This window comes from Morganella morganii (assembly GCF_019242955.1).
Taxonomy (GTDB): domain Bacteria; phylum Pseudomonadota; class Gammaproteobacteria; order Enterobacterales; family Enterobacteriaceae; genus Morganella; species Morganella sibonii.
In genome coordinates this window covers 57672-173014 of record NZ_CP066129.1, presented here as the reverse complement: position 1 = coordinate 173014, position 115343 = coordinate 57672, and the positions used below count along the sequence as shown (strand labels likewise).

98 protein-coding genes, 1 tRNA gene and 3 pseudogenes (2 of these 102 cut by a window edge) are annotated in these 115343 nt (G+C 50.8%); 45 read left to right on the top strand and 57 right to left on the bottom strand.

Going from position 1 to position 115343, the window contains the following annotated elements; genetic code table 11:
* The 3 genes from feoB to JC793_RS00740 all read left to right on the top strand — a co-directional run.
* Positions 1 to 735 carry the end of a Fe(2+) transporter permease subunit FeoB gene (gene feoB / locus JC793_RS00750; RefSeq protein ID WP_052927183.1) on the top strand. Its footprint begins 1587 nt before the window's first position, so the window shows 735 of its 2322 coding nt (coding positions 1588–2322); the start codon falls outside the window, past its left edge; it ends in the stop codon at positions 733 to 735.
* A 15-nt stretch (positions 736 to 750) separates the two neighbouring features.
* On the top strand, positions 751 to 984 hold the full coding sequence (locus tag JC793_RS00745; protein WP_046895025.1) for a FeoC-like transcriptional regulator: 234 nt from the start codon (positions 751 to 753) through the stop codon (positions 982 to 984).
* Between the two features lie 159 nt (positions 985 to 1143).
* Positions 1144 to 2043, top strand: coding sequence for a hypothetical protein (locus tag JC793_RS00740; protein ID WP_218427169.1), 900 nt, complete (start codon positions 1144 to 1146; stop codon positions 2041 to 2043).
* A 66-nt stretch (positions 2044 to 2109) separates the two neighbouring features.
* On the opposite strand, the gene bioH is transcribed toward JC793_RS00740, so the two are convergent.
* Entirely contained in the window at positions 2110 to 2883 is a 774-nt protein-coding gene (bioH, locus tag JC793_RS00735; protein WP_218427168.1) for a pimeloyl-ACP methyl ester esterase BioH, read from the bottom strand.
* 36 nt (positions 2884 to 2919) lie between these two features.
* Here bioH and gntX point away from each other — a divergent pair, with 36 nt between their 5' ends.
* From gntX to glpD, 6 genes are all read left to right on the top strand, one after another.
* Positions 2920 to 3603 carry a DNA utilization protein GntX gene (gene gntX, locus JC793_RS00730; protein ID WP_218427166.1) on the top strand — a complete coding sequence of 228 codons (684 nt, stop codon included), beginning with the start codon at positions 2920 to 2922 and terminating at the stop codon, positions 3601 to 3603.
* A 61-nt stretch (positions 3604 to 3664) separates the two neighbouring features.
* Complete coding sequence (nfuA, locus tag JC793_RS00725) at positions 3665 to 4243, top strand: Fe-S biogenesis protein NfuA (protein WP_004237958.1); 579 nt, start codon at positions 3665 to 3667, stop codon at positions 4241 to 4243.
* Positions 4244 to 4377: 134 nt separating this feature from the next.
* Positions 4378 to 4704, top strand: coding sequence for a thiosulfate sulfurtransferase GlpE (gene glpE, locus JC793_RS00720; RefSeq protein WP_004237957.1), 327 nt, complete (start codon positions 4378 to 4380; stop codon positions 4702 to 4704).
* Between the two features lie 14 nt (positions 4705 to 4718).
* Positions 4719 to 5552, top strand: coding sequence for a rhomboid family intramembrane serine protease GlpG (gene glpG, locus JC793_RS00715; RefSeq protein ID WP_218427164.1), 834 nt, complete (start codon positions 4719 to 4721; stop codon positions 5550 to 5552).
* An 84-nt stretch (positions 5553 to 5636) separates the two neighbouring features.
* Positions 5637 to 6395: a DeoR/GlpR family transcriptional regulator gene (locus JC793_RS00710; protein ID WP_046895030.1), complete on the top strand. Its 759-nt coding sequence runs from the start codon at positions 5637 to 5639 to the stop codon at positions 6393 to 6395.
* A 216-nt stretch (positions 6396 to 6611) separates the two neighbouring features.
* Complete coding sequence (gene glpD / locus JC793_RS00705; RefSeq protein ID WP_218427162.1) at positions 6612 to 8099, top strand: glycerol-3-phosphate dehydrogenase; 1488 nt, start codon at positions 6612 to 6614, stop codon at positions 8097 to 8099.
* 49 nt (positions 8100 to 8148) lie between these two features.
* Here glpD and JC793_RS00700 read toward each other — a convergent pair whose 3' ends face one another.
* Complete coding sequence (locus JC793_RS00700; protein ID WP_046895088.1) at positions 8149 to 8781, bottom strand: LysE family translocator; 633 nt, start codon at positions 8779 to 8781, stop codon at positions 8149 to 8151.
* Between the two features lie 216 nt (positions 8782 to 8997).
* The gene (locus JC793_RS00695) at positions 8998 to 10428 is read right to left on the bottom strand and encodes a DUF4026 domain-containing protein (protein ID WP_166706818.1); all 1431 of its coding nucleotides are present in this window, start codon (positions 10426 to 10428) and stop codon (positions 8998 to 9000) included.
* 347 nt (positions 10429 to 10775) lie between these two features.
* On the opposite strand from JC793_RS00695, the gene JC793_RS00690 reads away from it, so the two are divergent.
* Positions 10776 to 11687, top strand: a complete 912-nt coding sequence (locus tag JC793_RS00690; RefSeq protein ID WP_166706817.1) for a DNA-3-methyladenine glycosylase 2 — start codon at positions 10776 to 10778, stop codon at positions 11685 to 11687.
* 44 nt (positions 11688 to 11731) lie between these two features.
* Here the strand turns inward: JC793_RS00690 and poxB are convergent, their stop codons facing one another.
* Entirely contained in the window at positions 11732 to 13453 is a 1722-nt protein-coding gene (poxB, locus tag JC793_RS00685; RefSeq protein ID WP_218427160.1) for a ubiquinone-dependent pyruvate dehydrogenase, read from the bottom strand.
* Positions 13454 to 14131: 678 nt separating this feature from the next.
* Between poxB and JC793_RS00680 the strand changes: the two genes are divergently transcribed.
* The gene (locus tag JC793_RS00680; protein WP_218427158.1) at positions 14132 to 15310 is read left to right on the top strand and encodes a M20 metallopeptidase family protein; all 1179 of its coding nucleotides are present in this window, start codon (positions 14132 to 14134) and stop codon (positions 15308 to 15310) included.
* Positions 15311 to 15388: 78 nt separating this feature from the next.
* Here JC793_RS00680 and JC793_RS00675 read toward each other — a convergent pair whose 3' ends face one another.
* Positions 15389 to 16366, bottom strand: a complete 978-nt coding sequence (locus JC793_RS00675) for a LysR substrate-binding domain-containing protein (RefSeq protein WP_046895036.1) — start codon at positions 16364 to 16366, stop codon at positions 15389 to 15391.
* A gap of 210 nt (positions 16367 to 16576) precedes the next feature.
* The gene (locus JC793_RS00670; protein WP_046895037.1) at positions 16577 to 16888 is read right to left on the bottom strand and encodes a helix-turn-helix domain-containing protein; all 312 of its coding nucleotides are present in this window, start codon (positions 16886 to 16888) and stop codon (positions 16577 to 16579) included.
* 1230 nt (positions 16889 to 18118) lie between these two features.
* Between JC793_RS00670 and proP the strand changes: the two genes are divergently transcribed.
* Together proP and phrB are read left to right on the top strand one after the other, a co-directional pair.
* On the top strand, positions 18119 to 19621 hold the full coding sequence (proP, locus tag JC793_RS00665) for a glycine betaine/L-proline transporter ProP (protein WP_046895038.1): 1503 nt from the start codon (positions 18119 to 18121) through the stop codon (positions 19619 to 19621).
* Between the two features lie 64 nt (positions 19622 to 19685).
* On the top strand, positions 19686 to 21125 hold the full coding sequence (gene phrB / locus JC793_RS00660) for a deoxyribodipyrimidine photo-lyase (RefSeq protein WP_218427157.1): 1440 nt from the start codon (positions 19686 to 19688) through the stop codon (positions 21123 to 21125).
* Here the strand turns inward: phrB and JC793_RS00655 are convergent.
* Complete coding sequence (locus JC793_RS00655; RefSeq protein ID WP_107679873.1) at positions 21122 to 22768, bottom strand: sigma-54 interaction domain-containing protein; 1647 nt, start codon at positions 22766 to 22768, stop codon at positions 21122 to 21124. The two genes, phrB and JC793_RS00655, sit on opposite strands and share 4 nt — an antisense overlap.
* Positions 22769 to 23471: 703 nt before the next feature.
* On the opposite strand from JC793_RS00655, the gene megL reads away from it, so the two are divergent.
* Both megL and JC793_RS00645 read left to right on the top strand, forming a co-directional pair.
* Entirely contained in the window at positions 23472 to 24668 is a 1197-nt protein-coding gene (gene megL / locus JC793_RS00650) for a methionine gamma-lyase (protein ID WP_004904656.1), read from the top strand.
* 242 nt (positions 24669 to 24910) lie between these two features.
* Entirely contained in the window at positions 24911 to 26194 is a 1284-nt protein-coding gene (locus tag JC793_RS00645) for an SLC5/6 family protein (protein ID WP_107680155.1), read from the top strand.
* 350 nt (positions 26195 to 26544) lie between these two features.
* Here JC793_RS00645 and JC793_RS00640 read toward each other — a convergent pair whose 3' ends face one another.
* The 8 genes from JC793_RS00640 to JC793_RS00605 all read right to left on the bottom strand — a co-directional run bounded on the left by JC793_RS00640 (position 26545) and on the right by JC793_RS00605 (position 35363).
* Positions 26545 to 26877, bottom strand: coding sequence for a helix-turn-helix domain-containing protein (locus JC793_RS00640; RefSeq protein ID WP_004237940.1), 333 nt, complete (start codon positions 26875 to 26877; stop codon positions 26545 to 26547).
* Between the two features lie 557 nt (positions 26878 to 27434).
* Complete coding sequence (locus JC793_RS00635) at positions 27435 to 28070, bottom strand: bifunctional 4-hydroxy-2-oxoglutarate aldolase/2-dehydro-3-deoxy-phosphogluconate aldolase (RefSeq protein ID WP_218427155.1); 636 nt, start codon at positions 28068 to 28070, stop codon at positions 27435 to 27437.
* Positions 28071 to 28090: 20 nt separating this feature from the next.
* Positions 28091 to 29053 carry a sugar kinase gene (locus tag JC793_RS00630; protein ID WP_218427153.1) on the bottom strand — a complete coding sequence of 321 codons (963 nt, stop codon included), beginning with the start codon at positions 29051 to 29053 and terminating at the stop codon, positions 28091 to 28093.
* Positions 29053 to 30474 (bottom strand): glucuronate isomerase, encoded by a 1422-nt coding sequence (uxaC, locus tag JC793_RS00625; protein WP_218427151.1) that lies wholly within the window; start codon positions 30472 to 30474, stop codon positions 29053 to 29055. Before uxaC ends, JC793_RS00630 begins: the two co-directional genes overlap by 1 nt.
* Positions 30475 to 30487: 13 nt before the next feature.
* Positions 30488 to 31954, bottom strand: a complete 1467-nt coding sequence (locus JC793_RS00620) for a fructuronate reductase (protein WP_218427149.1) — start codon at positions 31952 to 31954, stop codon at positions 30488 to 30490.
* A gap of 67 nt (positions 31955 to 32021) precedes the next feature.
* Positions 32022 to 33206 (bottom strand): mannonate dehydratase, encoded by a 1185-nt coding sequence (gene uxuA, locus JC793_RS00615; protein WP_046895052.1) that lies wholly within the window; start codon positions 33204 to 33206, stop codon positions 32022 to 32024.
* A gap of 321 nt (positions 33207 to 33527) precedes the next feature.
* Complete coding sequence (locus JC793_RS00610; protein WP_166706810.1) at positions 33528 to 34838, bottom strand: TRAP transporter large permease; 1311 nt, start codon at positions 34836 to 34838, stop codon at positions 33528 to 33530.
* A gap of 21 nt (positions 34839 to 34859) precedes the next feature.
* Positions 34860 to 35363, bottom strand: coding sequence for a TRAP transporter small permease (locus tag JC793_RS00605; protein WP_166706809.1), 504 nt, complete (start codon positions 35361 to 35363; stop codon positions 34860 to 34862).
* Between the two features lie 258 nt (positions 35364 to 35621).
* Between JC793_RS00605 and JC793_RS00600 the strand changes: the two genes are divergently transcribed.
* The 9 genes from JC793_RS00600 (at position 35622) to JC793_RS00560 (ending at position 47026) form a co-directional block, all read left to right on the top strand.
* Complete coding sequence (locus JC793_RS00600; RefSeq protein WP_046895055.1) at positions 35622 to 36602, top strand: TRAP transporter substrate-binding protein; 981 nt, start codon at positions 35622 to 35624, stop codon at positions 36600 to 36602.
* Between the two features lie 141 nt (positions 36603 to 36743).
* Positions 36744 to 37505, top strand: a complete 762-nt coding sequence (locus tag JC793_RS00595; protein WP_230059774.1) for an FCD domain-containing protein — start codon at positions 36744 to 36746, stop codon at positions 37503 to 37505.
* Between the two features lie 295 nt (positions 37506 to 37800).
* Complete coding sequence (locus JC793_RS00590; protein WP_166706808.1) at positions 37801 to 38946, top strand: trans-sulfuration enzyme family protein; 1146 nt, start codon at positions 37801 to 37803, stop codon at positions 38944 to 38946.
* A 38-nt stretch (positions 38947 to 38984) separates the two neighbouring features.
* Positions 38985 to 40430: a Na+/H+ antiporter NhaC family protein gene (locus JC793_RS00585; RefSeq protein WP_107680145.1), complete on the top strand. Its 1446-nt coding sequence runs from the start codon at positions 38985 to 38987 to the stop codon at positions 40428 to 40430.
* Positions 40431 to 40460: 30 nt separating this feature from the next.
* Positions 40461 to 41480 carry a D-cysteine desulfhydrase gene (locus JC793_RS00580; protein WP_218427148.1) on the top strand — a complete coding sequence of 340 codons (1020 nt, stop codon included), beginning with the start codon at positions 40461 to 40463 and terminating at the stop codon, positions 41478 to 41480.
* A gap of 656 nt (positions 41481 to 42136) precedes the next feature.
* On the top strand, positions 42137 to 42703 hold the full coding sequence (locus tag JC793_RS00575) for a fimbrial protein (protein WP_166706806.1): 567 nt from the start codon (positions 42137 to 42139) through the stop codon (positions 42701 to 42703).
* A gap of 61 nt (positions 42704 to 42764) precedes the next feature.
* Complete coding sequence (locus tag JC793_RS00570) at positions 42765 to 43451, top strand: fimbrial biogenesis chaperone (protein ID WP_218427146.1); 687 nt, start codon at positions 42765 to 42767, stop codon at positions 43449 to 43451.
* A 96-nt stretch (positions 43452 to 43547) separates the two neighbouring features.
* Positions 43548 to 45971, top strand: a complete 2424-nt coding sequence (locus JC793_RS00565) for a fimbria/pilus outer membrane usher protein (RefSeq protein WP_247717295.1) — start codon at positions 43548 to 43550, stop codon at positions 45969 to 45971.
* The gene (locus JC793_RS00560; protein WP_218427142.1) at positions 45971 to 47026 is read left to right on the top strand and encodes a fimbrial protein; all 1056 of its coding nucleotides are present in this window, start codon (positions 45971 to 45973) and stop codon (positions 47024 to 47026) included. The genes JC793_RS00565 and JC793_RS00560 overlap by 1 nt, the downstream gene beginning before the upstream one ends.
* A 39-nt stretch (positions 47027 to 47065) precedes the next feature.
* Here JC793_RS00560 and JC793_RS00555 read toward each other — a convergent pair whose 3' ends face one another.
* The 4 genes from JC793_RS00555 to acs all read right to left on the bottom strand — a co-directional run bounded on the left by JC793_RS00555 (position 47066) and on the right by acs (position 51759).
* Entirely contained in the window at positions 47066 to 47644 is a 579-nt protein-coding gene (locus tag JC793_RS00555; RefSeq protein WP_046895064.1) for a hypothetical protein, read from the bottom strand.
* Positions 47645 to 47766: 122 nt separating this feature from the next.
* A complete protein-coding gene (locus JC793_RS00550; RefSeq protein ID WP_166706802.1) occupies positions 47767 to 49422 on the bottom strand; it encodes a cation acetate symporter in 1656 nt (551 codons plus the stop codon).
* Positions 49419 to 49730 (bottom strand): DUF485 domain-containing protein, encoded by a 312-nt coding sequence (locus tag JC793_RS00545; RefSeq protein WP_107680139.1) that lies wholly within the window; start codon positions 49728 to 49730, stop codon positions 49419 to 49421. The genes JC793_RS00550 and JC793_RS00545 overlap by 4 nt, the downstream gene beginning before the upstream one ends.
* 73 nt (positions 49731 to 49803) lie before the next feature.
* The gene (gene acs / locus JC793_RS00540; RefSeq protein ID WP_046895067.1) at positions 49804 to 51759 is read right to left on the bottom strand and encodes an acetate--CoA ligase; all 1956 of its coding nucleotides are present in this window, start codon (positions 51757 to 51759) and stop codon (positions 49804 to 49806) included.
* 369 nt (positions 51760 to 52128) lie between these two features.
* On the opposite strand from acs, the gene sodA reads away from it, so the two are divergent.
* Complete coding sequence (gene sodA, locus JC793_RS00535) at positions 52129 to 52749, top strand: superoxide dismutase [Mn] (protein ID WP_052927161.1); 621 nt, start codon at positions 52129 to 52131, stop codon at positions 52747 to 52749.
* Positions 52750 to 52837: 88 nt separating this feature from the next.
* The gene (gene yiiM / locus JC793_RS00530) at positions 52838 to 53527 is read left to right on the top strand and encodes a 6-hydroxyaminopurine reductase (protein ID WP_218427140.1); all 690 of its coding nucleotides are present in this window, start codon (positions 52838 to 52840) and stop codon (positions 53525 to 53527) included.
* On the opposite strand, the gene JC793_RS00525 is transcribed toward yiiM, so the two are convergent.
* From JC793_RS00525 to JC793_RS00495, 7 genes are all read right to left on the bottom strand, one after another.
* Positions 53498 to 54745 carry a RhtX/FptX family siderophore transporter gene (locus tag JC793_RS00525; protein ID WP_218427138.1) on the bottom strand — a complete coding sequence of 416 codons (1248 nt, stop codon included), beginning with the start codon at positions 54743 to 54745 and terminating at the stop codon, positions 53498 to 53500. The two genes, yiiM and JC793_RS00525, sit on opposite strands and share 30 nt — an antisense overlap.
* Positions 54738 to 56213: a PepSY-associated TM helix domain-containing protein gene (locus JC793_RS00520; protein ID WP_218427136.1), complete on the bottom strand. Its 1476-nt coding sequence runs from the start codon at positions 56211 to 56213 to the stop codon at positions 54738 to 54740. Before JC793_RS00520 ends, JC793_RS00525 begins: the two co-directional genes overlap by 8 nt.
* Positions 56168 to 56431 (bottom strand): hypothetical protein, encoded by a 264-nt coding sequence (locus tag JC793_RS00515; RefSeq protein WP_218427134.1) that lies wholly within the window; start codon positions 56429 to 56431, stop codon positions 56168 to 56170. Before JC793_RS00515 ends, JC793_RS00520 begins: the two co-directional genes overlap by 46 nt.
* On the bottom strand, positions 56431 to 58593 hold the full coding sequence (locus tag JC793_RS00510) for a TonB-dependent siderophore receptor (protein ID WP_218427132.1): 2163 nt from the start codon (positions 58591 to 58593) through the stop codon (positions 56431 to 56433). Before JC793_RS00510 ends, JC793_RS00515 begins: the two co-directional genes overlap by 1 nt.
* A 46-nt stretch (positions 58594 to 58639) precedes the next feature.
* Entirely contained in the window at positions 58640 to 60343 is a 1704-nt protein-coding gene (locus JC793_RS00505) for an ATP-binding cassette domain-containing protein (RefSeq protein WP_218427130.1), read from the bottom strand.
* Positions 60333 to 62048 carry an ATP-binding cassette domain-containing protein gene (locus JC793_RS00500; RefSeq protein WP_218427128.1) on the bottom strand — a complete coding sequence of 572 codons (1716 nt, stop codon included), beginning with the start codon at positions 62046 to 62048 and terminating at the stop codon, positions 60333 to 60335. Before JC793_RS00500 ends, JC793_RS00505 begins: the two co-directional genes overlap by 11 nt.
* Positions 62049 to 62149: 101 nt before the next feature.
* Entirely contained in the window at positions 62150 to 63034 is an 885-nt protein-coding gene (locus tag JC793_RS00495; protein WP_214095674.1) for a helix-turn-helix domain-containing protein, read from the bottom strand.
* Positions 63035 to 63125: 91 nt separating this feature from the next.
* On the opposite strand from JC793_RS00495, the gene JC793_RS00490 reads away from it, so the two are divergent.
* Positions 63126 to 63416 carry a hypothetical protein gene (locus tag JC793_RS00490; protein WP_052927230.1) on the top strand — a complete coding sequence of 97 codons (291 nt, stop codon included), beginning with the start codon at positions 63126 to 63128 and terminating at the stop codon, positions 63414 to 63416.
* Between the two features lie 67 nt (positions 63417 to 63483).
* Here JC793_RS00490 and dmsD read toward each other — a convergent pair whose 3' ends face one another.
* The 4 genes from dmsD to dmsA all read right to left on the bottom strand — a co-directional run bounded on the left by dmsD (position 63484) and on the right by dmsA (position 68125).
* Complete coding sequence (gene dmsD / locus JC793_RS00485; protein ID WP_218427126.1) at positions 63484 to 64095, bottom strand: Tat proofreading chaperone DmsD; 612 nt, start codon at positions 64093 to 64095, stop codon at positions 63484 to 63486.
* 85 nt (positions 64096 to 64180) lie between these two features.
* Complete coding sequence (locus tag JC793_RS00480) at positions 64181 to 65041, bottom strand: DmsC/YnfH family molybdoenzyme membrane anchor subunit (RefSeq protein WP_166706791.1); 861 nt, start codon at positions 65039 to 65041, stop codon at positions 64181 to 64183.
* Between the two features lies 1 nt (position 65042).
* Positions 65043 to 65660: a DMSO/selenate family reductase complex B subunit gene (locus JC793_RS00475; RefSeq protein WP_046895077.1), complete on the bottom strand. Its 618-nt coding sequence runs from the start codon at positions 65658 to 65660 to the stop codon at positions 65043 to 65045.
* An 11-nt stretch (positions 65661 to 65671) separates the two neighbouring features.
* A complete protein-coding gene (dmsA, locus tag JC793_RS00470; RefSeq protein ID WP_218427124.1) occupies positions 65672 to 68125 on the bottom strand; it encodes a dimethylsulfoxide reductase subunit A in 2454 nt (817 codons plus the stop codon).
* 333 nt (positions 68126 to 68458) lie between these two features.
* Here dmsA and JC793_RS00465 point away from each other — a divergent pair, with 333 nt between their 5' ends.
* On the top strand, positions 68459 to 69304 hold the full coding sequence (locus JC793_RS00465; RefSeq protein WP_218427122.1) for a 4Fe-4S dicluster domain-containing protein: 846 nt from the start codon (positions 68459 to 68461) through the stop codon (positions 69302 to 69304).
* A gap of 61 nt (positions 69305 to 69365) precedes the next feature.
* Here JC793_RS00465 and trpS read toward each other — a convergent pair whose 3' ends face one another.
* The 11 genes from trpS to JC793_RS00410 form a co-directional block, all read right to left on the bottom strand.
* Entirely contained in the window at positions 69366 to 70394 is a 1029-nt protein-coding gene (trpS, locus tag JC793_RS00460) for a tryptophan--tRNA ligase (RefSeq protein WP_046895080.1), read from the bottom strand.
* Between the two features lie 2 nt (positions 70395 to 70396).
* Positions 70397 to 71116 carry a phosphoglycolate phosphatase gene (locus JC793_RS00455; RefSeq protein ID WP_046895081.1) on the bottom strand — a complete coding sequence of 240 codons (720 nt, stop codon included), beginning with the start codon at positions 71114 to 71116 and terminating at the stop codon, positions 70397 to 70399.
* Positions 71113 to 71787: a ribulose-phosphate 3-epimerase gene (rpe, locus tag JC793_RS00450; RefSeq protein ID WP_046895082.1), complete on the bottom strand. Its 675-nt coding sequence runs from the start codon at positions 71785 to 71787 to the stop codon at positions 71113 to 71115. The genes JC793_RS00455 and rpe overlap by 4 nt, the downstream gene beginning before the upstream one ends.
* A 40-nt stretch (positions 71788 to 71827) precedes the next feature.
* Positions 71828 to 72646, bottom strand: a complete 819-nt coding sequence (dam, locus tag JC793_RS00445) for an adenine-specific DNA-methyltransferase (protein WP_107680157.1) — start codon at positions 72644 to 72646, stop codon at positions 71828 to 71830.
* Between the two features lie 87 nt (positions 72647 to 72733).
* Positions 72734 to 73687 (bottom strand): SPOR domain-containing protein, encoded by a 954-nt coding sequence (locus JC793_RS00440; protein ID WP_166706787.1) that lies wholly within the window; start codon positions 73685 to 73687, stop codon positions 72734 to 72736.
* Between the two features lie 148 nt (positions 73688 to 73835).
* On the bottom strand, positions 73836 to 74918 hold the full coding sequence (gene aroB / locus JC793_RS00435; RefSeq protein ID WP_046895084.1) for a 3-dehydroquinate synthase: 1083 nt from the start codon (positions 74916 to 74918) through the stop codon (positions 73836 to 73838).
* Between the two features lie 31 nt (positions 74919 to 74949).
* Entirely contained in the window at positions 74950 to 75474 is a 525-nt protein-coding gene (gene aroK, locus JC793_RS00430) for a shikimate kinase AroK (protein ID WP_004237896.1), read from the bottom strand.
* A gap of 515 nt (positions 75475 to 75989) precedes the next feature.
* Positions 75990 to 77048, bottom strand: a complete 1059-nt coding sequence (locus JC793_RS00425; RefSeq protein ID WP_218427120.1) for a secretin N-terminal domain-containing protein — start codon at positions 77046 to 77048, stop codon at positions 75990 to 75992.
* Positions 77041 to 77553, bottom strand: coding sequence for a hypothetical protein (locus JC793_RS00420; RefSeq protein ID WP_166706784.1), 513 nt, complete (start codon positions 77551 to 77553; stop codon positions 77041 to 77043). Before JC793_RS00420 ends, JC793_RS00425 begins: the two co-directional genes overlap by 8 nt.
* On the bottom strand, positions 77550 to 78110 hold the full coding sequence (locus JC793_RS00415) for a hypothetical protein (protein WP_218427118.1): 561 nt from the start codon (positions 78108 to 78110) through the stop codon (positions 77550 to 77552). Before JC793_RS00415 ends, JC793_RS00420 begins: the two co-directional genes overlap by 4 nt.
* Positions 78107 to 78916, bottom strand: a complete 810-nt coding sequence (locus tag JC793_RS00410) for a hypothetical protein (protein WP_218427116.1) — start codon at positions 78914 to 78916, stop codon at positions 78107 to 78109. Before JC793_RS00410 ends, JC793_RS00415 begins: the two co-directional genes overlap by 4 nt.
* 150 nt (positions 78917 to 79066) lie before the next feature.
* On the opposite strand from JC793_RS00410, the gene mrcA reads away from it, so the two are divergent.
* Complete coding sequence (mrcA, locus tag JC793_RS00405) at positions 79067 to 81592, top strand: peptidoglycan glycosyltransferase/peptidoglycan DD-transpeptidase MrcA (protein WP_218427114.1); 2526 nt, start codon at positions 79067 to 79069, stop codon at positions 81590 to 81592.
* Between the two features lie 122 nt (positions 81593 to 81714).
* Here the strand turns inward: mrcA and nudE are convergent, their stop codons facing one another.
* A complete protein-coding gene (gene nudE, locus JC793_RS00400; protein WP_218427112.1) occupies positions 81715 to 82269 on the bottom strand; it encodes an ADP compounds hydrolase NudE in 555 nt (184 codons plus the stop codon).
* 342 nt (positions 82270 to 82611) lie between these two features.
* Between nudE and JC793_RS00395 the strand changes: the two genes are divergently transcribed.
* The 4 genes from JC793_RS00395 (at position 82612) to pckA (ending at position 87918) form a co-directional block, all read left to right on the top strand.
* Positions 82612 to 84735 carry an IgaA/UmoB family intracellular growth attenuator gene (locus tag JC793_RS00395; protein WP_166706780.1) on the top strand — a complete coding sequence of 708 codons (2124 nt, stop codon included), beginning with the start codon at positions 82612 to 82614 and terminating at the stop codon, positions 84733 to 84735.
* Positions 84736 to 84763: 28 nt separating this feature from the next.
* A complete protein-coding gene (hslR, locus tag JC793_RS00390; protein ID WP_052927143.1) occupies positions 84764 to 85180 on the top strand; it encodes a ribosome-associated heat shock protein Hsp15 in 417 nt (138 codons plus the stop codon).
* A gap of 25 nt (positions 85181 to 85205) precedes the next feature.
* Positions 85206 to 86096: an Hsp33 family molecular chaperone HslO gene (gene hslO / locus JC793_RS00385; protein WP_046895326.1), complete on the top strand. Its 891-nt coding sequence runs from the start codon at positions 85206 to 85208 to the stop codon at positions 86094 to 86096.
* A 202-nt stretch (positions 86097 to 86298) separates the two neighbouring features.
* On the top strand, positions 86299 to 87918 hold the full coding sequence (pckA, locus tag JC793_RS00380; protein WP_218427110.1) for a phosphoenolpyruvate carboxykinase (ATP): 1620 nt from the start codon (positions 86299 to 86301) through the stop codon (positions 87916 to 87918).
* A 68-nt stretch (positions 87919 to 87986) separates the two neighbouring features.
* Here pckA and JC793_RS00375 read toward each other — a convergent pair whose 3' ends face one another.
* Together JC793_RS00375 and JC793_RS00370 are read right to left on the bottom strand one after the other, a co-directional pair.
* Positions 87987 to 88685 carry a pirin family protein gene (locus JC793_RS00375; protein WP_052927142.1) on the bottom strand — a complete coding sequence of 233 codons (699 nt, stop codon included), beginning with the start codon at positions 88683 to 88685 and terminating at the stop codon, positions 87987 to 87989.
* A gap of 698 nt (positions 88686 to 89383) precedes the next feature.
* Positions 89384 to 90586 (bottom strand): BaiN/RdsA family NAD(P)/FAD-dependent oxidoreductase, encoded by a 1203-nt coding sequence (locus tag JC793_RS00370; RefSeq protein WP_218427108.1) that lies wholly within the window; start codon positions 90584 to 90586, stop codon positions 89384 to 89386.
* 253 nt (positions 90587 to 90839) lie between these two features.
* Between JC793_RS00370 and pitA the strand changes: the two genes are divergently transcribed.
* Entirely contained in the window at positions 90840 to 92330 is a 1491-nt protein-coding gene (gene pitA / locus JC793_RS00365; RefSeq protein WP_046895323.1) for an inorganic phosphate transporter PitA, read from the top strand.
* A 74-nt stretch (positions 92331 to 92404) separates the two neighbouring features.
* Here pitA and uspB read toward each other — a convergent pair whose 3' ends face one another.
* Positions 92405 to 92740, bottom strand: coding sequence for a universal stress protein UspB (gene uspB / locus JC793_RS00360; protein ID WP_046895322.1), 336 nt, complete (start codon positions 92738 to 92740; stop codon positions 92405 to 92407).
* A gap of 349 nt (positions 92741 to 93089) precedes the next feature.
* Here uspB and uspA point away from each other — a divergent pair, with 349 nt between their 5' ends.
* Together uspA and gdhA are read left to right on the top strand one after the other, a co-directional pair.
* Positions 93090 to 93527, top strand: a complete 438-nt coding sequence (gene uspA / locus JC793_RS00355; RefSeq protein WP_004904570.1) for a universal stress protein UspA — start codon at positions 93090 to 93092, stop codon at positions 93525 to 93527.
* 368 nt (positions 93528 to 93895) lie between these two features.
* The gene (gene gdhA / locus JC793_RS00350; protein ID WP_166706775.1) at positions 93896 to 95236 is read left to right on the top strand and encodes an NADP-specific glutamate dehydrogenase; all 1341 of its coding nucleotides are present in this window, start codon (positions 93896 to 93898) and stop codon (positions 95234 to 95236) included.
* A gap of 123 nt (positions 95237 to 95359) precedes the next feature.
* On the opposite strand, the gene rsmJ is transcribed toward gdhA, so the two are convergent.
* Together rsmJ and prlC are read right to left on the bottom strand one after the other, a co-directional pair.
* Positions 95360 to 96118 carry a 16S rRNA (guanine(1516)-N(2))-methyltransferase RsmJ gene (gene rsmJ, locus JC793_RS00345; RefSeq protein ID WP_166706774.1) on the bottom strand — a complete coding sequence of 253 codons (759 nt, stop codon included), beginning with the start codon at positions 96116 to 96118 and terminating at the stop codon, positions 95360 to 95362.
* A gap of 3 nt (positions 96119 to 96121) precedes the next feature.
* Entirely contained in the window at positions 96122 to 98170 is a 2049-nt protein-coding gene (prlC, locus tag JC793_RS00340) for an oligopeptidase A (RefSeq protein ID WP_046895319.1), read from the bottom strand.
* Between the two features lie 241 nt (positions 98171 to 98411).
* On the opposite strand from prlC, the gene JC793_RS00335 reads away from it, so the two are divergent.
* Positions 98412 to 98506, top strand: a tRNA-Sec gene (locus JC793_RS00335).
* Between the two features lie 164 nt (positions 98507 to 98670).
* Positions 98671 to 98859 (top strand): annotated as a pseudogene (locus tag JC793_RS00330) (Arm DNA-binding domain-containing protein); the annotation flags it as partial.
* A gap of 63 nt (positions 98860 to 98922) precedes the next feature.
* On the opposite strand, the gene istB reads toward JC793_RS00330, so the two are convergent.
* The gene (gene istB / locus JC793_RS00325) at positions 98923 to 99711 is read right to left on the bottom strand and encodes an IS21-like element helper ATPase IstB (RefSeq protein ID WP_218427104.1); all 789 of its coding nucleotides are present in this window, start codon (positions 99709 to 99711) and stop codon (positions 98923 to 98925) included.
* Complete coding sequence (istA, locus tag JC793_RS00320) at positions 99708 to 100736, bottom strand: IS21 family transposase (protein WP_218427102.1); 1029 nt, start codon at positions 100734 to 100736, stop codon at positions 99708 to 99710. The genes istB and istA overlap by 4 nt, the downstream gene beginning before the upstream one ends.
* A 79-nt stretch (positions 100737 to 100815) precedes the next feature.
* Between istA and JC793_RS00315 the strand changes: the two genes are divergently transcribed.
* From JC793_RS00315 to JC793_RS00305, 3 genes and pseudogenes are all read left to right on the top strand, one after another.
* Entirely contained in the window at positions 100816 to 100962 is a 147-nt protein-coding gene (locus JC793_RS00315) for a hypothetical protein (RefSeq protein WP_218427100.1), read from the top strand.
* 61 nt (positions 100963 to 101023) lie between these two features.
* The gene (locus tag JC793_RS00310) at positions 101024 to 101941 is read left to right on the top strand and encodes a hypothetical protein (protein ID WP_218427099.1); all 918 of its coding nucleotides are present in this window, start codon (positions 101024 to 101026) and stop codon (positions 101939 to 101941) included.
* Between the two features lie 424 nt (positions 101942 to 102365).
* Positions 102366 to 102947, top strand: a pseudogene (locus JC793_RS00305) (integrase core domain-containing protein); the annotation flags it as partial.
* Between the two features lie 348 nt (positions 102948 to 103295).
* On the opposite strand, the gene rlmF reads toward JC793_RS00305, so the two are convergent.
* Positions 103296 to 104261 (bottom strand): 23S rRNA (adenine(1618)-N(6))-methyltransferase RlmF, encoded by a 966-nt coding sequence (gene rlmF, locus JC793_RS00300; protein WP_166706770.1) that lies wholly within the window; start codon positions 104259 to 104261, stop codon positions 103296 to 103298.
* A gap of 77 nt (positions 104262 to 104338) precedes the next feature.
* Between rlmF and JC793_RS00295 the strand changes: the two are divergent.
* Positions 104339 to 104458: pseudogene (locus JC793_RS00295) on the top strand (transposase); the annotation flags it as partial.
* A gap of 47 nt (positions 104459 to 104505) precedes the next feature.
* Here JC793_RS00295 and fhuB read toward each other — a convergent pair.
* The 6 genes from fhuB to gadC all read right to left on the bottom strand — a co-directional run bounded on the left by fhuB (position 104506) and on the right by gadC (position 112560).
* A complete protein-coding gene (gene fhuB / locus JC793_RS00290) occupies positions 104506 to 106479 on the bottom strand; it encodes a Fe(3+)-hydroxamate ABC transporter permease FhuB (RefSeq protein WP_218427097.1) in 1974 nt (657 codons plus the stop codon).
* Positions 106476 to 107348, bottom strand: coding sequence for an iron-siderophore ABC transporter substrate-binding protein (locus JC793_RS00285; protein WP_247717294.1), 873 nt, complete (start codon positions 107346 to 107348; stop codon positions 106476 to 106478). The genes fhuB and JC793_RS00285 overlap by 4 nt, the downstream gene beginning before the upstream one ends.
* Before the next feature lie 41 nt (positions 107349 to 107389).
* Positions 107390 to 108163 (bottom strand): ABC transporter ATP-binding protein, encoded by a 774-nt coding sequence (locus JC793_RS00280; RefSeq protein WP_166706767.1) that lies wholly within the window; start codon positions 108161 to 108163, stop codon positions 107390 to 107392.
* Between the two features lie 2 nt (positions 108164 to 108165).
* Complete coding sequence (locus tag JC793_RS00275; RefSeq protein WP_218427093.1) at positions 108166 to 110241, bottom strand: TonB-dependent siderophore receptor; 2076 nt, start codon at positions 110239 to 110241, stop codon at positions 108166 to 108168.
* Positions 110242 to 110489: 248 nt separating this feature from the next.
* Positions 110490 to 110852 carry a YibL family ribosome-associated protein gene (locus JC793_RS00265; RefSeq protein ID WP_166706765.1) on the bottom strand — a complete coding sequence of 121 codons (363 nt, stop codon included), beginning with the start codon at positions 110850 to 110852 and terminating at the stop codon, positions 110490 to 110492.
* Positions 110853 to 111021: 169 nt separating this feature from the next.
* Positions 111022 to 112560: a glutamate/gamma-aminobutyrate antiporter gene (gene gadC, locus JC793_RS00260; protein ID WP_218427091.1), complete on the bottom strand. Its 1539-nt coding sequence runs from the start codon at positions 112558 to 112560 to the stop codon at positions 111022 to 111024.
* Between the two features lie 555 nt (positions 112561 to 113115).
* Between gadC and JC793_RS19715 the strand changes: the two genes are divergently transcribed.
* The 3 genes from JC793_RS19715 (at position 113116) to JC793_RS00250 (ending at position 114695) form a co-directional block, all read left to right on the top strand.
* The gene (locus JC793_RS19715) at positions 113116 to 113247 is read left to right on the top strand and encodes a hypothetical protein (protein WP_282102747.1); all 132 of its coding nucleotides are present in this window, start codon (positions 113116 to 113118) and stop codon (positions 113245 to 113247) included.
* 226 nt (positions 113248 to 113473) lie between these two features.
* Positions 113474 to 113902, top strand: coding sequence for a DUF4189 domain-containing protein (locus tag JC793_RS00255; protein ID WP_166706763.1), 429 nt, complete (start codon positions 113474 to 113476; stop codon positions 113900 to 113902).
* A 199-nt stretch (positions 113903 to 114101) separates the two neighbouring features.
* Positions 114102 to 114695, top strand: coding sequence for a hypothetical protein (locus tag JC793_RS00250; RefSeq protein ID WP_218427089.1), 594 nt, complete (start codon positions 114102 to 114104; stop codon positions 114693 to 114695).
* Positions 114696 to 114737: 42 nt separating this feature from the next.
* Here the strand turns inward: JC793_RS00250 and JC793_RS00245 are convergent, their stop codons facing one another.
* Positions 114738 to 115343, bottom strand: the 3' portion of a protein-coding gene (locus JC793_RS00245; RefSeq protein ID WP_218427087.1) for a nickel/cobalt transporter. The gene runs 381 nt beyond the window's last position; 606 of the gene's 987 nt are visible here — the last part of the coding sequence; its start codon lies off the right edge, out of view; it ends in the stop codon at positions 114738 to 114740.

The window sequence follows — 115343 nt, the reverse complement described above, 5'->3', positions numbered from 1 at the left end:
GCACTGAACAGCTTCAGTTTCTCCGGCAAACCGGCGGACAGCATCAATGATTCCGCACTGGCTTCGGTCAGTAAAGTGGTCACTCCGCTGCTCAGCCCGATTGGTGTAACCAATGATAACTGGCAGGCGACTGTCGGTCTGATCACCGGTGCGATGGCGAAAGAAGTGGTGGTCGGGACACTGAACACCCTCTACACCGCCGAGAGTATCACCAACGAACCGTTTGATCCGGAAGCTTTCGATTTATGGGGCGAGCTGGGTGATGCTGTCAATGAAACCCTGGATTCACTGGCAGATACGTTCACGTTCGCAGCCTTGTCCAACCCGATCGAAGCCAGTAAAGGTGACGGTGAAATGGATGGCGGCACCATGGGTACCATGGCCGCGAAATTCGGTTCTGGTGTCGCTGCATACAGCTATCTGATCTTTGTACTGCTGTATGTACCGTGTGTGTCGGTGATGGGGGCTATCGCCCGTGAAACCAGCCGCGGCTGGATGACGTTCTCTATCCTGTGGGGTCTGAACGTGGCTTACTCACTGGCCGCACTGTTCTATCAGGCAGCCACATTCAGTGCGCATCCGGGCAGCAGTTCTGTGATTATCGCTGTGGTGGTGATTTTCAACCTGATTCTGTTTGCGCTGTTACGCCGCACACGCAGCCGGGTGAATCTCAGCGGCTTCCGCCGTGATGCACACAGCCGCTGCGGTGGCTGCTCCGGTAACGAGTGCCACTGATAAAAGGACACGGACATGATCAGCCTGATCGCAGTACGTGACGCCATTGCTCTGAACGGCCGGGCAGATGCCCGGCTCCTCAGCCACCAGCTGAATACCCCGGAAACCCTGGTGCAGGCCATGATGGAAAAGCTGGCAGCCATGGGAAAAATTGAGGCCGTGGATGTCAGCAGTTGCCTGAGCAGCAGTTGCAAACAGTGCCCGGAAAGTCAGGGCTGCGATACAAAGGTGTATCAGATCCGTTCATAATAATAATTTAAAACGAATCATTTTTAATTAAATGATTCGTTTTTTATTAAAAATAAGCACTGACATTCCATATTATTAAGACATCCGAAATAAATAGCATCAATTTTTATCAGAATATAAAATATTATTGTTCTTTGCTCACTGCCAATAAAAATAAAGATGACAACAATAATATCAAAAGAAACTGTTTTTTCCGCAGCGGATGAGCGCCGGACAGATCAATTTGATCGGCCAGCCCAACCTCCCTTTAAAAAATTCTATGTCTTTAATGACAGCATCCTGTTTTTTTCCGGTGATATTAATCCGATATTAGCAACGCTGGCCTCATATCTGACATCCGCCCCCGGTGTGGATGAAGAATACGCTGAACGAATGGCCGAAATATCTGAAATCGATAACGATGAATGTGAAATCATAGAGGTAGACCGTACTGACGGGCGGGTTGTTTACTCGCAGAATGCATCCGTCAGTGAAGAAAATGGCCATATTTTTTACGGTGCAGGCTCAGGCTCTGCCCGAGCCATACAATCATTTATTACCGGTATCCGGGTGATTAATGAGTCAGGCAATCACTATCAGTTTATAAAACACGGGCTGCATCTTCTTACGCGAAGTATGAAATATGCATTTAAGACAGACAAATTCTCCGGCGGAAATATTGCAAAAATAATATGGTATGGAGATGGTATTATTGATAACCAACTTAACTGGATAAAACCATCAGAAATTAATAATTACCATGATAGTATAATAAAAAAGATCGCTGAGAGATTTGAAAATAAAAACGCATTAACTGAACTGATAACCATGATGATTGATGAAGAAAAACAATATGCAAAAGAATTAGAATTTGAGTCAAAAATTTTTGACGATAATTCTGCCCCGCGTTATAGTGCAAAAAACAATCAGGCTGCCAAAGGAAGATACTGCATGAATAAAACCGCCAATACAACACCGGGAGTCGCCGTTAAAACATCAGGCTCTTCTGAGGGCAAAGTCTTCAGTGCCGCATCACTTAAAGCACGCCTGGCGCAGCGTAAAGCAGAAGGCCGCAGCTGAGTCCTTCATCTGAATCAGAATTCGGTAAAAGCCGGTTGGTGATTAAACTGACCGGCTTTTTTCTGATTACCGGCCTGCAAACCCCGTCAGTACCTCACAAAACTCATCCGGATGTGAAATAAAAGGCGCATGTGCACTGTTGCGCATAATCACGGAAGGAGATGACGGCAGTTGTTCATCCAGCAGTGATGCCACTTTACGCGGCACCAGCCCGTCCAGATAGCCGTAAATCCGCAGGAACGGCATCGTCAGGGTCGTCAGTCCGCCGCGCAGATCGGCGGTTCTCAGAATTTCCAGTCCGGCATTCAGTACTGCCGCATCCGGCATCGGCTGTTCCAGTACGACGGATTTCAGTGTGCGGGCATCCTGACGGGCACTGGCGGTTCCCAGTGTCTGCAATGCCAGAAAACGCTCCACGGTGCGCTGAAAATCTGTTGCCAGCTGATGCTGAAAACCGCTCAGAACAGTGGGCTTAATTCCCGGCCAGCCATCTTCCTCCTGCGCACTAAAACAGGGCGACGAACAGATTGTCACCAGATGACTCACCGCCTGCGGATAACGCAACGCAATATCAGCAGCCACCAGCCCGCCCAGCGACCAGCCTGCCAGTACTGCTTTTTCCGGCATCTGCACGAATACGGTATCCGACATCTCCGTCAGTGACATCTCACCAAATTCCTGACTGCGTCCGTAACCCGGTAAGTCAACCTTGTGAATACGGAAATGCGGTGCGAGCCGCATTTCAATGCTGTTCCACACTTCGCTGTTCAGTCCCCAACCGTGTAACAGCACAAGATCGCGCGAACCCTGTCCGCTCTGCTGCCAAAAAAGCGTAGCCATCGTTATTGTTTCCTTATTTATCCGGAGGGAAGACGGATGGTTATTATTGAGAATTACTGCCTGCTGTGCAATCAGCCACTGGCAATTGCCGCACACGGTATCTGCGGATTCTGCATACGCGGACTCCCGGAGATGCCGCCGGTCTGCCGGAGATGCGGCCTGCCGCTGGTAACCCCGGAGCCGGAGTGCGGCCGTTGTCTGCAGACGCCGCCGCCGTGGCAAAGCCTGCTGGCGGTGACCGGCTATCAGCCGCCGCTGGCCGCCCTGGTTCACCGCCTCAAATACAGCGGGCAGACCCACATTGCCCGTGCGCTGGCACGACTGCTGCTGCTCCGGGTACTGGCAGCTTACCGCGCGGGGGAATATCCGAAGCCGGATTTACTGCTCAGTGTACCGCTTTACCGTTACCGGCAATGGCGGCGCGGGTTTAATCAGAGCGACCTTATCGCCCGCCTGCTGGCAAAATGGCTGCGCTGTCCTTACGACAGTTCCGGCCTTATCCGTACCCGTGCTACACTGAGCCAGCGGATGCTGTCCCGCACGCAGCGCCTGACAAACCTGCCTTCTGCTTTTGCCTTAACCCGGGATGTCCGCGGACTGCATATTGCGCTGGCCGATGATGTCATCACAACAGGGGCGACCATGACAGCGCTGTCTGAATTGCTCATTCGTGCGGGTGCGGCGGCAGTCCGGGTGTGGTGCCTTTGCCGCACCTTGTAGTGAACCCGCAAATGGGCGTATTATAACCAACCGGAACAGTCAACTATTTTTGGGCAATGTTATGATTACTATTACTGACGCTGCGCAGGCACATTTTTCCAAACTGCTTGCCAACCAGGAACCCGGCACACAAATCCGTGTTTTTGTTATTAACCCGGGCACTCCCAATGCGGAATGCGGAGTCTCTTATTGTCCGCCTGACGCTGTGGAAGCGACCGATACCGCGCTGCCGTTTGAGCAGCTGACCGCCTATGTTGATGAACTGAGCGCGCCATTCCTTGACGAAGCCGTGATCGACTTCGTGACCGATCAGCTCGGCTCTCAGCTCACCTTAAAAGCCCCGAACGCCAAAATGCGTAAAGTGGCTGATGACGCTCCGCTGATCGAGCGTGTCGAATATGTCCTGCAATCTCAGATCAACCCGCAGCTGGCCGGACACGGCGGCCGTGTTTCCCTGATGGAAATCACGGATGAAGGCTATGCCATCCTCCAGTTCGGCGGCGGCTGTAACGGCTGCTCAATGGTCGATGTCACTCTGAAGGAAGGGATCGAAAAAGAGTTACTGAATATGTTTGCCGGTGAACTGAAAGGCGTTAAAGACCTGACTGAACATCAGCGCGGCGAACACTCTTATTACTGACAGCGCTGTTTACTGATAGAGCTGTACCGGCCGGATATCGCACGGCCGTGATATATACCGTCCGGTGAACTGCCGGGCGGGTTTCCGGCGGTGCTCTGTCACCGCTGATATTCACCTGCATACGAAAAATCATTATGGAACAAATCCGCTTAATCACACCCGATACGGCGTATGAACTCTGGCAGCAGAACGGGGCTGTCCTGGTTGATATCCGTGATCCGCAAAGCTTCCGTGCCGGTCACACTGACGGCGCATTTCACCTGACAAACGACACTGTAAACACCTTCATGGATCAGACAGATTATGAGCAGCCGGTTATGGTCATGTGTTACCATGGGCACAGCAGTCAGGGCGCGGCTCAGTATCTGCTTAATGTCGGCTATGAAACGGTATACAGCATCAACGGCGGCTTTGAAGCCTGGTTGCGCAACTACCCGGACACAGTCAGGTCACTCGCTTAACAACGGACAGCTATATGGTTTATCTGATCACCATCGCCAACCCGCGGATTGCCCAGTCATTTATTGATTATATGGCCTCGCGGGATATTGAGCTTACCATGCGTGCCACCCGCGAAGGGCGCGGTGCGGAATTGTGGCTCGAAGACGAAAGCAAGCTGGCGCAGACACAGTCTGAGCTGGACACCTTTATGCGTGATCCGATGAATAAACGCTATCTCGCGGCCAGCTGGGAATCCGGTGAAACCGATTCCCCGTTCCGCTATCCGGCTTCCCGCGTCTTCAGCAATCTGGTGACGCCGGCCGGGCCGCTGACTATCGCTGTCACGGTGCTGTGCGCGCTGGTCTTTCTGTGGATGCAGATAAGCGGTACTGACGCAGTGATGGACTATCTGGCATGGCCGCAGCCTGACCAGCAGGGTGAACTGTGGCGGTGGATAAGCCCGGTTTTCCTGCATTTTGGCCTGACGCATCTTCTGATGAACCTGGCACTGTGGTGGTATCTCGGCAGCCAGGTGGAAAAACAGCTCGGCAGCGGACGGCTGCTGGTGATCACCCTTATCTCTGCCCTGGTCAGTTGCTGGGCGCAATCCTTTTTCAGCGGTTCATCTTTCGGCGGCTTATCCGGCGTGGTCTTCGCGCTGATCGGTTATGTCTGGTACACCGGCGCACGCAATCCGTCGGCCGGTATTTATCTGCCCGCCGCCATGATGATGTTCTCCGTATTATGGCTGGTTATCGGTTATTTTGATTTATTTGGTACAATACCGATCGCAAATATGGCACATGCGTCCGGTCTGGCGACCGGCCTGCTGATGGCTGTATGGGATAACCGCCGCCGGGCGGCCTGAATAATAATGACAATATGACACCACCACCACCTGTCACGGCACGATCCTGACTATGCGGTGGTATTGATCTGACCGGGGGATTTTGTGAAACAAACACAGCGTCACGATGCTATCGTTGAGTTAGTCAGTAAACAGGGCTATGTCAGCACAGAAGAGCTGGTCGAATACTTTAAGGTCAGCCCGCAGACCATCCGCCGTGATCTCAATGAGCTGGCGGAACAGAATAAAATTCACCGTCACCACGGCGGGGCGGCGCAACCATCCAGCTCGGTGAATGCCGCGTATCATGAACGGAAAAGCATGTGGTCGGATGAAAAACGCCGGATTGCGCGCCGCGTCGCGGCACTGATCCCGGATGGCGCCACACTGTTTATTGATATCGGCACCACGCCGGAAGCCGTTGCGCATGAACTGCTGGAACACAAAAATCTGCGTATCGTCACCAATAACCTGAATGTCGCCACCCTGCTGATGGCAAAAGACGATTTCCGTCTGATCCTGGCCGGCGGCGAAGTCCGTTCCCGCGACGGCGGAATTGTCGGCGAAGCCACGCTCGATTTTATCTCTCAGTTCCGCCTGGATTTCGGTATCCTCGGGATCAGCGGCATTGATACTGACGGCTCCCTGCTGGAATTTGATTATCACGAAGTCCGCACCAAACGGGCGATTATTGAAAACTCCCGCTGTGTGATGCTCGTTACCGACCATTCCAAATTCGGCCGTAACGCCATGGTTAACCTCGGAAATATGGGGCTGATTGATTGCCTGTTTACGGACAAACGCCCGCCGGAAAGTATCATCAAAATTCTCGGTGAGCAGCAGGTACAGCTCGAAGTCTGCTGATTTTCTCCGCCCGCGTCACTGCCCGGTGGCGCGGTATTTCACCCTCTTTTCTCCTCTGCCTTAATTCATTACTTTTTGTATGGATATGCTAACAAATTGTTATCCGTGTCACGGAGAACGTTTTTTTATGTCCTGAATGTTGGAATATCGTTCACATTGAACTATTATGAGCGATAACGAACATTAAAGAACAAATATGGTCATGCGGGAGTGAGGATGGAAACGAAAGATTTGATCGTTATCGGGGGCGGAATCAACGGCGCGGGAATTGCCGCTGATGCTGCCGGACGCGGGTTATCAGTACTGATGCTGGAAGCCCGGGATCTGGCCTGTGCCACCTCATCGGCCAGTTCAAAACTGATCCACGGCGGATTGCGCTATCTCGAACATTATGAGTTTCGTTTGGTGAGCGAAGCGCTGGCTGAACGTGAAGTATTGTTAAAAATGGCACCGCATATCGCCTTTCCGATGCGTTTCCGCCTGCCGCATCAGCCACATCTGCGTCCGGCATGGATGATCCGCGCCGGGCTGTTTCTGTATGACCATCTCGGCAAACGTACCACATTGCCGGGCAGCCGCGGCCTGACGTTCAGCAATGCCTCCCCGCTGAAAGCAGAATTTAAAAAAGGATTCGAATACTCCGACTGCTGGGTGGATGACGCCCGTCTGGTGGTGCTGAATGCACAGGAAGTTGTGCGTCAGGGCGGCGAAGTCCGTACACGGACAAAAGTCACCCGCGCATGGCGCGAAAACGGCTTATGGCAGGTGGAAGCGGAGAATGTCCTGACCGGCGAGACGCTGCGCTGGCAGGCAAAAGGACTGGTCAATGCCGCCGGGCCGTGGGTGAAAACCTTCTTTGATGACGGGTTACAGCTCAAATCCCCTTACGGTATCCGTCTTATCAAAGGCAGCCATATTGTGGTACCGCGTGCGCATGACGAGCCGCAGGCCTATATTCTGCAAAACGAAGATCACCGTATTGTGTTTGTTATCCCGTGGATGGATGAATTTTCCATTATCGGCACCACCGACGTGGAATATCACGGTGATCCGGCAGACGTTAAAATCGATGATAACGAAATTAATTATCTGCTGGATGTCTATAACGACCACTTCCGAAAAACCCTGACCCGCGACGATATCCGCTGGACATACTCCGGCGTCCGTCCGCTGTGTGATGATGAATCGGATTCACCGCAGGCAATCACCCGCGATTACACGCTCGACCTGCATGATGATAACGGGCAGACACCACTGCTGTCGGTTTTTGGCGGGAAACTCACGACTTACCGCAAGCTGGGCGAACACGCACTGGATAAACTGGCGGCCTACTATCCGCAGGCCGGGAAAGCATGGACAAAACAGGCGGTACTGACAGGCGGTGAACTCAACGGCCTGAGCCGCGACGACTATGCACGGACACTCACCGGACGCTGGTCATGGCTGCCGAACGGACTGGCGCTGCGCCTTGCCCGTACCTACGGCAGTCAGACAGAAAAAATCATCGGTGATGCACAGTCCCTCAACGACCTCGGACAGTTATTCGGCCATAACCTGTATGAAGCCGAACTGCGCTATCTGGTACAGCACGAATGGGTGATCACCGCAGAAGACGCACTCTGGCGCAGAACCAAGCTGGGGATGTGGCTTACACAGGAAGAACAGCGTCAGGTGGAGCAGTGGCTCCGCCGGGAAGAACAGTAAGGTAACAACACAGACCGGCTCACAAAGCCGGTCTGTTTTTTTTATGACCTCAGCGCCGGGATTCCAGTGCCATCCGGACAGCCAGTCCGGCCAGTACCGTTCCCATCAGCCAGCGCTGCACAACCTGCCAGAACGGGCGGCCTGTCATGAATACAGAAACCGATCCCGCCATCAGAACAATCAGTCCGTTTACTGTCAGGCTGATCATAATTTGAGTTGTTCCGAGCGCCAGAGACTGCACCAGCACACTGCCGTGTCCCGGCACAATAAACTGCGGCAGCAGCGACAGATACATCACTGCCACTTTCGGGTTCGCAATACTGGTCAGAAACCCCATCGTGAACAGTTTTTTGGGCTTATCTTCCGGCAGTTCCCGTACTGAAAATGCAGAGCGGCCGCCGGGTTTTACTGCCTGCCAGGCCAGATAAAGCAGATATAATGCACCTGCGATACGCAGGACATCATAAGCATAAGGAACTGCCAGAAAGAGAGCCGTGATCCCGAACGCCGCACTCAGCATATAAAAAATAAATGCCAGACCGACACCCGCAAGAGAAATATATCCCGCCCGCTTTCCCTGACAGAGTGAACGGGAGATCAGATAAATCATATTAGGGCCCGGCGTTAATACCATTCCCAGCGCAACCAGAGCAAATGCAAACAATGACGTAATATCAGGCATAATGCACTCCATAACAGATAATGCATAACAAATAATAATGTAATTTATTGTTTTTTCAGGATATGTAACCACCATGAACAGGTGATCATTGATTATAGCCGGAACAAAAAAAAAGCAGCAACAACATAATTTAGTATGTATTAATAACGTGGGTTACTGCACAAAACAGCAGACACAAAAAAAGCGCTTTTCAGCGCTTTTCCGGACCGGTTGTTCTCAGTGCACCTGTGCCGGGCTGAGAAGCTGATAGATCGTGTCCGGGGTATATTTCTCACCGGAAAAATAGATATTCCAGTCGGTGAGCATCGCGGTATTCAGCGGATACACACCGCCCTCTTCCATCTCTTTCACATAGAACGGATGGTTAATCAGTTTACCGGTAAAGACATCATTATCGAGGGTTTCCGGGATAAACCACATGTGTTCCAGGTCATCCTCATCCCCGTACGGAATACCGCATTTGACCATAAACACCCACGGATTTTCGTCCTCATCATCACGGGCTTTTTTGCCGAATAACCCGCCGAACAGACCTTTTTTCACTTTGGCCTCCGGCTGCCCGTACTCTGTAAACATCTGGGCAAAATAGTGCCAGCGCAGCCGGGCTTTTACCGCCATTTCGTGAGTTTCACTGTTCGGGCGATAAAACATGATGGCGGCATCATCGTCGAAACCACGGAAAAATGTCTGTAACTCCGGCGAACTTTCATTCACCCGGAACAACATGCAGGACGGATGGTCATGCTGATCATCACGGTCGCCGCGATCACCAAGAAACTCATTTTCCGGCATATTATCGTGAGAATAATCAATATCTTCCAATGATTTCAGCTGGTCGATTGGCGTATTTTTGTTGATCTGACGAATACCTTCCTGGTAAGGCAGCGCCACAATATATTCCAGCTGTTTTTCAGTCTGTCCGCACAACATAGGCTCATTGAACAGTACTTTGCCTTCATTGAGGCTCTGTCCGATAAAACTGCGCAGCAGATCAGGAATGCCGTAGTACGCATTAATGGTATGCGGCAGCAAGAGTTCCACTTCGGGGATACCGCAGCGCAGCAGGCCGTGTGTATGGAACCAGTACATGGTCGGCGGGGTATTTTCCGTGTCATAGATAGCATGAATGGTATACAGAGACTCGATGTTCAGCTGCACGTCATTTTCCAGCTGAAAATTGAGCCACTCACGGGTAAATCCGCGTCCGGCTGCTGAAATATCAATACCCAGCAGTAAATCCGGCACCAGAATTTGTACCATTTTCAGCTGATGCCGGTAACTCTTCAGTACGTCATTCTGCAAAAGGCACTCAACATAAATGTCCTGCACGGTCTGGTTAACTTCAGCCAGCAGTGCGGCAGAAAGCGGGTCCGTTGAATAGTAAGGATTGATCTCCAGTTCCGGTGCCCGCGGGGCCAGCGACACCAGAAACAGCAGTTCTTCATCGCCATAATGACAGCTGTAATAAAAGCTGTTTTCATCATGTTCTGCGTATTCAATATCACCCTGTGTGAAAAAGGTTTGTGATGCCAGACGCTCTTCTAACTCTGCGAGGTTAAGCCGCGAGGGAGGGAATGCCACTACCTCCGACGTCATCCTCTTACCTTTACCTTCCGCAACCTCAAGGTAATATTGTTTTATATCCATCGGTAATGCCTTTATCCGCTCTGAGTTGTGCTGCTGTGCTGTAATAGTCTCCGGCGGAACACTCCTTCCGGGGGACATAAGAACTTCGGGCGTCAATTATATTCATTGTGGCAACAATAACCTCTGCTTTTGTCCCGGTTATGCCAAACGAAGTACTGTAAAAAATGAATGTGCTGAAATTAAACTCATTTGTTCATACGTATAAGTACCATACTTCGCATGTGTCTTTCATTCAGAATAATCCACCTATTATTCTGTAAACAGATATTTTGGCCAAAATTATACGGCCGGAAGCAAAAACGGCTATAATCCGATCAGTTGACCGCACCGATCTGAGGTATGAGAAGTTGATAAATAACAAAAAGTTAACGATTACTGTTCCGTTACCGGAGCCCTATCATACCGCGGATTTTCTCGCATTTCATTTACGTGATAACCACCATGTGGCTGAACAGGTCACAGAAAACCGGGTGATGAAAGGTATTTGCCTGCACGGCCATCCTGCTTTACTGACACTTGACATCCGCGCCGGGGAAGCCGGCGTCACCCTCAGTACTGACGGCCCGGCCATTCTGCCGGAAGACGGGGCGCGGATGCATCATCTCGCCCGGCATATGCTCGGTCTGATCCAGCCGGTTGAAGAATTTGAGGCACAATATCAGGATCACCCGCTGGCCGGGCCGCTGATCCGGCGGCAGAAAGGTTTGAGGATCTACCAGTCCGCCACACCGTTTGAAGCGATTAACTGGGCGATTATCGGACAACAAATCAGTGTACAGGCCGCGATATCCATCCGCCGCCGCCTGATTCAGCATATCAGTCTGCGCCACTCCTCCGGGCTGTTGTGCTACCCGGATGCGGCACATATTTTACAGACCGATTTTGACGGACTGCGCAGCTGCGGTTTTTCTGCCGGTAAAGCCCATGCGCTGCTGGCACTGAGCGAACAGCTGGCAAGCGGGAAACTGATGCTGCCTGACGTGGTGACGCCGGATAATGCGGATACAGTTTCCGCCTCTCTGACCGCCATTAAAGGTATCGGTACCTGGACCGTCAGTTATGCCCTGCTGCGCGGATTTAACTATCTGAACGGCTCACTGCACGGTGATGTTGCGGTGCGGCGCAATCTGCAGCGCCTGCTGATGCGGGATGAGAAGATAACCGCGGATGAAACTCAGGCGTGGCTGGCGGATTTTGCCCCCTGGCGGGCACTGATAGCGGCGCATCTGTGGCGGCAGGAATCCGCCGCCGGGTACTGAGCAAAAAAAATGCCGCACATGCGGCATTTTTCCTCTCTGCTGACTCAGCGCAGCCAGTTGGTTTTTGCCAGCTCCACAATCTCATCACCGCGCCCGTTAATAATCGCACGCAGCATATACAGACTGAAGCCTTTGGCCTGTTCAAACTTAATTTCCGGCGGCATGGCCAGTTCCTGTTTGGCGGTCACCACATCCACCAGAACCGGGCCGTCATGGGCAAATGCGGTTTTCAGTGCATCATCCAGTGATTCGCTGTCTTCAACCCGTATTCCTTTGATCCCCATGGCATTGGCCATCGCAGCAAAATCCGGGTTATGGAGATCAGTTCCGTCAGTCAGGTAACCGCCTGCTTTCATCTCCATCGCAACAAATCCCAGTACACTGTTGTTAAAGATGACAATTTTCACCGGCAACTGCATCTGTGCCAGGGAAATAAAATCCCCCATCAGCATACTGAACCCGCCGTCACCGCACATTGCCACCACCTGACGTTTGCGATCAAGTGCCTGAGCGCCGATAGCCTGCGCCATGGCATTTGCCATCGAGCCGTGGTTAAAGGACCCAATCAGCCGCCGTTTGCCGTTCATAGTGAGATAACGTGCCGCCCAGACCGTCGGCGTGCCCACATCACAGGTGAAAACGGTATCGTCATCCGCCAGTTCGCTGATTTTTTTCGCCAGATACTGCGGGTGGATCAGTTCCCGTTTGCTTGCGGTTGCCAGTGCATCGAGGTCACTGCGGGCGGTCTGATAGTGTTTCAGTGCCGCATCCAGATGGGTGCGATCCTCTTTGGCCTGTAAACGCGGCTGAATGGCATTAAGTGTGGCTTTGATATCCCCGATAACCGCCATATCCACCGCGCAGTGCGCGCCGAGGCTGCCCGGATTGATATCCACCTGAATAATTTTTGCTTTGGCCGGATAAAACGCGCGGTACGGGAAGTGCGTGCCGAGCAGCACCAGGGTATCTGCGTTCTCCATCGCATAATAACCGGAGGAGAAACCGATAAGCCCGGTCATCCCGACACTGTACGGGTTATCATACTCAATATGCTCTTTCCCGCGCAGCGCATGCACCACCGGCGCTTTCAGGGTTTCCGCCAGCTTGATAACCTCATCATGTGCCCCGGCACATCCGGCCCCGCACATCAGTGTGATATTTTTCGCGCCGTTAAGGGCATCCGCCAGTTTCATCAGCTCATCCCGCTGCGGCATGACCAGCGGCAGCGACGGCTCATACCAGACATTGCGGGCCGATTCCGGAGCCGGTCTTAACGCCACATCCCCCGGAATGACCACCACGGCCACGCCGCGTTCCAGAATCGCCTTGCGCATGGCAATACCGAGCACCTGCTGGATCTGTTCCGGATTGGAAACCAGCTCACAATAGACGCTGCACTCGCGGAACAGCTCCTGCGGATGAGTTTCCTGGAAGTAGTGGCTGCCGATTTCGCCGGAAGGAATATGCGCGGCAATTGCCAGCACCGGCACGCGGTTGCGCTGGCAATCAAATAATCCGTTGATCAGGTGAAGGTTACCCGGCCCGCAGGAACCGGCGCATACCGCCAGTTTACCGGTCAGATGCGCTTCCGCCCCGGCGGCAAACGCGGCCACTTCTTCATGCCGGGTGCCCATCCATTCAATGCTGCCCAGTTTACGTAAGCTGTCACTCAACCCGTTCAGTGAGTCGCCTGTGACACCCCAGATACGGTTGATTCCTGCATCCGCCAACATTTTTGCGATATAACCCGCTACAGTCTGCTTCATCGTAAATCTTCCCTCATACTGGTGATAAATCTGATTCGCAATAAGGTGCTGCACAGAACAATGCCCGACTGCTCTGTGTGTTTATCCTGTCAATTCAGTGTAGCCCGGGCTTGCCGCAGATAAAACCACCAGTAATAAGGTAAATTTTCAGTACTAATTCAGGATATTGCCGGAGATTCGGCGGAATAATACAAAACCAGCCGCAATGATATATAAGTACACTTCTCTTAATTTCTGTTTAATAATATTTATATTATCTTTATTTCGGAGAATGAATTTATATTCCATCCGGAATAAACATAAAATCAGCGTAAATAGAAAATTAAATTAACTCATTGATAAACATAAATTAAATAATGAAACTGTATCGATATAATATTATATCAACACAGACATCATCGTTATTATTCATGCACCATGAAATACTGATATGATATAAACACGATCTCCGTCACGCTCGTTTTTTTAATACTGACGTTAAAATCCCTCCTGCAAATAATAACGAAAACAACTGCTGACAGAAACCCGCCGGTTCCGGAAGGCAGATTCTTTTCGTAAAAATAAAATGTACTCATGTTGCGCTGGCGCTGTGGTATGACCGGTTTCCGGTCATACCCGCGCTTACATCAGGGATTCTTTATCAGCACACAAACCGGTTTCAGTTACGGGGTAAATGTAATGACCAACAAATACAATATCAGTGAAAAACTCTTTGCGCTTGAGGCGTTCAGCAAGAAAACGCGCCAGGATTTACATAAAATCCCTGAGCTGTCCGGTGAAGAATATAAAACCTCAAAATACTGCCGCGAACTGATGGAAAGCTTCGGTTACACCATCCGTCAGTTTGAAGGTTACACCGGCTTTACAGCTGAACTGACCGTGAACCCGGCATACCGGCTGATTGCTTACCGCACCGATATCGACGGCCTGGAAATGCCGGATATGACCTGCAACGAACACAGTTCCGTACACGAGGGTTGTGCCCACAACTGCGGCCATGACACCCATATGACCATCGCCCTGACGGCGGCAAAATACCTCAGCGAACACCGTGATGAGCTGACCCACAACGTCCGTTTTATCTTCCAGATGGCAGAAGAAGATATGCGTGTGCCGGGTGCGGATAAAATGGTGGAAATGGGCTGTATGAATGGCGTGGATGAAGTCTACGGCCTGCATAACGACGCGGCAATTGAAACCGGCTGTATCCGGTTTAACGCCGGGGTGATGTCCTCTTACGGCTCCGCCTGGACGCTGGACGTACACGGCGTTTCCGCGCACGGCTCCACGCCGCACAAAGGACTGGATGCTATCCGCGAAGCGACCCGCATCATTGATTACATGGATTATATCGTCGCCAAGAAAACCGATCCTTTCAGCCCGGCCGTTTTCGGCTGCGGTATGATCAACGGCGGTACTATTCCGAATGCACTGGCTGATTACGTGCAGGCACGCGGCACCATCCGTTCTATGGATGAAGAAACCGATAAGATCTTAAAAGCCAGCTTTAAAGAAATTGTTGCCCGCAGTGAAGCCGGTGGTTTTAAAACCACACTGGAAGCCTGTGGCTATCCGGCCGTGATTAACCATCCGCAGGCAGCAGACGTGATTAAAAACGCGGCAGCCGCTTTCTTACCGGCTGAAAATATTGATTCAAACGGTAAGCCGATGACCGGCAGCGAAGATTTCAGCTATATGATTAATGCCACCAAAGATAAACTGGGTGCCATGTATTTCCTCGGCAGCGGTAATAAAGCCAAAGGAATTAATAACTATCTGCATGCCAATCCGTATTTTGTTGATGACGATTGCCTGCTGATCGGTGCGCAAATCTTTATTAATATTGCCACCCGGTAAAAAAAAAGATAACACACAGCAAATGCAAAGCCCGGTAACTGATGTTGCCGGGCTTTTTTTGTCAGAAATACAGAAAAATCAGAGTTCAGGTAATGCGCGGTACAACTGATCACGGGCTTTCTGATCAACCGGCAGCCACTGTTCCGGCTGGTGAATATAATTCAGGTCAAGATGCGGCGCATAACAGGAAATAAAGTCATACATATAATCCTTCAGATGTGTATGACGGCTGATACAAATATGGGTATAGCTCGGTTTCACCAGATTACCGATATTAATACAGCGCAGTGAATCACTGTCTTCTGCCGGATCAAATGCCACGGATGAAATAACACCGACGCCCGTTCCGCGCTTGACATAAAATTTAATAATTTCTGTATCGACGGCGGTTAATACCACATTCGGCGTCAGGTGATTCTGATAAAATACCTGATCCAGCTTGGAACGGCCGGTAAATCCGAATACATAAGTAATCAGCGGATAATGCGCCAGTTCCTGAATCGTCAGCTGCTCATGTTGTGCCAGCGGGTGATCATGCGGCACAATCGCACTGCGGGACCACTGATAGCAGGGCAACGTCAGTAAATCATCATAAAGATGCAGGGACTCCGTGGCGATCGCAAAATCCACATCCCCGTTTTTCACCATTTCTGCCAGCTGTGCCGGTGCTCCCTGATGAAAATGCAGCGAAATATTCGGATAACGCGCATTAAAGCGTTCGATTACCTTCGGTAATTTATAGCGGATTTGTGTGTGCGTGGTGGCAATACGGAGATTCTGTTTTGTCGTGGTATCTTCATGTGAAACCAGACTTTTAATTTTATCAAACTGCGCAAGAATATCGCAGGCAACACGATGAACTTCTTCACCAATCGGACTGAGCGATAATAAGTTATTATTTTTCCGGTTGAATAAAGAAACGTTCAGTTCATCTTCAAGAATTTTGAGCTGTTTACTCACTGTTGGCTGTGAGGTATACAGCTTCTCGGCAGCATTCGTGATATTAAAGTCACTCCTGACCACCTCAACAAAACTTTTGAGCTGATTAATGTTCATTGCTTATTTATCCAGTAATAAAACGGATTAAAAATACTAAAATTATTAAGAAACAGGGTTATAAGAGTAATACAACATGCTGTGTATCAGGATGATAGCACAAGGCAGGTGACGAATAAATAAACACGTCCCGCAAAATGCGGTATCCGTTATTAGCAGGCTAATAACGGATTTTTGAGATGAGATTCAGTATCACTCAATATCACAACATTACATCAGTTCGGATTCGACCGGCAAAATAACGGTTTCTGCTTTCCAGGATTCCCGTTCATTTCCGCTGTCGCGTTTACTCCGGCCTTCAATTCCGGTGAAGAACCAGCCAACCGGTACTTCAAAGATATCCGCAATACGGACTAAACAATCCACATCCACACGATTTACACCACGTTCATAACGTGACATCTGCTGCTGGCTGATTTCAATCATTTCAGCCAGTCTTGCTGCTGTAATACCGTGATCTTTTCGTAACACCTGAATTTTTTGCCCGACTGCACGCGCGATCGAGTTTTTTGCTTTGGTCATGTCGCTATCCCTCACATATGGCTGTGATAATCACCGGATTCCTCTCCGGTAACTAACAAAAATATGCGTTTATTAAAGAAAGTGGACCAATTGATATTCACAAAGTTTTACTCTTTGTTGTTGTTTTAACTTCCGCATGATTGTACTTATTACAAACCAGCAAAGTACACATGTTGAAACATATATTACATATTCATTTACTAAATTGAAACCTGCCTTTCCTTCACTTAACGGATTGTAAAAAAAGAATTATTCGGTGCACGAAAGAGTTATAACCCTATGTATTATAGTATATTTACCTTCGCCATCACCCTTGGACTAGGTATAAACCACTAAAAATAAAATGACTCATCATTGGCATAAAATAGTAATTATTTAGCTTTAATGGAGTAAGAAACCACAATTAAATGGAAAAAAAACGATATATCTTGAAACATTTATGTCTTTCTCAAATTGCCATTGACAGATATCACTTCATGAAACTCATATTCAGCATATAATTCCAAAGTTTATCTTATAATTACGTAAAGAAATCATTGATGGCTGTTATTATGCATTAATGACCAGCAGCACCACCTTCAGAAAAACACATACAGAAAATTGAGAAATAAGATGAAACATACTGATAACATTGTTTGTTTTCTGAATTCGCCTTATATTTTGCTTATATTTAAACCATCGGCACTATCATTTCACTAATAATTTTAAATACATCGGATTTAGATACCCCTGATTACACTTTTAATGCAATAAAATCGCCCTGAAAACATCAGTTCAGGATGAGCTTTTTCAAAAAAAACCGCCTTTCCGTTGATTTTTCAGAAAAAAATAACGCTGAATATTTAGTGACAGTAAGACGTTAAATGCCAAATCAGCAATTAAATTCAGTACAAAAAACCGTTAATTTTACAAAAAATACGATTTATGCTAAATTAGGTGACCTCGTTTCAAAACAAAGGTACTTTTTTTGGTTATTACAACGCACAACTTTCCTATTCTCCCTATCCTGTCTGCGGTTTCCTGTGCCGTCTGCCGTTAGCGCCGCTATACTGATTAATCAATCTATTTAACGGGAAACATGAATACGGGAAAAATTACGTATTTATACTTACCAATTTAGTATTAAACATCTTCTGCTACCGATGAATTCACTATCATACAAAAAGTCGTTGTGGGTTTGAGTGAATCTCAGTCACGTGAATCCCCGTCATAAAACAAAAGGATACAACGATGAGACGCAAGAAAACAAAACAAAAACCTTTAAATATCAATGATATTACTATTATTGATGATGGAAAATTAAAGAAAGCTATCACCGCTGCCTCACTGGGTAATGCCATGGAGTGGTTTGACTTCGGGGTCTACGGCTTCCTGGCGTATGTGCTGGGTCAGGTCTTCTTCCCTTCCGCCTCCCCGGGTATACAGATGATCGCGGCGTTAGCCACGTTCTCCGTACCGTTTCTGGTGCGTCCGCTGGGCGGGGTATTTTTCGGCATCATGGGCGATAAATTCGGCCGCCAGAAAGTCCTTTCCGTCACCATCATTATTATGGCCATCAGTACCTTCTGTATCGGTCTGATTCCGTCTTATGAAAGTATCGGGATCTGGGCACCGGTTCTGCTGCTGCTGGCAAAACTGGCTCAGGGTTTCTCCGTGGGCGGTGAGTATTCCGGTGCAGCTATCTTTGTAGCGGAATATTCACCGGATCGTAAACGCGGATTTATGGGCAGCTGGCTGGACTTCGGCTCAATTGCCGGTTTCGTCTGCGGTGCCGGTGTGGTGGTTCTGATCTCCAGTATTCTCGGCGAAGCAGCATTCCATGAGTGGGGCTGGCGTATCCCGTTCTTCCTGGCACTGCCGCTGGGCGTCATCGGCCTGTATCTGCGTCATGCCCTGGAAGAAACACCGGCTTTCCAGCAACATGTTGAGGATATGAAAAGTGCCAACCCTGAAACCGGCGAAGATAAGCCACGGGTTTCACTGCGCAGCATTGCCTCACAATACGGAAAGGGTCTGATGATCTGTGTCGGACTGGTCATTGCCACCAACGTCACGTATTACATGCTGCTGACCTATATGCCGAGCTATCTGTCGCATAACCTGAATTACAGCGCGGATCACGGTGTGCTGATTATTATCGCGATCATGATTGGTATGCTGTTTGTACAGCCGCTGATCGGAATGATGAGTGACCGCATCGGCCGTAAACCGTTTGTTCTCGCGGGCAGTATCGGGTTATTTTTCCTTGCTATCCCGGCATTTATGCTGATTAATAGCGATGTTATCGGACTGATTTTCTTAGGGTTGCTGATCCTGGCGGTTCTGCTGAACTGCTTTACCGGCGTGATGGCATCTATTTTGCCGGCCATCTTCCCGACAAAAATCCGCTACAGTGCACTGGCTATCTCATTCAATATTTCCGTGCTGATTGCGGGTGCCACGCCGACAGCCGCAGCCTGGCTGGTCGAGGTTACCAATAACCTGTATATGCCGGCTTACTATCTGATGGTAATTGCGGTTATCGGGATGATCACTGCGATTGTGATGAAAGAAACCGCCAACAAACCGCTACGCGGTGCCACACCGGCGGCATCAGACCGGGCGGAAGCCAAAGAGATTTTACTGGAGCATTACGATAATATTGAACACAAGATTGAGGCGATTGATGAGGAGATTACCGCGTTGCAAAAACGTCGTCAGTCACTGATTGATCAGCATCCGAAGCTGGACTGATGTCCTGCTCAGGCCCGCCTCTCCGGACGCGGGCTTTTTTATTGTTTATGCGGGAGGTAAGACGATGACGGACTCAGCACCGGCGGTTGTCTGGCTGCGGCAGGATCTGCGGCTGACAGATAACACCGCACTTTATGCCGCCTGTCAGGCACACCGGCAGGTAAAACTGATTTTTACCCTCACACCGGGACAGTGGGAACAGCACGCCATGTCTCCGTCACAGCGGGCACTGATTTTCTGTCAGCTGCACACCCTGAACACATCCGCTGCCGCACTCGGGATCACCCTGCATGTGCAGACGTGCAATACCTTTGAGGATGCCGCTGACTGGCTGGCAGAATGGTGCCGGGAACATCGCATCCCCACCGTGTATGTCAATAAACAGTACGGACTGAATGAACAGCGCCGTGATGCCCGTTTAGCGGATCGTCTGCCGGAAAGCTGCCGTTTTTATGCCTTCGATGACAGTGTCCTGCTGCCGCCGGGAAGCGTAAGCACACAGCAGGGCGGGCTCTACAAAGTGTTTACCCCATTCCGCCGCGCCTTTCTTACCGAACTGATGCAGACCACGGTCCGGGTCTTACCGGTACCGGATGCCAAAGGGCCGCCTGTTTCCCCGGCACCTCTTAATCTGCCGCAGCAGGAACATACTCTTTTTCCTTCGGGAGAAGAGGCCGCACTGCAACGACTGGCGGATTTCTGTCAGAAGCACGCTGCGGATTACAAAACTGAACGGGATTTCCCGGCGATTGACGGCACCAGCCGCATCTCCGCCTATCTTGCCACAGGGATTTTGTCCCCGCGCCAGTGCCTGAGCCGTCTGCGCCTGCACTTTCCGATGGTCGCTGATGAGCCGGAAAGCGGCGCTTATACCTGGCTCAGTGAGCTTATCTGGCGTGAATTTTATCTGCATCAGCTGGCACTCCATCCGGATATCAGCCGCCACCGTCCGATGCAGCGCTGGACAGAGGCCATTGTCTGGTCACCGGACAGCAGCGGGCTGCTTGCCTGGCAGCAGGGAAAAACCGGCTTTCCGCTGGTCGATGCGGCCATGCGCCAGCTGAATGAAACCGGCTGGATGCATAACCGCCTGCGGATGATCACGGCAAGTTTTCTGGTCAAAGATTTATTAACGGACTGGCGGCGTGGTGAACACTACTTTATGTCACAACTGATTGACGGTGAATTTGCCGCCAATAACGGCGGCTGGCAGTGGGCGGCGTCAACAGGCCATGATTCGGTGCCGTATTTCCGGATTTTCAACCCGGTCACCCAGGGAAAACGGTTTGACCCGGACGGCAGTTTTATCCGCCGCTGGCTGCCGGAACTGGCTGATGTACCCGCAAAATATATTCACACCCCCCATGAATGGGCGGAGAAGAATCAGCGGGAGATTGATTATCCGAAGCCGGTGGTTGATCACCGGATGGCGAGGATCAGAGCTATCGATGCGTATGAAACTGCCCGCCGGACAGCCGCCGGCGGGGATGAAAACCCGGGTTAATCTGCTTTACCTGCTGACCGCCGCACAGTGCTGTAGGTCAGCAGATGTTCCAGGTTATAATAACGGGCTTTATTCAGCACGGTCGTGTGAGACATCCCGATTTCGCGGGACACCTTACGGGCTGAACCATAGCGGCGCAGATAATCCTCCAGCAGGCTTTTTTCCTGACGCGCCAGGGACTCTTTCAGGTTGATCTCTTCCGGTACCGGCTGCACCGCAGGCAGCACATCGGCTCTCTGTACCGGATGAGGCCGCTGTACCGGAGAAACCATCACTTCCTCATGCGGCAGCCACAGATCGCCGACGGTAATTTCCCGGCCGGACGCCAGGTGAATCGCCCGCAGAATCACGTTTTGCAGTTCCCGCACGTTACCCGGCCAGGAATAGGCCATTAACTGATGATAAGCGTCCTGAGATAAACTGAGCTGCTTATTCAGTTCGGTTGTGTATTTACTGATAAAACGCTGTAATAACAGAGGAATATCCGTTTTCCGCTCTTTCAGTGGCGGAATATTAATCGGGATCACGTTGATCCGGTAATAGAGATCTTCACGGAATGATTTGTTCTCGATCATCTCTTCCAGATTCCGGTTGGTCGCCACAATGATCCGCACATCCACCGGGATCTCTTTATGCCCGCCGACCCGGCGGATCACGCCTTCCTGTAATACCCGCAATAATTTACTTTGCAGGATAAGAGAAAGCTCGCCGAATTCATCCAGAAATACCGTACCGTGGTTGGCGGATTCAAACAGCCCCATTTTCCCGCCTTTGCTGGCACCGCTGAATGCGCCGCCCTCATAACCGAACAGCTCGCTCTCAATCAGATTTTCCGGCAGCGCTGCGCAGTTAATCGGTGCAAACGGATGAGCACTGCGGTCGCTGGCGTTGTGAATGGCGCGGGCAAACAGTTCCTTACCGGTTCCGGTTTCACCGCGGATCAGCACAGTATAAGGACTTATTGCTATTTTTTTAGCAAAATCAATAAGATTCATCATGATTCCGCTTTCGCAGATAATGTCATCAAAACTGAACGGCAGGCTTTTATTCACTGATGATGCCATCTGCTGTACAGATCGCAGGCTTTTGAAGGTGATCACCGCCCCCATGACCTGGGACTCCTCACTCAGGATCGGACGGCCGGAGCAGATATAGTACAGCTCCCCTTTCGGGGTACTGGTCACCATCTGATAGTGATCGAAACTGTTGCCGCCGAGCAGTTTGGTGAGCACGGCCTGGTTTTTGCCGCTGAGAATTTTACTGATATTAACGCCGACAATATTTTCCCGCGATATCGAGAAAAAGTCTTCCGCCACTTTATTAAAGTAGTTGATGTTACCCTGATTATTGATACCGATAATACCGTCAGTGGTGGATTCCAGAATCGCCTGTAATTCTTTTTCTTTACGTTCGTAGGGCTGTAATTTGGAACGGGTGACACTGATAACATCAGGATTAAGCAGGAGTTTACTCAGCAGCAGCTTAACATCCCGCTCGCATTCCGCGTTGAATTTGACATAAATTTTGCACGGAAAAACTTCCATGGAATTGATGCTGATTTCTGAGGCCGAAAACTCATTGATGACTTCTTCCACCATGGCGACGCGGTCAATGGTATTAATTAACCATCTATATGCAGACATGTGTTTAGTCACTCCCGGTTAGTGTATGTAGTGCTCTTTTTCACCCACCTACCAGGGTTAACCTATCTTAGGCACTCACTGAAAGGTGAATCAAAAGCGAAATACAACAAAATGGTGCGCAATTAAGGAAAAACCACATGATAAGCAACCTTATCACATAGATTTAATTATTATTTTTTGGTTCAGTTACACTACTTACTATAAACAACTTGAATCAGCTTGTACCCGCCAGATATCTCAATTCCATGAAAAAAGTCGGCCAGACAACGCGTTTACACCCGAACGCATTGAGATCGCAAATCATTAAAAATGCGGTAATTAATAGAATTGATTATTTCTGACGTTGATCATTATCAATCACCGGACGTATCGATTCAGGAAAAAATTTAAAAAGAGATCTGGATCACCCTTCCCTTTTGGGGCTATAATGTGACGCAAGTCCGGTTTTATACCCCAATGTGATTAACCTCACTATCAGAAAGTGGCAACCTACTGTCAACTTTCTTTCCACCTTGTCATTTTTACTTACACTCCGCTTTCCACTTCCTCTGCGTTGTCTTTATCTAAGCTATGCTTTAAAATTATTTATCTCTTTCAATTCAATATGTTATAAAAATAAATCCTGAGTTGGCACGGCTATTGCTTTTATTACTGCAACAACAGCACATGTTGGCATAATAAAAAATTATTCTTTGGAGGATTTATGCACGATTATACGAATAAAGGTTATGACACTAAGATTGTTCACGCTGGCCAACAGGCAGATCCACTGACTGGCGCGTTATCAACCCCAATCTATCAGACCTCTACATTCGTCTTCGACAGCGCAGCACAAGGGGCAGCACGTTTCGCATTAGAAGAAGAAGGTTATATCTACTCACGTTTAGGTAACCCAACTAACGCAGCATTAGAAGAAAAAATGCGTGTACTGGAAAACGGCGAAGCTGCTCTGGCGACTTCTTCCGGTATCGCAGCTATCTCTACCACTATCCTGACTATGTGCGGCCAGGGCGACCATATCGTTGCTTCTGACACTCTGTACGGCTGTACTTATGCTCTGCTGTCTCACACCCTGCCTAAATTCGGTATCGAAGTCACTTTCGTTCGCGCAAATGACCCTGCGAACATCAAAGCGGCAATGAAACCAAACACCAAAATGGTTTACGTCGAAACTCCGGCTAACCCGACTCTGGCAATGATCGACCTCGAAGCAGCGGCAAATGTTGCTCACGAAGGCGGCGCAATGCTGGTTGTGGATAACACCTTCATGTCTCCGTACTGCCAGCGTCCTCTGGAATTAGGTGCAGACATCGTTGTTCACAGTGTGACCAAATACATCAACGGTCACGGTGACGTTATCGGTGGTGTGATTGTCGGTCCTGCTGACTTCCTGGTTCCTGCACGTCTGGTTGGTGTTAAAGACATCACCGGCGGCGTAATGAGCCCGTTCAACGCATGGTTAACCCTGCGCGGCCTGAAAACACTGCACGTCCGTATGGAACGTCACTGCTCTAACGCAATGAAAGTCGCTAAGTATCTGGAATCTAACCCGAACGTGGAAGCTGTATTCTACCCGGGTCTGCCATCTCACCCGCAGCACGAATTAGCGAAAAAACAGATGAGCAACTTCGGCGGTATGATCAGCTTTGAAATCAAAGGCGGTATCGAAGCAGGCCGTAAAGTGATGGATTCTGTTGAGTTATGCATGCTGGCAGTAAGCCTGGGCGATACTGAAACTCTGATTCAGCACCCTGCATCAATGACTCACTCTCCGGTTCCGGCTGAAGAGCGTCTGAAAGCAGGTATCACCGATGGTCTGATTCGTATCTCTGTCGGTCTGGAAACACCTGAAGACATCATTGCTGACCTGGAACAGGCTATTGCGAAAGCAGTTGCTTAAGATCAGAGCGGAAAATTAAGTCTTGCAGTATGTACTCACCTCATTTGCCGTTAACACACAGACGGGGTGAGTACACGAAGCACGCGGAAAAATTCATTGAGAGCCACTCTGAATTCTCTCCGGCGTGCTTTTTAAGTATTTAACAGGTTATTTTTAGCGGTAACAAAAAGAACAACGCAGTGCTGAAATTTTTTAGAAACCATAATCACAATAAATTATTATGAAAACCAAGGGGGCTTAGTATGGCGGACATGACCTCAACCGATAATTCCGCGAAAGCGCTGGGCAAAATACCATTCACAATGTATGACGCCGGCTGGGTTGTGCTTTGTATTGGTATGGCTATCGGTGCCGGTACCGTTGTAATGCCGATTCAGATCGGTCTGAAAGGTATTTGGGTATTTATTTTAGCTTTCATGATTGCGTATCCGGCAACGTATATGTTGCAGAAGCTGTACATGAATACGTTATCTGAAAGTGAAGAATGTGAAGACTACACAAACATAATCACACAGTATCTGGGCAGTAACTGGGGTGTGGCACTGGGGGTTATTTACTTCCTGATGCTTATCCACGGTATCTTTATTTACTCTCTTTCTGTTATTTTTGACAGTGCTTCCTATCTCCATACGTTCGGTGTTACTGAAGGTGTGCTTTCAGATTCACTGATCTATCGTGTCGTTGTTTTTGCCGCGCTGATTTTTATTGCCTCCAAAGGTGAGAAGCTGCTGTTTAAAATCTCCGGTCCGATGGTTATCGTGAAAGTGGGTATCATTGTATCGCTGGGTCTGGTGATGATCCCTCACTGGGATTTCAATAACATCACTGCGTTCCCGCCGATTGCTGACTTTACCCGCGACGTGCTGCTGACCGTCCCGTTTGCTTTCTTCTCTGCGGTCTTCGTTCAGATCCTGAACCCGATGAATATCGCATACCGTAAACTGGAATCTGACAAACGTGTCGCCACCTACCGTGCTATCCGCGCTCACCGCGTGGCCTATATCACCCTGGTGACTATCATCCTGTTCTTCTCATTCTCCTTTACGTTCTCTATCAGTCATGAGCAGGCCGTATCCGCGTTTGAACAGAACATCTCTGCACTGGCCATTGCCGCTCAGGTTATTCCGGGCGCGGTCGTGAGTGTGATGACAACCGTTCTGAACATCTTTGCGGTTCTGACAGCATTCTTCGGTATCTATCTGGGCTTCCAGGAATCCGTGAAAGGTCTTGCGATTAACATCCTTTCCCGTTTCATGGATAAAGAAAAAATCAACCACACGTTATTAAACATCTGTATCTCTGTCTTCATCGTTGCATTACTGACTGCATGGGTGTCCACAGGGTTCTCAGTGGTTGTCTTCTTCCAGATCGGTAGTCCGTTATACGCTATCGTTTCCTGCTTAATTCCTGTTTACCTGGTATTCCGTGTCGCGAAACTGAAAAAATTCAAAGACTGGAAAGCCTGGTGTGTTATGGGCTTCGGTATCCTGCTGCTCATCGCACCGTTCTTCAAATATCTTGAGTGACGGGTAAGATAAAACAGGCCATTTGTCAGTGCGTGCACTGACAGAAATAAAGTAACACCCCGGAACCGGTCACAATACCGGTTCCGGAAAGTTAAAAAACTCAGCACCGCAGTCTGAATAAAAAAACCTCTGTCCTTCTAACCATATTTATTAAGTTCCTTGATTGGTTAGCATATTGCGGGAGATATCATCTCCCGCTTTTTTTCGTCTGAACACAGTCCCTGACCGGACATATCATCGTTCTCACTGTTTTATTTCCGCCGGATGAGAGACACGGCAAACCCGTACAGTAATCCGCAAATCAGCTGTACTGGTCTGTCTTTTTTATTTAAAAACGGAAATTCTGGTAATTAAAAATCGCGCGGAGAAATAATACTGTCCGCAATAAGGCTCATCCGGATTTCCTGAATATCCCCTTCTTCATTTTCATAAAGAATGTCATCCAGCCCGGTTCCGGTCATATTCATTTCCTCAAAGAAACGACCCGGTGTGAGTTTAAAGGCCAGACTGACACGCAGGAGTGTGTCCACATCAATACGATTAACACCCCGCTCATAACGCGAGAGCTGCTGCTGGCTAATCCCTATTCTGTGTGCCAGCTGCTTTGTGGTTAAACCTGCATTGGTCCGGTATTGTCTGATAACCTGTCCGATAGCTTCGGAGATCGCATATTTCTTCATCATTAATCAATAACCCTATAAAGACCATCACTAAAATTCCTTATTTAGCTCACTGATCATAGAAAAAGCACTTAAAACTATAAGTAGTTTATCGTAGATAGGGGCATTTTTGAAAAACCAAAGGATATGCTGTTTGTGAGTACATTACGGGGTAAGTGAGACTGAATGTTTCAGTATATTTCGCCTTTAAAATCATAGCGTAACGCAACAATATGACAAAATATAAATCGATTGAAAGTGCAATGGGTTAGTAGAATAAGTGTTATATACCAAATAATTAGGAAAAAAATATGTTTTCACTCCATTCGAATACAAATACCGAGTTTTTACAGGATGTGAAAAAGTGTGTTTGATCCCACACATCGGATTTCAGAATAATAAGTTAATACATAGTCTTAATATGAATATCAAACAGAACTTAATAAATTAAATTAATGTAAATATTTTGCACGAATAATTAACTTATTTCGGATTTTGTCAAAAATACTGAAACCGGAGGGAAAAGCCGGTGATGAATACGGCAGCAGAAACAGGCTCCGCTGCCGGAACAATAAAAATGCTTACTTCACAAACTCACTGGCTTCACGCGCCAGTTTGCCGATGGCTGCCCAGTCTTTTGCTTTGATAAGCGAAGCCGGTACCATCCACGAGCCGCCGCAGGCCACAATCTGCGGGATAGCCAGATAGTCGCGGATATTGTTCAGCCCGATTCCGCCGGTCGGCATCACCTGTAACTGGTGATACGGCGCCAGCATGGCTTTGATCATCGGAATACCGCCTGACGGCTCTGCCGGGAAGAATTTCACGAAGTCGATACCCAGCTCCAGCGCCTGCTCAACTGCGCTGGGGTTGTTGATCCCGGGAACAATTTGGATATCCATCTGCTGACACGCCTGAACGGTGTTCGGGTTCAGACCGGGAGAGACGACAAACTGTGCCCCGGCGGCTTTGGCCTGACGCACCTGTTCGCGGTTAATCACGGTTCCCGCGCCCACCAGCATATCCGGGCGGGCTTCGCGCAGCAGTTTAATCGCTTCCGCCGCACACTCAGTACGGAAAGTGATTTCCGCCACCGGCAGACCGTTGTCCGCCAGCGCATTGCCTAACGGGATAATATCTTCCGCGTTATCCACGGCGATCACCGGCACAATTTTCAGCTGCCGGAAACGGGTAATCATTGCCTGTAATTCGGACATCTCGTTCTCCTCTTTTCCCGTTAAAACGTATTATTCAGTAAAATATCGGTGACCGGGCGGGTTGCCGCCTGCGGGATAATCGCCCCTTTGTGCTGAATCACCACTCCCGCAAGCCGGTGCCCCATCCGGGCTGCGCGTTCAATATCCGCACCGGTGAGCCAGCCCGTCAGAAAACCGGCGTTAAAGGCATCCCCGGCGGATGTGGTATCCACCACCTGTGTCACCGGCGTGGTGGCAATATTGATGACCGGCGCATCAGTGCGCAGATCACGGTAGTCACACCCCTGAGCACCCGCTTTGATAATCGCCTGTTTCACCCCGGCCTTTGCCAGACGGACAAAAGTGGCGTTACGGTCGCTGTCACCCCACAGACGCGCTTCATCATCATCAGTGACCAGCGCCATATCAGTCAGTGCATACATCGCCTGATAACAGTCACGGGTTTCATTTTCATCCGCCCACAGAGCCGGACGGTAGTTGCTGTCAAACAGAATGGTTTTGCCCTGCTGTGACAGTGTTTTCAGATCATCCAGCAGCCGCAGACGGTCTTCCGGCGGCAGAATGGCCAGACTGATACCGCTGAGGTAGATGGCATCCATCTCCGCCATCTGTGCCAGCAGCGCCGGGTAATCCGGATGACGGACAAGATAACGCGCCGCTGAATCATTACGCCAGTAGAGGAACGTGCGCTCACCCTGTTCATCCAGCTGAATAAGATACAACCCCGGCTGATGGTGCGGATCAGTCAGCACATGTGAGGTTTTCACCCCCTCCGCCTGCCAGCGGCTGATCATACCTTTACTGAGCGGGTCAGTGCCCATGGCTGAGATAAAATTCACCTCAACAGCGTCCCCCGCCGCGCGGGCCAGATAGACCGCGCTGTTCAGGGCATCGCCGCCATAACGCTGAACCATCTCCCCGAACGGCGCGCCGTTGAGTTCAATCATGCACTCGCCGATCAGACCAATGCGTTTCACTGTCATTATTCACCTTTCGCTGCGGAAAAATAACGCTGTGCATTATTGAAACAGATATCACGTACCATCTGCCCCAGCATGGTTTCATCAGCCGGAATTTCACCGTTAACCGCCAGCGTACCGAGCATATTGCACAGAATACGGCGGAAGTATTCATGACGAGTATAGGACAGGAAACTGCGTGAATCTGTCAGCATGCCGACAAACTGACTTAACAGTCCCAATTGTGATAACTGTTCCAGTTGACGCTGCATGCCATCTTTCTGGTCGTTAAACCACCAGCCGGAACCGAACTGAATTTTGCCCGCAATACCACCGCCCTGGAAGTTGCCGATCATAGTTGCCAGCACTTCGTTATCACGCGGGTTCAGGCAGTAAAGGATAGTGCGCGGCAGTTCATCGGTTTTATCCATTTCATCAAGCAGACGTGAAAGCGGATAAGCCACCGGCGCGTCACCGACGGAATCAAAACCGCTGTCGGCACCGAGCAGATTAAACATGCGTGTGTTGTTGTTGCGCAGCGCACCGATATGCAACTGCATCACCCAGCCGCGTTTTGCATATTGCTTACCGAGCCAGACCAGCACCGCCGTTGCAAACTGCGCGGTGGCGGTTTCATCCGGGATTTCCCCGGCAAGGCGTTTCTGCAGAATCGCATCCAGGACGGATTCATCCGGCACCGGTGCATAACGCAGGATCTCAATACCGTGGTCAGACGCAACACAACCGTGCTGTGCAAAGTGAACCAGGCGGCGATCCAGCGCGGTCAGCAGATCGCTGAAACGGCGGATATCCACATCGGCACTCTGTCCGAGCTTCGCGATATAATCCGTGAAACCGTCCAGTTCAATTTTAAAAGCGCGATCCGGACGCCAGCTCGGACGCACTTCAATATCAAAACTGTCATCCTGTGCAATCTGCCGGTGGTATTCCAGTGAATCTGCCGGGTCATCGGTTGTGCCGACCATATGCACATTCATCTGCTGCATAATGCCGCGTGCGGAAAATTCCGGCTGTGCCAGTTTTTCATTGGCTTCATCCCAGATACTCTGCGCTGTTTCCGGCCCGAACACTTTGCCGGTGATACCGAACGGGCGGCGTAGTTCCAGATGGGTCCAGTGATAAAGCGGGTTACCAAGTGTCATCGGTACGGTTTTTGCCCACGCCTGATATTTCTCATAATCACTGGTGTCGCGTCCGGTGATAAGCGATTCCGGAATTCCTGCCGAACGCATGCCGCGCCATTTGTAGTGATCCCCCTCCAGCCAGATCTGCCCGAGGTTATCAAAACGGCGGTTTTCCGCGATTTCACACGGGTTCAGGTGACAGTGATAGTCATAGATTGGCATGTCCGCCGCATAGTCATGATAAAGACGGCGGGCGATGTCGCTGTGCAGTAAAAAGTCTTCGCAAAGAAACTGTTTCATAAACTCTCCGGAATTACAGTGCGGCAACGGCCTGGCGGGCACCGACATCAAGTAACTGCTGATACGCGCGTTTCACCGCATCAACAAAGCCCTGCTGTTTCGGCAGGTTGTTACCGAAAATGGATTCAATCGCCAGCAGCTCATCCACTACTGTCACAGACAGACCATGTTTCGCGTAAATTGCGGCGAACGTCTCTGCCAGCGGGTCACGCACATCAATTTTATTGCCCTGTTCATCGGTACCACTGATATAACGCATCCAGCCCGCCACGCCCAGCGCCAGATGACTGTAGTCACTGCCGTCTGCGATATGCTGCGCAACCGGGTCCAGCAGGCGCTGCGGAAGCTTCTGGCTGCCGTCCATCGCAATCTGCCATGTCTGGTGTTTCAGGGACGGGTTGGTAAAGCGGTCAATCAGGTTATCCGCATAGGCAACCAGGTCGGTATCTTCCGGCATGGTGAGGGTCGGCGCCTGCTCATCCAGCATCAGTGCGCGGGCGGCTTTGCGGTAATCCGGGTTGGTCATGGTATCGGAAATATGGGCATAACCGCCGAGATAGCCGAGATACGCCAGGAAAGAGTGGCTGCCGTTGAGCATCCGCAGCTTCATTAATTCGAACGGCACCACATCCTGAACAAACTGTGCACCGGCGCAATCCCACTCAGGGCGGCCGTTAACAAAATTATCTTCAATCACCCACTGACGGAACGGCTCACAGGCGATAGCACAGTTATCTTCCGTTCCCAGCAGTTGTGCGATTTCAGCCAGCGTTTCCGGGGTGGCCGCCGGCACAATGCGGTCAACCATCGTACACGGGAAAGTGACATTGGATTCAATCCATGCCGCCAGCGCCGGGTCCTGCAACCGCGCCAGGCCGAGCACCGCTTCACGGGCAACATGACCATTCTCACGGACGTTATCACAGGAGAGCACCGTAAACGGCGGTAAACCACGTTCGTGACGGCGTTTCAGTGCCGCCGTGATATAACCGATAGCAGAGCGCGGGGTCTCAGGTGTGGCCAGATCCTGTTTAATCAGCGCATTTTCCGGGTCGAGCTGCCCGGTGGCAGGATCGGTGCAGTAGCCTTTTTCAGTCACGGTCAGGGAAACAATACCGACATCCGGGGAAGCCATTTTCTCAATCACCGCATCAATACCGTCGATCAGCGGGTGCATCGCTTCTTTCATCGAGCCGATAATTTTCAGCTCTGTTTTATCCGCCCCTTTCTCCGCCACGGTATACAACATGGACTGGGCTTTCAGCCCTTCAATCAGTGCCGCATCCTGTGCCGACATCAGGTTAACTTCGCAGTAACCCCAGTCGCTGTCTGTTTTTTCTAATACGTGATGGGTGTACAGCGCCTGATGTGCGCGGTGAAAAGCGCCGCAGCCGAGGTGAACAATACGGGTGGTGAGACGATCAGTCGTCCAGTCAGGACGCGTTGCGGTGATGTCCGCAGTGACAAGATTCTTTTCCATTACAGGCTCCCGGGGAGCAGGCTGCGGAAGAGATCCCGCAGCCCGGCAGGTACAAAGGTATGAGATATTATTTTGTATAGAATGCGCGGTGAATACCCATTTCCAGGCCACGGATTTCAGCCAGCCCTTTCAGACGGCCGATCGCGGAATAGCCCGGATTGGTTTTCTTCTTCAGGTCATCCAGCATCTGATGGCCGTGATCCGGACGCATCGGGATCAGGGACGCTTCCCCGCTCTCACGGCGGCGGTTCTCTTCAGCAGCCACCGCACTGATGACATTATACATATCCACATCACCGGCCAGATGCGCCGCTTCATGGAAGGTATTCGGGTTCTCTTCACGCATCGTTGAACGCAGATGCAGGAAGTAAATCCGCGGACCAAAGGTCTTAATCATATTGACCAGGTCGTTGTCAGCGCGCACACCGTAAGAGCCGGTGCACATGGTGTAACCGTTGGCATCACTGTTGACGGTATCCGCCATCCACTGCATATCTTCAATCGTGGAAACGATACGCGGCAGGCCGAGGATAGGACGCGGAGGATCATCCGGATGCACCGCCATTTTCAGGCCGCACTCTTCAGCAACCGGAATAATTTTATTCAGGAAATACGCAAAGTGCTCACGTAATTTCGCTTTATCGATACCAGCGTAACGTTTCAGGTGCTGGCGGAATTGTTCAAGTGTATAGCCTTCTTCCGCACCCGGAAGACCGGCAATAATATTGTTTATCAGTTTTTGTTTTTCATCATCCCGCATGGTTTCAAAGCGGGTTTTGGCCTGTGCCAGTTCTTCTGCGGTATAGTCCTGCTCAGCCCCTTCGCGCTGTAAGAGGTAAATCTCGAATACTGCAAATTCAATCTGATCAAAACGCAATGCTTTTGAGCCGTCCGGCAGCTCATATTCCAGGTCAGTACGGGTCCAGTCGAGAACCGGCATAAAGTTGTAACAGACAGTATAAATCCCGCAGGCGGCGAGGTTGCGCAGGGATTGCTGATAGTTGGCAATCCATTTTTCATACTCACCGGTCTGTGTTTTGATATCTTCGTGGATAGGCACACTTTCAACCACGGTCCATTCCAGATGATTGGATTCAATCAGCGCCTTGCGCTTCTGAATCTCGTCTGTGGTCCAGACTTCTCCGTTCGGGATATGGTGCAGCGCCGTTACGATACCGGTAGCGCCCGCCTGACGAATATCAGATAAAGTAACCGGATCTGCCGGTCCGTACCAACGCCAAGTTTGTTTCATACTAAACCTCGTTTATGCTCCGCGAATATCATCACTGTTTATTTGGTTGACCAATTAAATCCCCGGTGTGGCGAGTATTGCTGTCAAACCTTGCTGTCACGAGTACAGCATTGTCATCTTCCTATCAACACAGAGAGACGTCAAGCCTGAAAACAATATTGGTCAACCAATATCACATTTTGTTTTATGATTAATTTATTGTTTTAACTGTAAATAAAATTACATCAAGGGTACGTGTGTTTTTATTACTTTCTTTTCTTAAGACTGGTAAACCAAAAGTGTCACTCATCCGGCAGGACAGATGAGTGACAACACCAATAATTATGATGGTGTATAGTTCAGAACCAACTCAGGCAGCCACAGGCTGAGCTGAGGGAAATAGGTCACCACCGCCAGTGCCGCAATCAGCGCGATATACATCGGCACCAGTGGTTTCAGAACTTTATCAATGCTGACACCACCCACAGAACACCCGACAAACAGCGCACTGCCGACCGGCGGCGTACAGATACCGATAGCCAGGTTGAATGTCATGATGATCCCGAAGTGTACCGGGTCAATCCCCATATCCATGGCCACCGGCAGGAAAATCGGGGTGAAAATCAGTACCGCCGGTGTCATATCCATAAAGATGCCGACAATCAGCAGAATGATGTTAATGACCAGCAGGATAGTCAGCGCGTTATCGGAAATCGCCATCAGACCGTCCGCAATCAGATACGGCAGATCCGCGTTCGCCATCGCCCATGACATCCCCATGGATGCACCGATCAGGAGCAGTACGATAGAAGTGGTCACCGCCGATTCCAGAATAATTTTCGGCAGACGGCTGAAGCTGACTTCACGGTAAACAATCACCGCCAGTACAAAGCTGTAGATGACGGCAATCGCGGAGGCTTCTGTTGCGGTAAAGATACCGGCGATAATCCCGCCCATAATCACCACAATCAGCATCAGTGACGGCACCGCTTTCCAGACCGTAGAGAAGAACATCCCCCACGTCGGGCGCGGAGCGACCGGATAACCGCGTTTTTTCGCGATAATCCCGGAAACAATCATCAGGGACAGTCCCATCAGGATGCCCGGAATATACCCGGCCAGGAACAGTGCGGCAATTGATGTGCCGCCGGAAACCAGTGAGTAAACAATCAGGGTATTGCTCGGCGGGATCAGCAGACCTGACGGGCAGGACGCAATATTTACCGCCGCAGACAGTTCCGGATCATAACCCTCTTTTTTCTGCATCGGTGACATGGTGCCGCCGACCGCCGCCGCAGAAGCCACCGCAGAACCGGAGATAGCGCCGAACAGCATGTTAGCCATAATATTGACGTGCAGCAGCGAACCCGGCAGACGACCGCCGATCACTTTTGCCACATTAATCAGCCGGGCAGCAATACCGCCCTGGTTCATAATGTTACCGGCAAGAATAAAGAACGGGATCGCCAGCAGCGAGAAGTTATCCACCCCTGCCGCCATACGCTGGGCGACAACGGTAATCGCGGAATCGAGCGGCAGCGTCATGGCAATCGCCACTAACGATGACAGGCCGATAGCGAAAGAAACCGGAACACTGAGAACCAGAAGAAACGCAAAGGTGCCGAAGAGCGCGGCAATCACATACCAATCCATAATTAACCTCTCATCGCACCATTAATGGCTGTCAGTCAGTTCAGTATTGGCTGAACCCGGCTGAAAGAGTGAAAAGATATCAACCAGTGCATACATAATCATCAGTAAGCCGCTGATTGGTAAACAGAGATAGATGTAACCCATCTGCCAGCCCAGTGCCGGGGTGATCTGGCCGCTTTCCAGTGTGGAAGCGACCAGCGTGCTGCCGCCGTACACCAGCACAATGCCGGCAAAGGCAATAATGGCAATCTGGATAATGACGCTGACAAACTGTTTTTTCGCACCTGACAGTTTCATAACGAGAAGGTCAATCGCGAGGTGCCGGTGTTGTCCTGTGGTGTAAGCCGCGCCAATCATGGCGACCCACATAAAAAGGTAACGGGCGAGTTCATCTGTAATCGTACTCGGGGAGCTGAGGATATAGCGGGATAACACCTGCCATGTCACACAGAACACCAGGAATGCTGATAAACAGATAGTAAAAACAGCAAGCCCTTTATTAATCAGCGCTACAAGGTTTTTCATTGGCCTTGTCCTTGTTCTTATTTTGGTTAACCAATTTGGCAACTGTCATACCAAATACAAATTTTGCTGTTCGAGCATAGTCTATCCCGCTGAAAACAGTGAGTGACGGCGATCACATTATGATTTGGTTAACCAAAGATTGGGGTTATTTTGTGATAGTGGTCAACCAATGGAGGTTTACCTTTTGACCACTTAGTGACTTGTGATTAAGGTGAGACAACATAATAAGAAGCTCATTTTCCTCCGGAGAACCCTAACGTGAAAAACAGCAAACGTATCCTCAGCACTGTTATCGGCGCGGTATTTGCTCTCAGCGCTACCCAGGCTTTTGCCGCCACCACGCTGAAACTCAGCCATAACCAGAACCGTGATCATGCTGTTCACAAAGCCATGACACAGTTCGCGGATGACGTAAAAACAAAAACAAACGGTGATGTCCGCATCCGTATCTACCCGGACGCGCAATTGGGCAACCAGCGTGAATCCATGGAGTTGATGCAGAACGGTGCGCTGGATATCGTCAAATCCAATGCTGCTGAACTGGAAGCGTTCTCACCGGCCTACTCCGTCTTTAACCTGCCTTACCTGTTCCGTGACAAACCACACTACGAAAAAATTATTTACGGTGATATCGGACAGGAAATCCTCGACTCCAGCAAAGACAGCGGATTTGTCGGTCTGACTTACTATGATGCGGGTGCCCGCAGCTTCTATGCCAAGAAACCTATCCGTACTCCGGACGATCTGAAAGGTCTGAAAATCCGCGTACAGCCGAGCCCGACCGCTATCGCGATGGTAAAAGCACTCGGCGGTAACCCGACCCCGCTGGCTTACGGTGAACTCTATACCGCATTACAGCAGGGTGTGGTGGATGCGGCAGAGAACAATATCCCGTCCTATACACTGAGCCGTCACAGCGAAGTCACCAAATTCTTCTCTCTGGATGAGCACACAATGGTGCCGGATGTGCTGGTGATGTCGACCAAATCACTGGATAAGCTGACGCCGGAACAGCAGGCGATTGTGAAGCAGGCTGCCAAAGATTCCGCGCAGACAATGGCGAAACTCTGGGAAGCTTCAGAAAAAGAAGAACGTGCGAAAGTTGAGAAGCAGGGTGTTGAATTTATCACTGTCGATAAAGTGACATTCCAGGATGCGGTAAAACCGATGTATGACGATATTGCCAAATCCAACCCTGAATTATCCAAAATGGCAGATCGCATCCGCGATGTGAAATAATCTTCGCTGCACCTCTCATATAAACCACCCTGTATTATCAATATCGGGTGGTTTATTTTATATTATAGTCATCAAAATCATTTTTGGTTGACCAATATCTGGTAAACTGACTCCGATTTCATTTTATTTATGGCACCGCAGATGACTCAATTTATCGAATCAAAACGTCCTTATCAGGAAGTCGGTCACGCATTGCGTCAGATGATCACCAACATGCATTATGCCGCGGGTGACAAGCTTCCTCCTGAGCGCGAAATTGCTGAGATGCTCAGTGTGTCCCGTACCGTGGTACGTGAGGCACTGATTATGCTGGAACTGGAAAACCTGATCGAGGTCCGTAAAGGGTCCGGTATCTACATTATTGACCTGCCGCACCAGAAAGACAGCGATACGGATAACGGCTCGCTCAATGCCGCCGGTCCGTTTGAACTGTTACAGGCCCGCCAGCTGCTGGAAAGCAATATTGCAGAGTTTGCCGCCACGCAGGCCACGCCGGTGGATATTGCGAATATGCGCAGCGCTCTCCAGCGGGAACGCGACGAACTGAAAACCGGGGAAGATGAAACCGGTGACCGCGAATTTCACCTGGCCATCGCGCAGGCGACCCATAACAGCATGCTGGTGGAATTACTGAAGCAATCCTGGGCATGGCGGGAAAACAACCCGATGTGGCTGAAACTGCATACGCGGATCACCAATAAAGATTACCGCAAAGAGTGGATGACCGATCACCAGGCGATCCTCGCAGCGATGATTAAAAAAGATCCGGCAGCGGCCAAAGAAGCCATGTGGCAGCACCTGGAAAATGTGAAACAGCGCCTGCTGGAGCTGTCCGATGTCGATGACCCGAATTTTGATGGTTATCTGTTCAATTCCTATCCTGTTGACCTGGTCCGGAACTGATCCCGCCACACACATTTTTTACTTTCAGACACCAGAAACCGGGCAAAATCAGCCCGGTTTTTTTGACCGTAAAATAAAAATAATACCCTTATTATTCATAGTGTGATTCACCTCTCATTCATAAAAATGATTCAATTCACTGATATATAACACTTATTTTATAACAGAGAAATTTATTCTCTGCCGTCTGCGGCTGCGTAATTTTTTTAGAAAATTTTTTCTGACTACCTGTGCCACTATCCGGCCATTACAATAACCATTAAATATTCATCGCATATTTTACAGGACACCAACTATGAGTAAGAAAATTGCCACTGTGCTGATCCACGGCGGACAGCAGCAGGATAAAGTCAACCATGCCATTTTTCCGGCGATCACCACCGCCAGTACGTTTGTGCAGACCAGTCTGAGCGAACACGGTGAATACGCCTATTCCCGTGTCAGTAATCCGACCCGCCACGCCTATGAAACACTGCTTGCCGATGTTGAGGAAGGCACTTACGCCACCGCAACAGCTTCCGGTGTGGCCGCCGCGGCACTGGTGCTGAATATTTTCCCGCAGGGCTCTCATATTATTGCGATGAAAGGCGTGTACGGCGGCACTTTCCGTCTGTTTGAACGCGTGGCAAAAGAAAACTGCGGCCATGAGTTTGACTATGTTGATCTCAATGATTTAGCAGCTGTACGCAGCAAAATCAAAGATAATACCCGCATGATCTGGATAGAAAGCCCGACCAACCCGTTACTGGAACTGGTTGATATTGAGGCCGTCTGCGGGCTGGCCAAAGAACACAACATCGTAACCTGCATCGATAACACCTTTGCGACACCCTGGAACCAGAAACCCCTGACGATGGGTGCGGATCTGATCATGGTTTCCTCCAGCAAATATATCGGCGGTCACTCTGATTTAATCGGCGGCGCGGTGATAACCAACCGTGACGACCTCGCGGAAAGACTGAATTTCCTGAAAACCACCACTGGTGCGATTGCCTCACCGTTTGATGCCTACCTCGCCCTGCGCGGCCTGAAAACCCTGGCATTGCGGATGGCGGCACAGTGCAGCAACGCGCAGGCCGTGGCGGAATTCCTGTCCGGTCATGCCAAAATTGAAAAGGTGTTTTATCCCGGTCTGAAAGATCATCCGCACTATGAGTTATGCAAAAAACAGATGCGCACCGGCGGTGCCGTGGTCACTATTCAGCTGAAAGGCGGTCTGACCGAAACCGAAGCCTTTGTGAAAAAACTGCGCTATTTTGTGCTCGCGGAATCGCTGGGCGGTGTGGAAAGCATGGTGAATCACTCAGCAACCATGTCCCACGGCTCCATGAGCCGCGAAGAGCGCGAGTCTATCGGCGTCTTTGACAGCACACTGCGTTTGTCTGTCGGTATCGAAGATATCGGTGATTTACTGGCTGATTTACAGCAGGCTCTGGCCTGACACAGCATCCCTGACCACAATAATAAAAGAGAAAGCGTATGCAGGACTATGGTATCTGGACGGTCATTACCCCGGTCGTCACAATTATTCTGGCTATCTGTACCCGTCAGGTGATTTTATCACTGCTGATCGGGATACTTGTCGGCTTTACTGTTATTAATGATCACAACCTCTTACTGGGTGTCCGTGCGACCCTGGAAGGGATTATTGATGTCTTCAAATCCTCAGGCAACGCCAAAACCATCATCTTTATGCTGATGATTGGCGGGATTATGCGGCTGGTCGTGGTGACCGGCGGTGTACGGGCACTGGTCCGCCTGCTGACCAACAAAACACAGATCATCAAAGGCCGCAAAGGTGTACAGTTGCTGGCGGTGATTATCACTTCCCTGATTTTTATCGAAAGCTCGATTAACCAGCTGGTTTCCGGTGCCTCCACCAAAGCGCTGGCGAAAAAATACGGCGTACCGCCGGAGAAAATGTCTTACATCATCCAGACCGCCTGTGTGTCTGTCTGTTCTTCCGCCATGATCAACGGCTGGGGTGCGGCAATGATGGGCGTTATCGGTGTGCAGATCTCTCAGGGACTGATTACCGGTGAACCGTTTGATATCCTGGCACATTCCATGGTTTACAACATCATGGCCTGGTTCTCGCTCGCCAGTATCCTGTTCTATATCTTCAGTAATGTCTCCTGGGGACCGATGCGCAAAGCAGAAATGCGTGCACAGGCACTTATCAGCTCAGCGGATGTTATTACCGGCACACCGGAAGAAACCCATGACGAACCGGAAGATGATAACGATATTATCAATCATCCGAACTGCCATACTTCACTGAACTTCTTTATCCCTATCCTCTCCACCATTCTGATGGTGCCGGTGGCGCTGTATATCACCGGGGACGGCGAATTCAGTAAAGGCAGCGGCTCCACCTCGGTTTACTGGGGTGTGATGTTCGGTACGATGGTGTCATTTGTCTGGTTCCTGGTACGCCGAGTCATGAATGTCGATACCTTCTTTAAAGAGCTCTATATCGGCTACGCCAGTATGATCAAAATCAGTTCGGTGATGATCCTCGCTTTCCTGATGGGCTCAGTCTCTTCTGATCTCAACACCGGTGCTTATATTGCCCAGGTGACATCCGGAGTTATTGCACCGGGATTCTCTGTCGGCTTTATCTTCCTGATCAGTGCCGTGATGTCACTGGCGACAGGTACCTCCTGGGGAACATTCGCTATCATGATCCCGATTGGTGTACAGCTGGGTCTGTCCGTTGGTATGCCGCCGGAATATATGATTGGTGCGGCTATCGCCGGGTCTATCTTTGGTGATATGACATCCCCTATCTCCAGCGATGCGATTGTTGCATCGATGGCGACAGACTGCGACCATATTGAACATATCCGTACCCAGATGCCGTATGCGGTCTTAACCGCGAGTTTTGCGCTGGCCGTCTACCTCTGGTTAGGATTCACCTACTGAGTATGACCGTGAATTCAATAAGGAAATGATATGTCTTCTTCTGTAAATACCGCCGGGGCAACCCGGCTGCAACAGACATTAGCGCAGTTCAGCAGGCTTAATCTGCTCAGCGGTGTGACACCGCTGAATAAACTGAACAATCTCTCCCGTCTGCTGGGACGGGAGATTTACATCAAACGCGATGATCTGACGCCGCTGGCGGCGGGCGGCAACAAACTGCGTAAGCTGGAATTCCTGATGGCGGATGCCCTGGAAAAAGGCGCACAGTTTATTGTCACCGCCGGTGCTGTTCAGTCTAACCATGTCCGCCAGACTGCGGCTGTCGCAGCGATGTACGGTCTGAAATGTGTGGCACTGCTGGAAAATCCTATCGGCAGTCAGGACGCGGATTTCCTGAATAACGGCAACAAACTGCTGACCGATTTATTCGGTGCTCACTGCGTGATGTGTGATGCACTGACCGATCCTGATGCGCAGATGCAGGCGCTGATCAACCATATGCAGCTCAGCGATGCCTATATCGTCCCGGTCGGCGGCTCCAATATGCTTGGTTCACTCGGCTATGTACAGTGCGCCCTGGAAATCGCAGAGCAGACACCGGAAGGCACGGAATTCGGTGCTGTGGTGGTGGCCTCCGGCAGTGCAGGAACACACGCCGGGCTTTCTGCCGGATTGCAGCTGGTTATGCCGCAGACGCCGGTTATTGGTGTCACGGTATCGCGGACTTATGCCGACCAGGCACCGAAAGTCGTGAAACTGCAAAATGAGCTGGCGCCGCTGTTTGGTATTGAAACCCCGGCACCCGTCGCACTATGGGACAGTTATTTTGCACCGGAATACGGTATGCCGAATGCCGGCGGGCTGGAAGCCATTGAGCTGCTGGCACGTCACGAAGGCATTTTGCTGGACCCGGTTTACACCGGTAAAGCGATGGCCGGACTGATTGACCAGGTTCGCCGGCATCCGCAGGATACCTCGCCGCTGTTGTTTATACACACCGGCGGTGCCGTCGGATTGTTTGCCTATCCGGCAGTGAGCGCTGCAATATAAATTAATCTCCGCATACAAAACAGATACCGGTAATAAATCGTATTACGGTATCTGTTATTTCCCGCCTGACTGATAATACTCTCGGCTTTCATAACATATTATTTATCAATCTTTGATGTAAATCATTATTTAAACCTGCAAAAAAATCACCACATTATTTTAGTTTCAAAAAAATACGCCTTTCAGATGTAAGTAAATACTGCATGCTCTTCACGTTTTCCTTTCATTTATTATTCTTTAATGCATTGATATTTAATGACTTATTCTGGTTACTCTTTTGTGATGTATAGAATAGTATAAACAGGAAAATACAAACACAACAAAAATATATATAAAAATCAAAATATTAAAATCAATAACTCCGGAAAAATAATTTGAAACACACCATTACATAACGATACCCCGGTGGGTATTCTGAACAAATCATTCCGATATACTCAATCCATGAGTGAATGAGAAGAACTCATATATCCATAAACTAAACAAATAATAAACAGCAGAAAAATAAAATTAAACTCCGGAAAATGAGAAATACAGCAATCATTAACCGGATGTTTTCTGCCTTTATTAATTATTGTTTCAGGTAAGACAATAAGATTTCACGTTATTCATTTCATATTACGTAATAACAAACATTTATTTGAGTAAGGTTTAAGATGAAAAAGTCTTTAATTGGTAAAACGTTAATTTCTGTATTACTTGCAGGTACAGTAATGAACGCTTCAGCCGCAGAGCAAACAGGTACAATTTCATTCAAAGGTTTTATTTATAACGCCACGTGTTCGATTGTCCTGAATGACACCAATTCCCCTAATGCCGATGTTTTAATGGGTCGTTATCCGACAAGTGCCTTTACTAAAACCGGTGATGAAGTTGGCGGCGAAGACGGACATGGTTCCTTAAGTATTTCATTACTGGATTGCCCGGAAAAAGGAAAAGTGACATTACAGCTTCACGGAAAGCCAAAAGATGGCCATGACGCGATTCTGGAACTGGATAACCCGGCATCACCAAATACCGCTAAGAATATCGGTATTGTTCTCTATGACCGCAATGATATGGATACTGATATTGTCATTAATGGTTCTGTTACCAAAGAATATGAAGTCTCCTCCAGTGCCGAATGGCATGCTGATTACGTCGCAAAATATTACAGCACCGCTGACAACGTTGAAGCAGGCCAGGCTGATGCAACACTGAATTACACGCTTTCATATAATTAATTATTTATGCGCAGATGAAATATTCTGCGCGCCCTCATATAAAAATAAATAAGGCTTAATTATGTTCACTAAAACAAATATTATCGCTGCCAGTGCATTACTGCTTCTGGTATCAACAAGCTATGCCGGCTTTGGTTTAGAAACAACCCGCGTTATTTATCATGAAAAAAATAACAGTGAGGGCGTTGTTGCATTTAATACGGACAAAGGCAGAAACTATCTGCTGCAATCCTGGGTTGAAGATAAAGCCGGAAATGTAAGCTCTGACTTTGTTTCAACACCACCACTCGTCAAATTACGGGCTGAAAAAAAGAACACATTACAGGTCACAAAAATGGCCTCATTACCCGCTGACCGAGAGTCACTTTACTGGCTGAATGTTAAGTTTGTGGCACCGGGTGAAGAAGGCCGGGAAAACGTCCTGCGCTATTCGATGACGAACAGAATAAAGATTATTTATCGCCCGTCTGTTCTGGATAACAACCGGGACATCGAAACCGGCATGAACACGTTAGCGTGGTCTGTGTCCGGTAATCGCCTTACGGTTAATAATCCTGCACCCTATTATGTGAATATTTCAAAGATAACCGTAAATAATCAGGAAGTAAAATTACCTTCCGGATATCTGTCACCGAAATCGACAGAAACACTAACTGTTCCGCAGGCAATTAAATTACCTGCAAATATAAAAATGACATACATCAATGATTACGGCAAAGCCGTTGAATTAAATTATTCCGCAAAATAACACGTGATAATAATGATGAATAAATATCATAATAAAAATAATTTTATGTCATTATCTGTGATGTCTCTCCTTCTGGCAGGGTCATCCCTCTCTGCTATGGCAGATGATTATTATCCGGCCAGTTTATTTAATATTCCCGGCACTGACTCACAGCTGACCAATGAAGATATTGATGTTTTTAAAGACAATGATAACGCACCGGGAAAATACAAAGTCACCCTGATCATTAACAACAATAAGGTTGCTGTAAAAGAAATTGATTTTGTTCTGAAAAAAAATAAAGCCGGAGATGAAAAACTCATCCCTTGCTTATCACGGGAAGAATGGAAAAATGCAGGACTGGATTTCCCGTTATCAGATAACGATGATACCGATGGCTGCCTTAATATCAATGGCATTGAATATACGCATGGCTATCTCGATCTTAATACAAAGGTCTATGCACTGACGACACCACAGTCATATATCAATAAAGATAAGCTGGAAGCATTAGCGCAGGAAACCTGGGATAACGGCATTCCTGCTCTGTTTGTTAACTATTTATTTTCGGCTGTGAATCGTCAGCATAATGGTGACTCAAAAGACAGCTATTACGGAAACATTCAGACCAGAATAAATTTAGGTGCCTGGCGTTATCAGAATTACTCCACCTGGATGAACGATGATAACAATAAAAACAAATGGAAAAATATCAGTAATACCTTATCAAGAAACATAAACGCCCTGAAAAGTGAGTTTACCGCCGGTAATTTATATTCGTCATCACAGTTATTTGATTCTGTTAAATTTCGTGGTGTCCGTCTGACCACGGACAGATCAATGGACCCGGTCAGCAAAACAAACTATGTCCCGTCTATCTCCGGAATCGCCAATTCCGAAGCTGTCGTGACGGTTGTCCAGAATGGCGAAATTATCCTGAGACAAAGCGTCCCGGCCGGGCCGTTTAATCTGACCGAATATTACCCGATGAATAATGGCGGAAATCTTTATGTTAATGTGAAAGAAACTGACGGCAGCGAGAAAAATTTTATCGTCCCTTTCTCCTCGATTTCCACTCTGGAAAAGAAAGGAAATGTACGATACAGCATTTCCGGCGGAACCTACGACAGCAACAACAAGGGTAACGGAAAAAAAATTAATCAGGCTGAAATATTTTATGGTCTGACTGACTTTGTCACCGTATTTGGCGGCGCATTTGTGGCCGGGGGTTATCAGTCCGGCGGTATCGGCGCTGCATTCAATTTGGGTGCTTTTGGTGCCATCACCGCGGATGTCCTGCATGCAAAAGCAACACTTAATAATGATAAAACCTCTGCCGGTAATGCATTCCGCGTTAACTACGCAAAGAGAATAGAAGCAACAAATACCAGCGTCTCTCTGGTCGGTTACCGTCACTTTGATACTAAGTTTTATCGTTTTGAAGATGCGATGTCATATGATGAAAACCGGAACGATCGCAGTAAACTTAAAAATGAGTATACCTTATCGCTGAATCAGCCTGTTTTTTCCGGTAATTCATCTCTCAATCTGTCTGCCGTTATTTATGAGTATACATCCGGAAAGAAACAAAAATCCTATAATACCGGGTTTAACAGCTCATTTAATAAAATGAACTACGGTATTTATTATAACTATTATCAGGGTGCAAGAACGGAGAACGGCAAGAGCAATACGTATAATGTGAGTATGAATCTCAGCGTTCCGCTTAATATCAAAGATAACGCCATATGGGCAAATTATAATATTTCCTCCGATGGTGATCATCAGACATTACAGACGGCCGGACTCAGCGGAAATTACGGTAAAAACCAGCAAGGCAGCTGGGATATTTATCAGAGTCAGGGTAACAAAGGCACAGGTAATTCCGGCGGCCTGAGCAGCGCCTACCGCTCACAATATGCGACGGTTAATGCCGGTTACTCATACAGTAAAAATAATAAAAACCTCAGCTATGGCATGAATGGTTCGTTACTGGCAACGCAATACGGCGTACTTGCCGCCCCTGCGTTGCAGAATACCAATGCACTGATTCTGACCAAAGATACTGCCGGTATCGGTATCATTAACGGCCAGTCTGCTCAGACCAATAATTCGGGCCTTGCAGTTGTTTCAGGTATGACGCCGTACCGTAAAAACAATATTGTGATTGATACACAGACAATTCCGGACGATACCGGGATAGAAAACAATATTATTAACGATATTGTTCCGACAAAAGGTGCGCTGATTCTGGCAGATTTCAATGTGAAAAAAGGCTATAAGCTGCTGATCACACTAAAAACCCCGGATAATAAAGAAATTCCGTTAGGTGCCAAAGCGACGATGCCCGGTGATGCTGAATATTGGGTATCTAATTTTAATACACTCTATTTTATTGCGGATAAAGAAAAAGGTGATATCCGCGTAACGTGGAAGCAGGACGGAAATATGCAGCAATGTGTTGTCAGATATGACATTACCGGCACGTTACCAAAGAACGGAATATATATTACAGAGCTGAACTGTCAGCGGGAGATTTGATGAAATACTGTCACCTGATAAAAAGAACCAAACATCTGATTTTATCTCTGTTAATTGCCGCGGGCGGATTAGGTACAGCGGGCCACGCTTATGCGTTACAGGACTGTCTCAGAGGCGGAAATCAGAACCATTCCACCATGACCTCAACCATTAATCTGCGCCTTACCGGCAATATAAAGCAGAACCAGGAAGTCGGCCGCTTCACATTTGTCCGTGAAGGCGGTATCGGCGGCGTGGCGAACTGCGGATCGGATGCCGGTATTCACGGCTATACCAGCTACAGTGAAGGCAGTGGTATTGTCGCCAAGTATTACGGTGATATTGACGGCTATCCTGCATATCATATTTATCCGGGCGGCGATCGGAATTTTGTTTATGTTCTGATCGATAACCGGACCGGTATGCATTTTCAGAATCAGCCGGGAAGTAATATTCCGGTTCCGTCGGGTCCGCTCCTGCCGCTTGATTTAACGGTCATTATTTATGCCGCAAAAGATAACCCGGATACGCTTTCTTTAACCGGCGGGGCATATATCGGTACTGTTTTAATTCAGGCCTACAATCCCGGCGGCGGCACAACAGCGGTAGGCTATAGCTACAGGTTAAAAGGTAAAATTGAAAGTGCACCGGCATCATGTTCGCTGGACAACGCTAATCTGGAATTTAATTTACCCCGGGCGCCGCTGAACGCGTTTTCATCAAAAGGATTTCCGGACGGTAATTATAAAGCTGAAGATAATTTACTTATTTCATGTAATGGCGGGCTGTCTGCCCGGATGAAATTAATGGCGGCTAAAACCGAAAGTTATAACGGAAAAGAGTCTGTTATTGTTCCTGATAACAACGGCAATAATAATGCATCCGGGGTTGGTTTTGTTGTCACATCACCGATGAATGATGATGCCGTACTGGTTAATCATGAATTTGTTAAAATTGCGGAATTACAGGATGGAAAAACACGTGTTCCGCTGGTTGCCGAATATTACCGCTATAGTGATTCGGTCAGCCCCGGCAAACTGGAAGCAAATACTCAGTTTATTTTACAGTTTGACTGATATCAGCGCCGTCCGGATTATCCGGGCGGCGGCCGGTATTCAGCTGATACCGGTGCAGCCCCGCCATGCCATCGGCACGGCGGCAAGATTGTAGAGCGGTGTTCCCAGCAGGTAATGATCATACACCGTCAGTCCCGGGGTTTTATCTTTTTCCATCGCGTAATATTCAACCGGAAGAATAAACGACAGTAATAACAGAGAGATACCGGCATTACGGATCGCACGGCGCGGCAATGCGCTGCTCAGCAGATGAACCACCGCGAAATAGGCCCCGGAAACCACAATAAAAAACAGCACAATACCACTGTTTTCGGTCAGGAATTCACCGGCGGACAGGGAGTATCCCTGATGAAGCAGATCAGGAAGGTTCGTCAGATATTCGGCTCCCGCCTCACGGCGGAAAAAAGCCGAGGCAGATAAATTCAGCCCCCACAAAATCGTCAGCAAACCAACCACGATTTTTCCTGCTGTATAACGACAGAGATACACATTCGCCAGCAGCAGTAATATGCCCATCACCGTAATTTTCACATTGTACTCCGCCCCCGGCCCGCCGGCTAAAACCGCCGGTGCCAGAGCAATCAGCACAATCAGTAAAACAGAAGAAAACAGACGCATAAATTAACTTTTAAGTAACATAAACAAGCGGGTTGCAGTAAACCATTAACAACCTGATAAAACAAGTGGCGGAGAAAAAGAAAAGCGCGGTCCCCGGGCCGGAAACCGCGCTGTCACCTCTGTCAGTGAGATTTGCCCTGCTCAATTCCCAGGCCGATCTGAGAGCGGATAAACTGCGCCTCAAAGCGGCTGCGTTCTTCCTGACCCTGTGCGGAGTTATCCGTCACAGACACCAGCCAGGCTGCGATAAAGGCAGCAAACATTGAGAAAAGTGCCGGATATTCATACGGATAAATTGCTTTTTCATGCCCGAGGATACCCACCCAGATTGTCGGACCCAGGATCATCAGTACGACTGCTGTTACCAATCCCAGCCAGCCTCCTGCCAGTGCGCCGCGTGTGGTCAGCCGTTTCCAGTACATGGAAAGCAGGATGATCGGGAAGTTACAGCTCGCCGCAATAGAGAAGGCCAGCCCCACCATAAAGGCAATATTTTGTTTTTCAAACAGAACACCCAGCCCGATGGCGACAATCCCGAGGATGATGACAGTGATTTTGGAGACTTTTAATTCATCCCGCTCATTGGCTTTGCCGTCTTTGATAACACAGGCATACAGATCATGAGAAACTGCGGATGCACCTGCCAGGGTCAGCCCGGCCACAACCGCCAGAATTGTCGCGAACGCTACCGCAGAGATAAAGCCGAGGAAGAGATTTCCGCCGACAGCATCCGCCAGGTGTACCGCCGCCATGTTAGTACCGCCGATCAGAGCTCCCGCCGCATCCTTAAATACCGGATTCGGACTGACCAGCAAAATGGCACCGAAACCGATGATAAAGGTCAGAATATAGAAGTAACCAATAAATCCGGTGGCATAAAATACACTTTTACGGGCTTCTTTGGCATCACTGACCGTAAAGAAGCGCATGATAATATGCGGCAGCCCGGCAGTACCAAACATCAGCGCCAGTCCCAGGGATAATGCAGAAACCGGATCTGACACCAGACCGCCCGGGCTCATAATCGCCAACCCGTTTTTATGTACCGCAACCGCGTCTTTAAACAGGGTGTTAAAGTTAAAATCCACGGCTTTCATCACCATCAGCGCCATAAAACTGGCTCCGGCAAGTAACAGAACCGCTTTGATAATCTGCACCCAGGTCGTTGCCAGCATGCCGCCGAACAGGACATAAAACACCATCAGAATACCGACCAGCACAACCGCCACGATATAATTCAGCCCGAATAACAGCTCAATCAGTTTACCGGCACCCACCATCTGCGCGATCAGATATAACGCCACCACCACCAGCGAACCACTGGCGGAGAGCACACGGATCGGACGTGCTTTCAGGCGGTAAGAGACCACATCCGCAAAGGTATAGCGGCCGAGATTACGCAGACGTTCCGCAATCAGAAACAGGATCACCGGCCAGCCGATCAGAAAACCGATGGAGTAAATCAGGCCATCATACCCGGACGTGTAGACCAGTGCGGAGATCCCGAGGAATGATGCGGCGGACATAAAGTCACCGGCGATCGCCAGCCCGTTCTGAAACCCGGTAATTTTCCCCCCTGCGGTATAATATTCCGCCCGGGAACGTGTCCGTTTTGCCGCCCAATAGGTGATATACAGTGTCAGGCCGACAAAGATCAGGAACATAATAATGGCCTGATAGTTTACCGGCTGGCGCTCCACCGGCCCGCTGATGGCATCAGCGTGACTGAACAGCGGAAACAGCAGGGATAGCAGAAGAGCAGAAAGGCGCGTTTTCATTGTTTCACCCCGCGGATAATTTCAGCAGTCAGGCGGTCAAATTCCCCGTTTGCCCGGATGGTATAAATACCGGTCAGGACAAAAGCACTGACAATCAGTCCGACCCCGACAGGTATTCCGCGGGTGATCGTCAGACCTTCACCGAGTGGTGTGCCCAGCCATTGCGGGTCAAAGGCAATCAGAATAATAAAGCTGACATACAGCACCAGCGTAATAGCGGACAGTGTCCATGAGAACCGACTGCGTTTTCTGACCAGTTCCTGAAAGCGAGGGTCATTCTCCACCTGTTGATAAATGGATGCGCTCATTGAGGATACTCCTCTGTTTTTGTTATCCGGAGTGTCAGTGCCGCATAACCCGGCACTGACTGAGGTTAGCGTGCTAGTTCATTTTGATGGCCTGCTTTTCTTCGAGCAGTTTTTCGACGACACCCGGGTCGGCCAGTGTTGATACATCACCCAGATTACCGGTATCACCGGTGGCGATTTTACGGAGGATACGGCGCATAATTTTACCGGATCGCGTTTTCGGCAGAGAGTCGGTCCAGTGCAGAATATCCGGGGTGGCAATCGGGCCGATTTCTTTACGGACCCAGTTCCTCACCTCCGCATACAGCTCCGGTGTCGGCTCTTCGCCGTGATTGAGTGTGACATAGGCATAAATAGCCTGCCCTTTGATGCTGTGCGGGATCCCGACCACCGCCGCTTCGGCGATTTTCGGGTGTGAAACCAGCGCGGATTCCACTTCGGCAGTGCCGAGACGGTGTCCGGAGATATTCAGCACATCATCCACCCGGCCGGTGATCCAGTAATAGCCGTCTTCATCACGGCGGGTACCATCCCCGGCAAAGTACATGCCTTTAAAGGCGGAAAAATACGTCTGTTCAAAGCGTTCATGATCACCGAACAGGGTACGTGCCTGGCCCGGCCAGGAATCCAGGATCACCAGATTCCCCTCTGTTTCACCGTCCAGAATGTCGCCCTGGTTATCCACCAGCGCAGGCTGAACCCCAAAGAACGGCACGGTCGCGGAGCCCGGTTTCAGCTCAATCGCTCCCGGCATTGCACCTATCATGCAGGCACCGGTTTCAGTCTGCCACCAGGTGTCGACAATCGGGCAGCGGCTGTCACCGATGGTTTTGTAATACCACTCCCAGGCTTCCGGGTTAATCGGTTCGCCGACCGATCCCATAATGCGCAGGGATTTGCGGGACGTGCCTTCAATCGCATTCAGCCCTTCCGCCATCAGGGCGCGGATAGCCGTTGGTGCGGTATAGAGGATATTGACCTGATGCTTATCGACAATCTGACACATCCGGTTGACCTTCGGATGGTTAGGCACACCTTCAAACATCAGTGTGACAGCGCCATTGGACAGCGGGCCGTAAACCAGGTAGGTGTGCCCGGTCACCCAGCCGACATCCGCGGTACACCAGAACACTTCATCGCCATGATAATCAAAGATATATTTGAATGTCAGCGTGGCGTAGACCAGATAACCGCCGGTGGTATGAAGTACCCCTTTCGGTTTACCGGTCGAGCCGGAGGTATAGAGGATAAACAGCGGATCTTCCGCATTCATTTCTTCCGGCGGACAGTCAGCACTGACACCGCTGACAGCATCGTGCCACCAGATATCACGCCCTTCCTGCCACTCCACCGGATTGCCGGTACGGCGGAAGACGATCACACTGCTGACCGTGGTCACGCCCGGATTTTTCAGGCCGTCATCCACGTTTTTCTTCAGCGGGATAGTGCGTCCGGCGCGCAGACCTTCATCTGCGGTGATCACCATTTTTGCGCCGGAATCAATCACACGGCCGGACACCGCCTCCGGTGAGAACCCGGCAAAAATCACCGAATGCACCGCACCGATACGGGCGCAGGCCAGCATGGCAACCATCGCCTCCGGGATCATCGGCATATAAATGGCGACCACATCACCTTTGCGTATCCCCTGCTGTTTCAGGACATTGGCAAACTGACAGACATCATGATGCAGTTCACGATAGGTGAGAGTACGGGACTCATCCGGGCTGTCGCCCTCCCAGATCACCGCCGGTTTGTCACCACGCTCTGCCAGATGCCGGTCGAGACAGTTGGCACTGAGATTCAGTGTGCCGTCCTCAAACCATTTTATGCTGACATGGCCGGGGTCGAAGGAGGTGTTCTTCACCCTCGTATAGGGTTTTATCCAGTCGACAATCTGTCCTTTCTCACGCCAGTAGCCGTCAGGATCCTGAACAGACCGCTGATACTCGTCCAAATACTGCTGATGATTGATTAGCGCATTTTTTGCAATTGCTTCGGGTACAGGATATTTCGTTATTTTTGTCATGATGCATCTCCTTTCAATTGTTAATGCTATGTCAAAATCACGTTAAATAAAGTTGCCGTTTCGCCTTTGTTTCTTTTTTGCGCTAAAGATCACGGATTGAAAAAGGGGAGATTCACAGCGTTATCATTTGATGCGAAAAGCACCAACGACATAAAACATCATCATTGAGATAAAAATCAGTGTATGACATTATGCGGGGAGCGTTAGCTAAAATATTTAACTAAAATAAGACAGTAAAATAACAAATAAAAAGAATCCGCACAGATCGCACAGATCTGATAATCATTTTCATTATCATCTGTTTCATTATAATGTTTAGCCTGTTCACACACGGTGTGAGCGGTTCGGTCAATTACTGGAGTTATAATTATGAGCTATGTATTACCTGCATTACCGTACGCTTATGATGCGTTAGAACCGCATTTCGATAAAATGACAATGGAAATTCACCATACCAAACATCATCAGACGTATGTGAATAACACCAACACCGCGCTGGAAGCCTTCCCTGAGATGGCAAACCTTGATATCGACGACCTGATCGCACAGCTCGATAAATTCCCGGCGGACAAACGTACCTTTATCCGCAACAACGCGGGTGGTCATTCCAACCACAGCATGTTCTGGAAAGGCCTGAAAACCGGCACCACATTACAGGGTGACCTGAAAGCCGCTATCGAACGCGATTTCGGCAGTGTTGATGCATTTCAGGCAGAGTTTGAAAAAGCAGCGGCAACCCGTTTCGGTTCCGGCTGGGCATGGCTGGTGCTGAAAGACGGCAAACTGGCTGTCGTTTCCACCGCTAACCAGGACAGCCCGCTGATGGGTGAAGCGATTTCCGGTACTTCCGGTTATCCGATCATCGGTCTGGATGTGTGGGAGCACGCCTACTACCTGAAATTCCAGAACCGCCGTCCGGATTACATCAAAGCATTCTGGTCTGTAGTCAACTGGGATGAAGCAGCAGCGCGTTTCGCTTCTGCCAAATAAGTTCTGAAATATGTGCGGGCATTGTCCGCACATATTCTTCTTCCCCGCTTTCGATTATGATGTCTGTCTCACTCAATACGGAGGCGGCATGGCATACACACCTTTAGTTTTCACCGGTCCCGTCAGGGATACAGCCCGCTGCGGACGCAGCGCAATTGAGAAGCGTCAGACTGAGGGTGTCCTTCAGCTGGGTGCCTCCGGACTCGCCGGTGATGAGCAGGCGGAAAAAGCCTTTCACGGCGGCCCTGACCGCGCGTTATGTCACTATCCCCGCGAACACTACGATTACTGGAAAATGATGTATCCGGAGATTGAGGATCGCTTTGTCGCGCCGTTTTTCGGGGAAAATATTTCCACTCTCGGTATGACGGAAGACACCGTTTTTATCGGCGATATTTATCAGTGGGGCGGGGCGGTTATCCAGATCACCCAGCCGCGCTCACCCTGTTATAAGCTCAATCCGCTGACTGATGTGTCCGATTTTGCGCAGGTAATGCAGGACAGCGGGCGTACCGGCTGGCTGTACCGCGTGACAGGCAAAGGCGAAGTCAGCGGACTGCATCCCCTGAAACTGCTGACGCGAACCAGCGCGGTATCTGTCAGAGAAGCCGTGGCAATTGCGTTTCATCTGCCGTTTGATGAGACAGAATACCGCCGTCTGCTGCATGCCCCCGGCTTATCCGCCAGCTGGACGCTGACCATGCAGCGCCGCCTGACCAGCGGAAAGATTGAAGATTTCAACCGCCGGTTATTCGGTTTCGCCGGACCGTTCGGCTGACAACTGAACCCGCCGCTGATAACGGACATTGGCGACAGTGAACAGCAGAGCCGCCAACGCAATCACTGCCGCCAGTACGAATCCGCCGGTATAGCCAATCGCTGCCGTCAGGCTGACCAGCATCATTGCGCAGGCCATTTCACCGATATCCCGCATACTTTGCACCGCTGTCATATCCGTTCCGGCCTGCTTCGCCTGTGAGGCGAAACGCATCCCGGCCGTCATAATTGCCACAGATGTTATCCCGGAAGAGAGTGAGCCGAACAGAATACACACGGCCACCATAATGACACTGACACTGCCCTGAGACTGTGCAAACCAGAGCAGCGACGAAATCAGCGCGCACAGAAGACCCGCCGAAAAAGCCCGCCATACCCCTATTTTTCCGATAAGCCAGGCACCGCCGCCGCAACCGAGCACCAGCGTGACCATCCCGCCAGCCATGCCCGCTTTACCGACATCTTCCAGCGCCCAGCCCGCATCGGTGAGAAATAATTTTGCCAGCCCGAAACCGGAAACCGCCGTCACTGCCGATAACAGCGTCAGCGTCAGCAGACGGACAGCTCCGGAACGGCGGACAGTTTTCAGCAGACTGGCCTGTGCCTCATCAGGCCGGACGTCCGCGTGATAACGCGGCGGCTGCCGGAAACGGCTGATCAGGATCAGGCTGAATGCCGGTACCGCCGTAAAAATCAGTAATGCGCCCTGCTGACCCAGCACACCGGTGAGCATCATCATACCGGCGCCGCCGAGGAAAAAACCGCCCATCACACCGGCTATCTGAACTGCGTTGATATTTGCCAGCAGACTGCCTCCCGCATGTTCCGCCGCCATACCGTCAGTGGCGATATCCTGGGTGGCACTGGCCAGAGAAGCCACCGCGAGCAGGGCAACACACAGACCGGCATTGTCAGCCGTGATACCGGTCAGGCTGAGTGCCAGCAGACAAAGAGTGACAATCACCTGCATCGGAATAATCCAGCTGCGCCGCCGGCCCAAAGAAACAGACCAGTGATTATCCACAAACGGTGCCCATAAAAATTTGACCACCCACGGCAGCCCGACCAGAGGAATAAAAGCCAGAGCCGCAAGGTCAGTTCCGGCACGGCGTAATATCGCGGGCAGCGCATCCATAGCGATACCCATCGGAATACCCTGTGCCAGATACAGAAAGCCCAGGGTTATCACCAGGCGGCGATGTTTAATCAGTTCATGCATAATTCACTCCGGCAGCGTTTTTCCGCCATAACACAACAGCACATAACAGACACCCCGCCGCAGTCAGCAGCAGCGCGGCATCGGTATACCACTGCGCACCGGCGCAGGAAAACAGATGAGCCAGCGCCGCAAACACGAATCCGGCGGCACAGAACAGACAGATCAGCAGCAGTGCGCAGCTGAGCGACGGATAAAAAAGGGTGAAAAAAACCGTTATCAGCCATACCGCAGGAAATACCGCAGGGGCTGATAACGGGGAGAACCACGCACTGAGCAGCAGTACGGTACAGGCAAGTACCGGGCCGCCGCACAGGCCGATGGTTAAACGGGATGAGAGACTGTCAGGGGCATTCAGTGCCCGCAGCGACAGGCCGCTCAGTGTCAGAAGACAGGCAGCGAATCCGGCCAGAAAATGCAGCGCACTGAGCCACGGCGCAGCACCGGCAAGCCAGGTATATTGTCCGTAATGCAGCGGCTGGACTGCAATAAAGGCACGGATCCAGATACCCTGTTCCGCAGAATCGCGGATGCCGGTCAGACGCAGCGGCGTTCCCTGCCAGCGCAGCTGTTCAAAATACGCCGATCCCGGCTGCCCTTCACGGACGCCGCTGATAGTCACCACCCGGTCATCACGTCCGGGGTTTTGCAGAGACACCATCTGCGGAATAAAGCCGGGATAGCGGGCCGGTAACTGCGCAAGCAGTTCAGTAACCGATGAAAATACCGGTTCTCCTGCTGCGTCCGGCTCACGGAATGATCCCATCAGCTGCTGCATAATCTGCTGCGGTGCCTGCGGACTGACGCGATCGGCCAGCATCATTGTCCCGAATGCCCCGAGTCCGGACAGCGCACCGGTCAGCGCGAACAGCACCAGCCACGGATAACACCACAGGCCGGTCAGGTTATGCAGATCAAAAGCAAAGCGCCGTATTCCCTGCCGCCATCTGAGACGCAGTAACAGCCGGATTTTCCGGTGATGAATAACCAGCCCGGTGATCAGTAAAACCGTCAGCACAACGCCGGTCAGGCTGACCAGCATCCGGCCGGGGAAGCCTAGAAACAGATTTTTGTGGAGTGTCACCGGGATATCTGTCGGTGCGGCAGCACTTACCGGCTGACCGGTGACGGCACTGAGCAGCACCGGGCAATCCCCCGGATGGCGGCAGACACTGATCACCGGATAGCGGTCTGAAGGCAGTACGATGTGAACCCCGTTCTCCCCGCTCAGCTGTGCCATCCCCTGCTCTGTCAGAACAGACAGCGGCAGCGGTTCACCGGCGGGCAGATGCTGCCACCACAAACGCAGGCTGTCACCGCCGAGGCTCCAGGTACCGCTGAATAAGATGATAAACAGCACCACACCAAATACAGACCCCGCACTTCTGTGCAGTTGTGCGAACGATGCCTTCAGTCCCGGACGCATCAGCAGACTCCCGGCAGCAGCAAAAGCGGCGGCCACCAGATCCATGCCCGCAGAAATACCGCCCCCGGTCCGGGGGATGTCAGGGCATAACACAGAATGGCGCACAGAATAAAGAACGGGATAAAAACCCCGGCATAGAGACGGTTAAGTGCATCACTGCCGGGATAAAAAACGGTGATCACCGCAGACAGTGTTACCGCACCGGCTACACAGCCGGTGACCGCCACCAGCATCATCCACCGCCGTAACCCGGCAGACTTCATCAGAAATCCGCCTTCAGTGTCAGCATAATATTACGCGGCTCGCCATAGCGGTTATTCCACTGCGGGGTGAATAATCCGGCGTAATAACGGCGGTCAAACAGGTTATTAATATTGACTGCTGCGGACCAGTTATCATCTATCTGATAGCCCAGCCGGGTATTAACCACCGCATATCCGCCCTGGCGCAGAGTGACCCGGCCGTTGGAATTACTGAACTCACTTTGTGCCTGAACACCACCGCCGACACTCCATTTCCGTTCATCCCACGGTAACTGGTACTGTGTCCAGACCCGGACCATATGCCGTGGTGTCAGGCTGTTAAAGGTTTCGCCCTGATTCTGTGTGTCTTCTTTATAACGGGTGTCGGTATAGGTATACCCGGCCGTGATATCCCAGAACGGAGTGATATAGCCGGTTCCTTCCAGTTCAAAGCCCTGACTGACCACTTTTCCGCCGCTGATATAGTTGGTATCAAAGGCACCGCCCGGGTGCTCAGGGTCAGCCTGCGGGTTATTTTTCATATCAATCCGGTAAACCGCAGCAGAGACATTCAGTCCGCCGTTGAGCAGCGAGCCTTTCACGCCGCTTTCCAGTGTCTGTCCCTCAACCGGTTTCAGCATGTTACCGCTGTAGGTTTTACCGGTCTGCGGCTGGTACACCGTGGAAAAACTGCCGTACCATGACCATTCCGGCGCAAAGTCCCAGATCAGGCCGCCGTAAGGTGTGATTTTCCCGTCTTCGGTAAATTTCGCATCCGGCTTGCGTACCTGCCACCAGTCCGCTCTGGCACCGGCCACCACTGTCAGCGGCTCCGCAACCTTAATCCGTCCCATGGTGTACAGGCCTTTGCGGATCGTTTTTGTGGTTCCCGGCGATGAATACGCGCCTATACCCGGCACCGGTACACTGTGCGGGTCCCAGCGGTAGACATTGACCGGCACATTGAGCGGTGTATCAAAAGCAGCAGTGAGCTGCTCTTCCTGCGCACCGGCATAGCTGATACCGGCTATCAGATCATGCTGTAAGCCGCCGGCGGTCAGTTTGCCGGTCACATTACTGTCCAGGCTCAGCTGGTGGTTACGGAATTTATACGCGCCACCTGTCAGCATCGCGCCATCCCCGGTCAGCGGGTCAATATTTCCCCATGCCCCGGCATACAGCAGGCGGGCTTTTACATGCTGATAATCAAGATGAGTATTAAACTGCCAGTCATCATTAATCTGATGTTCCAGTTGCGCAAAGGCACGGGTGGTATCCCATTTGAATTTATCCCAGCTGACATCCAGATACGTATCACGCGGCAGATGCAGATCACTGCCGTCGGCCGCCATCGGGACACCGGCCATGTTAGTGACAGAATCAATGGTCTGATATTGCAGGCCGGTACGTAACAGCGTGTCCGGTGTGAGATCCGCATCCACGGTGGCATAGATCAGCCGTGTCTGCTGGTCAGACACATCGTAGAAAAAATCACGATCTTCCCATGCCACCACGACCCGGCCACGCACGCTGCCCGATTCATTGAGCAGCCCCCCGGCATCCGCCTCTGCGCGGTAGCGGTTCCAGCTGCCCGCCGTCAGCGTGATATTCGCCTGATCCCGGTGCGGAGCATGTTTGCGTACCATATTCACGGTCGCAGCCGGATTACCCATACCATGCAGCAGGCCATTAGAGCCGCGAAGAATTTCTACCCTTTCATACACCGCCATATCCTGCGGCGACGAGGCCATATTACCGAGCAGAGCGGGCACGCCATCAAGCTCAAAAGAATCGACTTTAAAACCCCGGGTATAATACGCCGTGGTCAGCAGAACAAACGGCGCACTGGTGACGCCGGTCGCCCTGCTCATCACATCATCAAGCGTATTCAGGTTCTGCTGTTCAATCTGCGTCCGGTCAATAACACTGACCGACTGTGCGATTTCACGCGGCTTCAGTGCCATTTTCCCCAGCGTGGTAACACCGGGCGCGATATAGTCATCCCCGGCGGCAGCCGGGCGATCAGTGACCACAATGACATCACCGGTGTCCGGCGCAGTTGTCTCTGCCGCTGACGGCAGTGCTGAGAACAGCAGTGCGCACATCAGTGTGTGTTTGCTGAGTGTGAAACGGGCCGGTAAACCGGGTGTTTGCTGTGTATGTGTTATTGTCAGGCGCGTCATGTCTGTTCCGGCTTATGAAATGATAATCGTTATCATTTTATCCGTTTCAGATAATCTGCGGTTTCGATTGCCGGACAATTTCTGTCGATTGCCGATCAATTTCAGCGGTCTTCTGTCCGGCGGCACAAAAACCGGCGAACCAGTCAGACTGCTGTGCGACTTCCGCCGGAGTGCCCTGCGCACAGAGATAACCGTTGTCCAGCACGATAACCCTGTCAGCCGCACGGGCAAGTGCCGGGCTGTGCGTCACCACAATCCGTGTCCCCGGAAACGAAGCCAGCAGACGGATGACGTTATCACGGCTGACCGCGTCGAGACTGGCGGTCGGTTCATCCGCCAGCAGTATCGCCGGTGCGGCTAACAGCGCCTGGGCCAGACACAGCCGCTGCTTTTCGCCCCCGGAAAAGCGATCGCCCTGTTCACCGGTATCGTCATCCAGTTGTGCCGCGGTAAGGTGCAGACCTGTTTTCCGCAGTTGCGCAAGCAATTCCGCATCGTCCGGGGTTGCAGCTCCCTGTAACAGTGACCAGCGCAGAGAGCCGCGCAGCAGCCGGGAAGATTGCGGCACCAGCTGACGGAACGATGCCAGTACCGTTTCAGACAGTGACGTTACCGGCAGATCGCCGTAGCGGACCGTTCCGCTCTGCGGATCAGCTGTCCGCGCCAGCAGGTGCAATAATGTGGTTTTTCCGGCACCGGACGGGCCGGTAATGACGGTCAGACTGTTCTCCGGACAGGTCACTGATACCGCATGCAGCAACGTTTTTCCGTCATCAGACAGTGATGTCAGCGACGCTGCCGAGACCCCGGCTGACTGCGGTTTTCCGCTGTGTGCCGGTGAACAGCGGGTTTCCCCCCTCAGTTCCTGCTCTGTCGCATTCAGTGCAGCTTTCGCCTGACGCAGCGCCTGATCAATATGGGAAAGCTGGTTCAGCGGCTCGATAAAACGGGCGATCAGCACCATCACCGCCAGCCAGCCGTTCAGTGTGATTGTGCCGTGAGAAACCTGCCATGCGCCTGCGATCAGAATCACGATAAAAATCAGCTGGATCAGCAGCCCGGATAACAGGTGATACGGCAGGCTGCGGCGCAGAAGCCTGATTTGGGATTCATGCTGTGCCGACAGTGTCTGCTGTAATTGCTGTACCGCTCCGCTCATCTGACCGCTTTTGCGCAACAGTGCCTGATGGAATGCAAAATCGCCCAGCGCCTGCGCAGCCCCAGCACGGGCGCGGAGGAGCCCGGTTTCATCCCGTTTCAGCCGCTGCGCACTGAGGCGGAGTGCGGCAATCAGTATACCGGCGGTTGCGGCAAACAGGAGCGCCGTCACGGGGGAGTAAAACAGCAGACCGGTAACAATCGTCAGCGGTATCATGACGGTACTGATCAGCGGGGAAAGCAGATGCGCCGGAATCGCCGCCGCCGGGATAAGTGCTCCCGTCAGTAATTCCCCGGCGCTGTTATCCGGTGACAGACGGCGCGGGATATGCCGGATCAATGCAAGTGTCAGGCGGCGCATCACAGTTGTTCCGGCCAGAAAGCCCTGTTGCAGGGCAATATACTGTACGATCAGCGTGATAACGGAGGCGATCCCCAGATTCCGCAGCGCCGGGAGCGGATCAGACGGCAGAGTCAGGATCACCGGGATCAGCAGTAATCCGCAGATCCCTTCAAGTACCGCACCGGTGGCCATCAGCAATACCGGTCCTTTCAGGGAATAAACCAGCGCTTTCAGCGGATCATGCTTCATATTGTTTCTCCTGCTGCGTGACAAATTCCCGGTATGCCGCGCACTCCGCCATCAGCATCTCATGTGTGCCGGTTGCGGCAATCGTGCCGTCAGCCATAAACAGCATCCGATCCGCGCGTCTTGCCAGTATAAGGTCATGTGTGACAATCAGCCGGGTTCCCGGGCTGCTGAGCAGCGCATCAAAAATCATACCGGCGTTCTCCGGGTCCAGTGCGGATGTCGGTTCGTCCGCCAGCAGAAGCGGGCTTTGCGCAATCAGGGCGCGGGCAATGGCCAGCCGTTGCGCTTCACCGCCGGAAAGCTGAACATCGGTGCCGATCAGTGCATCAATCCCTTTCGCCTGTGCCGCAATCACCTCATCAAAACAGGCGGCAGTGACCGCATGCTGTATCTGTGATTGCGAAGCCTGCGGGTTAAACAGCAGCAGATTGTCACGCAGCGTGCCGGGCAGCGGCTCACTGTTTTGCATCACGATCGTCACCAGCTGGTTCAGCCCGGTGCGTGACCATGCAGACAGCGGCCTGCCTGCAAGGAGAATATCGCCGGTATCCGGCAGCATAAAACGTGCAATCAGCCTCAGCAGCGAGCTTTTACCGGCACCGGACGGCCCGATAATCGCAACACTTTCCCCTGCCGTCAGCGAAAACGAGACATCACGCAGTACAGATGTCTGTGTGTGCCCTTCTCCGGCATGCAGTGAGATATTCAGTACCTCCAGCGGTACTGAACGCGGCAGCAGATCGGCATTATCATACTGCCCGCTGCCACAGGTAATTTCCGGCTGCCGCAGCAACTGACTGATACGTGCGGCGGCACGGGCGCCGGCCTGCAATGCATCGGCGCCGTGCCCCATCGCCGCAACCGGCTCAGTAATACTGCGCAGCAGGAGAATAAACAGGATCAGAGCCGGCGCCGATAATGTCTGTCCGGTCACAAACGCACAGAGAAGCAGCCAGACCGCCAGCAGAACCGAACTGAGCAGGACCTGTGCCATTGCCGCCGGACGGCCGGTTTTGATGACCCACTGATGAAAAACAGACAGGAAATGTGACAGCGATAATTCAGTTTTGCGCACAATGCCGCGGCCGGGAAATTGCTGCGCAATCAGCGGGTTTTCGGCCAGAGTCCGGTAGTCACCGGATAATGCACGCAATGCGTTATCACGCTGAGCAAAAATATCGCGGCAGCGTCCGGAACGGGTCAGCCGGAAACAGTAAAATGCCCCGCACACCGGCAGCAGTGACAGGATCAGCAACAGGGGATTAATCAGCAACAGTAAAAGTACCGCCGGGAGCGGAACCAGTATCAGCCGGACAATATCGGCCGGTGCATGCGCAACCAGCTGATGCAGTGCGCTGATATCCTGCTGCACATACTGATCCACCCCGCTGCGCCCCTGCTGCACAAACCAGTTCAGCGGCAGATTGCGCATTTTCTCCGCCAGTTGCAGCCGCAGCCGGTAACTGAAACGGGCATCGGTGATGTGGGTAAGATGAAACGCCAGTGTCTGAGCCGCCAGCCAGATAACACCACCGGCCGCCGCAGCCGCCAGCCAGCCGTTATGGCCGGCCGGTTGTGCATCCGCCCACTGATACAGTGCCAGCCAGGGTAATAACGAGGCGATACCGGCGATCGTCTGAAAGAAAAGTGCTGTCGCCAGCAGGGTATAAAAGGGGCGCAACAACGCCCGTAAGTCGTGATACATGATGTTCTCCGCAGTCCTCTGCGGAGAGTAACGGACAGCCGGTTATGTCACCAGCGGCAACCCTTTCGTTTGCGGGGCTATTTCTTTCGCTTGCCGGACATTCAGTTACAAAAATGCCGTTTGCGCACATCCCCGGGCACCAATCCGAAGCGTTTGCGGAAAACCACCGAGAAATGGGCGGGAGTGTAACCCACATGATACGCAACGGCAGATATCGCCTCACCCTGCGTGGTCAACATCTGCCAGGCCGTCTGTAAGCGCAGTTCCTGCAACCAGCCGTAAACAGACTGACCATGCCTCTGCCTGAATCCCTGAGTCAGTTTGCGGCTGTTCAGCCCGGTACGCAGCGCCAGTTGTTCCAGACACGGCGGGTTTTCCATTTCATCACGCAGAATCTCTTCTGCCCGTTGCAGACCGCTTATTTCCCGGCGGCTGAGCGGTTTATGTGCCGCGGCCGGTGCGGCTATCACCTGTTGCAGGCACAGTGCCGCGAATTCACCGGCTTTTCCGGCATAGTAGAGCGGTTTCAGTGCATCCTGAACCGTACTGTCAAACAATTGCCCCGCACATGCAGCGATCCGGCCGCCGAGAGCGATATGGCGGAGCGACAGCGCCTGTCCGCTGCCGAAAACTGCCGGTAACAGAATCTGCTGCTGTTCAAGCCAGTCAGGAGAGAGTTGTAAGAGTGTGTAATGCAGGGGTACACCGGCTTTAAACCGATTCTGTAATGTGTAATTATCACTGCCCGCCGCAATAAAAACTGCCGGTGAATCGATCGTAATCTGCTGTCCGCCGGTGCTTTCGCTGTGAACCCGGCCACTGTGAACAACGATCAGTTTGAGCCCCGCGTCATAACGTTCTTCCAGCGCAATATCATCGCTGACAGACATGATCCCCTGACGCAGCAGAATTTTGTCGCGGAAATGATATTCCGCCACCTGTTTATGCAGAGGCGGGATACAGGATAAAGATGCGTTTTCAGTCATAAGGCCCGGCCGTCGTCTGGTGAAATACCGGGCTATACTGGCAAAAAAAACATCAAATGACAATTATTATCATTTAAAACAGGAGACACGGATGAAACACCTGATAATGCTGCTGAGCCTGGCAGCGCTTTCTCTGCCTGCCGCCGCGGCAGATCAGAACAGTGCGGATGAGATGGAAATCTTTACGGATAATGCAGAAAACTGCATTTATTTCTCTGGTGAATGGGATGTATCCCTGCCGGAAGATCAGAAAAAAGATATCAGAAAAGCACTGGATGAAACCTGTCCTCCGGCTAAAGAGCAGCAGAAAGTATTGCGTGAAAAATACCGCAATGACCCGGAGATGCTGGCAAAAATTAATGAATTTGACCTCGGCCGGTAATATCCGCCATAAAAAAGCCCTTCCGGCAGGCACCGGGAGGGCTTTTTTGATCTGATGGTGTGATGCCTCAGGCGAAGATAGTTTTCTCTGCCGGGATCACCAGCAAAGCATCCTGCCAGCCGCGGAGTGTCAGGGCGGTCAGGGCAGATAATCCTTCATAGAACGGGCTTCCGCATCTTTCCTGCATACGCGCCAGATAAAAGCGCGCCCACGGCAGCAGATGTTCCGCCAGCAGTGAATTCAGGGCATCAGGACGGTTTTCCGCTGTCCAGGCCACCATCATCAGTAACAAACCGATGTGATCTTCCGGCTCATTCTGCGACAACGCAATATCCACCTGATGTGCACGCATCCATTCACGCAGGGCAACTGCGGAATCCCCGAACAGCACCTGCTCTTTATCCAGCCAGACAGAGCCCCACGGTGATGCGGGCAGAGCCTGCGGGCCGATAAACAGCCGCTGATACGCCTGCGGTAATGTTTCCTCCCCGCTGACAGCGGTATTCAGTTTCTGCGCTGCGTTCTGCTTTTGTGCGTCATCACCATACGGCCATTCCGCCACCCACTCACCGGAAGAGAGCAGTTCCGTTATCTGTGCGATTTCTGACGGCGGATAATAAAATGCCGCGCCGAGAATACGGGCCGTTAAGGCAATATCACTGACTGCTTGCTCACTCATAACTCAGGATCCCCGCAATAAAATACCGGCGTATCCTGCCACGATTTCCGGACGGAAAACAGTAACAGGATACGCGCTGACTGTATCAGGACAGATAGGCCATACCCACTGTCATGTGCAGCCCGTAGAAAATACCGCGGCCGATGATTTCCCCGGCCAGCACCAGGATAAAACCAGCCAGCATCATGATCACCGGCGGATTCGCCCGTTTCACCAGCGGCAGGATCCAGCAGGCCAGACCCAGAACCAGCAGAACCAGACGCCAGCCCATATACAGGCCGAACTCCGGCACCAGCGCGGATGCGCTCTGTACTGAGCTGCGGATAGAAGCCAGATCAAACGCCTGTGAGGTCACCGCAACCGCACTCGCCACCAGCGCGATAATACTCACCAGCGGCAGCCAACTGATACAGCGCAGGTCAAATCCGGCAATCCGCAGCAGCAGAGCAGCCAGTACCGGTCCGCCCAGCAGCGCTGTCAGCACAAAGTGGATTGTCGTGTACGGGGTGTGCCAGGTCGGCACCGTGGCAATCTGGTAAACCTGCGGAATGGCGTAAATAAAGACCACCGCCAGCACCATGACCACCAGCAGCCAGAGCTTACCAAGCGCCGCCGGCATTTTGTTCAGCACTGCCAGCAGCCAGTAGAAACCGCCTGCCGCGAAGAAGACCGAACCGGCCGCAATTTCATTACTGAGCGACGAACTGCCGAGGCGGTTAAACGCATTAAATGCGCGCAGCGGTGTGCCCATGTGCATCATGGAGAGCAGGAAACCCGCGCCCATCAGCACCCACAGGCCGAACATGCTGTAATGCACTTTACGGTTCATCTCCGGTGACAGTTTTCCGGACAGCAGCACTGCCGCCATCACAATAAACGCCCCTGCCACACTCTGCCCGATGGTGGTAAAGAACATCAGCGGCCATTCATGAATTCCCGATCCCATGTTATACCTCCTCCGGGTTCGCCAGATGGCCTGTGGTATCCCCGACAGGACGGCTGTTGGCATTCAGTTTTAAAACGATATTCGGATGTGTGTATTCCGCAGACGGCAGCGGCGCGATTTCCGCCAGTGTGCCGTATTTGGCGCGCAGTTCCTCAATCGGTCCCATATCCAGTGCCCGCAGCGGGCAGGATTCGACACAAATCGGTTTTTTGCCTTCCGCGACGCGCTCATAACAGCCGTCACATTTGGTCATGTGGCCTTTGACCTCATCAAACTGCGGTGCGCCATACGGGCACGCCATATGGCAGTAGCGGCAGCCGATACACACTTCCTCATTCACCACCACAAAGCCGTCTTCCCGTTTATGCATCGCACCGCTCGGACAGACTTTGGCACAGGCAGGGTCATCACAGTGGTTACAGGAGATGGAGAGGTAGTAAGCAAACACATTCTGCTGATACACCCCATCCTGCTCTGTCCAGTCGCCCCCCGCATATTCATAGATGCGGCGGAAATTCACGTCCGGAGATAAGTTTTTAAAGTCTTTACAGGCCAGCTCACAGGTTTTGCAGCCGGTGCAGCGACCTGAATCAATGTAGAAACCATATTGCGTTGACATAATTCGCTTCCTCAGGCCTTAACGACTTCAACCAGGTTGGAATGGGACGGATTCCCTTTCGCCAGCGGCGACGGGCGCTGAGTGGTTAACACGTTGATACTGCCTGCGTGATCGATACGATCACCGTCCGGGCTGTACCATGCGCCTTCACTCAGACCGACAACACCCGGCAGAATACGCGGTGTGACTTTCACATTAACGCGCACTTCCCCGCGATCGTTGAAGACCTTCACATTATCACCGTGTGCAATCCCGCGTTTCGCGGCATCAACAGGGTTAATCCACAGTTCCTGCGGACAGGCGGCTTTCAGTACATCAACGTTGCCGTAAGTGGAGTGAGTCCGGGATTTGTAGTGGAAACCGGTCATCTGTAACGGGTATTTTTCCTGAAGCGGGTCACCGGCATGCTCAAAGCCAGCGGAATAGACCGGCAGCGGATGGATCTCATCGCCGTCGTTCAGTTCCCAGGTATCACGGAGTTCCGCCAGCTGCGCGGAATAGATCTCGATTTTACCTGATGGTGTGGTCAGCGGATTAGCCTGCGGATCTTCGCGGAAATCGCGGTACGCCACATGGTGTCCCTGCGGGTCACGTTTTTTGAAAATACCCTGTTTGCGGAATTCATCAAACTCCGGCAGTTCCGGCAACGCGGCGCGGGACTGTTCATACAGGTGACGCAGCCACTCTTCCTGGGTACGGCCTTCGGTAAACTGTTCACCGACGCCCATCCGTTTGGCGATTTCACTGGTCATGTCATAGATGTTGCGGCTTTCAAAGCGCGGGGCGATTGCCTGATCGGCAAAAATCACATACCCCATGTTACCTGCGGAAGCATCCATACAGAAATCCATCTGTTCGGAGGCGGTGCAGTCCGGCAGCAGGATATCGGCGTATTTGGCAGAAGAGGTCAGGTGGTTATCGATCACCACAATCATCTCGCACTTGCTCTCATCCTGAAGGATGTCATGGGTGCGGTTGATTTCGGAGTGCTGGTTTACCAGGCAGTTACCGGCATAGTTCCAGACCATTTTGATCGGCACATCCAGTTTGTCTTTGCCGCGCACACCGTCACGGGTGGCGGTCATCTCTTCGCCGCGCAGAATGGCATCGGTCCACATAAACATGGAGATACTGGTTTGCACCGGGTTGGTCAGCGTCGGCATGCGGACAAACGGGATGGCATAAGAGCCTTCACGCGCACCAGTGTTACCGCCGTTGATCCCCACGTTACCGGTCAGAATTGACAGCATGGCAATGGCACGGGATGCGGTTTCACCGTTTGAACGGCGCTGCGGACCCCAGCCCTGGGTAATGTAAGCGGGTTTGGCAGTCCCGATTTCGCGCGCCAGTTTCACAATCCGCGCGGCAGGAATACCGGTGATTTTTGCTGCCCATTCCGGGGTTTTCGCCACACCGTCCGGCCCCTCACCTAAAATATACGCTTTATAGTGACCGTTGGCCGGTGCACCGGCCGGCATCGTGGTTTCGTCATAACCGACGCAATATTTATCGAGGAACGGCTTATCCACCAGATCTTCGTTAATCATCACATACGCCAGTGCGCTGACCAGGGCGGCATCTGTTCCCGGACGGATCGGTATCCATTCATCCTCACGCCCTGCCCCGGTATCGGTATAGCGCGGATCGATGATAATCATACGGGCATCTGATTTTTCGCGTGCCTGCTCAACATAATAGGTCACACCGCCGCCGCTCATGCGGGTTTCGCCCGGGTTGTTACCGAACAGAACCACCAGCTTGCTGTTTTCAATATCTGACGGGCTGTTGCCGTCCGCCCAGCCGCCGTAGGTGTAATTCAGACCGGCTGCAATCTGTGCGGTACTGTAGTCACCGTAATGATTCAGATAACCGCCGCAGCAGTTCATCAGACGGGCAATCAGCGTGCCTCCCGGCGGCCAGGATTTGGTCATGGTACCGCCGAGGGTACCGGTACCGTAGTTGAGATAAATGGATTCGTTACCGTAATCGCGGATCAGGCGCTTCATCGTGTCTGCGATGGTATCAAATGCCTCTTCCCAGGTAATTCGCTCGAATTTATTTTCGCCGCGTTTACCGACACGTTTCATCGGGTATTTCAGACGATCCGGATTATATACCCGGCGGCGCATGGATCGGCCGCGCAGACAGGCGCGTACCTGATGCAGCTCTTCGTAGACATCATCACCGGTATTGTCGGTTTCCACATATCTGATTTCACCATCAACCACATGCATCCGTAACGGGCAACGGCTGCCGCAGTTAACCGTACAGGCACTCCAGACCACTTTTTCATCAGAAGCCGCCGCAGGTGCAGAGGTATTCTCAGCGGCAGATGCCGCATGGCTGAACGGAAGAGACAGGCCGCCTGCCGCAACCGCCAGACCGCCCGCCGCACCGGAGGCTTTGACAAACCCGCGGCGCGTCAGCGGCGCGGTGAACAACGACGTTTTTTTCATCTTTGTCATATACATTGCTCGCTTAATTGATTTTGTTATCGTTATTATTGTTATTGCCGGTTAACGGCTTATTGTCTGATCGCGACTGGTAACCATTCGCAATAAAGTATTTGAAATACAATAACCTGCATTTATTTTACGGTTTTACGATTCAGCCGGGTTGTTTTGTATCAAGAAATGAGCCTGTGAAACGCAGATTATTGATCCCGTTGGGGGCAGACAGCATCCGGTCATGGGAAAATGGCAGTCAGATTACTATGATGATCGGGAAAAGGAGTTAACGTTATCAGACGCAGCGCACTCAACTACCTGATAAACGGCGGGAAAACCATACCACCGACAGTGAATGATCACTGTGTCAGGAAGAAACTCAAAAACAGTCAGTGTGATAACTGTGCCGCCTGCTGCCCGGCAGATGCGGTAACGTTCGGCTATCTTGATGTCAGAATTGATAACGACCGCTGTTTTCAGTGCGGAAACTGCCTGTTTGTCTGCCCGTCTGATGCGATTGAACACATACCTGTCCGCGAACGCAGCTATAACAATCACGGACAACTGGTGGTGGAAAAGAAAGAAACACCGGCCAGTGCGGAAGAGCTGCTGGTCTGGCACCGGCAGTACCATATCCGCGGAATACAGATAACAGAGCCGGAAACCGATAACTGGCTGCCGGTGCTGGCGGAGCTCAATCTGCGCCTGAAAGCGCTCGGTGAGCCGGTCTGGCAACTGACCATCATCCCGCCGCCGCAAGTGGATACCGGAAAGCGCTTTGCTTTATTCCGGCAGAAAACCGTCAGTGCCGGGCTGAATACCGGCCGCGCCATAACCGGACTGAATGAACGTAAAAAACTCTGGCCGGATGACTGCTGGTTTGATGTGCGCCCGGATACAGAAAACTGTATTTTGTGTACCGCCTGCGCGGCAGTGTGTCAGGAGGGTGCGATCACGATTGCGGATAATCAGTTTACCGTGGATAAAACGAAATGCAGCGGCTGCATGAGCTGCCGCGATGTCTGTTTCCCGAAAGCGATTGATGTCACACCGCAGGCAGAAAAAAACAGTCAGCCGGTTCATTATGCGTATTTTGATGCCCGGTGCAGCAGCTGCCATCTGCCTTTTATGAGCTGGCAGCAGGGACAGACATTGTGCCCGGTATGTCGTTCCCGCAAAGAAAAAGGCTGGCTGTAACGGATATAAAAAAAGCGCCGCTTCATTCCGGGGCGCTTTTTTCAGTTTATCATTTCTGCCGTTACAGCGGGCGGCGCACAAAACCAATTGCGTCGTGGACTTTATCCAGCGTGATCTGTGCACGGGCAGAGGCTTTCTCCGCACCTTCTTTCATCACCCGGTTCAGTAACACATCATCGTTACGGATTTCGTGATAACGGGTCTGTAACTCTGTCAGCATACCGGAAACGGCATCTGCGACCGCGCCTTTCAGGTGACCGTACATCTGGCCTTCAAATTCCGCTTCCAGCGCTGAAACCGGTTTGCCGGTAACACCGGAGAGGATATCCAGCAGGTTGGAGACACCCGGTTTATTTTCCAAATCATAAATCACACGAGGCGGCTCTTCGGAGTCTGTTACCGCACGTTTGATTTTCTTCGCTGCCGATTTAGGGTCTTCCAGCAGTGCGATCAGGTTGTTACGGTTATCATCAGACTTCGACATTTTTTTCGCCGGGTCCTGTAACGCCATCACACGGGAACCGCCTGACGGGATAAACGGATCAGGCACCACAAACACATCACCGTAAATCGCATTGAAACGCTGTGCGATATCGCGGCTCAGCTCCAGATGCTGTTTCTGGTCGATACCGACCGGTACCTGATTGGTCTGATACAGCAGGATATCGGCAGCCATCAGCACCGGATAGTCAAACAGACCGGCGTTGATGTTTTCAGCATGACGGGCGGATTTATCTTTAAACTGCGTCATACGGCTCAGTTCGCCGAAATAGGTGTAGCAGTTCAGTGCCCAGCCCAGCTGTGCATGCTGCGGCACATGGGACTGTACAAACAGGGTGTTTTTCGCCGGTTCCAGTCCGCAGGCCATATAGAGAGACAGCGTATCCAGAGTGCGTTTTCGCAGCTCTGCCGGGTCCTGACGGACGGTAATCGCATGCTGGTCGACGATGCAGTAAATGCAGTCAAAATCATCCTGCATTTTCACCCACTGACGCAGCGCGCCCATGTAGTTACCGATAGTCAGTTCGCCGGAAGGCTGTGCGCCGCTGAAAACAACGGGTTTATGTGCTTTGGTGTTAGTTCCGCTCATGATTATCCTTCCTGATGAGTTAACGGAGACAGCCCGAGCGCCGGTAACAGCCCGGCAAAGTCGGACAGTACGCAATCCGGGTTGCTGTCTGCAATCGGAATACCGTAGTTGTAGCCGTAGGTCAGACCGACACACGGACATTCTGCTGCCTGTGCCGCCAGGATGTCATTGCGGGAATCCCCGACAAACAGCATCTCTTCCTTACGCAGCCCGAACTCACCCAGCGTCAGGTAGAGCGGAGCCGGATGCGGCTTTTTATTCTTCACATCATCCCCGCCGAGAACGACAGAGAAGAAATCAGCAATATCCAGCTCTTTCAGCAGCGGGGCAATAAACGGGGTCGGTTTGTTCGTGACGATAGCCAGATCCATGCCTGCATCCGCCAGTTCCTGTAATACCGGCTTCACGTGTGCAAACAGCGGGCTGCCGGTTTTGACGGCATCGGCATAAAACTCATCAAATAACTGACGGCATTTCGCATGCAGCGCGGCATCCGGCGCAGAGCCGGTTGCCCACGTCAGTGCGCGCTCCAGTAGAATATCAACACCGTTACCAATCCAGACGGTGACATTCTCTTTCCCGGCTTTCTGATAGCCGAGTGCCTCTAACGCGCGGTCTGTGGCATCTGCCAGGCCGTGAATACTGTCAACCAGTGTGCCGTCCAGGTCAAATGCAACGGCTTTAATCCCTGTAAATTGCTGTACTGCTGTTTTCTCTGTCATGCTGAAACCTTTGTTAATTCTTTACGCATATCATCAATCACGGCTTTGTAGTCCGGTTTGCCGAAAATCGCGGAACCGGCCACAAACATATCCGCACCGGCCTGCGCCACTGCCGCGATATTTTCAGTATTAATCCCGCCATCCACTTCCAGACGGATGTCACGGCCGCTGGCATCAATGCGGCGGCGGACTTCTTCCACTTTTTTCAGTGTTTCCGGAATAAAGGACTGACCACCGAAGCCCGGGTTTACCGACATCAGCAGGATCAGATCCAGTTTATCAATGACATAATCGAGGTAACTGAGCGGCGTGGCCGGGTTGAATACCAGACCCGGTTTACAGCCGCATTCGCGGATAAGCTGAATGGTGCGATCAACGTGCTCGCTCGCTTCCGCGTGGAATGAAATGTAAGTTGCGCCCGCTTTGGCAAAATCCGGCACAATGCGGTCCACCGGTTTGACCATCAGATGCACATCAATCGGTGCGGTAATACCGTAGTCACGCAGGGCTTTACACACCATCGGTCCGATAGTCAGGTTCGGGACATAATGGTTGTCCATCACGTCGAAGTGAACCACATCACCGCCTGCGGCGAGAACCTTCGCGGTGTCTTCCCCCAGACGGGCAAAGTCAGCAGATAAAATGGACGGAGCAATCAAAAACTCTTTCATTCCTGTTTCCTCTTAATAAGACGCCGCCGGATTCAACGGCTTACTGTCCGCGGTAAAGCGCCAGTAATTCATTCACTTTCTGGCGGTTAAGTGTATTGCGGCTGATAGTGCGGCGCACTTTGACAATGTGCAGTTGCGCCTGATGATACCACTCCCGGGTCAGGGGGGTGTCATGATTCGAGATCAGAACCGGAATTTTGCGATCCGACGAAAGCATTTGTGCAAGCTGTGCCAGGTTCTGCTGCTCAGGTAATCCGAATCCGCTGGTGTGATAGGCCGTAAAATTAGCCGTCACGGATAACGGCGCATAAGGCGGATCACAATAGACAATATCCCCGGCGCCTGCATTTTCCATGCTGGTCACATAAGACTGGCAGACAAACGTGGCGTTGCGGGATTTTTCCGCGAACCATAACAGTTCGGCTTCCGGGAAATAGGGCTTGCGGTAGCGCCCGAAGGGCACATTAAACCGGCCTTTGGAATTGTAACGGCATAAACCGTTATAACAATGGCGGTTCAGATACAGGAACAGAATACTGCGCTCGAAATGATCCGTGCTCTGATTAAACTGTTCCCGCAGGGCATAGTATTGTAATTCATCATTAAATTGCGGCGTAAACAGCTTACGGGACTCATCGATAAATTCCTGAGTCCGCAATTTTACCACCGTGTAGAGGTGGATCAGATCACTGTTGATATCCGCCAGCACATAGCGCGGATAATCGGTATTGAGAAACACTGACCCCGCGCCGACAAAGGGCTCTATAAGACAATCACCCTCCGGCAGATGCCGTTTTATTTCATCTGCCAGAGTGTATTTTCCGCCGGCCCACTTCAAAAATGCGCGTTGTTTCTTCATGCTGTCTGTAATCATTGCTCAAAAAGGCCAGAGCCGCCGATTCTGCTCTGTTTCAGACAGCAAATCAGCACCTGACGGAATCCGTGTTTATTTTTTCATGTCCTGATGCACTTGCTGCATCTTTCTGACCCACGGCTTTTTCCCCTGAATTTCAGCAGGCAGACGCTCAACTTCCCGTTTTGCATCCCCGACTGTCGGGAAATTACCGTATACCAGGACATACCACGATTTTCCGTTACGTGTTGTTTCATAAACCTGATAGTTGGATAAACCGTGCTTCTGTGCAAACGCTTTCAGCGTATCCGCACGGCTCGCACTGCTCAGCTGCAGGGTATAGCTCCCGGCAGGGGCTTTGGCGATCGCAGTACTGCTTTTTGCCGGTGCGGCTGCAGCCGGTTTGGTGGTTTCACGCGGTTTAGCCGGAGCCGCTGTGGTGGTTTTCACCGGCTGCGGTTTCACCTGCTGTACCGGTTTCTTCGGCTCTTCCTGCGGAGTAACCACCGGCGGCAGATTATTCATATTCTGCTGCGCTGCATTATTGATACCGGTCTGTGTGCTTCCCTGATTCAGGGCATCGTTAATATCCCCCGGGATATCCACGCGCTGACCGGTGCCGCCTGTCTGTGACGGCTGTTGTGCCTGTGTCGGCAGGTTATTGATAGCCGGAAGATTCACGCCGGTCTGCCCGCCCTGTGACGGAACCGGTTCAGACGGCTGTAACGGTGTTGCCCCGTCATTACTGCCGGTGCCGAGCGTAATCGGGCGTTCGCCGTTTTGTGCCTGTTGCGGTGCTTCCGGTTCTGACGGCGATTTCAGCGCAGAGCTTATCGCAATAATCAGTAATACCAGGACCACAACCGCCACGCCAATCATCATCTGCTGGCGGGAGACGGCAAACTTAGGCCGTGACTGCGGCGGGCGCGGACGCGGATTACGGCGTTCCGGGCGCTCCGGCCTGTCAGATGCGTCCGGACGGATAGATTCATCATCCGGCTGGCTGAAAATCTGTGGTTCTTGCTTTTCGGGTTTAAAGCCGTCCATTTTGCCCTCCCATCAGAGCAGAAACTGTGTCTTTGGATATAACAGAAGAGAACTGACGCCCGGTGCGCGCGTCATAATGCGTAGTGTAACCATTTTCCCGGCACTCAGCGAGACAGATATAAAAAAACATTCTGCCGCGCGTCTCCCGTTAAACGGACTGAATGGCAGCCAGCACCTTGTCATGCGGAATATCCGCACGGACAACCGACCGGCCGATAGTTTCCGGAACAATCAGATGCAGTTTACCGCCCTGCACTTTTTTATCCCGCATCATATGCGGCAGATAGGCTTCCGCCGGCATAGATTCCGGTCCGCGCACCGGCAGTCCGGCACGGGTAAGCAGCGCAATGACCCGCTCAGTCTCTTCCGGGCGGAAGGTACCGAGCAGTTCAGCGGTACGTGCCGCCATTACCATCCCTGCGGCGACAGCCTCGCCGTGCAGCCAGACACCGTAGCCCATTTCCGCCTCGATAGCATGGCCGAATGTGTGGCCGAGATTCAGCAGCGCACGCAGCCCGCTGGTCTCTTTTTCATCCGCAGCCACTACCTGAGCTTTCAGTTCACAGCAGCGGCGGATGCAGTACGCCATCGCCTGCGGCTCAAGTGCCAGCAGGCGGTCGATATTCTCTTCCAGCCAGAGGAAGAAATCGTGATCCAGAATAATGCCGTATTTGATGACTTCCGCCAGCCCTGAAGCCAGTTCACGGCGCGGCAGAGTGTTCAGGCAATCGAGGTCAATCACCACACTGACCGGCTGCCAGAAGGCACCGATCATGTTTTTGCCCAGCGGATGGTTCACACCGGTTTTGCCGCCGACAGAAGAATCCACCTGAGACAGAAGCGTGGTCGGCACCTGAATAAAACGGACGCCACGCTGATAAGAAGCCGCTGCAAAACCGGTCAGATCCCCGATAACACCGCCGCCCAGCGCAATCAGCGTGGTATCACGCCCGTGATTGTGCTCCAGCAGCGCCGTAAAAATACGATCAAGGGTAGTCAGGGATTTGTACTGCTCGCCGTCCGGCAAAATCACGGAATCCGCCTGCACACCGGCGTGCGCAAGGTTATCGGTCAGTGTCTGAAGGTACAGCGGGGCAAGGGTTTCGTTGGTGACGATCATTGCACGCTGACCGGCGGTCAGCGGCGCAAAGGTGCCGGAAAGGGAAAAGAGACCCGGAGCAATTGAAATAGGATAAGCACGCTCACCCAAAGTCACAGTCACTTTTTCCATGGCACCTCCGCATGTTGCCGGTAATATAAAATTAACTGTTGGTTTCTAACAGTTCAATGATTTGATTTGCAACCACTTTTGCACTCTGATCATCGGTGTGGATAGTGATATCCGCGATCTCTTCATACATCGGATTGCGTTCATCGGCCAGTTTGACCAGGACTTCCCGGACCGGCTCATCGACCTGTAACAACGGACGCTTTTTATCGCGCTGTGTCCGGGCCAGTTGTTTTTCAATATTGGTCTCAAGGTACACAACCACACCCCGCGCAGACAGGCGGTTGCGGGTTTCCCGTGACTTGACGGAACCCCCGCCGGTAGCCAGGACGATACCCTGCTTTTCAGTCAGTTCATTGATGATTTTTTCTTCACGCAGGCGAAAACCTTCTTCACCTTCGACATCAAACACCCAGCCCACATCGGCTCCGGTGCGGCGTTCAATTTCCTGGTCGGAATCAAAAAATTCCATATTTAATTGCTGAGCCAGCTGACGACCAATAGTACTTTTGCCGGCACCCATCGGGCCGACAAGAAAGATATTGCGTTTCTCTGCCATGTTTTTGGTATAACTAAGAATATTCGTTAATGATAACCCGCCCCGCTCACCCGATCAGCGGCGGGACCTCAAATGAAACCTCATGAGTGAATCTGCGTGAGTAACCTGAAATTATCTCCGCACATTCCGCCCGATTGCAACCATACCGGCACAAAACCGGAAAGATACCTCAGGTGCTGCTGTGTGATGCCTGTCGCAATCCGGCCTCTGAACATCCGCACATACTATCATAACGCCTGCGAAAAACCGCGCCTTATATTTCCGTGAATCCTCCTGCAAACAGGAGCTGCACAGAAACATAAGGCGCGATCTGAAAATCAGGACGTTGTCCGTCAACGAATTAACGGTCTGTTTTACGGCGGCAGTGATTTCATACCTGCTAAATTTGCTAACTCTTGTATGCTAAATCGTTGCAATCGTCAAATGTATAACACCGCAGAACCGGTAAAAAAACCCGCTATCCTGCGTATATTATCCGTGAATTATGATACAACATGCTGATATTGATACAGTTACTAAATATCGATCAACTGCGGTGTAATGAATATCACTAATTCACGGCGGCTGAGTTTATCGTATTGATGAGTAAAAAGCTTTCCCATCAATGGGATCGACGACAAATAGGGCACACCGGTTACCTGTCTGCCTTTATCCTGCTGAAAAATACCGCCGAGGATCAGGGTTTCCCCGCTGCGGACAACCACCTGTGTGGTGATCTCCTGTTTATCGATAGCGTACTGCTCGCTGCCGTTCTGTATCAGTGCCGCACCGGGTGCATTACGGCTGATATGCAGGGTCAGACGCACCTTGTTATCTCTCAGGATCTGCGGTGTGACCTCCATTCCCAGTACCGCCTCGCGGAACTGTACCTGTGAACCGGACTCATGGTTTTGTGTGGTATAAGGAATTTCCGATCCCTGCTTGATACTGGCGGGGTGCTCGTGCGCTGTGGTCAGGCGCGGGCTGGCGATAATATCCAGTTGCTGCTCCTGCTCCAGTGCGCTCAGTTCCATCTCCAGCAGATGCCCGCCGAGACGGGCGATATTAAACGTAAACGTGTTGTTTCCCCGTGCCTGATGCAGTTGCAGGCGGTTGCCGGACTCCGGTGACGGCAATACCGTTCCCCACTGAAGCCCCAGCTCATGCAGCCCCTCGCGGGAGCCGGACACAATATGTGCCGTAATCTGCACCTGCTGCTGCGGCTGATCCATCTGAGTCAGCCAGGCTTCCGTCCGCGACAGCACGTCCGGCGCTGCCTCTATAAAGAGGGAATTAGTCAGCCGGTCAGCTTCCGGCATCCTGTTACCGGCAAACCATTGCGCATGATGTTGTTTCAGCATAACCAGCATCTCTGCCGCATCCGCATATTGCAGGGAAAACGTGCGGCTTTGCCGGCTCTCAGCTGTCAGTGGCGGGGAATATACCGCAGGAGATTCTGTCAGCATGGTCTGCGCTTCATTTATGATCACCGGCTGAAAAAGATCTCTCGGATGCTGACCGCCACACGCCGCTGCCGCAAACAGCAGAGCGCAGCCGGTGATCAGTCCGGCAGCGGATTTTACGTTGTTAATCATCGCGCCATTCCTTATCTGAGTCCGGTAAATCAGAACCCGGTAATGCAAGATGCAGCGTCATCTGTAACAGCGGCGGCGATGCGGATGTTCCGGAGGTCAGCGGATGAAGCGAGAGCCTGGTAACCGGTAACTGAGTCAGCTCCCCGCAGAGGGTATCCAGCAGATCCGCCAGCGCCGGATAATGCGCCTCAAAGGTCAGTACCCAGCGCTCCGGCTGTTCCGGCGGTTCCTGCTGCCAGCCGGTCAGCAGCGGCAGCGCATTTTCGGGCAGCAGGGTAAATAACGGCGGAATGTCCGGTGCCGGTAATGTAATCACTTCCGGCACCGCCTGTTCTGACCGTGTGATCAGCTGTTGCAGCTGCCGGAGCTGCATATCGGTTTCCCCGGCCGCCGGTTGCAGATAAAAACACCAGAACATCACACCGGCCGATAACCAGATCCCGGAAATCACACCCCACTGCACACGCCGGTACTGCACAAAATGCCACACGGTATTCAGGTTCATGGCAGTCTCCCCCCGGTCACCAATACGAACTGCCGGACATTGGCGGTTTTGTGATGATGCAGGCTGATCAGCCTGAGCGGTATCAGCCCCGGCGGTGCATGGTGTAATAAAGGATGGGACGGGGCGATCACCTGACGGCGGTTGATCGCCAGAGCATGGCGTACGGTACTTTCTTTATCATGCTGTTGCCGCTCAGCCTGATAGCGTGCCAGCCAGGCATCTTCCGGCAATTGCCTCTGCAAAAAAGACAGTAACTCCCGGTAACGGCAGTTTTCCCGACCGGTTTGCTGCTGCCGTAGTTTATCTGCCTCCGCCTGCTGCTGTACGGCAAGCAGGCGGGTAAATTCAGCCCGCTGACGCACCAGGCGGGCTTCCCGTTTATCAGAAACCACCAGCAACAGCGCCAGATGCTGCACAGTAAGGGAATGCAGCAGATAAACCGGCAGCAACGCGGATAACATCACCCAGCCCGCCGCCAGAAACCGGACTGCTATCCCGCGGCAGATCTGCCGTTTCAGCCGGGAACGCCATGCGGTCAGATTCACCCGGAGTGTCATAACCGATCCTCCCCGCAGAACACCAGGCCTGCCGCCGCCGCATAGCCCGGCGGCACATCATCCGTCTCTGCATTCTCATAACACAGGCATTCCGTCTGCCATGCTTCCGGCAGGCTGCTGAGATCGTGCAGACAACGCAGTGCGGCCCGGGCATCATCAAAGCCCTGCTTTTTCAGTTCTGCCGGTAACGACGAAAGTGTCAGATCCACCCGTCCGCTCAGTACCGGCTGAGTTTCACCGGCAGTCCAGCAGACACTGTTACCCTGACGGAAAACCAGCCAGTCCTCTGCTGTCACGCCCCGGGTCCGGGCGAAACGGCGCAGTGCGCAGGGAATAATACTCAGCATCGTCAGCTCCGCCCGAAGCGCTGCCGCCAGCGCCAGCCACTGATCCCTGACAGCGCGGTGCAGCGCTGTCAGGATGATATCGCCGGAAAAGAGCCGGTAATCATAGATAAGATCCTGATGACGCCCCGGAAACGTGCGCGCCAGCCAGGTATCAATCAGCGGAACCACCGCAGATTGAGCGACACGGCTCTCCGGCAGGCGTATCTGCTGCTGAAGACAGAGTGATACCGGCAGCGCCGCCCGGCATACCGGACGCCCACGGATACGCCGCCGCCATTTCCCCAGCGCAGCCGCAGCCACAGACAAACCGGGTACGCCGTTTTCTGCTGACTCCGCTTCCGGCAGCGTCAGCGTGATAAAATCCTCAAAATCCCACCCCCGGCGTTTACGCCGCGCCAGAGCTATCCTTAATTCCCCGTCCTGAAGGGAAATTCCCGCCATCCGTGAAGCAATCTGCATAAATAATCCCTGAATTATTAATATAAAAAATAATCTTTTCTTTTAATTTTCCGATAGTTATAAAATACGTATTCAAGAAACGTATGAAGCTTTATACTACAGGGTCGCTGTTTATAAACTGTCCACCACACGGCTAACGGAAATTTTCAGGTGAAGTTCTTAAAGTATTTATTGATCTTTGTTGTCTGTTGCATTTTTCTTGGAGCAGCATCGATATATGGCATGTACAAATATGTCGAGGCCGATCTGCCCGATGTCGCCACACTGAAAGATGTCAAATTACAGACACCAATGCAGGTCTACAGTGCAGATGGTGAACTGATTGCACAATTCGGTGAAAAACGCCGTATTCCGCTGACACTCAGCCAGATCCCGCCGATGGTAAGAAATGCCTTTATCGCGACGGAAGACAGCCGTTTCTATGAGCACCACGGAATCGACCCGATCGGGATTTTCCGTGCCGCATCGGTTGCCATGACCTCCGGACGGGCATCACAGGGTGCCAGTACCATCACACAGCAGCTTGCCCGTAACTTCTTCCTCAGCCCGGAAAAAACCGTTATCCGCAAAGTAAAGGAAGCGTTCCTGGCCATCCGTATTGAACAGTTACTGACCAAAGACGAGATCCTTGAGCTGTACCTGAACAAAATTTACCTCGGTCAGCGCGCTTACGGCGTGGGGGCGGCGGCGTATGTCTATTTCGGTAAGAACCTTGATCAGCTGACACTCAGTGAGATTGCGGTGATTGCCGGTCTGCCGAAAGCACCGTCCACCTTTAACCCGCTTTACTCCAAATCCCGTGCCCTGGCCCGCCGTAATGTGGTGCTGACGCGGATGCTGGAAGAGAATTACATTACCCGCGCGCAATATGATGAAGCGCGCAGTGAACCTATCGAGGCCCGTTATCACGCTCCGGAAATCGATTTTTCCGCGCCGTATCTGGCGGAAATGGTTCGTATGACCATGATTGAAAAGTACGGTGAAAATGCCTATACCGATGGTTATAAGGTCTACACCACCGTCAAACGCAAAGATCAGCTCAGCGCCGAAGAGGCCGTTCATAACGGTATTATCGATTATGATATGCGCCACGGTTACCGCGGGGCTCAGCAGGTATTGTGGCCGCAGAACGGAATGCCGTGGGATACTGAACAGATCCTGAGCAAACTGAAGACATTACAGGTTTACGGCCCGCTGAATCCGGGTGTGGTACTCAGTTCAGATGCCGGGCGCGCGCAGGTGATGCTCAAAGACGGTTCCACTATCGACCTAACCATGGACAGCATGCGCTGGGCACGTAAATTTATCTCTGACCGCGCCATGGGCCCGGCTCCGCGGGCGGTAAACGGCGTGGTTCATGCCGGCGAGCAGATCTGGGTGCGTCAGAATAAAGACCGCTGGATGCTGTCACAAATTCCTGACGTCAACTCCGCCCTGGTGGCACTCAATCCGGCAGACGGTGCGGTGATCGCACTGGTCGGCGGGTTTGATTTTGAACTGAGCAAATTCAACCGTGTCACCCAGTCCCTGCGCCAGGTCGGTTCCAGCATCAAACCATTGCTGTATACCGCCGCGCTGGATAAAGGCCTGACACTCTCCTCCCTGCTCAATGACCTGCCGATTGTCCGTGCGGACGGCGCAGGCCCGGACTGGCGGCCGAAAAACTCACCGCCGCGTTATGACGGCCCGATCCGTCTGCGCCAGGGACTGGGACAATCCAAAAACGTGGTCATGGTTCGTGCCATGCGGGCGATGGGCGTGAACTATGCCGCTGATTACCTGCTGCGCTTCGGCTTCCCGGACAGCAACATTGTCCGGACCGAATCCATGGCCCTCGGCTCATCCTCCTTCACACCGATGCAGATGGTGCGGGGTTATGCGGTCATGACCAACGGCGGTTATTTGATTGATCCGTATTTTATCAGCCGGATTGACAGCGCGGATGGCAAAGCGCTGTTCACCGCAGAGCCGAAAATAGCCTGTCCGCAGTGCACCAATATCCCGGTGATTTACGGCGAGGGTTCACATGACCTGGAAAGCAGTCTGAACAAAGACGCACTGGAAACGGATGTGGCGCAATCAGACAACCAGCCGCAGGAGAATGACCAGCCGGCAGCACCGGAAGCCGATCTGGAAAAAGCACCGCTGGCGGGCAGTGATTCCCCGTATGCTCCGCATGTGGTCAGCACTCAGGTCGCTTTCCTGATCAAAGACGCCATGAACTCCAATATCTACGGCGAACCGGGCTGGAGCGGAACCGGCTGGCGGGCAATGCGGGATATCAAACGCCGCGACCTCGGCGGCAAAACCGGGACCACCAACAGCTCAAAAGATGCCTGGTTTGTCGGCTACGGCCCGGACATTGTGGCGGCGGTCTGGATTGGTTTTGATGAAAACGCCCGTGATCTCGGCCGTGGAGAGGCAGGTGCGAAAAGCGCCCAGCCAATCTGGAACGACTTTATGAAAGTTGCGCTGGAGGGTGTGCCGGAGCGTAAAGATCCGCCGCCGCCGGGAATTATCTCCGTTCAGATCAACCGCAGCACCGGTAAACTGGGCTCCGGCGCCAACTCCCGTTCCGAATACTTTATTAAAGGCACCGAACCGACAGATTACGGCGTGTCAGAAGTGGGTACGACGATTATTCAGCAGGACGGCGGTTCCGAAGAGCTGTTCTGATTAAGCGGATAGAAACAGAAGGGCTGCCTGAAGGCAGCCCTTTTTTTTCAATCGCCGTTACTTAACACAAATGTATGTCTTTTTTCGATGATTAACACAAATCAATTTGTGTTAAAAATAGTTCACTGACCGGTACGCTGTAAAAATTTCTGTGCCAGGAACAGCGCGGTAATATTGCGGGCTTCGTTAAAATCCGGGTGCGTCAGCAGATCCATCATCTTACTGACCGGCCAGCGCTCCTGAACCAGCGGCTCCGGCTCGTCGCCCTCCAGCTTTTCAGGATACAGTCCTTCCGCCAGCAGAATATTCATCTGCCCGGAGAAATAGGACGGGGACATCGTGACCCGGCGCAGCGGTGTCAGAGTCCGGGCACCAAAGCCGATTTCTTCTTTCAGCTCGCGGTTGGCGGCAGTCAGCATATCCTCACCGGGATCGATCGCGCCTTTCGGGAAACCCAGCTCATAGCTGTCCACCCCGGCCGCGTATTCCCGGATCAGGATAAGTTCATTATTAATGACAGGAACAATCAGGACAGATTCACGGGTTGCAGGACGCATACGCTCATAGATCCGTTCCGCACCATTACTGAATTTCAGTGCAACAGACTGGACAGTAAACAGACGGGATTGGGCAACAGTCTCGATGCGGATAATTTTCGGTTTTTGTAATTCAGCCATGTATGCCTCAGTACGTAATATAAAAACGCAGTACAACCATACAGCGTAAAACTGTACAGCATCAAACAGTACCGCTTTGCGAATAAGTAAAAACCGGGGTAAATTCCCTGGTTCACTCACTTATTGCTCTGCTTCATATTACCCGTTCCTGAGACAAAGAAAAGCGCCGGACGGGATGAATGAATAACAATAACCTACAGCATAATCAACAGGTGAATGTAAAAATAACCAGTTATAACAGACTGTTATTTAAAATGATTTTTTTTGCATAATCAGAAAAGGCCGATTTTTTAACAGCTTCTTTCACTGTTATGCTGCACAGGCAATTGCAACGGGGAAAAAATGAATATTACCCTCATTATAGCGGCCGCTCTGGTGATCGGTTGTCTTATAATGGTTTCGGTTATCAGCCGCCGGCGGAAACAGCACCGTGCGGGTTATGTCTTACCTTCACTGGCAAGTCTGACACATCACCGGCCGGGTACCGATGAAATTCAGGCTATTGAGTACCATCTGACCCGTGCGGCCCGGCAGGCCGTCAGTGATGATCTGCATTTTACATTACCGGCTTTCCCCGGAAAAAATGATCACGTCTATCGCCTGTGTAACCGCATCAACCGTTATGCTATCCCGGAAAAAAACGGACAGCAGTGGCATTACTACATTGAGGGCAACGAAGTTTATCTGCCCGCGGTTCTGGATGAATTCATTCAGGCCACGAATGTTATTGATGTCATGTTTACCGCCCGGGTGCCGATGATTGTCGGGCTGAACGGCCATGATTTACGTGAGTTTACGGATGACTACCCGCTGACAGGACTAATGACAAAAAATAATAACGTACCGGTACAGGCCGCGATACTGACTAACAGCAATGCTGATATTGAGTTTCTCGGCACACGCAGGGAGAGCAGGCAGGAATATAACCTGCAGCACAGTCACGGATTTATCAGCGGAACGCTGATTATCTGCGGCGTGCTGACGGCACTTACTGCTGTCTTTATGCCGCCGTTTTTATTTTACTGGATGATTGCGGCCGGTGCCGGATTGTTACTGCCGGGGATTATATTATCCCTGATCCCGATCCGTAACCGCCGCCGTCTGCGGGATATCCAGTGCTACCGGGGGATCCCGAAACGCTGGGGTCTGTTCGGCGATTTTGATCACAGCCAGAAACACAGCATTTCCCTCGGCGGTATCGACCTGATTTATCCGCGCCACTGGGAACCCTGGCTGCATCAGGATCTGGGCTCGGTTACTCAGATTGAAATGTATGAAGATCAGCAGGTTGTCCGCCAGGGGAAATACCTTTCCCTGCGTGAGGAATCCATCCTGTTTCCCTATCGCCGTTACGGAAAAAATCTGCTGATTACCCTGACCAGCGCCTTTGCCCTGCTGGTTCTGGCCTGTAATCAGCCGGTCAATCTGCCGCTTAAACTGGCCCTGAACTGGCTGACCGGCACAGACACCAAAGTCACCACAAACTTCAGTGAGCTCCAGAGTATGCCGCTCTATGTGGGGGATTTTCTGGAAGCCAAAGGTGTGGGGATGTGCTATATGCCGCCGAACCTCTCCGCCCAGGACAAACCCAATTTCCGGGCATTTGACTGCTCAGGGATTTACTGGAACAACACCTCTCCGCTCCCGGTTCCGGAATCCGAACAGGTTGATCGCGCCGCCGCACTGCTTACCGAACTGAATAACCAGCTGCATCCCGATGCCGGGTCCCGTAAAGTGAATGACAGTCTGCGCAATGTTATCACCCGCTCCGGGATGAGCCTGCTGGACGATTTCTCCTCACTGGTTCTGAAAACCCAGGCGTTATGTGAATTTGAAAACAGCGACTGCGTCCGGCTGAAAAACGCCCTCGTCAATCTGGGGAATTCCCCGAACTGGGAAAATTTATTAGCCCGCGCCAGAGCCGGTAAACTGGAGCAATCAAATGTTTTATTGCGTCCGGCAAGCGCCGAGGCCTTGGAAAAGCTGGTTATCGCCACCACATCTACTGCTATAAACAAAGAAGTGGAAAATGCGGCGATGCGGCTGAACAGTCCGCCGCCGGGTGGTGTGCTGCTGATCAGTGATGAAGGCAAATCGCTGGTGGAAAACGTCCCGGTCAATGAACAGACCGAGGAAATGACACCGCTGGCGCACTGGCAGTCCCTGCAAAAGCTCTCCAATATGCTGCTGCACACCCCGTTTGAGGTTCAGGGCATCATCACGGATGTGTCTGTGGATGCCAACGGCACCCGTCATATCCTGCTGCACTTCCAGCCGGATAATGTCATGCTGGCGCGCTTTATCGGCAGCTGTGTTTTACTGGTCGTCTTTTCCCTTCTGGTTATTATCAACGGTATATATACGTTTATCCGCTGGCGTCAGCGCCGCCGCCGGATGGCTGATATCCGCCGTTATTACGACAACTGTTTCCGGCACGACTACCCTTCTTCTGAGGTGCAGCCGTAACGGCTGCACTGTCTGTCACGGAGTAACCATGCAACAGGCTTTACAGGTCACAGAACCTGTCCGCCTCGATAAATGGCTCTGGGCGGCCCGGTTTTACAAAACCCGCTCCATCGCCAGAACCATGATTGACGGCGGCAAGGTTCATTATAACGGGCAGCGGACCAAGCCCGGCAAACTGGTCGAAAACGGTGCGGTTATCGTCCTGCGTCAGGGAAATGATGAACGGACAATCCGCGTGCTGGGCGTCACTGATAAACGCCTGAGCGCACCGCTGGCACAAAAACTCTGGGAAGAAACCCCGGAGAGCATCGAAAAACGTGAAAAAACCGCACTTGCACGTAAAATGAATGCCCTGACGATGCCGCACCCGGAACGACGTCCTGATAAAAAGGAACGACGGACATTGTTAAAATTTAAACACAGTAATTCAGATACCGCGGAATAACCGGCGGTTAAGACGAGAGAAAATTATGTCTGCACGACAAGATACATTACACCGGTTCCTGTTTAACAAAAGCGATGTCCGGGGAGAACTGGTCAATGCTTCCGGCACATTACAGCAAATCCTGGATAACCATCATTATCCGGAACCTGTCCGCCGCCTGCTCGGCGAACTGCTGGTCTGCACCAGCCTGCTGACCGCAACACTGAAATTTGAAGGGGATATTACCGTTCAGATCCAGGGAGACGGCCCGGTTCGTCTCGCTGTTATCAACGGCAACGACCGCCAGCAGATGCGCGGGATCGCCCGTATGAACGGCGATGTTCCTGCCGGTGCCGGTTTCCACGACATGATCGGTAAAGGCTTTATGGTAATCACCATTACACCGCGTCAGGGTGAGCGCTATCAGGGTATCGTGGCTCTCGAGGGAGATACCCTTGAAGCATGCCTGGATGCCTATTTCCGCCAGTCTGAACAGCTGCCGACCAGCCTGTTTGTCCGCGTTGCGGAACACGACGGTAAAATGCAGGCCGCCGGGATGCTGTTACAGGCACTGCCGTCATCGGCAGAAGCCCGTACCCCGGAAGAAACACAGAATATGTTCAGTCACCTGATGCAGCTGACCGCTACCATTTCGTCTGATGAGCTCTTTACCCTGGATGCCGAAACCATCCTGTACCGCCTCTATCACGAAGAAGACGTTGTGCTGTATGAACCGGCGCCGGTAGCATTTCATTGCGGTTGTTCCCGCGAACGATGCGCAGATACACTGGTAACGCTGCCGGAAGACGATGTTAATCATATTTTGCAGGAAGATGGCAAAATTGATATGGAGTGTGAATATTGCGGTGCTCACCATATCTTTAGTGAACAGGATATCCGTGAAATCCGCAGTGAGAAAAACGCCTCTCTGCACTGATTCGTTTTAGCTGACGCAACACCAGGCCGCGCCGGGCTTCCCGGGCGCGGCCTTTTTGTTTATTTTTTCTTATGGTATCGAGTCAGCTCACAAAATAAAGTCAAATAAATTCCGGATTTTCATTTATTTGATAGCAATCGCTGTTAACCAGTCGTAAATAATTATGATATATGGAGATATTCCGACAACCCGGAGGCTTTGGATGAGCGTAAAAACAATGGCTGTGAATGAACTGGAGCAGTATGGTATCCGCGATGCCGCAGAAATAATCTATAACCCGAGTTATGACTTACTTTTTGATGAAGAAACCCGTCCCGGCCTGACCGGTTACGAACACGGCGTTGTCACCACCAGCGGTGCAGTCGCGGTGGACACCGGTATTTTTACCGGCCGCTCTCCGAAAGATAAATACCTGGTCAGAGATGATCTCACCCGTGATACGGTCTGGTGGGCAGATCAGGGAAAAGGTAAAAACGACAACAAACCCCTGTCACAAGAGACCTGGAACGCCCTGAAAAACCTGATCACCCGTCAGCTGTCCGGCAAGCGTTTATTTGTGGTGGATGCGTTCTGCGGCGCCAATGCCGATACCCGCCTGAAAGTCCGCTTTATTACCGAAGTTGCCTGGCAGGCACACTTTGTCAAAAACATGTTTATCCGCCCGGATGAAAATGAACTGCACAATTTTGAACCGGATTTCATTGTGATGAACGGTGCGAAATGTGTGAACCCTGACTGGCAGGCACAGGGGCTGAATTCAGAAAACTTTGTGGCATTTAACCTGAGCGAGCGCATCCAGCTTATCGGCGGTACCTGGTACGGCGGTGAGATGAAAAAAGGCATGTTCTCCATCATGAACTACCTGCTGCCGTTACAGGGCATTGCCTCAATGCACTGTTCGGCAAACGTGGGGGAAAAAGGTGATGTGGCTGTTTTCTTCGGCCTGTCCGGTACCGGTAAAACCACGCTGTCCACTGATCCGAAACGTAAACTGATCGGCGATGATGAACACGGTTGGGATGATGACGGCGTCTTCAACTTTGAAGGCGGCTGCTACGCCAAAACGATTAATTTATCAGAGGAAGCAGAGCCGGATATCTATCACGCCATCAGCCGTGATGCGCTGCTGGAAAACGTGGTTGTCCGTCCGGACGGCAGTGTGGATTTTAACGACGGCAGTAAAACCGAAAATACCCGGGTTTCCTACCCTATCTACCATATTGAAAATATTGTTAAACCAGTCTCCAAAGCAGGACACGCCAACAATGTGATTTTCCTGACCGCCGATGCGTTCGGTGTGCTGCCGCCGGTGGCGGAACTGACACCGGAGCAGATGCAGTATCATTTCTTATCCGGCTTCACCGCCAAGCTGGCTGGTACCGAGCGCGGCGTCACAGAGCCGACCCCTACCTTCTCCGCCTGCTTCGGTGCGGCATTCCTGACATTGCACCCGACACAGTATGCAGATGTGCTGGTTAAACGGATGAAAGCGGCGGGAGCAAAAGCTTATTTAGTGAACACCGGGTGGAACGGAACCGGAAAACGCATTTCAATTAAGAATACACGTGCTATCATAGACGCCATTCTTAGTGGGGATATTGATAAAGCAGCGAAACATACGCTGCCGGTCTTTAATCTGGCCATTCCCCGCGAGCTGCCGGGTGTCGACAGTCATATACTCGACCCGCGCAACACATACGATAATGTGGCGCAGTGGCAGGAAAAAGCGGAAGATCTTGCGGGACGGTTTATAACTAATTTCGATAAATATACCGACACCCCGTCAGGTCAGGCTCTGGTCAGTGCAGGGCCTTCGCTGTAAACGGATAACAAGAAAAGTAGTGTGAGCAACACAGTAGCCCCGGGTCAGATGATCCGGGGCTTTCTGTTTTATTGTGCCGGCGGCAGGTCAAACAGCAGAATTTCACTGTCTTCCGCGGCTTTCAGGCTGATTAACGACTCATCCCATACGGCCACACCGTCACTGGTTTTTACCGTCTGACCATTCACGGTCAGTTCACCTTTCACCACCTGGAGCCAGATCATCCGTCCGCTCTGAGGCTGGTAGTCACCCTCTTCACCGGCAGCCAGTGTCCAGCGCCACAGTGTCATGTCCTGAAAGACTTTCAGCGAACCGTCACGGGCATCCGGGGAAAGCACCAGCTGGCGTCCGTTCGCCGCATCAAACCGGCGCTGCTCATAGCGCGGGGTCAGACCGGTTTTTTCCGGGATAATCCAGATCTGATACAGATGCAGCGGATTATCATTACTCGGGTTATATTCCGAGTGACGTATCCCGGTTCCCGCGCTCATAATCTGGAACTCACCGGCAGGTACCTGTTCTTTATTCCCCATGCTGTCCTGATGCTCAACCGCACCACCCAGCACATAGGTCAGAATTTCCATATCTTTATGCGGATGAGTGCCGAACCCCTGGCCTTCCGCGATAAAGTCTTCGTTAATGACCCGCAGGGCGGAAAAGCCCATAAAATCCCGGTCATAGTAATCGGCAAACGAAAAGGTGTGCCAACTGTCCAGCCAGCCGTGGTTGGCATGGCCGCGTTCATTTGCAGGACGTACATAGATCATAATTTTTCTCCTCAATCTGATGAGGTTAAGTTTACGTCCTGCCGGTAATTTCACCAGTAGCCGGGTTTAACGCAAGGATTCAAAAAATTTGAATAAGTGGAGAGAGGGGATAACCATTAAAACCATCTTCTTTCAGACCCGGGCGGCGGGATAACCGGCAAAGCGGAAAGCCGCTGACACATCCCTGCCGCTTCACACTTTCCTTTTTTGCCGATTAATCCCTTATGTACTTCAACTCTGTCAAAAACAGAAAAACAGAAAAACAGAAAAACAGAAAAACAGAAAAATTAATCTGCTAAATCATCCGGCTTGTGGCAAGGCGGCGAAGTGAGGATATCCCCGGGAGCATACATCAGTATGTGACCGGGGTAGCCGAACAAAGCCAACACAGCCACAGGCCGGAGGATGACGCAGAAAAGCCAACGCACCTGCGGCGCGAATGGCCCCGGGGAAAAAGGGAAAAAAAAGCCAGCACTGGGCTGGCTAAATAAACACTGGAAGCAATGTGAGCAATGTCGTTCTTTCATCTGAACCCTGAAGGTGGTCATCTGAAAGTGATTTGATGATAATGGTTCTCAGTATCATTTGTAAAGCACTTTTTGCTCAATATTTCATATAATCACTGATGTTTTCTGTTAACCCACTGATACCGTGATTTATTTTAATAAAATTAAATAATTCCATAGGGTTATCATGGATTAGGCATCCGGCGAAAACGGCAGTGCCTGCGCACATGCCCACGCTGAACTCCATGCCCACTGGAAGTTATAACCACCGAGCCAGCCGGTTACATCGGTTACTTCACCGATAAAATAAAGACCGGCCACATCGCGGGCTTCCATGGTTTTGGAGGAGAGTACCTGTGTATCCACGCCGCCGAGCGTCACTTCCGCTGTCCGGTAGCCTTCTATACCGTTCGGCTGCACCTGCCAGTTCTGCAATTTTTCGGTGATCTCCTGCTGTGCGGCTTTGGATAACTGATTCAGGGTGATATCCGGCAGATCCTCGGTTGCCTGTAAACACTCCGCCAGCCGTTTTGGTAACAGCTTCGCCAGCGCATTACGCAGACTCAGATTCGGGTGTTTTTCCCGCTGTACAGTGAAGAACTCCGCCAGATCAGTGCCCGGAAGTAAGTTAATACTCACATACTCCCCGGGATGCCAGTAACTGGAAATCTGAAGAATTGCAGGGCCTGACAAGCCACGATGGGTAAATAAGATATTTTCAGCGAAACGGGTACCGTCCTGTGCGGTAACGGTAGCAGGTACTGCCACACCGGACAGTGTCTGTAAGGCCTCCAGCAGCGGCTTATGCAGCGTGAAAGGCACCAGTGCGGCGCGGGTCGGCAATACCGGCAGGCCGAACTGCTCCGCGAGGCGGTAACCCAGCGGAGTCGCCCCCAGTCCCGGCATCGATAATCCGCCGCTGGCCACCACAAGTGAGTGAGCACTCACAACTTTTCCGTTCACCGTCACACAGAAGTCGTTGCCCTGTTTCTGCACGTCCGTCACTTCACTGCGCAGGCGGATAACCACGTTCCCTTGTTCACACTCCGCCAGCAGGAGATCAACGATCTGCTGTGCGGAATCATCACAGAAAAGCTGACCGAGGGTTTTTTCGTGATACGCAATCTGATATTTCTGCACCAGGGCAATAAAATCCCACTGTGTGTAACGGGCAAGCGCTGACTTACAAAAATGCGGGTTTTTGCTCAGATACGCCGCCGGTTCGGTATAAAGATTGGTAAAATTACAGCGCCCGCCCCCGGACATCAGGATTTTCCGCCCGGCTTTTTTGCCGTTATCCAGCACCAGCACCCGCAGTCCGCGCTGCCCTGCCTGCGCGGCACAGAACAGCCCGGCGGCACCCGCACCTATTACAATCGCGTCAAACTTTTCCAAAATAGTGTTCTCTGTGTCTTAAAATGTGGAGAAATTCCGATAAATGTCTTAAATTTGTCATGATGATTAAATCGGGCCTGAAATTTATTATTTCCAATAAAGGAGACTAATCCGATGATATACAAGGATTAATAATTCCTTAAGCTGATTTGATAAAGGTATCAAATCAAAAAAAGGCCATATTTCACTTCCCCGTGACGCATTTGTCGCTGATAATGCGCCGCGTTCATGTCCAACAACTGGCTTAACGTCTATGCTACATCTATTTACAGGCCTGGAATTTCACACCGGCCTTTTATTAGTACTGGCACTAATCTTTGTGCTGTTTTACGAAGCCATTAACGGCTTCCATGATACCGCAAACGCGGTAGCAACTGTTATCTATACCCGTGCAATGCGCGCGCAGCTTGCTGTCGTCATGGCGGGTGTGTTTAACTTCCTCGGGGTACTGCTCGGCGGTCTGAGCGTGGCGTATGCGATCGTGCATCTTCTGCCCACGGACTTACTGCTGAACGTCAGTTCGGCCCATGGTCTTGCCATGGTCTTTTCCCTGCTTCTCGCCGCTATCATCTGGAACCTGGGCACCTGGTACTTCGGTATCCCGGCCTCAAGTTCTCATACCCTGATCGGCGCCATTATCGGGATCGGCCTGACCAACGCGATTGTGACCAACAGTTCCGTGGTTGATGCGCTGAATATTCCGAAAATGATCAGTATTTTCCTTTCTCTGATTCTGTCACCGCTGGTCGGCCTGGTCATTGCCGGATTAATGATCTGGTTCCTGCGCCGCTACTGGAGCGGCACGAAGAAACGCCGCCGTATCCACTTAACACCGGCAGAACGTGAGAAAAAAGACGGCAAACGCAAACCGCCTTTCTGGACGCGTACCGCCCTTATCCTTTCCGCAGTCGGTGTCAGTTTCTCACACGGCGCAAACGACGGGCAGAAAGGTATCGGTCTGATTATGCTTGTTCTGATTGGTGTGGCGCCTGCCGGCTTTATGGTGAATATGAATTCCAGTGATTACGAAATCGCCCGTACGCGCGATGCCGTGGTCAACCTGGAGCAGTATTACACCACCCACAGGGAAGCACTGGCACACGCCATTGAGCTGACACCGGCACTGAACACTGAGAATACCGTTCTCAATGAGCAGTTCCACTGTGACAGCTCGCGTACCGGCATCGTATTGAGACAAGCTCAGGATCTGCTCGGTAATATTCATACCTATGATGACTTATTACCGGAACAGCGCAGCCAGATGCGCCGTCTGCTGATGTGTATTTCGGATACCGCCGCAGAAGTGGCGAAATTACCGGAAACCAAACCGGAAGATGCGCGTTTCCTGAAACGTCTGTCCAATGACCTGCTGAATACTGTTGAGTATGCCCCTATCTGGATCATCATTTCTGTCGCACTGGCACTCTCTCTGGGTACCATGTTCGGCTGGAAACGTGTTGCAGTGACTATCGGTGAGAAAATCGGTAAGAAAGGCATGACATACGCCCAGGGCGTATCTGCACAGGTCACCGCGGCTGTCTCCATCGGTGTGGCAAGTTATACCGGGATGCCGGTGTCCACCACCCAGGTGCTCTCCTCTGCGGTGGCAGGTACGATGATTGTTGACGGTGGTGGTGTTCAGACCAAAACCATCAAAAACATCATGCTGGCCTGGATTCTGACACTGCCGGTGTCTATCGTGCTGTCCGGCGTACTTTACTGGATCTCTCTGCAAATCATCTGACCGCAGATTGCCATCCTCTGAAACTGAAAAGCCTGACACATGTGTCAGGCTTTTTTTTCGTATCCGGTTATCCCTTACGGCCAGATAATCATCATCAGCAGTGAAGCAATGACAATGCCGCATATCGCACTGATCATGGTGAACTGACGACGGATTCGTTCACAGCGTAAAACCACTTCAGGATCATGATGAGTGAGATATTCCCGCTGGTTGATATAGCGGATAAGGCGCAGCTGTTTCTGCCACTGAGTGTGGTCAGTGAACGCATTATTACCGCCGACAGCATGGTACAGCAGCGGGTCGCTGTCACGCAGGACAGAAAGCAATGCCCGGGTGGATGAATAAAACCGGATCATGTTAATCAGACAGAGAAAACATAACGCCCAGAACAGTGTAAGTATACTGAACATAATCCACTCCTTAGACTATCTGCGGAGAAAGGACCGGTGATATCAGTGTCTATCACATCATACTGACAGTATTTTATGTATTCAGTATGGACAATGCTGTGAAGTTCCACAAACTCTCGTATTCTTTCACGATAATCTCCTGAAAATATCCGTTTTGCCACTCTCATCCTTGTGAGAAGTGTGCAGACTGGTATATCTTATAAATCAGACATTCTCTGCTGCCTGATAAAAGCATTGAGTTGTGATCCGCATTACACTCTTTAATGATATTAAGCAGTTATAGTATTCATAAAGGATAGCGGCGCAAGCCCTGCCAACCCCTTAACCCTTTGAACGGAAGGAGTTTCTTATGGCATATAAACATATTCTGGTCGCAGTCGATCTTTCGCCTGAAAGTGAAGTGCTGGTAAGCAAAGCAGTTTCCATGGCAAAACCTTACAACGCCAAAGTTTCTCTGATCCACGTTGATGTCAATTATTCTGACTTATACACCGGACTTATCGATGTAAACCTGGGTGATATGCAGCAGCGTATTACTGAAGAAACCAGTAATTCACTGAAGAATCTGGCAAAAAATTCCGGTTACGAGATTCAGGAAATGCTCAGCGGCAGCGGTGATCTCGGCCAGGTATTAGTCGATGCCATCAGAAAATATGATATGGATCTGGTTGTCTGCGGACACCACCAGGATTTCTGGAGCAAACTGATGTCTTCCGCCCGTCAGCTGATTAACACCGTTCATGTCGATATGTTAATTGTTCCGCTGCGGGATGATGATAACGCATAATCATCTGCTGAAAAATTATTCATCTGAAATGCCTGCTTATGCAGGCATTTTTTTTGGCTGAAAATACGGCAGCCGGATCAGTGAAAAAGGCCGTCAATGAATTTTTTTTGTTATATATGAAAAAAACAGCTTGAAAACAGGATATAAACAAGAGATAAATTCAAGTGGTAAATGCAAACACATCTCACATTATTCGAAAAATAAAACAAAAATGTTCGGGATACCTCACAAAGTAACGTAACCCGATATCATTCGTGTCACAGATATGCCGTACGCAGAAATATTCCGGAGAACCTGCCCCGGGAGACAAGTGTGGCCTGCATAACTGCTGCATGAAATGAGAAGGGCATGACAGACAGGAAATCAACATGAGTAACTTTATCTCTTTGGAATCGTTTCTGGAAAGTGTTCAGCGCCGTGACCCGTCACAGCCGGAATTCCTCCAGGCCGTGCGCGAAGTCTTCTCCACACTGTGGCCGTTTCTTGAAAAAAATCCGCAGTACCGTGATCAGAATCTGCTCGCCCGCTTTGTTGAGCCGGAGCGTGTGATTCAGTTCCGCGTGACCTGGGTTGACGATCAGGGTCAGGTGCAGGTAAACCGCGCATGGCGTGTGCAGTTCAGCTCAGCCATCGGCCCGTTTAAGGGTGGCATGCGCTTCCATCCGTCCGTGAACCTCTCCATCCTTAAATTTCTCGGCTTTGAACAGACACTGAAAAATGCCCTGACCACACTGCCGATGGGCGGCGGGAAAGGCGGCTCTGATTTTGATCCGAAAGGCAAAAGTCAGGGTGAAGTGATGCGTTTCTGCCAGGCACTGATGACCGAACTGTACCGTCATCTGGGTGCGGATACCGATGTACCTGCGGGTGATATCGGCGTCGGCGGCCGTGAAGTCGGTTACATGGCCGGGATGATGAAAAAACTGTCCAACAACACCGCGTGTGTGTTTACCGGCAAAGGTCTTTCCTTCGGCGGCAGTCTGATCCGTCCGGAAGCCACCGGTTACGGGCTGGTTTACTTCACTCAGGCCATGCTGGAACGTCACGGTATGAGCTTCGGTGGTATGCGTGTTGCAGTTTCCGGCTCCGGTAACGTGGCGCAGTACACTATCGAAAAATGTCTGTCGCTGGGTGCGAAAGTGATCACTGCGTCTGACTCCTCCGGTACTGTCGTCGATGAAGACGGTTTCACCGCCGAAAAACTGGCGCGTCTGACCGAAATCAAAGATCGTTACGGCCGTGTGGAAGAGTATGCAAAAGAGTTCGGACTGGTGTATCTGAAAGGTCAGACCCCGTGGGCTGTACCGGTGGATATCGCCCTGCCGTGCGCCACTCAGAATGAGCTGGATCTGGCAGATGCGGAAGTGCTGATCAAAAACGGTGTTAAAGCCGTGGCGGAAGGCGCAAACATGCCGACGACTATCCCGGCAACCGATGCCTTCCTGGCCGCAAATGTGCTGTTTGCACCGGGCAAAGCCGCGAATGCGGGCGGCGTGGCAACATCCGGCCTGGAAATGTCACAGAACTCCGTCCGTCTCGGCTGGAAACGTGACGTAGTGGATGAGCGTCTGCATCACATCATGCTGGATATCCACAATGCGTGCGTTGAGTACGGCAGTGAGGAAAAACAGACCAACTATGTGCAGGGTGCGAATATCGCCGGCTTTGTAAAAGTCGCTGATGCCATGCTGGCGCAGGGTGTGCTGTAAGTCTGTAAACTGTTACTGAACAATGTCACAGTGCCGAAGGGGGTATGACAAGCGGGAAGTCTCACTTGTTACCCCTTCGCGAAACGGGAACTGCCCTGTCCCCTTTTCAGATATTATTCAGTGTTATCCCTCTGCTTTCACACAGGGATAGATATCAAAACGATGATTTTTTGTCTCAACCGCCGCCGCAGCTTTCTGCCCGGCTAACGGCTCCGCATAATCCGGCCGTTTCACCACCACACGACGGGTTGCCAGCGCCAGTGCAGGCGCCAGCAGAAGATCAGCATCCTCATCCGCGCCCACCAGCGACTGAAACACCCGCATTTCTTTCTTCACCAGCGCGCTTTTCTGCCGGTGCGGATACATCGGGTCGAGATAGACCACATCCGGCGGTGGTGTGATATCCGCCAGCGCATCAATCCCGGACGCATGGATAAGGATCATCCGCTCCTGCATCCATTCACCGATTTCACTGTCCCGGTAAGCCCGCTGTAAACCATCATCCAGCAGTGCCGCAACGACCGGATGGCGTTCAATCATCCGTACCCGGCAGCCCAGCGACGCCAGAACAAACGCATCACGTCCCAGACCGGCTGTCGCGTCCACGACCGACGGAATATACGATTTCTTTATCCCGGCAGCCTTTGCCACCGCTTCACCACGTCCGCCGCCGAAACGGCGCCGGTGTGCCATCGTTCCTCCGGCAAAATCCACACGGATCCCGCCGAGCTTCGGTTCATCACACTTGCGCAGCTCCAGCCCTTCCGCCGTCAGCACCAGCGCCATCAGCGCGGTATCGTCATGTTCCAGACCCCACCGCGCCGCCAATACATCAAGGGCGCAGCTGTCTGCGCCCTGTTCACACTGTAAACGAATCTTCACGTATTACCCGTTGATTCCGTAGCCTTTTAACATCGCATCCAGTTCCGGCTTACGGCCGCGGAAGCGCTCAAACAGGACCATCGGCTCTTCCGAACCACCCCGGCTGAGAATATTATCCAGGAAAGACTGCCCGGTCACCGGGTTGAAAATGCCTTCCTCACTGAAGCGGGAGAATGCATCCGCTGCCAGCACGTCCGCCCACAGGTAGCTGTAGTAACCGGCTGCATAACCCCCGGCAAAGATATGACTGAAGGCATGCGGGAAGCGGTTCCACGGCGCAGCAGGCACCACAGAGACTTTCTCTTTCACAGACAGCAGTGTCGGCATTACCTGCGCACCGGTTGCCGGGTCATATTCCGCATGCAGACGGAAATCAAACAGACCGAACTCCAGCTGGCGCAAAATAAACATCGCAGACTGATAATTCTTCGCCGCCAGCATATTATCGAGCAGTGACTGCGGCAGCGGCTCACCGGTTTCATAGTGACCGGAGATAAAGGCCAGTGCCTCCGGCTCCCAGCACCAGTTTTCCATAAACTGGCTCGGCAGTTCGACCGCATCCCACGGCACACCATTGATGCCGGAGACATCCGCCACATCAATCTGTGTCAGCATATGATGCAGACCGTGTCCGAACTCATGGAACAGTGTCAGCACTTCATCATGGGTAAACAGCGCCGGTTTGCCGCCGACCGGTTTGTTAAAGTTACAGGTCAGATACGCGACCGGTTTTTGCAGTGAATTATCTTTATGGCGCATACGGCCGATGCAGTCATCCATCCACGCCCCGCCGCGTTTGTGCTCGCGGGCATACAGATCCAGATAGAAACTGCCGCGTAATTCACCGTTCTTATCAAATAAATCAAAGAAGCGAACATCCGGATGCCAGGTTTCCACCCCGAAACGCTCTTTGGCGGTGATCCCGTAGATCCGGCGGATCACTTCAAACAACCCGCTGATCGCTTTCTCTTCCGGGAAGTACGGACGCAGTTGCTCATCACTGACAGAGAACAGATGCTGTTTCTGTTTGTCGGCAAAATAGGCCATATCCCACGGCTCGAGTTTATCAACGCCGTAATGCTCTTTGGCAAAGGCGGCCAGCTGAGCGACTTCCTGCTCACCCTGATGATGAGCGCGCTCCGCCAGATCATTCAGGAAATCCAGCACCTGCTGCGGGTTTTCCGCCATTTTGGTGGCGAGGGATTTTTCTGCGTAGTTTTTAAAGCCGAGTAACTGTGCCAGTTCATGACGCAGCGCCAGGATCTCTGCCATCACACTGCTGTTGTCCCACTTGCCGCCGTTCGGCCCCAGCTCGGAAGCTCGGGTGCCGTAGGCTTCGCTCATCTCTTTGCGCAGTTCGCGGTTATCCGCGTAAGTCATCACCGGCAGATAACTCGGCATATCCAGAGTAAACAACCAGCCTTTCTCACCTTTGGATTCTGCCAGTGCCTGTGCAGCAGCAACCGCACTCTCCGGCAGACCGGCCAGCATGCTTTCATCGGTGATGAGCTTGCTCCAGCCCATGGTTGCATCCAGCACATTATTGCCGAACAGCGACCCCAGCTCGGACAGACGGGCTGAAATCTCACCGTAGCGCTTCTGTTTCTCCGGTGGCAGACCAATACCGGATAACTCAAAATCACGCAGGGAATTTTCCACTGACTTGCGCTGCGCCTGAGATAATGATGCAAACGCCGGGCTGTTTTTCAGTGATTTATACGCGTTATACAGCCCCTCATGCTGACCCATCCAGGTACTGAACTCAGACAGCAGAGGCAGACACTGCTCATAGGCTTCGCGCAGTTCAGGGCTGTTTTTGACCGAATTCAGATGACCGACCGGCGACCAGACACGGGATAATTTATCGCCGGCTTCCGCCAGCGGAACACACACATTTTCCCATGTAAAATCAGGTGCATGACTCACCACCTGCTCTACCGTCTGACGATAATTATCCAGCGTTTCTTTCACCGCAGGCACAATACATTCCGGATTGATGGCAGAAAATGCCGGTAACTGATTCTGGGTCGGGGTAAGCAAAGGGTTCATCATAAACCATCCTGTTGGCTGCTGGTGCACGTCCGCCGCGGCGCACATACACATGAAAAATGAAAATCGAAACTCTCTATAAGATGGGGATACACACCGGCAAGTTCAATGATTTTTCGTGTTATTAAGCTGATTAAAAATCATTCCCGTAAAAAATCGCACGATACTGATGTACCTCAAAGGAAAAAACGAGAGAGAACTTTTGAATCCCTGCCGGAAAGCGTATACTGTGCAACCTCAAAACGGAAGATCATCGTCCCCGGTGGGGCGGCCGGACTTCAAATCCGGTTGGGGCCGCCAGCGGTCCCGGGCAGGTTCGACTCCTGTGATCTTCCGCCACTCAAGTTCAATACAACTCCACAAAGCTCAACTAATCCCTTATAATACCAACTATTAATACATTTTTCAGTCTCCTGATGTCAACCTAGCTCAACCTACATCAATAGGTTTATGGGGGCATATGAGGGGGCATTAAAAATTTACCCCAAAATGAGGTGCCCCCAATGGCATTAACCGCCCGTCAGGTAGAGACTGCAAAGCATAAAGAAAAGTCATATAAACTTTTTGATGGTGGTGGTTTATACCTTGAAGTTACAGCTAAAGGCTCACGTTACTGGAGAATGAAGTATCGCTTCAGTGGTAAAGAAAAAAGATTAGCTTTCGGTGTATTTCCTATCGTGACACTTGCTGAAGTGTCAATACCGATCGAATTCTGACCCACCCTGCCAAAGTAAAACTGACCCACCCCCTTTGAATTAATTGAGATCTACTGCTTTAGTTTTCTTCTGAAGTTGACCGCTTTTCAGCTTATCTTTCAGCCGATAGCTTTGGCCGCTGATTTGTGCGATGTGGGCATGATGAAGCAGCCGATCCAGCATCGCCGCCGTCAACGTCTCATCATCACCAAACGTTCCGGACCACTGGGTAAACGGCAGGTTGCTGGTCAGAATGACGCTGCCTGATTCATACCGTTTAGCGACAACCTGAAAGAACAGATTCGCTTCCATTTTACCGAACGGCAGATACCCAACTTCGTCGATGATCAACAACTTAGGTTTACCTACCACGCGGTTCAGGTACCCCTTCAGATCGCCCTGACGGTGCGACGCCATCAGTTGCAGCATCATGTCGGCTGCGGTGATGAACCGAATGCTTAAACCCGCCATCGCGGCCTTGTAGCCAATGGCAGTCGCAAGGTGCGTCTTGCCGACGCCAGAAGGCCCGAGCAATACAACGTTCTCCTGACGTTCGATGAATGCCAGCCCCGCCAACTCCTGGATCTGACTTCGTGGCACGCCGCTGGCATAGGCATAATCGAACTGTTCCAGCGTTTTTATCACCGGCAGACCTGATAACCGCAAAATGGTCTGCCGACGCCGTTCGTTCAGGCCATCATTCTGGAGCTGCAAAACCGCTTCCAGGAAGTCGGCATGCGTGCCGCTGTTGTCGATGGTCGTCTGTGCCACACCGGGCCACTCTGCCGGCAGGCGGTCGAGCTTGAGTTGTTCGCAGAGCGCTGCGATACGGTCATGCTGAAGGTTCATACCCGCACCTCCAGTAAGGCCTGGTACGTTGCCAGAGGATGTTGCAGGCTCTCGGTCGGCACCGGACGCGACTTGGCCGCCGGGACCGGCGCGGGCAATGCCAGCATCACCTTCGGTAACGGCAGTAGCGCAGCACGCTCCCTTGGCATCCGCTGTTCAGGTGGTACTCCGGTGGTGCCATGAACGCGCATGTTGGCGACGGTGACCAGCCATTCGCCAATACGGCCGTTGGCAGCGGGCACATCCAGTAGCAGTCCTGCCTGGCGGAAGGTCGCGGCCAGGGGGATGACAAAACTGTTTTTGAGGTAGTGGTTAAACCGCTCCACCTTGCCCTTGGTCCTGGCGCGATAGGGGCGGCAGACCTTGGGAGTAAAGCCATACTTTTCAGCGACGTGCATCAACTGCGGGTTCCAGCGATGCTTGCCGGGGCCGTAGACATCCCGCTCAATAATGATGGTCCTGGCGTTGTCGAACAGCAACTGATGCGGCGTCCCGCCAAAGAACCTGAGCGCAGACTCAATGCCATCACACCAGGCAGCGGAGTCCTGGTTGCTGTAGAACTTGACGAAAGTCGCGCGGCTCCAGCCCAGGGTGGCGACAAAGGCCAGCAACGGGTTATGACCCAGCCTGATAATGGTGAAATCAACCTGCATCTGTACGCCTGGCTCGGTCTCAAAACGCGTGACTTCCTCGGTAACAGGCTGCTTCATGGGTTGCAAGAATGCCGTCAGCATGCTGTAGCCACCATCGTAACCGCGTTGTCGGATCTCGCGCAGTAGCACACTGGCGGGTATCCATTGCGGCCTGGCTGCCGCGACACGTTCAAGAATATAAGGCTTGAACGGGTCAAGCTTACAGGGTCTCGGTGCTCGAGGCTTATACCGCATATCCGCTACGGGCAGCGGGCTACGAATATATCTGCGAACGGTCTCGCGGGAGCATGAAAGCTGGCGCGCGATGGCGCGTATCGACATGCCCTGACGGTGTAAAACACTAATCTCCACTCTGGTCTCCAATGTCATCATTGGCAGTGCCTTAAAACTGCCATTTTTACCTTAGGTGGGTCAGATTTACATCGGCAGGTGGGTCAGTTTTACATCGGTAGTGACAAAGAAAGCAGCTGATGAAAAAACTAAAGCGGTATTTAATGTTTTTGCCCAAAAACGCCGTCGGTTAAAAGAAGTCGAGGGGGCAAGGGTGAATATTGCGGTGCTGAAAGATTTGCTGAAAACGAGTAAAAAAAAGAAGTGAGCTGGTGATGGGGTAATAGGTTGGAGCTAGCTTGGTAAGGGTAAAATTTTAAAGGTAAAAAATGAAAGTCTATTCATCATTTCCTAACACACTGAATCTTCGTCGTTCAAATATTTGTGTTCCATCTATGTATAAGCGATATGCAATTCTATTTGATCAGATAGTTTTCAATAGGTACGGTTGCCCTATTGGAGAACGGGATTTATTTTCAAATCTACATGAGTATGTATCGGCCCTTTCAAGCGATGAGATGATACTAAAAGAAAAATTGAAGCTATCTAGAAATAAAAAATTTAAAGATTTATTTATCGACCTATGGGATGTTGTTGAAAATCCAGAAAAAATAAATAGTGAAGCGAGAAGCTATGTTTCAGATTTTGATAATGATGAAATTTCAAAATTTTCTTGGGGTAGGATTCTTATAGATGAGGAAATGGGAATTTATAATCATAATAAGGAGTATAAAGCAGCTGGAATTATAGGTAGTGACATAAGTTCCGATCTTGGCTTTAATTTTCTATTGAAGAATCGGTTTAAAAGCTTTCATATAAATTTTGCACCTGTAGTTGCACAGGCTGTTAATTTTTCTCAGCAAGGACCTAGAATAGATGAGGTATTTACAACTAAACTGATTGTCCCTAAATTTGAAGAGTTGAGTTGGGATCAAATATTAGAATTAAGGGAAGATAAGAACATAAAAGCATTTAGACGCAAATTTTTCTCAATAGAAACTAATAAAGAATCTATAGATAAAACTCTTTATTCTGATTTAGAATCAACCTTGTGGGCGCTAGCTATGCAAATTAAGCCAAATATAAGAAAAAGTAGTTTTGAGGCAGTAGTTAGTAATCTACCACTCCCAACTATATTAAACCCTTTCGGGCTTTATTATGGAGTTAAATCAGTCATTCAACACGCGAAGAATAAAAAATCGCACTCATGGGTATACTTTGTTCAATCTATGAAGACTGAACATTAATAAGATGCCATGACAGACCGACCTGAATAATATCGATGAAAATTTCATTTTTATTCTTGGGTTAGCACGAAATCATTTTAATATTAATGTGTTAGATTCTGATGTGTCTATTTTATTTAGTTGTGGTAAAGGTATTTGGGCTAATAAACCTGCAAGACAGTTAAGAAATATTTGTATACATAATTTATCTATAGAGGATAAAGCTGAGATAATATCGAAAGCTACCTTTTTCATGACTAAATTAGAAAAATCATATGTAGTGAAATTACTGTAAAAAAGTTGGAATACCTTTAACCGCGGATCTCCTCATTCCTACCTCAAAAACCAACTTGGGGGCATTAATGGGGGCACCGATATTTATCCAACTAGACAAACTCATTTAATATCAATGCCATTGCCTATTAAATGCGACTCCTGTGATCGCCAGCTGGGCTTAAACCTGAAACGGCGGGTAAAGAAAAAACTACCTGAGCGAATAAAAGTACCGTTAATTGCCGCAACCCGAATTAATGAAGGCTGGGCAATGGATTTTATGAGCGATAGTCTGTACTGCGGTAAACGTTTAAAAACATTGAATATTATTGATGAAAGTACCCGCGAGTGCCTGGCAATTGAGGTCGATACTTCATTACCGGCAGAGCGGATTATTCGTATTTTATCCCGGTTAAAAGAAGAACGCGGGTTACCGGAATATATCCGGGTGGACAACGGGCCTGAATTTATATCGGATAAACTGGTTCAGTTTTGTACAGAAAATGAGGTCACTCTGAATTATATTCAGCCGGGAAAACCATAACAAAACGGTTTTATTGAGCGTTTTAACGGCTCATTCCGCCGTGAATTTTTAAATGCGTATTTGTTTGAGTCACTGAGTCAGGTGAAAGAAATGGCCTGGTTCCGGATGCAGGATTACAACCGGAACCGGACACATGAAAGCCTGAGTAATCTTCCGCCTGAGCTTTACCGGAAGCAACCGGAAAACTCTAATCAGAACTGTTTCAGATAAGGGGACGTGGACACCTCAAGGGCGATCCGTTGTTCTGCGGTCAGTTCTATTTTTATGAGATGGAGCTTGATCCTCAAACGTCATAAAATCAAGTATCTTAATTGATCACGGATATATACCCTTATTCATTCAAACCGCAGGTTGCGCTCAGCCTGCAGCTTGAATTACGTTGGGTATGTATACCGGATTAAAATATCAATTAAGTAAGGTAACTATTGTATTTTGAATAAATAACTTTTTTAAGATTTTTAGTATTGGAAGACATATTGAGAATAACGCAACATGCAGAAATTGAAAGGGAAATTCGAAGTTTTATCGGTGCCGGTTAAATAACCGGCACCGGGGAAATTAACGCCAGCGTTCTGTCGCCCAGGCGACCTGCTGTTGTGCGTCGTGGAAAGTCCAGGCCACGAAGCGACTGATTTTTTGCCCCTGCGCCATTTCAATGGTACGGACTTCGGCCGCACCCACCAGCTTCAACGCGTGATAAATCGAAGGCAAGGTAGTGTTTTTAGAAATCAACGAGGTGAACCACAGGCAGTTTTGCGCCAGGCTAACGCTCTCCTCTACCATTTTACGCACAAAGGCTTCTTCACCGCCTTCGCACCATAGCTCTTTATTTTTGCCGCCAAAGTTATGTACCGGCGTGTCGGCTACCTCGCCTTTACCCAGTTTGTGCAGTTTGCGGCGGGTGCTGGCTTGCGCTTCCTGTTCAGAGCTGTGGAACGGTGGATTACACAGTGTGGCATCAAATTTCTCCGCCACGCCGATGATGCCGTTCAAAATAAATTCGGGTTGTTTTTGTAAACGCAGGCGCACACCGTTTCTCAGTGCCGGATTCATCTCCACGATCATTTTGGCCGTATTGAGCGATACCGGATCAATCTCCGAACCGGTAAAACGCCAGCCGTATTCGCGCAGGCCAATAATCGGATAAATACAGTTGGCGCCAACACCCACATCAAGGATCGCCACGCCTTTACCGCGAGGGAACTCACCGCCGTTGCTGGTCGCCAGCAGGTCGGCCAGATGGTGTAAATAGTCGGCACGCCCCGGGATCGGCGGGCACAGATAATCGGCGGGAATGTCCCAGTATTCGATGCCATAAAAATGTTGCAGCAACGCACGGTTGAGCATTTTAACCGCCGCAGGATCGGCAAAATCTACCGAAATGTCGCCCCAGGCGTTCGGCTTGACGAACGGCTCCAGTGCAGAGCAACTGGCGATCAGCGCCGGGAAATCATAGCGTGAGCGATGACGGTTACGCGGGTGCAAGCCGCTTTTCTGCTGCAGGAAGGTTTTCTTTTTTTCCACCGTGAAGGGCTCTCTTAAAGGTATTTCTGGCGCGTACGATACCATATACCGGTACTGAAGAAAGGGAAGAGATCACTATGCACAAAGCCCGATTGACTGAACATCCGATTATCGCCATTCTGAAGTCCGCCGAAGCCGGACGGACAGTCAAAGATGTCTGCCGTGAGACCGGTATACCCGAAGCCAGCTACTACAACCGGGAAGCCGGTTTCCCTTTTCGGCTGTATCCCGGTATATTTTATGATTATTTCCGAAAGCGGCTGACCAGCATTAACCCCAGGAAATAGCTGCCGCCAAGGACAGACACCAATGTTCCGGCTGCTATCTGTGACGGCCAGATAAGCGTTTGTCCCAGCCAGTCCGCCCATATCATCAGCACCGCGCCTGCCAGACCGGCAAAAATCAGCTGTGATTTCACTTTCTGAGCACCGCACAACGCCGCCATATGTGGCGCAATCAGACCGGTAAAGGCCAGTGGTCCGACCGTTGCTGTCACCAGAGCGCACAACAGGGCGACAAGTGTCAGCATCAGCAGAGCGGTACGCCCGGTATGTAATCCGCGGGCCTGAGCAAATGTTCTGCCGATGGATATCAGCGTCAGACGGCGGCTGAGCGCCAGTATGATAACAGTCAGTCCGGCAATCACGGATGCAAAAAGTACACTTTGCTCTCCGCTGACACGATAGGTGGAACCGGACAGCCACAGCAGTATCCGGTAATTACTCAATGCCCCCTGCGCCAGAAAGAATTGCACAAAGGCTTCCAGTCCCGCCGTCAGCGCAATCCCGGTAAGGATTAATGTTGCCGGTGCAAACTGATGCCGGCGTCCGAGTAAAAGCAGAAGCCCCAGTACCAGAGCACTGCCGGTCAGTGCTGCTCCCCAGAGGGAAGTCTGAATCATATTTCCCGTTAGTACGCTTATCAGGATAAGTGCAACCGTCGCACCGGATGACACACCAAGAATATCCGGGCTTGCCAGCGGATTATAAATTAACCGTTGTAACAGGGTTCCGGCCAGCGCCAGTGCAACACCTGCCGTGGCAGCTGACAATAACCGCGGCCACCTCAGAGACCAGCGGAAAGGCTCCGGAGTCCCCCACAGGAAGCCGGTTTCTGATTGCTGAAAAAAGATCGTGGTCATCAGCCCGGCAAACAGCAGAAGTACAACAACACTCATTGCGTGCGGCAGAAAACGGGGAGAAATAACCGGTTTCAGAATAATTGTCATCTGATCCTGTGCGGTGAAACGGCGGCGGCTGAATACAATAAGTGCTGGTGCACCAATGGCGGCAGTCATCACACCGGTCGGGATCACCGTCTGCATCAGTTGCCCGAGAGCCAGAGCCAGGGTGTCAGCAAACAACAGTAAAAACGCCCCGGCAATCACAGAGAAAATCAGCTCCTGTAACGCAGTGCGTGCGCCGGCAATCCGGACAAGATTCGGTGCCAGCAATCCGATAAAGCCAATCATACCGGCAGTACTGATCACGACTGAAACCAGCCATGCTGAAAGTACCATAAACAGCAAAAATACCGGCAAAACAGATAATCCGCGTGCTTGTGCGCCCTGGTGTCCCAGCCGTAATACCGTCAGTATCCGCGGGGCGAACAGCAGAATAAACAAAACAGGCAGCAGGCGCGGCATAACATCTGTGACATTCTGCCAGCCATCCTGAGTCAGATCGCCGGCTCCCCACATAAAAATATTTTGTGCAAACTGCGAATTCAGTGTAATCACTGCGGTTGCAATGGCACCGAGCAGAATATTGACCACCATACCGGAAACAATCAGTGGTAATCCTGTAATATTACGGCTTCCTGTAATCAGGATAACAAATGCAAACGCCAGCAACGCGCCTGCGGTTGCAACAGGAACCGCATAATCAGCAGACAATTCACTGAAACTGACAGATAAAATAACCAGTGCAAGCCAGGCACCGGATGATGTTCCGAGTGTCATCGGGGACGTGAGGTTATTTTGTGTCAGCTGTTGCATCAGGCTGCCGGTCAGCCCCAGCGTCGCACCAGCCAGCAATGCCATGCAAAGTCTCGGCAATTGTCCGTAAAGATAAAATACAGCCGGAAACGTTTGTGCCGCTTCCGGTGTAAAAATCAGGCTGAGTTGCTGTTGCGGAGATAAGCCGGGCTCAAGCTGTAAGTTAATCACTATCAGCAGAATAAACAGCAGCGGAAAGAGTATAAGGTAACGGATTTTCATGAGGCGGGCGCAATCTCCAGCAAACTATCCGTAATGGCATCCGCCATCCGCTGCAATGAACTGACGCCACCGTAATTCCAGACCGGTGCAACGCCATTAATTTTGCCCTGCTTCACAAATGGCATCGCCTGCCACAAACGGGTATCTGCCAGTTTTTTTTCTTCAGGAAAAGGGCGAAACCAGAGAACATAGCCATCACCGGCGTCCTGTAATACATTGATCCGCCGCTGGGCGATTCCCCAGGGCTGCGCGTCCAGAGGGATTGCCGGTGTCAGGCCAAGGTTACGCAGTACATAGTTAACAGCAGAATTATCAGCCGGCAGAAAGACGGTGGTCAGCGTGGAAAAACGAATGACAGTAACCCGGGTACCCGGCGGATAGACAGCAGCTAATTTATTGCTCAGCTCCGTAAACCGCTGCGTTAAAGCAGCCAGTTGTTCATCCGCCCGCTGTTCTCTGCCAAACAGTATCCCCAGCGTTTTAAGGTGACGGATAGCCACCGGAGCGGCATCATCTGCTGATGAAAAATTGGTCAGATAAACGACGGGCGCTATCTGCTCTAACAGCGGAATCAGATCTGCCTGTGATGCACCCGCCAGGATAACATCCGGCTTCAGTCCGGCAATTTTTTCGAGATTCGGTTCTGCCCGGGTTCCGGTTTCAGCCACGCTTTCTGTCAGTACCGGCAGTCCGACCCACTGCCGGTAACCGCTGGTTTCTGTTGCCCCGGCAGGGGTTATCCCTAATGACAGCGTTTGTTCAAGCAGATCCCAGTCCAGCACCACGACCCGCTGCGGTATGGTTTCAAACGTGTGCCCGCCACGGTCATCATTTATTGTGACAGCCGCCTGCCCTGCTGCCGCAAACATCAAAAAAAACAGGGCGGATAACCGAATTAAACGTAATAACATCAGTTGCATACGACTGCCACTTTTCGTTGTTCCGTATCCGGATGCGGTATTAACCTGATAGCCGTTTCATATAATCCGGAAAGACGGGTTTCATCCTCCAGCAATGCAGCACCGCCTTCAAACGCTACTTTGCCTTTTTTCAGGGCGATAATATGGGTTGCATACTGCAATGCGAGATTAAGATCATGAAGGATAACGATGATACCGGTACGCTGTGTGCGGTTTAAATCCTGCAGCAGCCTCATCAGTTGGTACTGATGATGAATATCCAGCGCGGATGTCGGCTCATCGAGGATCAGTACCGGTGATTGCTGTGCCAGTAACATGGCAACCCATGCGCGCTGGCGTTCACCGCCGGATAAATTATCGGCGGGTATTTGTGCAAATTCCGTGACACCGGCACTCTCCATGGCTTGTGAGATAATAATGTTATCTTCCGGACGCCGGCGGCCAAATGTGCCGCGCCAGGGAAAACGTCCCAGACTGACCAGTTCACGGACGGTCAGCCCGGCAGAAACCGGCAGTTTTTGCGGCAAAAATGCCACTTGTTGTGCCAGCTCCCGTCTGGTGTAACCGGTGAGGTTTTTATTATTCAGCAAAATTTCCCCCTGATCCGGCCGGGTCTGACCGGCCAGCAGATCAACCAGGGTGGATTTTCCTGACCCGTTATGACCAAGCACAACAGTCAGTTCCGTTGCCGGGATCGTCAGGGACGGGACGGATAAAATTACCCTCCCGTCACGTACAACACGGATATCATTCAGTTCAAACATAACTACCAGCTGTATTTGGTCTGAACGACAACAGAACGGGATTGGCCGTAATAGCAGTAATAATCACATGCCGAAATATATTCTTTATTCAGCAGATTATTCACATTGACCTGAAGCTGCCACTGTTTGTTCAGCTTATAAATTACCGCAGCATCCCATAATGCAGCAGCGGACACAGTACGATCACTGCTCGCCGGATTGTCTTTTGATTTACCGAGATAGCGGACACCGGAGCCGAGTGTCAGTTCTCCGCTGCCGGTTACCGGCAGTGTGTAATTGACCCAGGCGGATGCCATGTGCTCAGGGATAAGCGCAGTCTGTTTACGTCCCTGACCACCGGTATTATCTGTTTTGGCATTTGTGTAGGTATAGGATGCCTGAACATTGACATTATCAGTCAACTGCACAAATCCTTCAGCCTCTGCCCCCGTTGATGTGACTTTTCCTGTCTGTGTGGCAACAGAAGTATCCGGATTGGTAACCAGTGCATTTTTCTGTTCAATACTGAACCAGGCAATATTCAGATAACCATCGAGGAATGAAGGCGTATATTTGACTCCGGCCTCAATTTGTTCACCTTTCAGCGGTTTATACAAATCGCCGGTCGCAGGATCGATGGTGCTCATCACTTCAAATGACTGTGAATAGCTGGTATAGGGTGATAACCCGTTATCCGCCAGATACATCAGCCCGGCATTGACACTCACCTCACCATCATTCCGGGATTTATCATTATGGGCAGTCTGATTTTTATTCTCAGTTTTTACCTGATCATAGCGCACCCCGGCAACACCGATCCATTTACCGTCCAGCTTGATTTGGTACCGGGAATAGAGGCTTGCCTGCGCTTTATTGATTGTCCGGTTAATATTGTCGGCCGGATCCAGTGGTACGTATTGTCCGTAGACCGGATTCCACGGATTGATCGGACTGAATGCATAACTGTCCTGTTCATCACCTTTTGTCCGGTGATACTGAATTTCAGCCCCTGCCAGCAGGGTGTGCTCCAGACGTTCTGAATCCCATTGTCCCGTCAGGTTGTTATCGAATGTTATACTCTGGCTGTTACCGTCACGGAATACAACACCGCGGGCGAGAGAGGTTGCAGATGTATCTGCGTTCGGAAATGCATACACACTGCGCAGCGTCAGTGAGTTATAACCATAATTCAGGCGCTGGGAGAAACGCCAGGTTGTGTCAATATCGTGTTCCAGCAGATATCCGGCGGAAAACTGTGAGCGCTTGTATTTGTCATAATCCGGCTCACCAAGATTCGCTGACGGTTTAATTTTTCCGTAAGGTGAATCGATCAGTGTACCGGCTGCAGGGAAAAACGGGTTGGTTGGTGTACCGTCATCATGCAGATACGTTGCCATCAGTGTCAGCATGGTATCGTCAGAAAGCGCCATCGCAAGCGAAGGCGCCAGATAAATTCGTTTGTTATCCGTTTTATCCAGTTCACCGTCCGCCTGTTTCATCAAACCGACTACCCGGTAACGGATATCACCATCATCGCTGGCATGACCGGCAACATCAAAACCAAACCCGCGCTGATCATTATTTCCTGCTTCAAGGAAAAATTCCCCTTTCGGGGTAAACAGCGGTTTTTTAGTCACCACGTTTACAGCACCACCCGGGGTAGATTCGCCAAACAGAACCGCAGACGCCCCTTTAACAACTTCAATTTGTTCGAAACCATAGGGTTCAAGCAGCCAGGTATAATACCCGTCGCGGAATAAACGACTGTTATCCAGATAGGTCGCGGCATCAAAACCACGGACTTTAAACCAGTCAGTATCATTATCCGCACCGTAAGGCTGAGCTGTTACCCCTGAGGTATAGCGCAGTGCTTCATCCAGTTTTTGCGGTGCGCGGGTTTCCAGCTCTTTTTGCGTAATAACAGAAACGGATTGCGGTGTTTCCTGTAATGCGGTGTCAACTTTCAGCACCCCCGCACTGACAACAACAGTGTCAGAAGTATTACTGTTTGCTGTTTGTGAGTACGCAGGTACAGCACAAAGGGCAACGAAAACATGAAGTGTGATAGCTGAAGGTTTGAAATAAAGAAAATTAGCCATAGCGCCCCGGAAAGACGAATAATAACGAGAACGAGTATTATTAACTATGATTATGCTGTATGGAACTAAAATTTAACCGATACTGAAGAAAGGGAAGAGGTCACCCGAACACATCCGTGCTATCCGTGCCGGTGAGCGGCGGGTGTATTTACGGGTGAAAGATATTTTCGCCATGGCTGCGAACCGGGAATTAAGAACCTTCCGGTATCAGCGTATCATGACAGGTTTGAGCCGGATTGATTTTCCGGCTAGAAATCAGTCTTAGAAAAACCGGTCATACCGTCCAGTTCCATTTCGCGGCCTAATGCCGTCATCGGATGGACAATGATCAGGCCCCGCACAGTTTTCTTCAGCTTGCCGATATCAGCCTGCTCTTTCTTCGTGATAAGACGTTTGAACGGCATACCCGCCAGCTTCTGCGCTTCTTTGCTGAGTTTTGTGCTGTGCAGTACCTTCAGACGGGCAATGTCAGTTTCCAGCTCAGCTTTTTCGTTCTCAAGTTCTTCGTACTTTTCCGTTTCGTTCTTCTGCAGCATATTTTCCATCCGGTGACGGATAAGGTCTAAACGGTCGCTGAGAAGCTTAATTTTTACTTTTTCGTTTTCTTTCATTTTAATTAACCGTGAATAAATTTCCTGCCGGGAAGTATACACCATTCTCTGTGAGGGTACGAAAAAGGAAGCGGGTTGTCAGTTGTTTTAATATGGCTATCCCTGACTATAATTTATCCTTTTTATTAACGGATAAGACCACCATTGGTGATCTTATTCATTTTATATTTTACTCGCTTTGGTCTTTTTTATCATCATGAACCAAATGATATGCAGATCGTGCCCGGGGATGGATAAAGAAATGACCAGCCGGAGCGTTATGCGTTTTAATGTGTATCATTGATATTCCGGTTTTTTTACCCTGCTTATTATGAAATGCATAGATAATAAATGGTATCAGAAAAATGATTACAAAGCTGATACCCAGCAGCATCACATAAGATTCATTGCTTGCACCGCCCGGTAATGAACTTGGCGGAAAGAAAGAAACAACAAAGGCAAGGACCGACAGAATAAAACCGGCAGATGCAACAACAAGTTTAAAACCTTTACCGCCCGGTATATTAAATACCCGTTTTTTCTCAGGCTGTTTGCAGATTAAATACATATACCCGAGAAACAACATAAAATAACTGCACAGGTAAATAACAACGGTCAGGGCTAATGCGATCAGGAAAGAGGTATTACCGCCTCCGCCGCTATTGGTAAGTACAATGATGGCAATGGTTGTGATCAATAATTGTGAAATGACTAATGTAACCGGAACGCCATTTTTATTCACCTTAGCAAAGCTTTTCGGTAAAATACCATTTTGGGCAGCAACATACATTCCGCGGGATGGCCCTACAATCCATGATGCTATTTCAGCAAGGACGCCTAATAATAAGAGTGCCGCAATAATACGGACTGTCCACTCAAGTGCAGGACTAAAACTTGATACCAGAACATTGAATGTTTGTACCACCCCGGCGGACAGATTGATTTCACTGACCGGAATGGAAACCGCGACAGATAATCCGCCAATTGAACTTAAACAAATAGCCGCTATCATCAGTAAAAACATCGCAGCCGGGTAATCTCTTCCCGGGTTTTCCATTTCATTAACGTGTGTTGCTGAAGCTTCAACACCCATATAACTCAATATAAAAGCAACAAAAATGACCAATGTGCCTATTTTTGTGAAGTCAGGGAAAAAAGTCGATGCGCTGATTTCAGTCGCTAAAGGTGCACCACTAACCAGATAATGTATAGCGAGGAATACCAAAATAAGTGCCGGTAATAAAATACCGGCAAAAAAACCGATTTTAGCGATAGTTGCTGTATATTTTGTACCGCCAAACTGAGAAAATGCCAATATCCATAATATAACTAATGCACCGATAGTTTTTACTATCGGGTCGTTATTCAGTTCCGGCCAGTTAAGGATATAAGACAACGCCCCTAATACAAAATAGAGCATAGGTATAAAGCCAATTGCAATTTGCAGATAACCAAATGAAATAGCGGCAAATCCCCAGCGCTCGCCCAGTGTGTTAGAAACCCATGCAAATATTCCCCCCTCTTCCCAGCCTTCTACCGTCGCCATTTCCGCCGCACAAAGAGCAACAGGAATAAACCACAATAACCCGCCTAATAAAAGGAAAAAAACCAAACTAAAACCGGATGTTGCAAATGTCGGGTATTCATATACCGCCATGACCATAGAGGCAGTAATCGCAAAAAAACCCAATAAAGTCAGTTTCCCGGCACCAGACGCTGTCGCTGTCATACTATCCACCTGATATAGTTAATAACATCAATTCTTTTATCTGCGTTTCACCGGCGGACCAAAGACCATGATATTCTCTGGTCTGATAAAAAAATGAGTCGTGAGCATAATCACTATTGATTAATTTAATAACTATTATCCCCTAATCCAAATTTGTCAAATCATCTGACTTTAGTTTCATAATGATAATATTGTTTTGAATTCATCAAAATAAATCACTAACCCACCAATTACCAAAGCACAACCACATAAATCACTTTATTTTTAGTATTTATTAATGAGTGCTTATTGACAGATAACACTAAGCTACACAAAAACAGCCGGGAATTTGCCATATTAACGCAAATAATGGTTTATATATTATGGAAATACATCGTGTATGTTTTTATGAAAAAAATTCATTCATAACTATAAAAACGTTACTTATGGAACATAAAAAATGGAGTATATGGCCAGATAATTGCTGGTGACATACAGTAATTGACATAAATAATGGCCGTCAGCCGGTATCCCTCAGGTGTACTGACGGTCTGGTACATCATATACCGGTAACGGATGAGAACAGCAGTACTGACAGCAGCCTCTGAACACGCATGGCTGTCCATCGCCGGAATCATTCCGGTTGGTGTCCGGCGGTTGCTGATGACCACCACTGCATACTTTTTTCATTCTGCAGAGATCACGTAATATTACAAAAAATAAATGCCTGATTCTTATCTGAATGGCTAATTTCCCGGCATCAATTAACATCAAACGATTACCTTTTAATATTTTCACATCTTTATCCTGTCAAATAGTAATTTGGGGAAGAAAAAAAATGAATAGGCAGGTAGTTTTACAGAACAGATATTTTTTATTCTATTTAAACCGATGGGATACACTTATTTTAACGGAAAACTGACAGGGATATCTTATGAAATTGTTATTTGGCTGTTTTCTCTTTATTTTTATGTCCGCATCCGGCTATGCCTGCTGGGCTCCTAACTGTTACGGAGCTGTCGGTTTTGACCCGAAAACCGGCCAGACATCCGCATTTACCGATTATCCGACAGCAGACAGGGCTGAACAGGCACTTAAAGAAGATTGCCCGTCCTGCGGGTATATGACATTCAATAACGCCTGCGGCACCATTGTGTATTCCCGCCGCTATGATTTTACCGGAAAATATTATGGTGGCAGTGATCGGGATCTACGCTCATATGCCCTTACCCAATGTGAAGATAAAATAAACGATATTAATCTGAATAAAACCCGTAATGATAAACGCCGCTCCAAAGTACGCAGCCTTGCAGAAACAGACTGTAAAATTACGGTTTTAGCCTGTACGTACCGTGTCTATTAAATATTTTTACAAGTAAAGATAATGATTATCTTTATAGTGATAACCAGCTTCCGGGATGATAAATATGATCACAAAAATGAAATTGCTGTTATGCGTATTCCCTCTGATACTGACAGGATGTGCGGGCTATGATTTATCCGGCCTTACCGACGGAAAAAGCAAACCCAAGAGTGATAATTTAAATATAGCCGCATACAGAATGTATGGTAAAACAATAACATGCTCTGAGATTGGTGACGGTGTATCCAAAGCATATCAGCTTAAAAAGAAAGGTAAAACTAAAGAGGATATTTACTGGGAAATAACACCTGAGGACAGTACCTATATCCGGCAGGATATTTACACTATTCTGATTGATGTCGGTATGGCTGCTGATGCTGAAAATTATAAATTATTCACGGAAGCCTGCCGGAAAAATCTTGAAACCTATCAGTCATTATATGACGATTCATCCAAAAGCTTATATACCCTCGTTGATCTGATTTATACCTTTGTCTATAACGAAGAATTAAAAAATTACAGAAGTAGTTTTTCCGGCGGACTTCATGCTCCGATGTACCGTTACGGCAATTCAAAAAATAGTACGGAATATGAATTTGTCCGGAATAAAAGCCGGGGCGGACTGGATGAAACCAGTAATGAGATCAATAACCTAATCTATGAACAAATGATTGAAATCCTCTACAAACCCGCATATATGGGCGAATCAAAACACCCCGGTAATATTATGCCATCACTGGACAATGTCAGAAGAGAAATGGCACCGGAACTGGTGCTTAAACTGGTTAAATAGCGAAGAATATAAGACACCGGCTGAGTCCGGTGTCTTCTGATTTCAGATAAAAATCCCGCCCGCAGACATTCCCGCTCCCTGATACATCAGCAACCCGGCAATAATAAAAATCCCCCCGGCGATCAGCCGGAGAATATTACCGTAATCGTGGTTTGATTTTCTTCCCGGGTGACGGGACAGGCGCAGTGCCAGGAAGCGCATGCTGTGCACGAACCAGGCTATCATACAAAGAGTGATGCCGGTTCCCAGCGCCATTGCAAATACAGCAATAATCCCCCAATGGAAAACACCGATAACGGATGAGAACAGCAGTACCAACAGCGCCCCTGAACACGGGCGGCTGCCCATGGCCAGAATCATACCGGCTTGTGTCCGCAGGTTACCGGTGACTTTATTTCCGGGCACAACATGCTGATGGCCGCAGCTGCATGTCTGAATTTGTCCGCTTTGCAGAAAAACCGGTTTTAAAACAGCGGAGGATTTATTATCCGATACACGGATGGTTTTTATTTGCGGTTTACTGACCGGTAGCCTGATAAATAAGCGGCGTAATGCACGAATAACAATGACACCACCGAAAAGAATAATAAAGGCATAGCTGGCTTTTTCTGTTATCAGGCTGACATTATTCAGCTGGCGTACTGACAT

What these genes read in the sequence shown, in the direction of transcription:
- JC793_RS00745 (WP_046895025.1), top strand. Translation starts at nt 751, where the DNA reads ATGATCAGCCTGATCGCAGTACGTGACGCCATTGCTCTGAACGGCCGG.
- JC793_RS00740 (WP_218427169.1), top strand. Translation starts at nt 1,144, where the DNA reads ATGACAACAATAATATCAAAAGAAACTGTTTTTTCCGCAGCGGATGAG.
- bioH (WP_218427168.1), bottom strand. Translation starts at nt 2,883, where the DNA reads ATGGCTACGCTTTTTTGGCAGCAGAGCGGACAGGGTTCGCGCGATCTT.
- gntX (WP_218427166.1), top strand. Translation starts at nt 2,920, where the DNA reads ATGGTTATTATTGAGAATTACTGCCTGCTGTGCAATCAGCCACTGGCA.
- nfuA (WP_004237958.1), top strand. Translation starts at nt 3,665, where the DNA reads ATGATTACTATTACTGACGCTGCGCAGGCACATTTTTCCAAACTGCTT.
- glpE (WP_004237957.1), top strand. Translation starts at nt 4,378, where the DNA reads ATGGAACAAATCCGCTTAATCACACCCGATACGGCGTATGAACTCTGG.
- glpG (WP_218427164.1), top strand. Translation starts at nt 4,719, where the DNA reads ATGGTTTATCTGATCACCATCGCCAACCCGCGGATTGCCCAGTCATTT.
- glpD (WP_218427162.1), top strand. Translation starts at nt 6,612, where the DNA reads ATGGAAACGAAAGATTTGATCGTTATCGGGGGCGGAATCAACGGCGCG.
- JC793_RS00700 (WP_046895088.1), bottom strand. Translation starts at nt 8,781, where the DNA reads ATGCCTGATATTACGTCATTGTTTGCATTTGCTCTGGTTGCGCTGGGA.
- JC793_RS00695 (WP_166706818.1), bottom strand. Translation starts at nt 10,428, where the DNA reads ATGGATATAAAACAATATTACCTTGAGGTTGCGGAAGGTAAAGGTAAG.
- poxB (WP_218427160.1), bottom strand. Translation starts at nt 13,453, where the DNA reads ATGAAGCAGACTGTAGCGGGTTATATCGCAAAAATGTTGGCGGATGCA.
- JC793_RS00680 (WP_218427158.1), top strand. Translation starts at nt 14,132, where the DNA reads ATGACCAACAAATACAATATCAGTGAAAAACTCTTTGCGCTTGAGGCG.
- JC793_RS00675 (WP_046895036.1), bottom strand. Translation starts at nt 16,366, where the DNA reads ATGAACATTAATCAGCTCAAAAGTTTTGTTGAGGTGGTCAGGAGTGAC.
- JC793_RS00670 (WP_046895037.1), bottom strand. Translation starts at nt 16,888, where the DNA reads ATGACCAAAGCAAAAAACTCGATCGCGCGTGCAGTCGGGCAAAAAATT.
- proP (WP_046895038.1), top strand. Translation starts at nt 18,119, where the DNA reads ATGAGACGCAAGAAAACAAAACAAAAACCTTTAAATATCAATGATATT.
- phrB (WP_218427157.1), top strand. Translation starts at nt 19,686, where the DNA reads ATGACGGACTCAGCACCGGCGGTTGTCTGGCTGCGGCAGGATCTGCGG.
- JC793_RS00655 (WP_107679873.1), bottom strand. Translation starts at nt 22,768, where the DNA reads ATGTCTGCATATAGATGGTTAATTAATACCATTGACCGCGTCGCCATG.
- megL (WP_004904656.1), top strand. Translation starts at nt 23,472, where the DNA reads ATGCACGATTATACGAATAAAGGTTATGACACTAAGATTGTTCACGCT.
- JC793_RS00645 (WP_107680155.1), top strand. Translation starts at nt 24,911, where the DNA reads ATGGCGGACATGACCTCAACCGATAATTCCGCGAAAGCGCTGGGCAAA.
- JC793_RS00640 (WP_004237940.1), bottom strand. Translation starts at nt 26,877, where the DNA reads ATGATGAAGAAATATGCGATCTCCGAAGCTATCGGACAGGTTATCAGA.
- JC793_RS00635 (WP_218427155.1), bottom strand. Translation starts at nt 28,070, where the DNA reads ATGTCCGAATTACAGGCAATGATTACCCGTTTCCGGCAGCTGAAAATT.
- JC793_RS00630 (WP_218427153.1), bottom strand. Translation starts at nt 29,053, where the DNA reads ATGACAGTGAAACGCATTGGTCTGATCGGCGAGTGCATGATTGAACTC.
- uxaC (WP_218427151.1), bottom strand. Translation starts at nt 30,474, where the DNA reads ATGAAACAGTTTCTTTGCGAAGACTTTTTACTGCACAGCGACATCGCC.
- JC793_RS00620 (WP_218427149.1), bottom strand. Translation starts at nt 31,954, where the DNA reads ATGGAAAAGAATCTTGTCACTGCGGACATCACCGCAACGCGTCCTGAC.
- uxuA (WP_046895052.1), bottom strand. Translation starts at nt 33,206, where the DNA reads ATGAAACAAACTTGGCGTTGGTACGGACCGGCAGATCCGGTTACTTTA.
- JC793_RS00610 (WP_166706810.1), bottom strand. Translation starts at nt 34,838, where the DNA reads ATGGATTGGTATGTGATTGCCGCGCTCTTCGGCACCTTTGCGTTTCTT.
- JC793_RS00605 (WP_166706809.1), bottom strand. Translation starts at nt 35,363, where the DNA reads ATGAAAAACCTTGTAGCGCTGATTAATAAAGGGCTTGCTGTTTTTACT.
- JC793_RS00595 (WP_230059774.1), top strand. Translation starts at nt 36,744, where the DNA reads ATGACTCAATTTATCGAATCAAAACGTCCTTATCAGGAAGTCGGTCAC.
- JC793_RS00590 (WP_166706808.1), top strand. Translation starts at nt 37,801, where the DNA reads ATGAGTAAGAAAATTGCCACTGTGCTGATCCACGGCGGACAGCAGCAG.
- JC793_RS00585 (WP_107680145.1), top strand. Translation starts at nt 38,985, where the DNA reads ATGCAGGACTATGGTATCTGGACGGTCATTACCCCGGTCGTCACAATT.
- JC793_RS00580 (WP_218427148.1), top strand. Translation starts at nt 40,461, where the DNA reads ATGTCTTCTTCTGTAAATACCGCCGGGGCAACCCGGCTGCAACAGACA.
- JC793_RS00575 (WP_166706806.1), top strand. Translation starts at nt 42,137, where the DNA reads ATGAAAAAGTCTTTAATTGGTAAAACGTTAATTTCTGTATTACTTGCA.
- JC793_RS00570 (WP_218427146.1), top strand. Translation starts at nt 42,765, where the DNA reads ATGTTCACTAAAACAAATATTATCGCTGCCAGTGCATTACTGCTTCTG.
- JC793_RS00565 (WP_247717295.1), top strand. Translation starts at nt 43,548, where the DNA reads ATGGCAGATGATTATTATCCGGCCAGTTTATTTAATATTCCCGGCACT.
- JC793_RS00560 (WP_218427142.1), top strand. Translation starts at nt 45,971, where the DNA reads ATGAAATACTGTCACCTGATAAAAAGAACCAAACATCTGATTTTATCT.
- JC793_RS00555 (WP_046895064.1), bottom strand. Translation starts at nt 47,644, where the DNA reads ATGCGTCTGTTTTCTTCTGTTTTACTGATTGTGCTGATTGCTCTGGCA.
- JC793_RS00550 (WP_166706802.1), bottom strand. Translation starts at nt 49,422, where the DNA reads ATGAAAACGCGCCTTTCTGCTCTTCTGCTATCCCTGCTGTTTCCGCTG.
- JC793_RS00545 (WP_107680139.1), bottom strand. Translation starts at nt 49,730, where the DNA reads ATGAGCGCATCCATTTATCAACAGGTGGAGAATGACCCTCGCTTTCAG.
- acs (WP_046895067.1), bottom strand. Translation starts at nt 51,759, where the DNA reads ATGACAAAAATAACGAAATATCCTGTACCCGAAGCAATTGCAAAAAAT.
- sodA (WP_052927161.1), top strand. Translation starts at nt 52,129, where the DNA reads ATGAGCTATGTATTACCTGCATTACCGTACGCTTATGATGCGTTAGAA.
- yiiM (WP_218427140.1), top strand. Translation starts at nt 52,838, where the DNA reads ATGGCATACACACCTTTAGTTTTCACCGGTCCCGTCAGGGATACAGCC.
- JC793_RS00525 (WP_218427138.1), bottom strand. Translation starts at nt 54,745, where the DNA reads ATGCATGAACTGATTAAACATCGCCGCCTGGTGATAACCCTGGGCTTT.
- JC793_RS00520 (WP_218427136.1), bottom strand. Translation starts at nt 56,213, where the DNA reads ATGGATCTGGTGGCCGCCGCTTTTGCTGCTGCCGGGAGTCTGCTGATG.
- JC793_RS00515 (WP_218427134.1), bottom strand. Translation starts at nt 56,431, where the DNA reads ATGAAGTCTGCCGGGTTACGGCGGTGGATGATGCTGGTGGCGGTCACC.
- JC793_RS00510 (WP_218427132.1), bottom strand. Translation starts at nt 58,593, where the DNA reads ATGACGCGCCTGACAATAACACATACACAGCAAACACCCGGTTTACCG.
- JC793_RS00505 (WP_218427130.1), bottom strand. Translation starts at nt 60,343, where the DNA reads ATGAAGCATGATCCGCTGAAAGCGCTGGTTTATTCCCTGAAAGGACCG.
- JC793_RS00500 (WP_218427128.1), bottom strand. Translation starts at nt 62,048, where the DNA reads ATGTATCACGACTTACGGGCGTTGTTGCGCCCCTTTTATACCCTGCTG.
- JC793_RS00495 (WP_214095674.1), bottom strand. Translation starts at nt 63,034, where the DNA reads ATGACTGAAAACGCATCTTTATCCTGTATCCCGCCTCTGCATAAACAG.
- JC793_RS00490 (WP_052927230.1), top strand. Translation starts at nt 63,126, where the DNA reads ATGAAACACCTGATAATGCTGCTGAGCCTGGCAGCGCTTTCTCTGCCT.
- dmsD (WP_218427126.1), bottom strand. Translation starts at nt 64,095, where the DNA reads ATGAGTGAGCAAGCAGTCAGTGATATTGCCTTAACGGCCCGTATTCTC.
- JC793_RS00480 (WP_166706791.1), bottom strand. Translation starts at nt 65,041, where the DNA reads ATGGGATCGGGAATTCATGAATGGCCGCTGATGTTCTTTACCACCATC.
- JC793_RS00475 (WP_046895077.1), bottom strand. Translation starts at nt 65,660, where the DNA reads ATGTCAACGCAATATGGTTTCTACATTGATTCAGGTCGCTGCACCGGC.
- dmsA (WP_218427124.1), bottom strand. Translation starts at nt 68,125, where the DNA reads ATGACAAAGATGAAAAAAACGTCGTTGTTCACCGCGCCGCTGACGCGC.
- trpS (WP_046895080.1), bottom strand. Translation starts at nt 70,394, where the DNA reads ATGAGCGGAACTAACACCAAAGCACATAAACCCGTTGTTTTCAGCGGC.
- JC793_RS00455 (WP_046895081.1), bottom strand. Translation starts at nt 71,116, where the DNA reads ATGACAGAGAAAACAGCAGTACAGCAATTTACAGGGATTAAAGCCGTT.
- rpe (WP_046895082.1), bottom strand. Translation starts at nt 71,787, where the DNA reads ATGAAAGAGTTTTTGATTGCTCCGTCCATTTTATCTGCTGACTTTGCC.
- dam (WP_107680157.1), bottom strand. Translation starts at nt 72,646, where the DNA reads ATGAAGAAACAACGCGCATTTTTGAAGTGGGCCGGCGGAAAATACACT.
- JC793_RS00440 (WP_166706787.1), bottom strand. Translation starts at nt 73,687, where the DNA reads ATGGACGGCTTTAAACCCGAAAAGCAAGAACCACAGATTTTCAGCCAG.
- aroB (WP_046895084.1), bottom strand. Translation starts at nt 74,918, where the DNA reads ATGGAAAAAGTGACTGTGACTTTGGGTGAGCGTGCTTATCCTATTTCA.
- aroK (WP_004237896.1), bottom strand. Translation starts at nt 75,474, where the DNA reads ATGGCAGAGAAACGCAATATCTTTCTTGTCGGCCCGATGGGTGCCGGC.
- JC793_RS00425 (WP_218427120.1), bottom strand. Translation starts at nt 77,048, where the DNA reads ATGATTAACAACGTAAAATCCGCTGCCGGACTGATCACCGGCTGCGCT.
- JC793_RS00420 (WP_166706784.1), bottom strand. Translation starts at nt 77,553, where the DNA reads ATGAACCTGAATACCGTGTGGCATTTTGTGCAGTACCGGCGTGTGCAG.
- JC793_RS00415 (WP_218427118.1), bottom strand. Translation starts at nt 78,110, where the DNA reads ATGACACTCCGGGTGAATCTGACCGCATGGCGTTCCCGGCTGAAACGG.
- JC793_RS00410 (WP_218427116.1), bottom strand. Translation starts at nt 78,916, where the DNA reads ATGCAGATTGCTTCACGGATGGCGGGAATTTCCCTTCAGGACGGGGAA.
- nudE (WP_218427112.1), bottom strand. Translation starts at nt 82,269, where the DNA reads ATGGCTGAATTACAAAAACCGAAAATTATCCGCATCGAGACTGTTGCC.
- JC793_RS00395 (WP_166706780.1), top strand. Translation starts at nt 82,612, where the DNA reads ATGAATATTACCCTCATTATAGCGGCCGCTCTGGTGATCGGTTGTCTT.
- hslR (WP_052927143.1), top strand. Translation starts at nt 84,764, where the DNA reads ATGCAACAGGCTTTACAGGTCACAGAACCTGTCCGCCTCGATAAATGG.
- hslO (WP_046895326.1), top strand. Translation starts at nt 85,206, where the DNA reads ATGTCTGCACGACAAGATACATTACACCGGTTCCTGTTTAACAAAAGC.
- pckA (WP_218427110.1), top strand. Translation starts at nt 86,299, where the DNA reads ATGAGCGTAAAAACAATGGCTGTGAATGAACTGGAGCAGTATGGTATC.
- JC793_RS00375 (WP_052927142.1), bottom strand. Translation starts at nt 88,685, where the DNA reads ATGATCTATGTACGTCCTGCAAATGAACGCGGCCATGCCAACCACGGC.
- pitA (WP_046895323.1), top strand. Translation starts at nt 90,840, where the DNA reads ATGCTACATCTATTTACAGGCCTGGAATTTCACACCGGCCTTTTATTA.
- uspB (WP_046895322.1), bottom strand. Translation starts at nt 92,740, where the DNA reads ATGTTCAGTATACTTACACTGTTCTGGGCGTTATGTTTTCTCTGTCTG.
- uspA (WP_004904570.1), top strand. Translation starts at nt 93,090, where the DNA reads ATGGCATATAAACATATTCTGGTCGCAGTCGATCTTTCGCCTGAAAGT.
- gdhA (WP_166706775.1), top strand. Translation starts at nt 93,896, where the DNA reads ATGAGTAACTTTATCTCTTTGGAATCGTTTCTGGAAAGTGTTCAGCGC.
- prlC (WP_046895319.1), bottom strand. Translation starts at nt 98,170, where the DNA reads ATGATGAACCCTTTGCTTACCCCGACCCAGAATCAGTTACCGGCATTT.
- istB (WP_218427104.1), bottom strand. Translation starts at nt 99,711, where the DNA reads ATGAACCTTCAGCATGACCGTATCGCAGCGCTCTGCGAACAACTCAAG.
- istA (WP_218427102.1), bottom strand. Translation starts at nt 100,736, where the DNA reads ATGATGACATTGGAGACCAGAGTGGAGATTAGTGTTTTACACCGTCAG.
- JC793_RS00310 (WP_218427099.1), top strand. Translation starts at nt 101,024, where the DNA reads ATGAAAGTCTATTCATCATTTCCTAACACACTGAATCTTCGTCGTTCA.
- fhuB (WP_218427097.1), bottom strand. Translation starts at nt 106,479, where the DNA reads ATGAAAATCCGTTACCTTATACTCTTTCCGCTGCTGTTTATTCTGCTG.
- JC793_RS00285 (WP_247717294.1), bottom strand. Translation starts at nt 107,348, where the DNA reads ATGTTTGCGGCAGCAGGGCAGGCGGCTGTCACAATAAATGATGACCGT.
- JC793_RS00280 (WP_166706767.1), bottom strand. Translation starts at nt 108,163, where the DNA reads ATGTTTGAACTGAATGATATCCGTGTTGTACGTGACGGGAGGGTAATT.
- JC793_RS00275 (WP_218427093.1), bottom strand. Translation starts at nt 110,241, where the DNA reads ATGGCTAATTTTCTTTATTTCAAACCTTCAGCTATCACACTTCATGTT.
- JC793_RS00265 (WP_166706765.1), bottom strand. Translation starts at nt 110,852, where the DNA reads ATGAAAGAAAACGAAAAAGTAAAAATTAAGCTTCTCAGCGACCGTTTA.
- gadC (WP_218427091.1), bottom strand. Translation starts at nt 112,560, where the DNA reads ATGACAGCGACAGCGTCTGGTGCCGGGAAACTGACTTTATTGGGTTTT.
- JC793_RS19715 (WP_282102747.1), top strand. Translation starts at nt 113,116, where the DNA reads ATGAGAACAGCAGTACTGACAGCAGCCTCTGAACACGCATGGCTGTCC.
- JC793_RS00255 (WP_166706763.1), top strand. Translation starts at nt 113,474, where the DNA reads ATGAAATTGTTATTTGGCTGTTTTCTCTTTATTTTTATGTCCGCATCC.
- JC793_RS00250 (WP_218427089.1), top strand. Translation starts at nt 114,102, where the DNA reads ATGTATGGTAAAACAATAACATGCTCTGAGATTGGTGACGGTGTATCC.